This window comes from Gordonia sp. 852002-50395_SCH5434458 (assembly GCF_001665905.1).
Lineage (GTDB): Bacteria > Actinomycetota > Actinomycetes > Mycobacteriales > Mycobacteriaceae > Gordonia > Gordonia jacobaea.
This window is the reverse complement of the sequence record NZ_LZTC01000013.1, coordinates 1-115343: the sequence shown is the minus strand read 5'-3', so window position 1 is coordinate 115343 and position 115343 is coordinate 1. Positions and strand designations below refer to the sequence as shown.

Annotated in this window: 100 protein-coding genes, 1 pseudogene and 1 riboswitch (1 of these 102 running past the window's edge); of the genes and pseudogenes, 35 read left to right on the top strand and 66 right to left on the bottom strand. The window is 66.0% G+C overall.

What is annotated here, in order from left to right:
* Together A5785_RS02765 and entS are read left to right on the top strand one after the other, a co-directional pair.
* A protein-coding gene (locus tag A5785_RS02765; protein ID WP_064864444.1) for a non-ribosomal peptide synthetase crosses the window boundary here: on the top strand, positions 1 to 6227 show its final stretch. The gene continues 7327 nt to the left of window position 1, outside the view; the window shows 6227 of its 13554 coding nt (coding positions 7328–13554); the start codon falls outside the window, past its left edge; the stop codon is at positions 6225 to 6227.
* Positions 6224 to 7537, top strand: coding sequence for an enterobactin transporter EntS (gene entS, locus A5785_RS02760; protein WP_064864442.1), 1314 nt, complete (start codon positions 6224 to 6226; stop codon positions 7535 to 7537). The genes A5785_RS02765 and entS overlap by 4 nt, the downstream gene beginning before the upstream one ends.
* Before the next feature lie 31 nt (positions 7538 to 7568).
* Here entS and A5785_RS02755 read toward each other — a convergent pair whose 3' ends face one another.
* Positions 7569 to 9146 carry a (2,3-dihydroxybenzoyl)adenylate synthase gene (locus A5785_RS02755; RefSeq protein WP_064864440.1) on the bottom strand — a complete coding sequence of 526 codons (1578 nt, stop codon included), beginning with the start codon at positions 9144 to 9146 and terminating at the stop codon, positions 7569 to 7571.
* Between the two features lie 23 nt (positions 9147 to 9169).
* Here A5785_RS02755 and A5785_RS02750 point away from each other — a divergent pair, with 23 nt between their 5' ends.
* From A5785_RS02750 to A5785_RS02740, 3 genes are read left to right on the top strand one after another with little or no spacing between them, the layout of a single operon-like run.
* A complete protein-coding gene (locus A5785_RS02750) occupies positions 9170 to 9850 on the top strand; it encodes an isochorismatase family protein (protein WP_005202863.1) in 681 nt (226 codons plus the stop codon).
* Positions 9843 to 10616: a 2,3-dihydro-2,3-dihydroxybenzoate dehydrogenase gene (locus A5785_RS02745; RefSeq protein WP_005202862.1), complete on the top strand. Its 774-nt coding sequence runs from the start codon at positions 9843 to 9845 to the stop codon at positions 10614 to 10616. Before A5785_RS02750 ends, A5785_RS02745 begins: the two co-directional genes overlap by 8 nt.
* Positions 10617 to 10669: 53 nt before the next feature.
* Complete coding sequence (locus tag A5785_RS02740; protein ID WP_039854583.1) at positions 10670 to 11641, top strand: iron-siderophore ABC transporter substrate-binding protein; 972 nt, start codon at positions 10670 to 10672, stop codon at positions 11639 to 11641.
* A 101-nt stretch (positions 11642 to 11742) separates the two neighbouring features.
* Here the strand turns inward: A5785_RS02740 and A5785_RS02735 are convergent, their stop codons facing one another.
* The 4 genes from A5785_RS02735 to A5785_RS02720 all read right to left on the bottom strand — a co-directional run bounded on the left by A5785_RS02735 (position 11743) and on the right by A5785_RS02720 (position 18268).
* Positions 11743 to 12936 (bottom strand): lipase family protein, encoded by a 1194-nt coding sequence (locus tag A5785_RS02735; RefSeq protein ID WP_005202856.1) that lies wholly within the window; start codon positions 12934 to 12936, stop codon positions 11743 to 11745.
* Between the two features lie 93 nt (positions 12937 to 13029).
* Positions 13030 to 14022: a methylmalonyl Co-A mutase-associated GTPase MeaB gene (gene meaB, locus A5785_RS02730; RefSeq protein ID WP_005202855.1), complete on the bottom strand. Its 993-nt coding sequence runs from the start codon at positions 14020 to 14022 to the stop codon at positions 13030 to 13032.
* Positions 14022 to 16325: a methylmalonyl-CoA mutase gene (gene scpA / locus A5785_RS02725; RefSeq protein WP_064864438.1), complete on the bottom strand. Its 2304-nt coding sequence runs from the start codon at positions 16323 to 16325 to the stop codon at positions 14022 to 14024. Before scpA ends, meaB begins: the two co-directional genes overlap by 1 nt.
* Positions 16322 to 18268: a methylmalonyl-CoA mutase family protein gene (locus A5785_RS02720; RefSeq protein ID WP_064864436.1), complete on the bottom strand. Its 1947-nt coding sequence runs from the start codon at positions 18266 to 18268 to the stop codon at positions 16322 to 16324. The genes scpA and A5785_RS02720 overlap by 4 nt, the downstream gene beginning before the upstream one ends.
* A 215-nt stretch (positions 18269 to 18483) precedes the next feature.
* Here A5785_RS02720 and A5785_RS02715 point away from each other — a divergent pair, with 215 nt between their 5' ends.
* Positions 18484 to 19194, top strand: a complete 711-nt coding sequence (locus tag A5785_RS02715; protein ID WP_231895413.1) for a TVP38/TMEM64 family protein — start codon at positions 18484 to 18486, stop codon at positions 19192 to 19194.
* Positions 19195 to 19201: 7 nt separating this feature from the next.
* On the opposite strand, the gene A5785_RS02710 is transcribed toward A5785_RS02715, so the two are convergent.
* The 3 genes from A5785_RS02710 to A5785_RS02700 form a co-directional block, all read right to left on the bottom strand.
* A complete protein-coding gene (locus tag A5785_RS02710; protein WP_064864475.1) occupies positions 19202 to 20422 on the bottom strand; it encodes an SPFH domain-containing protein in 1221 nt (406 codons plus the stop codon).
* A 5-nt stretch (positions 20423 to 20427) separates the two neighbouring features.
* Positions 20428 to 20856, bottom strand: coding sequence for an NfeD family protein (locus A5785_RS02705; RefSeq protein ID WP_064864432.1), 429 nt, complete (start codon positions 20854 to 20856; stop codon positions 20428 to 20430).
* Between the two features lie 61 nt (positions 20857 to 20917).
* Complete coding sequence (locus tag A5785_RS02700) at positions 20918 to 21757, bottom strand: DUF3097 domain-containing protein (RefSeq protein WP_442902834.1); 840 nt, start codon at positions 21755 to 21757, stop codon at positions 20918 to 20920.
* Positions 21758 to 21890: 133 nt separating this feature from the next.
* On the opposite strand from A5785_RS02700, the gene A5785_RS02695 reads away from it, so the two are divergent.
* Complete coding sequence (locus A5785_RS02695) at positions 21891 to 22691, top strand: hypothetical protein (protein ID WP_064864430.1); 801 nt, start codon at positions 21891 to 21893, stop codon at positions 22689 to 22691.
* A gap of 8 nt (positions 22692 to 22699) precedes the next feature.
* Here the strand turns inward: A5785_RS02695 and A5785_RS02690 are convergent, their stop codons facing one another.
* From A5785_RS02690 to A5785_RS02650, 9 genes are all read right to left on the bottom strand, one after another.
* Positions 22700 to 23428: a class I SAM-dependent methyltransferase gene (locus tag A5785_RS02690; protein WP_064864473.1), complete on the bottom strand. Its 729-nt coding sequence runs from the start codon at positions 23426 to 23428 to the stop codon at positions 22700 to 22702.
* A 59-nt stretch (positions 23429 to 23487) separates the two neighbouring features.
* On the bottom strand, positions 23488 to 24636 hold the full coding sequence (locus A5785_RS02685) for a ferrochelatase (protein ID WP_064864429.1): 1149 nt from the start codon (positions 24634 to 24636) through the stop codon (positions 23488 to 23490).
* On the bottom strand, positions 24633 to 25469 hold the full coding sequence (inhA, locus tag A5785_RS02680; protein ID WP_064864427.1) for an NADH-dependent enoyl-ACP reductase InhA: 837 nt from the start codon (positions 25467 to 25469) through the stop codon (positions 24633 to 24635). The genes A5785_RS02685 and inhA overlap by 4 nt, the downstream gene beginning before the upstream one ends.
* 66 nt (positions 25470 to 25535) lie before the next feature.
* Positions 25536 to 26273, bottom strand: coding sequence for a 3-oxoacyl-ACP reductase FabG1 (fabG1, locus tag A5785_RS02675; protein ID WP_005202834.1), 738 nt, complete (start codon positions 26271 to 26273; stop codon positions 25536 to 25538).
* A 70-nt stretch (positions 26274 to 26343) separates the two neighbouring features.
* Complete coding sequence (locus A5785_RS02670; RefSeq protein ID WP_064862630.1) at positions 26344 to 27321, bottom strand: VWA domain-containing protein; 978 nt, start codon at positions 27319 to 27321, stop codon at positions 26344 to 26346.
* A gap of 8 nt (positions 27322 to 27329) precedes the next feature.
* Positions 27330 to 28268 (bottom strand): DUF58 domain-containing protein, encoded by a 939-nt coding sequence (locus A5785_RS02665; RefSeq protein WP_005202831.1) that lies wholly within the window; start codon positions 28266 to 28268, stop codon positions 27330 to 27332.
* The gene (locus A5785_RS02660; protein WP_005202829.1) at positions 28258 to 29499 is read right to left on the bottom strand and encodes an AAA family ATPase; all 1242 of its coding nucleotides are present in this window, start codon (positions 29497 to 29499) and stop codon (positions 28258 to 28260) included. The genes A5785_RS02665 and A5785_RS02660 overlap by 11 nt, the downstream gene beginning before the upstream one ends.
* A 165-nt stretch (positions 29500 to 29664) precedes the next feature.
* Positions 29665 to 31119: an NlpC/P60 family protein gene (locus A5785_RS02655; RefSeq protein WP_269449588.1), complete on the bottom strand. Its 1455-nt coding sequence runs from the start codon at positions 31117 to 31119 to the stop codon at positions 29665 to 29667.
* Between the two features lie 476 nt (positions 31120 to 31595).
* Positions 31596 to 32180 carry an Rv1476 family membrane protein gene (locus A5785_RS02650; protein ID WP_005202823.1) on the bottom strand — a complete coding sequence of 195 codons (585 nt, stop codon included), beginning with the start codon at positions 32178 to 32180 and terminating at the stop codon, positions 31596 to 31598.
* 498 nt (positions 32181 to 32678) lie between these two features.
* On the opposite strand from A5785_RS02650, the gene A5785_RS02640 reads away from it, so the two are divergent.
* From A5785_RS02640 to A5785_RS02605, 7 genes are all read left to right on the top strand, one after another.
* Positions 32679 to 35513: an aconitate hydratase gene (locus A5785_RS02640; protein WP_064864425.1), complete on the top strand. Its 2835-nt coding sequence runs from the start codon at positions 32679 to 32681 to the stop codon at positions 35511 to 35513.
* A gap of 13 nt (positions 35514 to 35526) precedes the next feature.
* Positions 35527 to 36105, top strand: a complete 579-nt coding sequence (locus A5785_RS02635; protein ID WP_005202820.1) for a TetR/AcrR family transcriptional regulator — start codon at positions 35527 to 35529, stop codon at positions 36103 to 36105.
* A 120-nt stretch (positions 36106 to 36225) separates the two neighbouring features.
* Positions 36226 to 37770, top strand: coding sequence for an acyl-CoA synthetase (locus A5785_RS02630; protein ID WP_064862631.1), 1545 nt, complete (start codon positions 36226 to 36228; stop codon positions 37768 to 37770).
* A 430-nt stretch (positions 37771 to 38200) separates the two neighbouring features.
* Positions 38201 to 38536, top strand: a complete 336-nt coding sequence (locus tag A5785_RS02620; protein ID WP_039854492.1) for a hypothetical protein — start codon at positions 38201 to 38203, stop codon at positions 38534 to 38536.
* A 132-nt stretch (positions 38537 to 38668) separates the two neighbouring features.
* Complete coding sequence (locus A5785_RS23600; protein WP_231895411.1) at positions 38669 to 39619, top strand: MSCRAMM family protein; 951 nt, start codon at positions 38669 to 38671, stop codon at positions 39617 to 39619.
* On the top strand, positions 39616 to 40212 hold the full coding sequence (locus A5785_RS02610; RefSeq protein ID WP_082946517.1) for a class F sortase: 597 nt from the start codon (positions 39616 to 39618) through the stop codon (positions 40210 to 40212). Before A5785_RS23600 ends, A5785_RS02610 begins: the two co-directional genes overlap by 4 nt.
* On the top strand, positions 40194 to 40748 hold the full coding sequence (locus A5785_RS02605; protein WP_231894581.1) for an MSCRAMM family protein: 555 nt from the start codon (positions 40194 to 40196) through the stop codon (positions 40746 to 40748). The genes A5785_RS02610 and A5785_RS02605 overlap by 19 nt, the downstream gene beginning before the upstream one ends.
* Before the next feature lie 17 nt (positions 40749 to 40765).
* Here the strand turns inward: A5785_RS02605 and A5785_RS02600 are convergent, their stop codons facing one another.
* On the bottom strand, positions 40766 to 42526 hold the full coding sequence (locus A5785_RS02600; RefSeq protein WP_005202806.1) for a CocE/NonD family hydrolase: 1761 nt from the start codon (positions 42524 to 42526) through the stop codon (positions 40766 to 40768).
* A gap of 239 nt (positions 42527 to 42765) precedes the next feature.
* Positions 42766 to 44394 carry an ABC-F family ATP-binding cassette domain-containing protein gene (locus tag A5785_RS02595; RefSeq protein WP_005202799.1) on the bottom strand — a complete coding sequence of 543 codons (1629 nt, stop codon included), beginning with the start codon at positions 44392 to 44394 and terminating at the stop codon, positions 42766 to 42768.
* Positions 44395 to 44510: 116 nt separating this feature from the next.
* Between A5785_RS02595 and A5785_RS02590 the strand changes: the two genes are divergently transcribed.
* Positions 44511 to 45287 (top strand): SDR family oxidoreductase, encoded by a 777-nt coding sequence (locus A5785_RS02590; protein ID WP_064864469.1) that lies wholly within the window; start codon positions 44511 to 44513, stop codon positions 45285 to 45287.
* Positions 45284 to 46420, top strand: a complete 1137-nt coding sequence (locus tag A5785_RS02585; protein ID WP_141630785.1) for a lycopene cyclase family protein — start codon at positions 45284 to 45286, stop codon at positions 46418 to 46420. The genes A5785_RS02590 and A5785_RS02585 overlap by 4 nt, the downstream gene beginning before the upstream one ends.
* A gap of 4 nt (positions 46421 to 46424) precedes the next feature.
* Here A5785_RS02585 and A5785_RS02580 read toward each other — a convergent pair whose 3' ends face one another.
* Positions 46425 to 47027 (bottom strand): TetR/AcrR family transcriptional regulator, encoded by a 603-nt coding sequence (locus A5785_RS02580; RefSeq protein ID WP_005202793.1) that lies wholly within the window; start codon positions 47025 to 47027, stop codon positions 46425 to 46427.
* Between the two features lie 93 nt (positions 47028 to 47120).
* Here A5785_RS02580 and A5785_RS02575 point away from each other — a divergent pair, with 93 nt between their 5' ends.
* Positions 47121 to 48272 carry an FAD-dependent monooxygenase gene (locus A5785_RS02575; RefSeq protein ID WP_005202792.1) on the top strand — a complete coding sequence of 384 codons (1152 nt, stop codon included), beginning with the start codon at positions 47121 to 47123 and terminating at the stop codon, positions 48270 to 48272.
* 2 nt (positions 48273 to 48274) lie between these two features.
* Complete coding sequence (locus A5785_RS02570) at positions 48275 to 48751, top strand: VOC family protein (protein WP_039854566.1); 477 nt, start codon at positions 48275 to 48277, stop codon at positions 48749 to 48751.
* Here A5785_RS02570 and A5785_RS02565 read toward each other — a convergent pair.
* The 8 genes from A5785_RS02565 to A5785_RS02525 form a co-directional block, all read right to left on the bottom strand.
* Positions 48732 to 49100 (bottom strand): J-domain-containing protein, encoded by a 369-nt coding sequence (locus A5785_RS02565; RefSeq protein ID WP_005202788.1) that lies wholly within the window; start codon positions 49098 to 49100, stop codon positions 48732 to 48734. The two genes, A5785_RS02570 and A5785_RS02565, sit on opposite strands and share 20 nt — an antisense overlap.
* Before the next feature lie 118 nt (positions 49101 to 49218).
* Complete coding sequence (locus tag A5785_RS02560; protein WP_064864423.1) at positions 49219 to 49644, bottom strand: metal-sulfur cluster assembly factor; 426 nt, start codon at positions 49642 to 49644, stop codon at positions 49219 to 49221.
* On the bottom strand, positions 49641 to 50111 hold the full coding sequence (gene sufU, locus A5785_RS02555; RefSeq protein WP_064864421.1) for a Fe-S cluster assembly sulfur transfer protein SufU: 471 nt from the start codon (positions 50109 to 50111) through the stop codon (positions 49641 to 49643). The genes A5785_RS02560 and sufU overlap by 4 nt, the downstream gene beginning before the upstream one ends.
* A gap of 1 nt (position 50112) precedes the next feature.
* Positions 50113 to 51396: a cysteine desulfurase gene (locus tag A5785_RS02550; protein WP_005202783.1), complete on the bottom strand. Its 1284-nt coding sequence runs from the start codon at positions 51394 to 51396 to the stop codon at positions 50113 to 50115.
* Between the two features lie 3 nt (positions 51397 to 51399).
* Positions 51400 to 52173: a Fe-S cluster assembly ATPase SufC gene (sufC, locus tag A5785_RS02545; RefSeq protein WP_005202779.1), complete on the bottom strand. Its 774-nt coding sequence runs from the start codon at positions 52171 to 52173 to the stop codon at positions 51400 to 51402.
* Positions 52174 to 52378: 205 nt separating this feature from the next.
* Complete coding sequence (gene sufD, locus A5785_RS02535; RefSeq protein ID WP_005202777.1) at positions 52379 to 53566, bottom strand: Fe-S cluster assembly protein SufD; 1188 nt, start codon at positions 53564 to 53566, stop codon at positions 52379 to 52381.
* Complete coding sequence (gene sufB / locus A5785_RS02530) at positions 53566 to 54999, bottom strand: Fe-S cluster assembly protein SufB (protein ID WP_005202775.1); 1434 nt, start codon at positions 54997 to 54999, stop codon at positions 53566 to 53568. The genes sufD and sufB overlap by 1 nt, the downstream gene beginning before the upstream one ends.
* Entirely contained in the window at positions 54996 to 55769 is a 774-nt protein-coding gene (locus tag A5785_RS02525; protein ID WP_051993727.1) for a helix-turn-helix transcriptional regulator, read from the bottom strand. Before A5785_RS02525 ends, sufB begins: the two co-directional genes overlap by 4 nt.
* Positions 55770 to 55886: 117 nt before the next feature.
* Here A5785_RS02525 and mptB point away from each other — a divergent pair, with 117 nt between their 5' ends.
* The 4 genes from mptB to A5785_RS02505 all read left to right on the top strand — a co-directional run bounded on the left by mptB (position 55887) and on the right by A5785_RS02505 (position 60613).
* Positions 55887 to 57662, top strand: a complete 1776-nt coding sequence (gene mptB / locus A5785_RS02520; RefSeq protein WP_064864419.1) for a polyprenol phosphomannose-dependent alpha 1,6 mannosyltransferase MptB — start codon at positions 55887 to 55889, stop codon at positions 57660 to 57662.
* A 118-nt stretch (positions 57663 to 57780) separates the two neighbouring features.
* On the top strand, positions 57781 to 58752 hold the full coding sequence (locus A5785_RS02515; RefSeq protein ID WP_064864417.1) for an ABC transporter ATP-binding protein: 972 nt from the start codon (positions 57781 to 57783) through the stop codon (positions 58750 to 58752).
* Positions 58749 to 59555 carry an ABC transporter permease gene (locus tag A5785_RS02510; protein WP_064864415.1) on the top strand — a complete coding sequence of 269 codons (807 nt, stop codon included), beginning with the start codon at positions 58749 to 58751 and terminating at the stop codon, positions 59553 to 59555. Before A5785_RS02515 ends, A5785_RS02510 begins: the two co-directional genes overlap by 4 nt.
* Positions 59552 to 60613 carry a COX15/CtaA family protein gene (locus A5785_RS02505; RefSeq protein ID WP_064864413.1) on the top strand — a complete coding sequence of 354 codons (1062 nt, stop codon included), beginning with the start codon at positions 59552 to 59554 and terminating at the stop codon, positions 60611 to 60613. Before A5785_RS02510 ends, A5785_RS02505 begins: the two co-directional genes overlap by 4 nt.
* A gap of 22 nt (positions 60614 to 60635) precedes the next feature.
* Here the strand turns inward: A5785_RS02505 and A5785_RS02500 are convergent, their stop codons facing one another.
* Entirely contained in the window at positions 60636 to 61028 is a 393-nt protein-coding gene (locus A5785_RS02500; RefSeq protein WP_005202760.1) for a hypothetical protein, read from the bottom strand.
* Positions 61029 to 61108: 80 nt separating this feature from the next.
* On the opposite strand from A5785_RS02500, the gene A5785_RS02495 reads away from it, so the two are divergent.
* A complete protein-coding gene (locus tag A5785_RS02495) occupies positions 61109 to 61627 on the top strand; it encodes a phosphoribosyltransferase (RefSeq protein ID WP_064864411.1) in 519 nt (172 codons plus the stop codon).
* Positions 61628 to 61681: 54 nt separating this feature from the next.
* Positions 61682 to 62644, top strand: a complete 963-nt coding sequence (locus A5785_RS02490; RefSeq protein ID WP_005202755.1) for a quinone oxidoreductase family protein — start codon at positions 61682 to 61684, stop codon at positions 62642 to 62644.
* A 27-nt stretch (positions 62645 to 62671) separates the two neighbouring features.
* Here A5785_RS02490 and A5785_RS02485 read toward each other — a convergent pair whose 3' ends face one another.
* Complete coding sequence (locus A5785_RS02485) at positions 62672 to 63667, bottom strand: heme o synthase (protein ID WP_039854561.1); 996 nt, start codon at positions 63665 to 63667, stop codon at positions 62672 to 62674.
* Positions 63668 to 63996: 329 nt separating this feature from the next.
* Between A5785_RS02485 and tkt the strand changes: the two genes are divergently transcribed.
* The 5 genes from tkt to pgl all read left to right on the top strand — a co-directional run bounded on the left by tkt (position 63997) and on the right by pgl (position 70563).
* Positions 63997 to 66075 (top strand): transketolase, encoded by a 2079-nt coding sequence (gene tkt / locus A5785_RS02480; RefSeq protein ID WP_039854560.1) that lies wholly within the window; start codon positions 63997 to 63999, stop codon positions 66073 to 66075.
* A 97-nt stretch (positions 66076 to 66172) separates the two neighbouring features.
* Positions 66173 to 67294 carry a transaldolase gene (gene tal / locus A5785_RS02475; RefSeq protein WP_005202750.1) on the top strand — a complete coding sequence of 374 codons (1122 nt, stop codon included), beginning with the start codon at positions 66173 to 66175 and terminating at the stop codon, positions 67292 to 67294.
* A gap of 5 nt (positions 67295 to 67299) precedes the next feature.
* Positions 67300 to 68835 (top strand): glucose-6-phosphate dehydrogenase, encoded by a 1536-nt coding sequence (gene zwf / locus A5785_RS02470; protein WP_005202749.1) that lies wholly within the window; start codon positions 67300 to 67302, stop codon positions 68833 to 68835.
* 61 nt (positions 68836 to 68896) lie between these two features.
* Positions 68897 to 69814 (top strand): glucose-6-phosphate dehydrogenase assembly protein OpcA, encoded by a 918-nt coding sequence (locus A5785_RS02465; RefSeq protein WP_005202747.1) that lies wholly within the window; start codon positions 68897 to 68899, stop codon positions 69812 to 69814.
* Positions 69811 to 70563, top strand: a complete 753-nt coding sequence (gene pgl / locus A5785_RS02460; protein WP_005202746.1) for a 6-phosphogluconolactonase — start codon at positions 69811 to 69813, stop codon at positions 70561 to 70563. The genes A5785_RS02465 and pgl overlap by 4 nt, the downstream gene beginning before the upstream one ends.
* A 33-nt stretch (positions 70564 to 70596) precedes the next feature.
* On the opposite strand, the gene ppc is transcribed toward pgl, so the two are convergent.
* From ppc to A5785_RS02395, 13 genes are all read right to left on the bottom strand, one after another.
* Entirely contained in the window at positions 70597 to 73431 is a 2835-nt protein-coding gene (gene ppc, locus A5785_RS02455; RefSeq protein ID WP_064864409.1) for a phosphoenolpyruvate carboxylase, read from the bottom strand.
* 133 nt (positions 73432 to 73564) lie between these two features.
* The gene (secG, locus tag A5785_RS02450) at positions 73565 to 73798 is read right to left on the bottom strand and encodes a preprotein translocase subunit SecG (RefSeq protein ID WP_005202741.1); all 234 of its coding nucleotides are present in this window, start codon (positions 73796 to 73798) and stop codon (positions 73565 to 73567) included.
* Positions 73799 to 73947: 149 nt separating this feature from the next.
* On the bottom strand, positions 73948 to 74736 hold the full coding sequence (tpiA, locus tag A5785_RS02445) for a triose-phosphate isomerase (RefSeq protein ID WP_064864407.1): 789 nt from the start codon (positions 74734 to 74736) through the stop codon (positions 73948 to 73950).
* Positions 74736 to 75947, bottom strand: a complete 1212-nt coding sequence (locus tag A5785_RS02440) for a phosphoglycerate kinase (protein ID WP_005202736.1) — start codon at positions 75945 to 75947, stop codon at positions 74736 to 74738. Before A5785_RS02440 ends, tpiA begins: the two co-directional genes overlap by 1 nt.
* Positions 75947 to 76969, bottom strand: coding sequence for a type I glyceraldehyde-3-phosphate dehydrogenase (gene gap, locus A5785_RS02435; RefSeq protein WP_005202735.1), 1023 nt, complete (start codon positions 76967 to 76969; stop codon positions 75947 to 75949). Before gap ends, A5785_RS02440 begins: the two co-directional genes overlap by 1 nt.
* Positions 76970 to 77109: 140 nt before the next feature.
* On the bottom strand, positions 77110 to 78087 hold the full coding sequence (gene whiA / locus A5785_RS02430) for a DNA-binding protein WhiA (RefSeq protein WP_039854557.1): 978 nt from the start codon (positions 78085 to 78087) through the stop codon (positions 77110 to 77112).
* Between the two features lie 126 nt (positions 78088 to 78213).
* Positions 78214 to 79224 (bottom strand): gluconeogenesis factor YvcK family protein, encoded by a 1011-nt coding sequence (locus tag A5785_RS02425; protein ID WP_064864405.1) that lies wholly within the window; start codon positions 79222 to 79224, stop codon positions 78214 to 78216.
* Positions 79221 to 80123: an RNase adapter RapZ gene (gene rapZ, locus A5785_RS02420; RefSeq protein WP_064864403.1), complete on the bottom strand. Its 903-nt coding sequence runs from the start codon at positions 80121 to 80123 to the stop codon at positions 79221 to 79223. The genes A5785_RS02425 and rapZ overlap by 4 nt, the downstream gene beginning before the upstream one ends.
* Positions 80116 to 82164, bottom strand: a complete 2049-nt coding sequence (gene uvrC / locus A5785_RS02415) for an excinuclease ABC subunit UvrC (RefSeq protein ID WP_064864401.1) — start codon at positions 82162 to 82164, stop codon at positions 80116 to 80118. The genes rapZ and uvrC overlap by 8 nt, the downstream gene beginning before the upstream one ends.
* A 48-nt stretch (positions 82165 to 82212) precedes the next feature.
* Positions 82213 to 82698, bottom strand: a complete 486-nt coding sequence (locus A5785_RS02410) for a PH domain-containing protein (protein WP_085941911.1) — start codon at positions 82696 to 82698, stop codon at positions 82213 to 82215.
* A gap of 17 nt (positions 82699 to 82715) precedes the next feature.
* Positions 82716 to 83204 carry a 6,7-dimethyl-8-ribityllumazine synthase gene (gene ribH, locus A5785_RS02405; RefSeq protein ID WP_064864399.1) on the bottom strand — a complete coding sequence of 163 codons (489 nt, stop codon included), beginning with the start codon at positions 83202 to 83204 and terminating at the stop codon, positions 82716 to 82718.
* Complete coding sequence (locus tag A5785_RS02400) at positions 83201 to 84553, bottom strand: bifunctional 3,4-dihydroxy-2-butanone-4-phosphate synthase/GTP cyclohydrolase II (RefSeq protein WP_039854555.1); 1353 nt, start codon at positions 84551 to 84553, stop codon at positions 83201 to 83203. Before A5785_RS02400 ends, ribH begins: the two co-directional genes overlap by 4 nt.
* Before the next feature lie 5 nt (positions 84554 to 84558).
* Positions 84559 to 85209 (bottom strand): riboflavin synthase, encoded by a 651-nt coding sequence (locus tag A5785_RS02395; RefSeq protein ID WP_005202721.1) that lies wholly within the window; start codon positions 85207 to 85209, stop codon positions 84559 to 84561.
* Between the two features lie 120 nt (positions 85210 to 85329).
* A riboswitch (FMN riboswitch) is annotated at positions 85330 to 85487 on the bottom strand.
* Between the two features lie 185 nt (positions 85488 to 85672).
* On the opposite strand from A5785_RS02395, the gene A5785_RS02390 reads away from it, so the two are divergent.
* Positions 85673 to 85930, top strand: a complete 258-nt coding sequence (locus tag A5785_RS02390) for a lipopolysaccharide assembly protein LapA domain-containing protein (RefSeq protein ID WP_005202719.1) — start codon at positions 85673 to 85675, stop codon at positions 85928 to 85930.
* Positions 85931 to 85933: 3 nt separating this feature from the next.
* On the opposite strand, the gene ribD is transcribed toward A5785_RS02390, so the two are convergent.
* The 12 genes and pseudogenes from ribD to mihF form a co-directional block, all read right to left on the bottom strand.
* A complete protein-coding gene (gene ribD / locus A5785_RS02385; protein WP_005202717.1) occupies positions 85934 to 86917 on the bottom strand; it encodes a bifunctional diaminohydroxyphosphoribosylaminopyrimidine deaminase/5-amino-6-(5-phosphoribosylamino)uracil reductase RibD in 984 nt (327 codons plus the stop codon).
* A gap of 19 nt (positions 86918 to 86936) precedes the next feature.
* Positions 86937 to 87635: a ribulose-phosphate 3-epimerase gene (gene rpe / locus A5785_RS02380; RefSeq protein WP_231894377.1), complete on the bottom strand. Its 699-nt coding sequence runs from the start codon at positions 87633 to 87635 to the stop codon at positions 86937 to 86939.
* A 10-nt stretch (positions 87636 to 87645) separates the two neighbouring features.
* Complete coding sequence (locus tag A5785_RS02375; protein WP_005202714.1) at positions 87646 to 88212, bottom strand: GtrA family protein; 567 nt, start codon at positions 88210 to 88212, stop codon at positions 87646 to 87648.
* A 231-nt stretch (positions 88213 to 88443) separates the two neighbouring features.
* Positions 88444 to 89704 (bottom strand): annotated as a pseudogene (locus A5785_RS02370) (DUF222 domain-containing protein).
* A gap of 161 nt (positions 89705 to 89865) precedes the next feature.
* Positions 89866 to 91239, bottom strand: coding sequence for an RsmB/NOP family class I SAM-dependent RNA methyltransferase (locus A5785_RS02365; RefSeq protein ID WP_064864397.1), 1374 nt, complete (start codon positions 91237 to 91239; stop codon positions 89866 to 89868).
* Positions 91236 to 92180, bottom strand: a complete 945-nt coding sequence (fmt, locus tag A5785_RS02360) for a methionyl-tRNA formyltransferase (protein ID WP_005202703.1) — start codon at positions 92178 to 92180, stop codon at positions 91236 to 91238. Before fmt ends, A5785_RS02365 begins: the two co-directional genes overlap by 4 nt.
* 39 nt (positions 92181 to 92219) lie before the next feature.
* Positions 92220 to 94151, bottom strand: a complete 1932-nt coding sequence (locus A5785_RS02355; protein WP_064864395.1) for a primosomal protein N' — start codon at positions 94149 to 94151, stop codon at positions 92220 to 92222.
* Positions 94152 to 94215: 64 nt separating this feature from the next.
* Complete coding sequence (gene metK / locus A5785_RS02350) at positions 94216 to 95427, bottom strand: methionine adenosyltransferase (protein ID WP_064864393.1); 1212 nt, start codon at positions 95425 to 95427, stop codon at positions 94216 to 94218.
* 130 nt (positions 95428 to 95557) lie between these two features.
* Positions 95558 to 96802, bottom strand: a complete 1245-nt coding sequence (coaBC, locus tag A5785_RS02345; protein ID WP_064864391.1) for a bifunctional phosphopantothenoylcysteine decarboxylase/phosphopantothenate--cysteine ligase CoaBC — start codon at positions 96800 to 96802, stop codon at positions 95558 to 95560.
* A 12-nt stretch (positions 96803 to 96814) separates the two neighbouring features.
* Positions 96815 to 97114 (bottom strand): DNA-directed RNA polymerase subunit omega, encoded by a 300-nt coding sequence (gene rpoZ / locus A5785_RS02340; RefSeq protein ID WP_005202695.1) that lies wholly within the window; start codon positions 97112 to 97114, stop codon positions 96815 to 96817.
* Entirely contained in the window at positions 97111 to 97713 is a 603-nt protein-coding gene (gene gmk / locus A5785_RS02335; protein ID WP_197500791.1) for a guanylate kinase, read from the bottom strand. Before gmk ends, rpoZ begins: the two co-directional genes overlap by 4 nt.
* The gene (gene mihF, locus A5785_RS02330) at positions 97710 to 98024 is read right to left on the bottom strand and encodes an integration host factor, actinobacterial type (RefSeq protein ID WP_005173231.1); all 315 of its coding nucleotides are present in this window, start codon (positions 98022 to 98024) and stop codon (positions 97710 to 97712) included. Before mihF ends, gmk begins: the two co-directional genes overlap by 4 nt.
* Positions 98025 to 98638: 614 nt before the next feature.
* Here mihF and A5785_RS23425 point away from each other — a divergent pair.
* Both A5785_RS23425 and A5785_RS02320 read left to right on the top strand, forming a co-directional pair.
* Positions 98639 to 98842, top strand: a complete 204-nt coding sequence (locus tag A5785_RS23425; RefSeq protein WP_197500792.1) for a hypothetical protein — start codon at positions 98639 to 98641, stop codon at positions 98840 to 98842.
* A 26-nt stretch (positions 98843 to 98868) separates the two neighbouring features.
* Positions 98869 to 99192: a hypothetical protein gene (locus tag A5785_RS02320; RefSeq protein WP_231895410.1), complete on the top strand. Its 324-nt coding sequence runs from the start codon at positions 98869 to 98871 to the stop codon at positions 99190 to 99192.
* Positions 99193 to 99261: 69 nt separating this feature from the next.
* Here the strand turns inward: A5785_RS02320 and pyrF are convergent, their stop codons facing one another.
* The 11 genes from pyrF to A5785_RS02265 all read right to left on the bottom strand — a co-directional run bounded on the left by pyrF (position 99262) and on the right by A5785_RS02265 (position 112126).
* Positions 99262 to 100104: an orotidine-5'-phosphate decarboxylase gene (gene pyrF / locus A5785_RS02315; protein ID WP_064864388.1), complete on the bottom strand. Its 843-nt coding sequence runs from the start codon at positions 100102 to 100104 to the stop codon at positions 99262 to 99264.
* On the bottom strand, positions 100104 to 103439 hold the full coding sequence (gene carB, locus A5785_RS02310) for a carbamoyl-phosphate synthase large subunit (RefSeq protein ID WP_064864386.1): 3336 nt from the start codon (positions 103437 to 103439) through the stop codon (positions 100104 to 100106). The genes pyrF and carB overlap by 1 nt, the downstream gene beginning before the upstream one ends.
* Entirely contained in the window at positions 103439 to 104608 is a 1170-nt protein-coding gene (gene carA / locus A5785_RS02305) for a glutamine-hydrolyzing carbamoyl-phosphate synthase small subunit (RefSeq protein WP_049697278.1), read from the bottom strand. The genes carB and carA overlap by 1 nt, the downstream gene beginning before the upstream one ends.
* Positions 104605 to 105126, bottom strand: a complete 522-nt coding sequence (locus A5785_RS02300; protein ID WP_049697277.1) for a PH-like domain-containing protein — start codon at positions 105124 to 105126, stop codon at positions 104605 to 104607. The genes carA and A5785_RS02300 overlap by 4 nt, the downstream gene beginning before the upstream one ends.
* A complete protein-coding gene (locus A5785_RS02295; RefSeq protein WP_049697276.1) occupies positions 105123 to 106454 on the bottom strand; it encodes a dihydroorotase in 1332 nt (443 codons plus the stop codon). The genes A5785_RS02300 and A5785_RS02295 overlap by 4 nt, the downstream gene beginning before the upstream one ends.
* Positions 106451 to 107422 (bottom strand): aspartate carbamoyltransferase catalytic subunit, encoded by a 972-nt coding sequence (locus A5785_RS02290; RefSeq protein WP_005202679.1) that lies wholly within the window; start codon positions 107420 to 107422, stop codon positions 106451 to 106453. The genes A5785_RS02295 and A5785_RS02290 overlap by 4 nt, the downstream gene beginning before the upstream one ends.
* Positions 107422 to 107994, bottom strand: coding sequence for a bifunctional pyr operon transcriptional regulator/uracil phosphoribosyltransferase PyrR (gene pyrR, locus A5785_RS02285; protein ID WP_049697274.1), 573 nt, complete (start codon positions 107992 to 107994; stop codon positions 107422 to 107424). Before pyrR ends, A5785_RS02290 begins: the two co-directional genes overlap by 1 nt.
* An 88-nt stretch (positions 107995 to 108082) precedes the next feature.
* A complete protein-coding gene (gene nusB / locus A5785_RS02280) occupies positions 108083 to 108547 on the bottom strand; it encodes a transcription antitermination factor NusB (protein ID WP_049697273.1) in 465 nt (154 codons plus the stop codon).
* A 30-nt stretch (positions 108548 to 108577) separates the two neighbouring features.
* Complete coding sequence (efp, locus tag A5785_RS02275; protein ID WP_049697272.1) at positions 108578 to 109141, bottom strand: elongation factor P; 564 nt, start codon at positions 109139 to 109141, stop codon at positions 108578 to 108580.
* A 66-nt stretch (positions 109142 to 109207) separates the two neighbouring features.
* The gene (locus tag A5785_RS02270; RefSeq protein WP_064864384.1) at positions 109208 to 110323 is read right to left on the bottom strand and encodes a M24 family metallopeptidase; all 1116 of its coding nucleotides are present in this window, start codon (positions 110321 to 110323) and stop codon (positions 109208 to 109210) included.
* Positions 110324 to 110353: 30 nt separating this feature from the next.
* On the bottom strand, positions 110354 to 112126 hold the full coding sequence (locus A5785_RS02265) for a bifunctional sugar phosphate isomerase/epimerase/4-hydroxyphenylpyruvate dioxygenase family protein (protein ID WP_064864382.1): 1773 nt from the start codon (positions 112124 to 112126) through the stop codon (positions 110354 to 110356).
* Between the two features lie 77 nt (positions 112127 to 112203).
* Here A5785_RS02265 and A5785_RS02260 point away from each other — a divergent pair, with 77 nt between their 5' ends.
* From A5785_RS02260 to A5785_RS02250, 3 genes are all read left to right on the top strand, one after another.
* Entirely contained in the window at positions 112204 to 112848 is a 645-nt protein-coding gene (locus tag A5785_RS02260; RefSeq protein ID WP_005202670.1) for a TetR/AcrR family transcriptional regulator, read from the top strand.
* A 142-nt stretch (positions 112849 to 112990) separates the two neighbouring features.
* Positions 112991 to 113863 (top strand): shikimate dehydrogenase, encoded by an 873-nt coding sequence (locus A5785_RS02255; protein ID WP_005202669.1) that lies wholly within the window; start codon positions 112991 to 112993, stop codon positions 113861 to 113863.
* 44 nt (positions 113864 to 113907) lie between these two features.
* Positions 113908 to 115260, top strand: coding sequence for an MFS transporter (locus A5785_RS02250; protein WP_005202668.1), 1353 nt, complete (start codon positions 113908 to 113910; stop codon positions 115258 to 115260).
* Positions 115261 to 115343 lie beyond the last annotated feature (83 nt).

Below are 115343 nucleotides of genomic sequence, written 5' to 3'. Positions count from 1 at the left end.
CCCAGCTCGCAGCGGCAACCAGAGGCTTGGCTGCCCGACTCGTCGACCTCGGCGTGCGACCCGGCGACGTGGTTGCTGTCCTCGTGCCACGAGGCATGGCGCAACTGGCGGCCCTACAGGGTGTGCTGCGCGCGGGTGCGGCATACCTTCCGATCGACACCGACACACCTGCCGATCGAGTAGCGACCATCCTCGACGACGCGCGCCCCGCCGCCGTCATCGTCGGAAGCGGCAGCTCGGCACCGATCGGCAACAGTGCGCGAAACAACCACAGTGTCCCGACGATCAGCGTCGACGGTCGGCTCTTCGAAGAGGACTCAGAGGCATCGATCACCAACTCTGAGCTGCCTCACGTACGCGCCGACGACGCCGCATATGTCGTCTACACGTCGGGTTCGTCGGGCAGGCCGAAGGGCGTGGTAGTCACCCACCGCAGTGTGGTGAACCTACTGCGGTGGCGCGTGCAGACGATGCCCGGCGGCGGTATCGGACACGCCGACACCGTTCTCGCCAAGACGCCTGTCGGTTTCGACGGTGCCGTGTGGGAGTTGTTGCTGCCCTTCATCGTCGGCGCGCGTGTTCTGGTCGCAGAGCAGGGCGCTCAGCGCGACCCCCGCAGACTCGCCAACATCATCGGCGCCCACGGCGTCACGACGACGGTCTTCGTTCCGTCGCTGCTCGAGCTGTTCGTCCCCCACCTACCGGGCCTCGACTCACTGCGTCACATGATCGTTGGCGGCGAGGCGCTACGCACCGAACTCGTCGACGAGGTACTCGCCGCGGCGCCGTCGCTGGCACTGATCAACGCCTATGGTCCGACCGAGACCACCGTCGTCGTCACCGATCACACCGCGGTTCCACACGCGACCACCCGCACAGCACCCATCGGACGTCCGATCGCGGGCACCGATCTCCTCGTCCTCGATACGTCGCTGCGGCGTGTTCCCGACGGCGCGGTGGGTGAACTGTACGTGCGCGGAACACCGCTCGCGCGTGGGTATCTCGGCCGCCCAGCCCGCACCGCGGGTTCCTTCGTCGCCGATCCAACCGGTGATCTGCCGGGCGCGCGGGTGTATCGGACGGGCGATCTGGTCCGACGTCGGGCGGGCGTCCTCGAATACCTCGCCCGCATCGACAGCCAGGTGAAGGTACGCGGCAACCGCGTCGAACTCGGAGAGATCGAAGCGGCGCTGCGTTCGCTCCCTCAGGTCGCCGACGCCGCGGTCGCCGTCGACTCTGACCGGGTCGTCGGCTGGATTGTGCCCGCGGGTGATTCATCGGCCGCTGTCTCGGAGAATGGCTCGTCCGTTGTCGAGTCCGTGACACGTCAACTCTCGACGGTGTTGCCGGACTACATGATTCCGTCACCCCTGGTGGTGCTCGACGCGTTTCCGCTGAATCAAACCGGCAAGCTCGACCGCCGTGCGCTGCCGACACCGACCGTCGACGGTTCGCAGGGCACCAGTCCGCGGACGTCGCTGGAATCCGATCTCGCCGAGATCTTCTCGGCGGTGCTCGGCACCGAGGTTGCCGATATCCACGCGAGCTTCTTCAGCCTGGGCGGCCATTCGCTCGCCGCCATCAAGCTGGTCAACCTGATTCGCGGCTCACTCGGGTACGACATCGGGGTCCGGACAGTGTTCGACGAGCCGAGCATCGCTCAACTGGCCGAGTGGCTCGTCGCCAACGGCGAGTCCACCTCGGCGCAATCGCATGCGGACACAACGAGTTTGCGTCGTCGTGCCGACGCCGAGCCGGTGCTCTCCTTCGGTCAGGCCCAGATGCTGACACTCGCGGGAGTGTCGGGACCCACCAGCACCTACAACGTGCCGCTGCTGTGGCGTCCGGGCGGACCCGAGGGGACAACTCCCATCGACCCCGACGTGCTGCGCGCAGCAGTCCGTGACGTCGTCGACCGTCACGAGATCCTCCGAACGCGGTACCCGGACGACCGCCCCGACGTCGTCGTCGCACCGGAGATTCCGGTCCGTGTGGTCTCCGACATCGCCGAGCTGCACGCAGACGCGGCACACGCCTTCGACCTCGCCACCGAGATACCGATTCGCGTGGCTACAACGTCCGAGTTCGCGGTGGTCACGATTCACCACATCGCCACCGACGAATGGTCGGCAGCACCGCTGCGTGCCGACCTCGATACCGCGTATCATGCACGCGCACAACAGATTGCACCCGAATGGGACGATCTCGCTCTGCAGTACTCCGACTTCGCCGCATGGCAGCGGGATCTGCTCGCCGACGACCGGGGACGACGCGAGCTGGACTTCTGGCGCCGCGCCCTCGACGGTTCGCCAGAGGAACTGTCACTTCCCTACGACCGGGCCCGACCTCCGCGTCCGTCGGGTCGTGGTGACGGAGTCCTGGTCGGCGTTCGCCCGGACACCGTCGTGGCGCTCAAGGAACTCGCCGCATCGACCGGAACGTCGATGTTCATGGTGTTCCAGGCGGCCGTGGCGGTCCTGCTGTCGCGACTGGGTGCAGGCACTGACATCCCGCTCGGATCGCCGGTCACCGTGCGCGACGACGCACGCCTCGACCAACTCGTCGGCTTCTTCCTGAACACCCTCCTGCTGCGCACCGATGTGTCGGGAGACCCGACGGTGGCCGAGCTCCTCTCCCGGGTCCGCGCAGACGATCTGTCGGCGTTCGAGAACAAGGACGTCCCGTTCGAGCAGGTCGTCGAAGCGGTGGCGCAGTCACGCTCGTCGGCGCTCAACCCGCTGTTCCAGACGATGGTGGTCTACGTCGACGGGCGACTGACCGAGTCACCAACCGACGGAAACACGGGAACCGACAAGGGTGAAGGCACCGCGCCGCCGCTGCCGACGACAGCGAAGTTCGATCTGTCGTTCGACTTCACCGAGGACGCCACCGGCGTGACGCCGCGGGTGGGTGGAGTGATCGAGTACAGCACCGACCTGTTCGACCGGGTCACCGTCGAATCGATGGCTCAGCGGCTCGTGATGATCCTGGAATTCATGGCGGCACAACAGGATCGCCCCCTGCGCGACCTCGACATCCGGATCACGACGGAACTGCGTGACCTCCATCGTCCTGCCGCTCCAGCGTCGACCTTCCCCGAATTATTCGACGCCGCGGTGGCTCGAGATCGATCTGCACCTGCGCTTCGAGGCCATGACGGCACTCGTACGTTCGGCGAACTCGATCTGCGCGTGAAGACTATCGCGGCCAGGCTCGCGGCCGAGGGCATCGGTCCCGAGGACGTGGTCGTGGTCTCGCTGCCACGCGGTGTGGTCGCACTCGAAGCGATCTTCGGCGTACTCGTCGCGGGTGCCGCCTACCTCCCCATCGAGCCGGGCACACCATCCGAGCGAGTTGCCGCGATGACCCGCGTCGCGGCGCCGCGGCGCGTGATCGACGACCTCGACGACCCCATTCTCGCTGCAGCACAGGCCGATTCGGTGCCTGTGCTGAGGCGAGCCGCAACAGTGCTACCCGACCACCCCGCCTACGTGATCTTCACCTCCGGGTCCACGGGCACACCCAAGGGTGTCGTGGTGCCCCATCGCGGTCTTGCGAACCTCTTTGCGAGTCATCGGCGCATGCTCCATGAGCCCGCACGTCGCCGTGCCGGGCGTGACCGACTGCGCGTGGGCCACGCATGGTCGCTGGCCTTCGACGCCTCGTGGCAACCACAGCTGTGGCTGCTCGACGGCCACGAGGTGAGCATCGTCGACGCCGATACCCAGCACGACGCGCAGGCGCTAGCCGGACAGTTGCGTGCCGAAAACTGGGACTTCCTCGAGCTGACACCATCACACCTGCGTCAACTCGACGGTGCCGAAGAATCCATGTGCGCCATCGGTTTCGGTGGCGAAGCGGTTCCGGACGCACAGTGGCAGCGCTATCGCGAACTCACCGGCACCGACGCCTACAACCTGTACGGACCCACCGAGGCGACGGTCGACGCTCTCGTCGCACGCGCGGCCGACGCCGAGCATCCGGTGGTCGGCCGACCCGTCGACGGAGCGCGAGCCTACGTCCTCGACCCCGCACTCATGCCGGTTCCCGACGGCGTCGACGGTGAGTTGTACCTCGCCGGAGCAGGATTGGCACGCGGCTATCTCGGTCGCGGTGACCTGACTGCCGAACGCTTTGTCGCCGATCCGTTCGCTGCCGACGGGTCGCGGATGTATCGCACGGGCGACACGGTTCGCTGGACGCGCGACGGCCAACTCGACTTCCGCGGCCGTGCCGACGATCAGGTGAAGATCCGCGGCTTCCGCGTCGAGCTCGGTGATGTCGAGTCGGCGCTGACGTCGATGCCGGGTGTGGCGACGGCGCTCGTCGTCGCGCGAGCAGGCAGGCTCGTCGGCTATGTCGTGACCGATCGTTCACCGGAGGAGAACTGGGCAGGCGAGCAGCAGGCTCCGGTGGAGCCCCCGGTGGAGCCTGCAGCCCTGCGTGCTGCCGTACGCGCGATGCTGCCCGACTACATGGTTCCCGCGACGGTTGTCGTCCTCGACGCGCTGCCCACCCTGCCGAACGGCAAGATCAATCGCCGCGCGCTGCCGGAGCCGACTTTCGAGCACGAGGTGCGTGCCCCGGAGACAGACGTGCAGCGGCGAGTGTGTCACGCCGTGGCCGACGTGCTCGAACTGCCGGCCGACCAGGTGGGACTCGACGACGACTTCGCCGAGCTCGGTGGCGACAGCATTGTGGCGATGCAACTCGTCGCCCGGTTGCGCGCCGAGGGCTTCACACTCAGTCCGCGTGACGTGATGGTCAACCGCACCATCGTCGGACTCGCAGAGACACTTCAACGCGCAGCGACCACACCGGAACTCCCCCGGGTGGCCGCTGGCGTTGTGCCTGCGACACCGATCGTCGGCTGGCTCGACGAACTCACGAGCGGCAACGCCGAGCACATCGGCGGCTTCCACCAGTCGGCGCTGCTCACTGTTCCCGCGGGTCTCGACGTCGACGCACTCACGCGGGCGCTGGGCGTTCTCGTGTCGCGCCACCACATGTTGCGTGCACGGCTCGTCGACACCGCGTCGCCGTGGCACTTCGAGATCCCCGAGATCCGCGAGGACACAACCGAATCCGGCGTCGTGCCCGAGGTGCTCGTCGTCGACGGTCGTGACGGCACTGACTGCACTGGCGGCGACCTGACCGCGCTCGCGCATACTGTCCGGACTCGACTGGATCCCGTGGCAGGACGCATGATCGCGGCCGCGTGGAGCGATCGGGGCAGCGAGCCGGGCCGCCTGCTGGTAGCCATCCACCACCTCGTCGTCGACGGTGTGTCGTGGCGCGTGCTCGTCCCGGAACTGATTGCCGCGTACACGCAGCTGACCGAAGGGGTTGCACCGGAAGACATCTCGCTCGCGCAGGTATCGACCGACTTCGGTGCATGGGCGCGCGAGTTGGCGGTATTGGACCGCAGCGGTGAGGCCGACCTCTGGCGTCAGATCGCCACCGATGTCGATCCGCTGGCCGTCTTCTCACGTCCCCTCGACCCGGCTCGCGACCGTCAGGGCACCGTGCTCCGACATCGCGTCGAGGTCGACACCGACGTCGCGCGGGAGATCCTCGGTCCGGTCGGGGCGCGGCTGGGTGTCGGCGTCGACGAGGTGCTGTTGGGCGCATTCGGTGCGGCGATCAGCACCCCGACGCTCGTCGACTCCGAGGGACACGGCCGCGTCGAACATCTGGTTCCCGGTGCCGATCTCACCGGCACCGTCGGCTGGTTCACTGCCGTCCATCCGATCCGGGTCGGCGGTACCGACGACGCGGCGACACAGGCGAGGAGCCTCGCGGCGCAACGGGCGACGATCCCGGATGGTGGCGTGGGGTACGGTCTGCTCCGGTACGGTTCTGCGGGCGAAGACGGAAGCACCGCTCGGGCGGTCACCGACCTGCCGAGTGCGGCCATCGAGTTCAATTATGTTGGCCGATATCGCGATTTCGCGTTCGACGGGTGGTCGATGGCGCCCGAGTCGGTCGACATCGGACCCGACGACGAGATGTCCGCAGGCTACGGACTCATCGTCGACGTCGCGACGGTCGACGGTCCTGACGGGCCACGACTGTCGGCAACGTGGAGCTATCAGCCGGGAATGATCGACGCGCACGCCATTGCGCGTCTGGCAGAACGATGGCTGGCTGCCCTCGCTGAGTTGGCGAAAATTGACACTGCAGAACTGGCGAGCGTGCATACCGGCGAGACGGAAGGTGGTCGATGAGCGGCAAGGTAACTGGGGTCCTGATCGATATCAGTCCCCTGCGCGAGAGCGCGGCCTTCCGCCGCATCTTCTGCGCCCGACTCATCTCGATCATCGGCATCGGACTCCTCATGGTGTCGGTGCCGATCCAGATGTACGACCTCACCGGGTCGTCGGCACAGGTCGGCGCGGCGACAGCCGTCACGGGCATCACGACGTTCGTCGGCATGCTGGTTGGTGGCGTTCTCGCCGACCGGTTCGATCGCAAGAAGCTCATTCTTCTCGGACGCACGGGCGCGGCACTGAGCTTCGCAGGCCTCGCGCTGAACGCCTTCGGTGTATTCGGCACGACGTCGGTGGTGGCTCTCTACGTTCTTGCGGGCGTCGACGGGCTGATCGGTTCGCTCTCGACGTCGGCGCTGATGGCTGCGGTGCCGACGCTGATCCCACGAGACAAGCTCGTGGCCGTCGGCGCACTCAGTTCACTGACCGTGCGGGTGGGGACCGCGATCTCGCCTGCCATCGCCGGATTGATCATCGCGGCTGCCGGCGTCGAGTGGGCCTACACCATCGCCGCGATCCTGGCGACGCTCACCGTACTGATCCTGCTGGGTCTCCCGTCGATGCCACCGACCGCGGCAACCCTTGGCGCAGAGTCGGAGTCGGCCTCCGGAGGAGCTCAGGTCAACGCCGCGGACGCGGCACACAGCGAGTCGCCGCAATCACTCCTCGAATTCCTCACCTCGCAACGCGTCGTGCTCGGCGTGATGATCGTCGGCGTCCTGGCGATGTTGGGCGCTGGCCTCGTCGCACTCCTTCCCGCGCTTGTGGCGCAGCGGTTCGGTGGCGACGCCAGGGCCACCGGTCTGCTGTATGCGGCCGTCGCGTGCGGTGCGATGCTCGGTGCCCTCACCAGTGGCTGGTTGGCAGGCGTGCGGCGTCCGGGCGTCGTGTTGCTCGGCGCACTCGCCGGCGCGTCGCTCGTCCAGGTCCTCTTCGGATTCGCACCGGTGGCTTGGCTGGCGATTGTCCTGCTGTGCATCGTCGGATATCTCGAGGCGACGCAGGAGGTGCTGCGGTACTCCCTCATCCAGCACGACACTCCCGGTCCGCTGTTGGGACGGGTGAACGGCATCTGGATGGCCCAAGAGGTCGGCGGCGTGACGATCGGTGCGCTCGTCGCAGGCGTCTTCGGCACGATCTGGACCGCATCGGATGCCATCGTCTACTACGGACTGGCGCTGCTCGTCCTGTCGATCATCGCGGCCTTCGCGCTGCGGGCGGTCGTCGCGGTGCGTAACGATCACCCGGTGGAGAGCACGCTGTCCTGAGCGGCCTGAGCGGCCTGCGCGGTCAGAAGGTTCAGCCCGCGAGGATCTCGCGAAGCTTCTTGCGGCTCACCTTGCCGACGCCGGTCTCGGGGAACTCGTCGATGATCTTGACGACGTCGGGGAGCTTCCACTCGGCGAGGCCGTTCTCGCGGACAAAGCGTCGGATACCAGCGAGATTCGGCGGATTGTCGGCGTCGTCGGGGATCAGATAGGCGCAGGTGCGCTCACCGAGATAGGGGTCGGCTACCGCCACCACGATGGCGTCGCGCACCGCAGGGTGTGTCAGCAACTGTTCTTCGAGTTGCTCGGCAGACACCTTCTCGCCACCGCGATTGACACGATCGCCGCCACGACCCCGCACCACGACGTTGCCGTCCGCCGTCAGCTCGACGACGTCGCCCGTGCGGTACCAGCCGTCGGACGCGAATGACGACGCACTCGCGTTCTGCCAATACGAACGAATCGTGTACGGCCCCTGCGTCTCCAGAAAGCCCGGCCCGGAACCGACGTCGACGCCGTCCTCGTCGACGAGTCTGATCTGGTCGTCGGCCGACATCGGACGGCCCTGCGTCGTGGTGATCACGTCGATCGGGTCGTCGAGTCGCGTGTAGCAGACCAGGCCCTCAGCCATGCCGAACACCTGCTGCAAGCGCACGCCGAGTGCCGGGCCGATGCGGCGTGCGAGTTCGTCCGGGCAGCGCGCACCTCCTACCTGGATGACGTCGAGAGACGAGAGGTCGAAAGATGTTCCGGCCTCGGCGGTTTCGGTCCACAGCCGCGCAAGGGGCGGCACGAGGCCGGTCATCGTCACGCCCTCGCGCGCCACCATCTCCCATGCGACGGACGGCGCGGGCGACGCGGTGAGGGCGATCGTCCCGCCGGCACACATCGCGCCGAGAATGCCTGGCGAACTCATCGGGAAGTTGTGTGCGACGGGCAGCGTCGCGAGATAGACCGTGTCGGCGGTGACTCCGCAGAGTTCGTTACTGCGACGCACGCTGTAGAGGTAGTCGTCATGTGTGCGCGGAATGAGCTTGGGGATGCCCGTACTTCCACCCGAGAGCTGTAGGAAGGCGAGCTCGGCGGGGTTCGCGCGGTCGTGCTCGATTGGTTCCGTAGACAAGGCGTCGAGGTCGTCGGCGTCGATCCACCGGGTGATCGAATCAACCTGTGCCGCAATGGTGTCGGCGAGTCCGCGATAGTCGAACCCCGAGTCCTCGCGTGGCGAGATGATTGTGGTGGCGCCGGCAGCGCGCGCGATACCCACGAGTTCGCCCGCTCGATGAGCGGGAAGGGTGAAAACCGGAATCGCACGGAGTCGGAACAGCGCAAAAACGGCTTCGACGTAGCAGACCCGGTTCGGGATCTGGACCAACACTCGGTCATCGGGTGCGATACCGAGTTCGACCATGCCCGCCGCGACCCGGCCGACGCGATCGTCCAGCTCCGCGTAACTGAGCCTTCGGTGGATGTCGACGACAGCGGTATGGTCGGCGGACGCCGGGTCGGCGGCACGAGAGCGCAGGACGTCGTCGAACGTCTCCCCCACCCACAGTCCGTCGGCTCGATATTTCGCTTCCAGTTCCGGGGGCCATGGAGACACGAGCATAAAGGTGAGGCTACCCTAATGGCGTGGCTATCCCGACGATCACCCCGTACCAGATTCCCGACGGACCGTTCCCGCAGCGCGTCGACTGGAAGTTGGAACCCTCGCGCGCCGCACTGCTGATCCACGACATGCAGAACTACTTCATCGACGCCTACGCCACGCAGGCCGAACCGATGGCTACCGCGCTCCCGAACATGGTCGCCATCCGCGCGGCCGCCACCGCCGCGGGCATACCGGTCGTCTACACGGCCCAGCCCGGCGACCAGCATCCCTCACGTCGAGGAATCCTCGCCGATTTCTGGGGCCGTGGACTAGATTCCGGCCGCGACGAGAACATCATCCCCGCACTGGCGCCGCGCAGCGGCGACATCACCGTCACCAAGTGGCGGTACTCCGGATTCCAGCGCACCGATCTGAGACACCTGCTGGCACGCCACGGGCGTGATCAGCTCATCGTGATCGGCGTGTATGCCCACATGGGCTGCATGATCAGCGCCACGGAGGCGTTCATGATGGACGTCGAACCGTTCTTCGTTGCCGACGCCGTCGCCGACTTCACCCGTGACGAACACACGATGGCGTGCGAGTACGTCGGCAAGCGTGCGGGCCGGGTCCTCACCACCGACGACGTTGTCGAGGCGCTGCGGAAAGGCGCAACGTCAGAATCGGACACCCCCGCGCGCGGGGCGCGCAGCCATGCCTGATCCTGACCTGCCTGATCCTGACCTGCCTGAGCCCGCCTTCCCTGAACCCGTCCTACCTGAACCCGGCTCGCTCGCGGGAACGCGTGCGGTGGTCACCGGTGCCGCGGGGGGTATCGGGGCAGCCGTCGCCGCGTTGCTACGCGCGCATGGGGCATCGGTTGACGCGTGGGATCTGATGCACGACACCGGTATTCGTAGTGTCGACGTCACCGATCGGCAGGCGGTCGGCGATGCATGGAAGGCGGCGACGCAGGCGGGCCCCGTCGACATCGTCGTCTCGGCCGCGGGCGTGATGGCCGACGACTGGGATACCTGCATGGCCGTGAACGCGGGCGGGGTGCGCAATCTGCTCGACGTCTCACTCGACGACCTCACCGCGCGACGAAGCGGATCCGTCGTGGTCGTCTCGAGCAACGCCGGAGCCACACCGCGATCGGGACTGGCGGCATACGCCGCATCGAAAGCCGCCGCGACGTCGTACGCACGCAGCCTCGGACTCCGGGTCGCGCCATACGGTGTCCGCGTCAACATCGTCTCCCCCGGTTCCACCGACACGCCGATGCTGCGGGGCATGTGGACCGACGACGCTGATCGAGACCGGGTACTGGCCGGAGATCCGGACGCGTATCGACTCGGAATACCGTTGGGACGCATAGCAAGTCCCGAAGATGTCGCCTCGACAGTGGTGTTCCTCGCGTCGAGCGCCGCACGCCACATCACCATGCACGACCTTCGTGTCGACGGAGGTGCGACGTTGGACATGTGATGTGCGATGTACCGTCCGAAACTGACATAACCGACACCGACGATTGGATTGAAGTGAAGAAAACGCGCGCGACGCGGGCACTCGCGGTTCTGCTGACAGCAGGACTCATCGGTTTCCTGGCCGCTTGCTCGTCCTCGGAAGACGACGCATCGTCGTCGTCCTCGGAATCGTTCGCCCCCGTGACGATCGACCACGAGTACGGCAGCACCAAGATCGACAAGAAGCCGACCAAGGTCGTCAGCTTGCTCACCGACTGGACCGACACCCTTGCGGCGCTGAATATCCCGATCACCGCTGAGTTCGTTCCGCAGGGCACCCCGAGCTTCGAGTGGACTCCGAAGCACGACTCCGAGGTGGTGCAGGTCGCAGACATCTCGCAGGTCAGCGTCGGCGAGATTGCCAAGTACCAGCCGGATCTGATCCTGGCGGGCTACGTCGGCGACAAGAGTCGCTACGACAAGCTGTCCGAGATCGCACCGACCATTCCCGTCCTGACCAAGGGTGCGACGGTCGACACCTGGGAGAAGATCACCACCACCACCGGGCAGATCTTCGGCAAGCAGCAGCAGGCATCCGAACTCGTCGACTCGACGAACAAGAAGATCGCTGACTTCAAGGCAAAGTACCCTGCGGCCGTTGGCAAGACGTTCACCTTCGCACAGGTTGGCCCGACCGGTCAGGTCGGCGCTATCAACACCACCGACGACGCCGCCGCAGGGCTGATCGCCCAGCTCGGATTCACCCTGAACCCGAAGGTCGCCGCCGAGCACAAGGAGGGTTCGACGCGCTCACTGATCTCTGCCGAGCGAATCGACCTGCTCGACTCGGATCTACTCGTGGTCTACACGCCGGGCGGCGACCCTGCTGTCGCAGAACGCGTTCCGGGTTGGTCGTCGCTCCCCGCGGTCAAGAAGGGCACCGTGGTGTTCCTCGACGACAAGACGCAGCCCGCCTTCAGCGTGCCCAGCGCACCGTCGGTCGGATTCGTGATCAACACTCTCGACCCCGTGGCTGCCAAGTTCTGAGTCAGCCAAGTTCTCACGGCGCCAGTTCCAGGGAGAACACCCCATAACGACTGCGTCCCGCTCACCGAGCAATCGGTGAGCGGGACGCAGTTCTTGTGGTATCAGGCCGTCGGCCAGCGTTGCTTTTCAGACCAGGCCAGCGCGTTGGTCTCGGCGTAGACGCCGACGCCGTGGCCCGCCTGGTAGGTGCGAAGATCGACATCGACGCCGTTGGCCTTCGCGCGATCGACCCACTGCGTCGTCAGTGGCGCGAACGCCACCGGATCGAGTGCGCCCTGCTGGAGCAGAATCGGTGCGGGGTAACCCTTTTCGGGCACGTAGGTCACCGAACGCAAAGCCGGGATCAGCGGCCCCTCGTTGAATGGCTTCGCAACGAGTTGCCCGACGGTCATGCCCTTTGTCGCGCGACCCTGATTCGGGTAGCACAGCGTCTGGGCATCCTTCACAACCTTGCGCCCCCGCGGGGTCAGGTACGAATCGACGTCCACATCGGGACGCGCGACCTTGAGTCCTGCGAGCACATACGAGAAGTAGGTGACGTAGTCAGGCACCTCGACCGGGGGAACGCCCGGTCGGATCGCCGAGAAGTAGTCGGCGATGTCGACGGGCGGTGAGGTCGCGGCGACACCGACATTGGTCAGCTCGGGCGCGTACGACGGCGTGAGGTGACCGGCCCACAGCGCAGCGTGTCCACCCTGCGAACCGCCCGTGGACACAAAGCCCTTCGACGTCTGCGCGCCGGCGAACTGTGGGGTCACCACACGCGCCGCGCGAACGGAATCGAGGATGTTCTTCCCGGCGACGTCGCCGTCGAGGTAGGCGTGCACGCCGGGGCCGCCGATACCTGCGTACTCGGTCGCCGCGATGACGTAGCCCTTCTTGAGCCACGGACCAAGCCAGGAGTCGTAGCGCCCCTGATGCCCCATGCGATCGGTGACGGTGCAGTCGTCGCCGAGCCCCGCGGTGCCATGACCGTAAGCCAGTACGCGATAGCCATCCTTCGGTGCGGCGACGGCGGGAATCATGATCGTGGCACGCACGGGCACGAGCGTGCCGTCACTCTGCGGCGAAAGGTAGGTAACGGCAACGACTTTGCCCGCTCCCGCCACTTTCGCGTCGGGCCTGTCCGTGATGTCTTCAGCGCTGAGTACGGTGCCTGCCTTGGCGGGCGCTGCCGCGGCGGGAGTCGCGGTGAGTGTGGGCACCAACCCGATCACCACCGCCAGGAGTATCGATACCACCGACCCAAGCATCACGGCGAAACGACGCCGCGGGATCCTGGCCAGAGAACGCATGAGACCGCCTTCCTTACAGACACGGCGCCCGACATTAGGCGACCCTAAGCAACCTAGCAGGCCATCGGGGTCTCACGGTCGGTGCCCCGTCGGTCACCGACGATCGAAGGAGGCGAGGATTTCCTGGGCAGCCAGGGCAGGCGTCAGGTCGCCGGAGCCGACACGCGCTTCGACGTCGCCGCGGATCCCGGCGACCTCGGGGCTGGCGGCCAGACGGCTGAGCAACTCGTCGCGCACCATCGTCCATGTCCAGTCGATCTGCTGGCGGCTGCGCCTGGCGTCGAACTCGCCTGCGTCGACCAGCACGGAATGATGGCGCTCGACGGCCCGCCAGAAGTCGTCGACGCCGGTGTTCTCGAGCGCGCTCATCGTCAGGACGGGCGGCACCCACAGCGCGTCGTGTGGATAGATCAGCTTCAGCGCATTCTTCAGTTCGCGCGCAGCACCTTTGGCCTCGGTGAGATGCGAGCCGTCTGCCTTGTTCACGACGATGACGTCGGCAAGCTCGAGCACACCCTTTTTGATGCCCTGCAGTGAATCGCCGGTCCGCGCGAGGGTGAGGAACGTGAACGTGTCGACCATGTTGGCGACGGTCACCTCCGACTGACCGACGCCAACCGTTTCGACGAGCACCACGTCGAACCCGGCGGCCTCGACGAGCACGATGCTCTCGCGGGTTGCCTTCGCGACGCCACCGAGCGTGCCCGACGTCGGAGACGGCCGGATGTAGGCGTCGGGATGCACGGCCAGGGTGCCCATGCGTGTCTTGTCGCCGAGTATCGAACCACCCGTGCGCGTCGACGACGGGTCGACAGCCAGCACCGCCACGCGGTGACCCTGCTCGATCAGATGCATCCCGAGCGCTTCGATCGTCGTCGACTTGCCGACGCCGGGCACGCCGGTGATCCCCACGCGAAACGACTTTCCGGCATGCGGGGTGAGCGCCAACAGCAACTCCTGAGCCGCCGCACGGTGATCCGGTCGCGTCGACTCGACCAGGGTGATCGCCCTCGCGAGATCGGCGCGGCGATCACCGAGCACACCGTCGGTCAGCGCCTGAACATCAACCCGACGTTGCACACCCATTAACCGGCAGCCACCTCTGGCAACTCGATCTCGAGACTGTCTGCGAGCTTGGAGATCAACTCGACGGCGGAATCGGCGATCACGCTGCCGGGCGGGAAGATCGCCGCGGCGCCTGCCTCGTAGAGCTCGTCGAAATCACCCGGTGGGATGACGCCGCCGACGACGATCATGATGTCCTCGCGGCCGACGTCAGCCAGCGCCTGACGCAGTGCCGGTACCAGCGTGAGGTGACCGGCTGCCAACGATGACACCCCGACGACGTGGACGTCGTTGTCGGCCGCCTGCGCGGCGACCTCCTCCGGCGTGGCGAACAGTGGGCCGACGTCGACGTCGAATCCGAGGTCGGCGAATGCGGTCGCGATCACCTTCTGGCCGCGATCGTGGCCGTCCTGACCCATTTTCGCCACGAGCACGCGGGGTCGTCGACCCTCCGCCTCCGCGAAACGTCGAACGATGTCGGTCGCCGCGTCGATGTTGCTCACGTCGCCTGCCTCATGCCGGTACACCCCGCTGATGGTCTTGATCTGCGCCTGGTGGCGACCATAGACCTTTTCCAGCGCGGCCGAGATCTCGCCGACTGTCGCCTGATGACGTGCCGCCTCGATCGCAAGCGCCATCAGGTTGTTGTCCAGGCCACCCGAGGTGTCGGTCGACGCGGCGGCGCGGGTGAGATCGGCCAGTGCCGCATCGACGGCCGCCTGATCACGTTGTGCCCGAAGCCTTTCGAGCTTCTCGAGTTGTTCGGCCCGCACCTTGGAGTTCTCGACCTTGAGAACCTCGATCTCTTCGTCGTCGTCGACTCGGTACTTGTTCACGCCGATGAGTGGTTGCTGGCCCGAGTCGATGCGCGCCTGGGTGCGGGCGGCAGCCTCCTCGATGCGGAGTTTCGGCAAACCCTCGTTGATGGCCTGCGTCATGCCGCCGGTCTCCTCGACCTCCGCAATGTGGCGACGAGCCTTCTCGGCGAGTTGCGCGGTGAGCCACTCGACGTAGTTCGACCCCGCCCACGGATCGATGGGACGCGTGGTGCCCGACTCCTGTTGGAGCAGTAGCTGCGTGTTGCGGGCGATTCTTGCCGAGAAGTCGGTCGGCAGAGCGATGGCCTCATCGAGCGCGTTGGTGTGCAGCGACTGCGTGTGCCCCTGCGTCGCAGCCATTGCCTCGACGCAGGTGCGTGCCACGTTGTTGAAGACGTCCTGCGCCGTCAGTGACCATCCGGACGTCTGCGAATGTGTGCGCAGCGACAGCGATTTCGGGTTCTTCGGGCTGAACTGTGCGACCAGTTCACTCCACAGCAGCCGTGCGGCACGGAGCTTGGCGACCTCCATGAAGAAGTTCATGCCGATACCCCAGAAGAAGGAAAGTCGGGGGGCGAACTTGTCGATGTCGAGGCCCGCCTCAATACCGGCGCGGATGTACTCGACGCCGTCGGCGAGCGTGTAGGCCAGCTCGAGATCGGCGGTCGCTCCGGCCTCCTGGATGTGATAGCCGGAGATCGATATCGAGTTGAACTTCGGCATCTTCGCGCTGGTGTAGGCAAAGATGTCGGAGATGATCCGCATGGAGGGCTTGGGCGGATAGATGTAGGTGTTGCGGACCATGAACTCTTTGAGTATGTCGTTCTGGATGGTCCCGGCCAGCTTCTCGGGCGGCACGCCCTGCTCTTCGGCGGCAACGACATACAACGCCAGGATGGGCAACACGGCGCCGTTCATCGTCATCGACACCGAGACGGCGCCCAGGTCGATACCGTCGAAGAGCTGACGCATGTCGAGGATCGAGTCGATCGCGACGCCCGCCATACCGACGTCACCTGCGACGCGCGGATGGTCGGAGTCGTAGCCGCGGTGGGTTGCGAGATCGAAGGCGACCGACAGGCCCTTCTGCCCGGCCGCCAGATTGCGTCGGTAGAAGGCGTTCGACTCCGCAGCCGTCGAGAAGCCCGCGTACTGACGAATTGTCCACGGCTGGTTCACATACATCGTCGGGTATGGACCGCGGATGAAGGGGGCGGCGCCGGGGATCGAGTCGAGCGGATAGGGGTGCTCGGCGTCGCGGGTGACGGCGTCACGGTCGGCGCGCGTGTAGATGGGCTTGACGTCGATCTGCTCGGGTGTGCTCCAGACGACCTGCTCGGTCGAATAGCCGTTCGCCGAGGCGAGCGCATCGATCGCGTCGGCGGCATCCGACGATGCTGCGGTGGCGGCGAAATCGCCTGCGCCGTCGAGGTCGACGTCGGCGAAACTCCCGATGGTTCCCGCGTGGTCCGTGCCCGCCAGCTGCGCCTGGTGTGTATCCGTCATGCCGAGGCTCCCGAGGTGTCCGCCCCGACCGGGGTCGATGTGGTCAGCGTGTCAAAAAGATCCTGCAGGGTGGCGACCGCGTCGATGCCGACGCGCAGCGAGCCGTCGGGCTTCGCCTGACCGTCGGATTCCGTTGCAGGCCATTCTCTTTCGGGTCCGGCGAGAAGCACGGTGCCGAGTCCGGCCGCACGTGCCGCCGCCAGCGCGGCGGGCCCGTCGTCGGCGTATCGCTGCTTGGTTCCGCAGATGACCGCGATCGGGGTGTCGGCCGCGGTTGCGAGGTCGGCGATGTCGTCGGCGGTCACCGGTCCGGGGTTGATGACCGCGATTCCTCCTGCGGCAAGGAGATTCGCCACGAAAGTGGTACGGCCGTTGTGCTCTGCGACGCTTCCCAGCGGTAGCAACAGCACCGTCGGACGTCGTCCGGTATCGGCGAGGACGGCGTCGGATCGATCGCGCAATGCCTCGAATGCGCGTCCGACCCGTGCGAGCCGCGGACCGCCGGTGGCGAGGCCGGTCGTGTCGGCGGTGTCCGGGCCGAGCGGCTTCTCGTCGAGGTTGGGGAATTCACTGACCCCGGTGACCGGCTTACGACGATGCGCCACCTCGACGTCGCGTCGAGCCAGGGATTCGCCGATACGGTCGGCGATCCACCCCGACGAGAGCGCGGACCGGTAGCCACCGGCGGCCTCGATGTCGGTGAAGACCGCCCACGCGTTGGATGCGAGGTCGTCGGTGAGGCTTTCGACAAACCACGAGCCGCCCGCCGGGTCGAGGACGCGGCCGACGTTGGACTCCTCGAGAAGCAACAGTTGGGTGTTGCGGGCGATGCGTCGGGTGAACGTCGGCCCCGACGTGCGCTTCGACGCCGGCAGCGCGGCATCGTAGGGCAGGACGCTCACCTGGTCGGCTCCGCCGACACCCGCACCGAAAGCAGCAACCGTGCTGCGCAGCATGTTCACCCAGGGGTCTCGCTGCGAGTACATCGCGAGCGCGGTGACCGCGTGGGTGAGCGCACCACCGACCTCCGGCGCGCCGAGGACACTGGCGACGCGCGCCCAGATCTTGCGCAGCGCACGCAGTTTCGCGATGGATGCGAACTGGTCGTCGTCGACCGATACACCGAACGACACCTGGGTCAGTGCCTGCGCCGGAGACAATCCGGCGTCGGTGAGATCACGCAGATGTGTGAGGGCAGCGCCGACGACGAGCGCTATCTCGAGCCCGTTGTCGGCACCGGCGGTCGCGAAGTCGGCACCGTCGACGCGGAACGTTCGTAGGGCGGGATCGGGATTCGCGACGGCCAGCGCGGTCGCCTCTGCCGCATCGACGGTCGATCGGCCGCTGAATGCCGCCGTCAACGGCGAGAGTCCCAGCGAATGTGTCGTGCCGATTGTGGGCGCGATGGTCACAGGCGGCTCGGGCGCACCTGCACGGATCGCGGCGAACGCCTCTGCCGCAGCGATCCCGTTTTTCCCGGCGTCGAGCGTTACCGGCGCGAGATCGAGGTAGACGCCGTCGAGCACCGTGGCGAGGTCGTCAGCCGACACTGCCCCACCGACCGCGATCCACAGGCCGCTGGTGCCGTTGTTCATGGCCTCGAGGATCTCGGTGTTGACCGCCGCCACGCCAACCGCCGGATCGTCGCCGAAGCGCTCGGTGACTCGCCACCCGGCCGTCACATCGCGCGCGGGATCCGCACCACGAACGTAGGGAAACGCGCCGGGCAGGCCGGGCTCGGGGGTTTCGTCTTTGCGGGTGTAGAGCGGCCGAACCGTGAGGCCATCGGCCGTCGAGGTCGACAACAGGGCTTCTGGAGTATCGGGAAGATCGGCGACGTCAACCCGCCGCGACTTGGCTAGTACCGCAGCCGCCGACTCCGACCACCGTTGGTAGGCCTCGTCGAGTGCTGCAAGCTCTGACTGCACAGGCTGATCATTCATGTGGTCTGGCTAACCTCCGTGATGCTCCTGTCGGATGCGTAACCGAACCTTAGCCGATCGCTCGCTCGGTCGATCAGTCGATCCCTGAAGGGGGTGTCCCAGCACGCTCCCAACATCCGAGGGACGAGAAGCCCGGGGTAGACCAGCCTCACTGATTCGACGCGACGACAGCTCACACGGCCGGGAGCTCCGCGCACGCCGAGTAGAGTGATTGGGTGTCTCCGCAGCCTGATTCGTCGACGCTGCAGCAAGACTTCGGGGAGCGGACGGAACGTAGAAAGATGATCCGTCACGCGGTGATCGGATTCGCCGCAGTGTGCATTCTGCTTGTCGTGTCGTATCTGATGCCTTTGCCAGCGGTCTCGAGCGTGCGCGGCTGGGGCCATGGTCTCGGCCCCGCGTTCGTATGGGTCTTCTTCATCGCGTACGCAGTCATCACCGTGTTCCCCATCCCCCGCACCGTGTTCACCGTGTCCGCCGGAGTGTTGTTCGGACCGGTTGTGGGACTCATCGGCGCACTAATCTCGACCGCAGTGGCCGCGACGCTGGGATTTCTGCTCGCACGGTGGGCCGGACGTAATCGGATCACGCCGTTTCTGCATCGTCCTGTCGTCATGACAATCGACAAAAGATTCGCCGCCAGGGGTTGGCTGGCGGTCGGATCACTCCGGCTGATCCCCGTGTGCCCATTCTGGTTGTTGAACTGGTGTGCCGGACTCTCGTCGGTACGACTGCTCCCCTATCTGGTCGCAACGATCGTCGCCTCGGCGCCGGGCACCGTCGCCGTCGTCCTGCTCGGCAATGCACTGACCGGCCACCGGAGTCCGCTGCTCATACTGGTGAGTGCCACATTTTTCGCCATCGGCGTGATCGGGCTCATCGTCGACGTTCGACTACCGGTACGCGAACAGTCGACTGCCGCGTAAACGCGCCTCACTCGGCGCGCAGCGCCTCATCGTCGGCTGTCGTCGTGGGAGCCGCCGTGTCGGTCAGCTCGCTCGCAGCCGGTTGGGCGCCGGAATATGGCAGCGACGATCGCGCGGGCCGTGTGCTCACCTCGGGGGCGACCGGCGTACGCGCGACAGCCTCGGCCTCCGCAACCGCCTGCGCGACCTTGGGGTCTGATGCGAGGGAGAACCAGTCCTCCGTCTCGGCGTCGTCGACCTCCGGGGTTGATTCGTCGTGGTTGGGCTCGTACCGGAACACTCCGTCATCACCCTGCTGGGCGAACGACCTCGCGAATCCCTGCAGCGCCGACCCGAAATCGGTGGGCAGCACCCAGACCTTGTTCGCCTCACCCTTGGCCATCTCCGGAATCTGCTGAAGGTACTGATAGGCGAGAACCTCGGGCGTCGGCTTGCTCGACTTCACCGCCGCGAAGGTCTTCTCGATGGCCTTCGCCTCGCCCTGCGCCTGCAGGTAGACCGCCGCGCGATCGCCCTGCGCGCGCAGGATCCGGGACTGCCGGTCGGCCTCCGCGGCGAGGATCGCGGCCTGCTTCGCTCCCTCGGCGGCGAGGATCTGGCTCTGCTTGTTGCCCTCTGCCGTCTTGATCGCCGACTCGCGCTGGCCCTCTGCCGCGAGGATTGTCGCGCGCTTCTCCCGGTCGGCCTTCATCTGCTTCTCCATCGACTCCTGGATCGACGGTGGCGGCATGATCGACTTCAGCTCGACACGGGCCACCCGCAGACCCCACCTGCCGGTCGCCTCGTCGAGAACTCCGCGCAACTGCCCATTGATCGAGTCACGCGAGGTCAGTGTCTCCTCCAACGTCATGCCGCCGACGACGTTGCGCAGCGTGGTGATGGTGAGCTGCTCGACACCCGCGATGTAGTCGTCGATCTCGTATACCGCCGAGCGGGGATTGGTGACCTGGAAGTACACGACCGTGTCGATGGAGAGGGTCAGGTTGTCCTCGGTGATCACCGGTTGCGGAGGAAACGACACGACACGTTCACGGATGTCGACCCGTGCTCGGATCCGGTCGATGAACGGCAGCAGGAGCGTCAGCTGACCCGAGACGGTCCGCGTGTAGCGACCGAGCCGCTCGATCACCGCTGCCTCGGCCTGCGGGATGAGCGCCACCGATTTCGCGAGAACCACCACGACGAAGAGAACCAGGAGGATCACTACAGCCAGGCCAATGTATTCCATGGAACTCACCCTCTCCAGACGACGGCAGTTGCGCCGTCGATCTGCACGATTGTCACGTGCTCGCCCGGCTCGATGGTCTCGGCCGGATCCATCGAGCGCGCCGACCAGATCTCGCCGCCGATCTTGACCCGGCCGTCGCTGCCGTCGACCTGCTCGGTCACGATGCCGCGCTTGCCCTCGAGCGCCTCGGTATTGGTCAGCACCCGTGGGCGACTCAACATGTGGCGCTTGGCAATCGGCCGCACCAGAGCGACGAGGAGGATCGACACCACGGCGAAGACCACGCCGTCGACCCATATCGGCGGGTCGAACGCGGCGTCGACTCCCGCGGTCGCGAGAGCCCCGCCGCCGAGCATGAGAAGGACGAGATCGCCACTGAAGATCTCTCCGATCAGCAGCACGACCGCGGCGGCAAGCCAGATCAGTGCGCTCATATATTCATTGTGCCAGAACGAATCCGACAAACCGGACGTCGAGCAGAACTACATAGTCCGATCAGTCGTCGTCAGGCGCGAGTGTCACGAAGTCGATCAGCTCTTCCACGGACCGCAGCAACGGAACCTCGAGATCGCGAAAGTCGTTGACGCCGGCCAGAACTCGACGCCAACCATCCTGCGGAGTTCCCCACCGCAGGCGGGCGCAGATGCCGCTTTTCCAGTCTTCACCGCGCGGGACATCGGGCCACGCGGCGATGCGTACCGACGACGGTTTCACCGCCTGCCAGACGTCGATGTAGGGATGTCCGCACACCAGCACGTTGTCACCGACTTCTGCCGTCAGCCGTTCTTCTTTGGAGCCGGCAACGAGATGATCGACGAGGACGCCGACCCGCCGATGCGGTGCCGGACCGAACTCCGACAGCGCGGATTCGAGATTGTCGAGTCCGTCGAGGCTCTCCACGACGACGCCTTCGGCGCGGAGGTCGGCGCCCCATACGCGCTCGATGAGCGTGGCGTCGTGCACACCCTCGACGAAGAGTCGACTCGCCCTGGCTTGCCGTGCACGTTGTTGCGGCAGCGCCCGCGATCCGGACGCGGTGCGTGATGGGGCCTGCGGCCCGCGGGTCCGTGGCCGCACGAGCGTCACCGGCTTGCCGTCGATGAGAAACGCCCCCGGCAGCATCAGGAACACGCGCGACTGTCCATGACGGTCCTCGAGTCGCACGAGATCTCCGGAGTAGCTCTTCTCCAGTCCGATGACGGCACCGCAGAAGCCTGTTGCGGCGTCCTCGACGACCAGGTCACGTTCGGCCGCCACCTCGGGTGGTCGCGGCTTGGCCCGGCGCGGCGTCGCCAGCACGTCTCGTCCATATCGATCGTCGCTCACCCCGGACACGCTAAGGGCAGACCGGACTCGCTGGGCGTCGCCACGCCGGGCACCCCGTGGACGTGTTGGAGTCGACGCGACCTACGCGTGTGAGGTCGGTGCGCGCAGCGCGCGTGAGCAGCCATCGGTATCGTGATTCCTCGTGACCAGTACCGACCACACCGTGACGCGAGCGTGGCCCGCATGCGCGCTCGGTGGCTGGGCCGCGGCGTGGCTGGCAGGCCGATGCTCACCCGACGATGTGGCTGACACACTCGCGATCTTCGCCGATCACCATCTGATTGACGACCATACCGACCACCCACGCGTCGGCGACGACGGCGTTCTCGGACTCCTCGCCCTCCTCCGTGGTGCCACGGCGATGTCGGTGCGACTGCCGTCAGCGGGCGACCCGCACGGACTGCCCCCGGGACCTGCCACCTCTGCGTCTTTCGCAGCGGGTGAAGTGTTGCTGGTCGACGATGAGATCGGAAAGCGCGCCGGTCCCCTTGCGCTCGTCCCACACCTCGACGCCGACGTCTGCCGCTGGTCTGTCCACCGCTACGCCGGACCGCTGCCCGCAGATCCGTCCGCGCCCGTCGGAGAAGTGGAATATCAACTGCGGCAATCGGTCTCGGAGGCAGCAGCCCTGGCGACCAGGGTCGGATCGCGTGCGGGCAATCCGCCCGCCGATCTCCGTGGCTCCGTCCGCGCGCTGACGCTGCGAAATCAGGTCGATCTCCCGCCCCACGACGACTCCCGCGCCAGCAGAGTGATCGATACGGCCGCTCAGATCGAGGCCATCGTCACCGTCGCCGGTCGAGGTGACGTCACGTTCGGCGCAACGTCGAACGAATTGCTCTCCGGCGACGGCGAATTGCGTCGACTGCTCTCGCTTGCACGCGCCGCACGTGGCGCCGCGGTCAACCGGGTGATCTCGGAATACGTGCCAACGATTCCGTAACGCCGTCGTCAGCGTCGCCGTGCCTCGATGAGGTGGCGTGTGGAGTGGGCGACAAACGGCCCCTCCCGCTGGATCTGCTCGTGAAGTTCGCGAAGTCGGCCCCGATATCCGTCCACTGTGAATCCGGGGACCCACCACACGACTTTTCTCAGCAGATAGATCGCCGCGGCGACGTCGAAGATCTCGATGCGGAGTCGGGCTGTGCGAAGATCGACGATCTCGAATCCCGCCGATTCGGCAGCCCGCACCTCGTCCTCGGGACGCCGGTCCCTGCGTCCCGAGGGCTGAGGTCCCAGGAAGAACTCGATCAATTCGAAAGCACTCGCAGGACCTACGTGCTGGGCGAAGTAGGTGCCACCGGGTGCGAGTACGCGAGCGATCTCATCCCACCAGATCGTTGCGGGATGCCTACTTGTCACAAGGTCGAAAGCGTTGTCGGCGAACGGAAATGGTGGCTCATCGGCACAGCCGACCACCACAACCCCGCGCGGATACAGGTTTGTCGCGCGCGCGACATTGGGTGGCCACGACTCCGTCGCTACCGCCGTCGGCGGGAAGCCCCCCGCCTCCGCCAGCACTTCGCCACCGCCGGTTTGAAGATCCAACGATGCCGACGCGGTGGCGAGACGGTCCGCCATCGCACGCGCGTAACCCCACGGAGGGCGTTCCTCGGTTGCACGCCCGTCCAACCACGAGAAATCCCAACCCGACACGTCGGCGGCAGCGCCCTCGGCCATGAGATCGTCGAACGAGGGGGCGACGGCCTCGTCCTCGGCTTCCGACCCCGATCCCACTGCTAGGCGCGCTGGGGTCGGCGCGCGGGGACGCAACAGTTCGGGCGGCACGTCGCGCCGTTGTCAGCGCACCCGAGAGCCCGCAGATCACCGCCGCCGTCGGCGTAGCGATCGATGAGATCGGCGATCAGCGTGATGAAGCGTGGATCGGTGCCCACGCTGTCGGCACGCACGTATTCCATCCCCAGTTTCTCGGCGACTTCTGCGGCCTCGTTGTCGAGGTCCCACACCACCTCGAGGTGGTCGGAGATGAATCCGATGGGACTCACCACCACTCTGGATATGCCTGCCGCGGAAAGAGATTCGAGGTGGTCGCAGATGTCGGGCTCGAGCCACGGGATCTGCGGTGGGCCCGACCTCGACTGCCAGACCTGATCGACATCTGACGGTGCAGGGCCACCGACCGCCCCGGCCACAGCGTTCGACGCCGCGCGCACCTGCCGTGAGTACAGCCGGCCACCGCCGGCCGGGATACTCGCCCCGTTCGTGGTGTCGCCGGTGCGCTCAGCGGTCTCGTCGACCGGCCCTGACGCTGCGTCGGCTGTCATCGGTACGGAGTGCGCGGTGAAGACTAGACGCGCCGGCGTATCCGATGCGGGCAGCGCAGACACTGCGCGTCGCACGGCATCTGCGCCGGCGTCGACGAAAGAAGGCTCGGCCCAGTACTGCGGAAGTTTGCGGAGCAACAACGGGTCGTCGGCGGAATCGGCGACGCGTTCGGCGAGAGCGTCGAGGGCGCGGGCGATGTCCTCGTGATACTGGCGGCATCCCGAGTATCCGCCCCAGGCGGAGGTCGGGAACACGAGCACACGCCGGTGGCCGTCGGCGTACATCTGCTCGACGGTGTCCTCGACCATCGGCTCCCAGTTGCGGTTTCCGAAGTAGACCGGAAGGTCGCGCCCCCGTCGCGCGAGCTCGGCACGCAACGACTCGATCATGTCGAGATTGAGCCGGTTGATCGGCGAGACCCCACCGAAGTGGTGATAGTGCTCGGCGACGGCTTCCAAACGCTCGCGCGGGATGCCTCGACCGCGTGTGACGTTCTCGAGAAACGGCATCACCTCGTCGTGCCCGTTGGGTCCGCCGAACGAGAGGAACAGCACGGCGTCGAATGCCGTGCTGTTCTGCGTGCTCGAGCTCTGCGATGTCACTGGCTGAGGAAGTTCTCCGGGAACCAGGTGTTGTGGCTGGCTCCGCCGTCGACGTACACGATCGAGCCGGTTGTGCCGGGCAGCCAGTCGCTGAGCAGGGTGCACACACTCTTGCCGACCACGACCGGGTCGTTGACGTCCCAACCGATGGGCGACGCGCCGTCCCAATAGGTGTTGAGCATGGTGAGCTTCTTGGCATCGTCGGTTGCCGTACCCGAAATAGCCTTGGCTGCAAGGGTTTTGATCGGACCAGCGGCGACGAGGTTCGAGCGGATCTTCTTCGCGTAACCCACTTCGCGTGCGACGTAGCGGTTGACCGACTCGAGTGCGGCCTTGGCCACGCCCATCCAGTTGTAGTCCGGCAGTGCGGTGCGCGGGTCGAAGTCCATGCCGACGATCGATCCGCCCTCGTTCATCACGGGCAGCGCCGCACGAGCGAGCGAGGCGTAGCTCCACGCCGAGATCTCGAACGACTTCGCGACGTCGGGACCCGGACCGTCGAGGAAGGGCACGGCGTCGGGGCCCATCAGCGTCTTCGGCGCGAACGCGATCGAGTGGACGAGGCCGTCGACACCCTCAGGCGCGAGTTCGCGCACCTTGTCGGCGAGCTCGCCGAGGCTCTGCTCGTCGGTGACGTCGAGCGGAATCGCGGGCGGCACCTCTTGCGGGAGTCGCTTGGCGATGCGGTCGATCAGTCGCAGTCGTTCGGGGATGCCGGTGATGATCACCTTCGCACCCTGCTCCTGTGCGACCTTTGCCGTGCTGAACGCGATCGACGCGTCGGTGATGATGCCGGTGATGAGGACGGTTTTTCCGTCCAGGATTCCGCTCACAGTGCTGGGCTCCTCTGCGGGTAGGCGTGTCTGTGGATGGTGTCTGTGGGTATGCGGCTGATACGGCTAGTGGCCCATGCCGAGGCCGCCGTCGACGTTGATGACGTTTCCGGTGACATAGGCCGAGTCGTCGGACGCGAGGAAGCTGACCACCGCGGCCACCTCCTCCGGCTGTCCCATGCGCTTGGCGGGGATCGCCTGGTCGACGGCCGTCTTGGTGTACTCCTCGGGCAGCGAACGGGTCATGTCGGTGTCGATCAGGCCGGGCGCGACGACGTTAGCGGTGATGTTGCGTCCGCCGAGCTCGCGGGTGACCGAGCGGGCGAGGCCAACCAATCCGGCCTTCGACGCCGCGTAGTTGGCCTGCCCCGGGGTACCCATCAGCGCAACGACCGAACCGAGGTAGATGAATCGACCCCACCGCTTGCGCAGCATGTCGCGCGTCGCGGCCTTGGTCACGCGGAATGCGCCCGTCAGGTTGGCATCGACGACGTCCTCGAAGCTGTCGACGCTCATCCGCATCAAGAGAGTGTCTGCGGTGATGCCCGCATTCGACACGACCACCTCGACCGGACCCTGGTGCTCGGCGACCTCTTTGAACGCGGCGTCGACGGACGCGGTGTCGGTGACGTCGCACGTGACGCCGAACAGCCCCTCGGGAGCGCCGGAGCCACGGTGGGTGACCGCAACCTTGTGGCCGTCCGCGGAGAGACGACGAGCAACCGCGAGACCGATGCCGCGGTTGCCGCCGGTCACGAGAACCGAACGCGAGACACGGCTGGGAGATTCATTGCTCTGCGACATGGGTAACAAACCTATCCGTTGCGGGTACGTGTGCCGTCGGCAGGGTCGATGCCGGGATGCTCGGCGCCGATCAGGGTAATCGCTGGTTGATGAGCATCGCCCCACCCGCGGCGAGGATGACGAAAATCGTGCCGGCGAGCAGCCAGGGCCACGAATCGTCACCCTTGCGGTACTCGTAGCCGATCTCCTCCTGCAGGGTGCTGTAGACCTTGTTCAGCTCATCGAGACTCGACGCCGTGAAGAACCGGCCACCGCTGAGGTTGGCGATCTTGCGCAGCGACTCGTCGTCGACGGGAACCGGAACCTGATCGCCCTCGAGATCGACGGTTCCTGTCGAGGTACCGAACGAGATCGTGGACACCGGGATCTTCTCCTCTTTCGCCTTGCGGGCGGCGGTGAAGGCTCCGCGCGGATCGTCCGGGTCGTCTGGCACGGTCTCTTTACCGTCGGAGAGCAGCACGATGCGCGCGGGTGGCGCGCCCTCGTCTCCGCCGAGCACCGCGTTGAGCGTCTGGATCTGCTGCAGAGCGGCGAAGATTCCCTCACCGGTCGCCGTCTTGTCGGCGAGCTGCAACTTGTCGACCGCCTGCTTGGTGGCATCGTGGTTGGGCGTCGGGGTCACCAGGGTCGACGCCGTACCCGCGAAGGAGATCAGTCCGAGGTTGATGCCGTCGGTGAGGTTGTCGGCAAACTGTTTCGCCGCCGCCTGTGCCGCCTTGATTCTCGACGGTGCGACGTCGGTGGCGTTCATCGAGCGCGACACGTCCATCACCAGGATCACCGTCGCCTTGTTCCGCGGGATCTTGCGGTTGGCCTGCGGTCCGGCGACTGCGACGACGAGCAGCACCAACGCCAGGAGCAGCGCGACCATAGGTGCGTGGCGCAGCCAACGCTTCCACCGCGGCTCTGCGGGCACGATGCGGTCGAGCATCTCGGTGTTGGCGAACTGCAACGCCCGCTGACGCCGCATGCGGAGCATGTACCAGTAGCCTGCGCCGAGAGCGGCGACGAGGACGAGCGCGAGCAACCACCAGGGGTGCGAGAACACTGTCGTCCTCACCCCACCCCGGCGGCGAGTCCGCGGCGACGACGCCCCACGAACTTGACCATGTCGTTGATCCAGTCCCGATCGGTACGCAGCGACAACACGGGTCCGCCACAGCCACGGATGGTGCGATGCACCTTCTGCTGGTGAGCTCGGGCGGCGTCGGCGAAGTCGCGTCGCAGCGACTCGGTGATCGTGACCTGTCTGATCTCGCCGGACTCGGCGTCGGCGAGTGTGACGTCACCGATGGGTGGCAACTCGAGATCGCGGGGATCGAGGACCTCGATCGCCAGGAGTTCGTGATGCGCGCCGATGGCGCGCAACGAACGTTCCCAGTCGATCGGACCGAGGAAGTCGCTGATCACGACCGCAAGGCCACGGCGGCGCTGCGGTCGACGCAACGCTTCGAGCCCGGCCTTCAGATCGCCACGCACGCCGGGTGCTGCGCGACGGGTGGTCGCGATCGTCTTCAGCAGGCTCAGATCGTGGGCACGCCCGGCGTGGGCGGGTACGCGGACGATCTTGTCGCCGGTACAGACCACCGCCCCGTGGCGATTACCGCCACCCGAGGTGAGATGCACGATGGCCGACGACGCCGCCACCGCGAGTTCTCGTTTCGTGTGGGCGACGGTGCCGAAGTCGAGGCTCGCGGATGCGTCGACGACGAGCCAGGTCTCCAGCTCACGGTCGGCGATCATCTGACGGACGTGAGGTTGGGTCGTGCGCGCGGTGACCGACCACTCCATCCGCCGGATGTCGTCGCCGGGCTGGTAGGGCCGTGCTTCTCCGGGTTCGGAGCCCGGTCCCGGAATCAGTCCCTGGTGTTCGCCCTGCAGCACGCCGTCGAGCTTGCGGCGCACCGTCAGTTCGAGCGACTTCAGCGCTGCCGAGAGCTGAGGTTCGTCGAGCAGGCCTGATTCGAGCGATGGCAGTGTGCTGTTAGCCGCCATACCGCGCTGACGTCTGGTTGGCCGGTCCCGCCGGGTAGCGGCCCTGCGCCCCGTTCACCGGCTGTACCTGTTGCGGCTGCTGCGGGTTCTGACCGGGTGCACCGTTCACGCCCGGGGCCTGGGGCCCTGCGGGCTGACCCGGCATCGGCTGACCGGGCACTGCCTGGACCGGCGGCCCCTGCTGCTGCACCGGCTGGGTACCCACCTGCGGCAGTCCGATGGTCTGCAGGATGCGGTTGATGATCTGATCGGCGGTGACCTCGTCGGCGAGAGCGTCGTAGCTCAGCACCAGACGGTGACGCAGGACGTCGGGGATCAGCTCGACAATGTCGGCGGGGATCACGTAGTCACGGCCGCGGACCAGTGCCAGCGCGCGCGCAGCTGCGACGATGCCGAGCGTCGCGCGCGGCGAGGCTCCGTAGGACAACCAGGAGTCGACATCGTGGAGGCCGAGCTCAGCGGGACGTCGGGTCGCGTTGATGACACGGACGACGTAGTCGACGAGCGCGTGGTGGACGAACACGTTGGCCGCGGTCTCCTGCAGCCGGATCGTCGTCTCCGGATCGAGGATCTGCGACGCACTCGGTGGGACATTGCCCATCCGGTAGACGATCTCGCGCTCCTCCTCGACCGACGGGTAGTCGACGAGGATCTTGAACAGGAAGCGATCGCGCTGCGCCTCCGGCAGCGGATAGACGCCCTCGTTCTCGATGGGGTTCTGCGTCGCCATGACGAGGAACGGACTCGGCATCGGGTAGGTGGTGCCACCGATCGAGACGTGCCGCTCGGCCATGACCTCGAGGAGCGCCGACTGGACCTTTGCAGGCGCGCGGTTGATCTCGTCGGCGAGGAGGAAGTTCGCGACGACGGGGCCGAGCTCGGTGTCGAACTCTTCGCGACCCTGCCGATAGATGCGGGTTCCCAGGAGGTCGGTGGGCACGAGATCCGGCGTGAACTGAACTCGGGAGAAGCTGCCGCCGATGACCTTGGCGAACGTCTCGACCGCGAGCGTCTTGGCGACACCGGGGACACCCTCGAGAAGGATGTGCCCGCGAGCCAGCAGTCCGACGAGGATGCGCTCGACGAGCTGATCCTGGCCGACGATCACACGCTTGACCTCATAGATCGCGCGTTCCACGAGCTTCACGTCGTCGTCGCTGAGCGTCACCGCTCCCCCGGCTGAGTTCGACGCAGCCTGCGCCTGCTCAGTGTTCGGATGCGAAGAGGTCAACCCGTACTCCTAAGGTTCGTCCGGATCCCGGCCCGGCCGGGTTATGTCCGCGCAGAATCGGTTGCCGACATGATTGCAAGCCAGCGTAGCCGTGCGTCCTGAAAACGCGCCAAGAAGGTCGTTCGGATGGCGTGGCACACCGTTGTCAGCTCAGTACCGGGACGGTCAGAGCAGCCGCACCACGTTGGGCATCGCACCAGCCGTGCGCAGCGGAGACACCTTCACGACGTCGCCGGACTGCGGCGCCTCGACCATCTTGTTGTCGCCGAGGTAGAGCGCGACGTGCTCACTCGCATTGGGTCCGTAGAAGATCATGTCGCCACGCTGCATCTGCGCCAGCGGCACCTGGGGACCCGATGTGTACTGGTAGCCCGTGTAGTGCGGGAGCTGGATGCCGACGCCGCCGAACGCGTACATCATGAGACCCGAGCAATCGAAGCCGACCTTGTTGTAGTCGCCGTAACTGTCGGCGACACCGCCGTCGCGAATACCGAGGGTGGGGCCGTTGGCGTCGCCGCCACCCCACGCATAGGGCACGTTGAGCTGCGAGAGCGCACGGTTCACGACGATCTCCACGGCCTGCGGGCCACGCAGGCCCGGACGTACCGGCCCGCCGCCGCCACCCGACGAACTGCCGAACAAAGTGCCGAGGCTGCCGGAACCGAGCCTGCTGGCGATGCTGTCCGCACCGGACGATCCCAGCGAGGCTCCCCCGAGTCCGAGTTCATCCAAGAGCTCCGAGTGCGGGATCTGCGCCTGACCGACCATCGCCGCGAGCGCCTTCTGTCCCAGGTCTCCCGCGAGTCGAGCGGCGGCCTCCGCGGCTACCTGCAGTGCCTGGTTGTCACTCGTCCCGTCGACCTGAGTTGCGCCGGGCGCGCTCGGACGAGGTCCCGGCAGTCCCGGGATTCCGGGGAAAAGCCCCGACAACAGATCGGTCGGCGCGGGAGCGTCTACCTTCTTGGGCGTCGTGACCGTGCCGCGCAGCTTGTCGAGCTGCTGCTGGACCGTATCGCGTTGCGCCACGAGCGAGTTGCGACGCTGCTGCTCGTCGACCATCGCCGACCGCGCTTCGCGTACCGCGGCGAGCGCGTCGTTCTTGCGTTGCTCCGCGCCGGACGTGGCAAGCGCTGCCTGACGTTTGAGAGCCTGCAGCGCAGAGACCCTGTTGGCCTGTTGGTTGCGGGCCACCTGCAGACGACGGATCGTGTCCTGCTGGTTGCGGGCGACACGGTCGAGAGTCGACATCCGCTCGAGCACCCGATCGGGGTTATCCGAGGACACGTACTTGGTCATCGAGCTCGACGTGGTGCCGTTCCGATAGACGTCGCGGATCAGTGCGTCGAAGGACTTCTGCGCATCTTTGGCAGCACCGTTGGCCTTTGTGAGCGAGTTCTCGGCGCCGGACGCGGCCTGTGTGGCCAACTGCTGTGCGGCGATCGAGTTCTGGTAGTCGGCAAGCGACCTGTTGGCGTTCTCCTGGCGAACGGCCACCGCACCGTCGAGATCCTTGATGTTCTGGTTGGCCGTCGCGATCTGATTGATCAACGTCGACACCGCGCTCGTCGGCTTCTTCGGCGCGGTCACGCCCGGGGCGGCCAGTGCCTGTCCCGCACCCATTCCGCTGAGCATCGCGACCGCAAGTACGGCCCCTAGACGTGCAAATCGCGGTGTGCCCCGCCTGGGGGTACCACGAGCCACACCGGTGGTCACTCGCCTCACGTGAAACTCCTCGCCCTCGCCGGCGATGTCATGCCTCAAGTCGCGCTGCCTCGAGTCGCACGCATCTCCATGTCCGAACACAGGGTGCACGTCTTCCCCAACCATCCAACGTGCATCACCTACCACATGTGGTGCATTGGATACCAACAGCAACACAAGTGACATGAGAACCGTACGTCACATCGGACACACGAGAAAACCGCTGCAACGAATTACATACAGGTGATTACCTGGGAAAATGCCGTGAACAGCCCAAAGGGCGAGATGACTCGCCAGGTATCGAATTGGCAACAGAGCGTCGAACGACGACGAGACCCGGTTGTGCCCTACGAGCGGGGGTCGGCGGTTGGCGACGTGAGATTTTCAGACGGGTGTCAATGAGTGGACGACGACGTCGCCGACGCCACGTCCTCGCCCGACGCAGATGCAGCCGATGGCGACGACTGTGTGACCGGTTGTGCGACCTCGCCGCGCCGTCGACGTGCACGTATGGTGCGCGCCCGCGCGAGTACGGCTCCGATGATCGTGACGACGATCAGCAGAATGGTGACGAGCGTCCAGTCGATCTGCGGTGACGTCAGTTCTTCGTACATCTGTGTGGCGGCGACGGACGGATTCTGCAGCGTCAGGTCGTCCATGGCCTGCTCCTGCACCACACGACTGAAGTCGGCCGAGGAGCTACCGACCGAGTTGGGGCCGATGACGAGGACGGTCCCGCCGACCTCGGACTGCAATTGGGTGGCGATGTCGCGGTAGTAGGTGAAGTTCGGCTGTGGCTCGGTCAGGACGACCACGTTGAGGTCGTGCCCGTCGGACTGTGCGCGGGCCACCAGGGCGCGAAGCGCGGGTTCCTGATCGGCGGGTGCGGCAACGTGGTCGGCGAGCAGTTCCTGCCGCAGGCCTGTCATGTCGACGTTCGCAGGGATGATCGCGGGGTAGCCCTGTGGACCTGGACTCATCAGCTGTACCCAACTTTCTGCTCTGCAGTAGAACCCCATACCCGGAAGGCATGCGCGCTGCCACGCCAATCCTGCCCAATGGCCGATCGCGGTCGGGGACCCACCCCCGCGTGTCACCTAAGAAGGTTTCGCAGCCATTAAATGTCGCCGACGCGCACACGACCGCGTGACCCTCGCCTCGTGGCATGCGCCAGAATGGAGGATGCTGGAGGTAGGCGGTAAGCGGGCGTGTCGCGTGTTGTAAACAGTACAGCCGTACTGTTAAGATGACATGGTGACCACGGCGGCCCCGTGGCCGCCCCGCGAGGGCAGGGAGGCATCGGTACCACCCACCGGCGCCACCGACAGCACTCGAACACCCGGCGCAGCCCGTCGGGTCACGGTCGGAGTCGACGAGCGGCGTTCGTCGACGAGCCGGCCACGCAGTCCACGTGCGCACACGTGAGATGTCGAACGACGCCGACGCAGCCCGTCGGCACGAGGAGAGTGGATTAAGTCGTGAGTATCAATTCCTTTGGCGCCCAAGGCACCCTAGAGGTGGGCGACAAGTCGTATGAGATCTACCGGCTGAGCGCTGTCAAGGGAACCGAGAAGCTCCCTTACGCACTCAAGGTCCTCGCCGAGAACCTGCTTCGCACCGAAGACGGCGCGAACGTCACCAAGGACCACATCAAAGCGATCGCCAACTGGGATCCCTCGGCCGAGCCGAGCATCGAGATCCAGTTCACCCCGGCTCGCGTCATCATGCAGGACTTCACCGGCGTTCCCTGTGTGGTCGACCTGACCACCATGCGCGACGCGGTCAAGGAACTCGGCGGCGATCCCGACAAGGTCAACCCGCTCGCACCCGCCGAGATGGTCATCGACCACTCCGTCATCATCGAGGCATTCGGCAACGCGCAGGCATTCGAGCGCAACGTCGAGATCGAGTACCAGCGCAACGAAGAGCGCTACAAGTTCCTCCGCTGGGGCCAGGGCGCATTCGACGACTTCCGCGTCGTCCCGCCGGGCACCGGCATCGTGCACCAGGTCAACATCGAGCACCTCGCCCGCTCGATCATGGTTCGCCCCAACTCCGAGGGCACCGAGGTCGCCTACCCCGACACCTGCATCGGCACCGACTCGCACACCACTATGCAGAACGGTCTCGGCGTGCTCGGCTGGGGCGTCGGCGGTATCGAGGCCGAGGCGGCAATGCTCGGACAGCCCGTCTCGATGTTGATCCCGCGCGTCGTCGGCTTCAAGCTGACGGGTGCGACCAAGCCCGGCGTCACCGCGACCGACGTCGTGCTGACCATCACCGACATGCTGCGCAAGCACGGCGTCGTCGGCAAGTTCGTCGAGTTCTACGGCAACGGTGTCGCCGAGGTCCCGCTGGCCAACCGCGCCACCATCGGCAACATGAGCCCCGAGTTCGGCTCGACCTGTGCGATCTTCCCGATCGACAGCGAGACCATCAACTACCTGAAGCTCACCGGCCGCAGCGCGGAGACGCTGGCCCTCGTCGAGGCATACGCCAAGGAACAGGGCATGTGGCTGGAGAAGGACGCCACCGAGCCGCAGTACTCCGAGTACATGGAGCTCGATCTCTCGACGGTCGTCCCGTCGATCGCCGGCCCGAAGCGTCCGCAGGACCGCATCGAGCTCTGGGACGCCAAGAACGCGTTCCGCAAGGACATCCACAACTACGTCGAAGAGGGCAACACCCCCGCCTACAACGGCGTCGACGAGTCGATCGCCGAGAGCTTCCCGGCGTCGGATGCGCCCGCACTCGACCCGAACGGCGCGAAGCTGTCGTTCGCCGACGACGACTACGAGCCCGCCCACAACGCGAGCAAGGGCGCAGAGGGACGGCCGTCGAAGCCGGTCAAGATCTCCTCGCCCGAACGCGGTGACATGATTCTCGACCACGGCATCGTCACCATCGCGTCGATCACGAGTTGCACCAACACCTCGAACCCGTCGGTCATGCTCGGCGCGGGTCTGCTCGCGAAGAAGGCTGTCGAGAAGGGCCTCACGCAGAAGCCGTGGGTGAAGACCTCGATGGCCCCCGGGTCACAGGTTGTCACCGGCTACTACGAGAAGGCCGGTCTGTGGCCGTACCTCGAGAAGCTGGGCTTCTACCTGGTCGGTTACGGCTGCACCACCTGCATCGGCAACTCGGGACCGCTGCCCGAGGAGATCTCGAAGGCGATCAACGACAACGATCTGACCGCCACCGCGGTGCTCTCGGGTAACCGCAACTTCGAGGGTCGTATCAACCCCGACGTGAAGATGAACTACCTCGCGTCGCCGCCGCTGGTCATCGCCTACGCACTCGCGGGCACGATGGACTTCGACTTCGAGAACGACCCGCTCGGCCAGGACCAGGACGGCAACGACGTCTTCCTGAAGGACATCTGGCCGTCGAACGAGGAGATCGCGCAGACCATCGCCAGCTCGATCAGCCCCGAGCAGTACGCGGCGGACTACGCCGACGTGTTCAAGGGTGACGAGCGGTGGCGGAGCCTGCCCACCCCCGAGGGCAAGACCTTCGACTGGGACGACGAATCGACCTACGTGCGCAAGCCTCCGTACTTCGAGGGCATGAAGCTCGAGGCGGACCCGGTCTCCGACATCAAGGGTGCCCGTGTACTCGCGAAGCTCGGCGACTCGGTCACGACCGACCACATCTCCCCCGCGTCGACGATCAAGCCCGGCACCCCTGCCGCGCAGTACCTCGACGCACACGGTGTGGCCCGCAAGGACTACAACTCGCTGGGCGCCCGTCGCGGCAACCACGAGGTGATGATCCGGTCGACCTTCGGCAACATCCGTCTGGCCAACCAGCTCGTCGACGTCACCGGTGGCTACACCCGCGACTTCACACAGGAGGGTGCTCCGCAGTCGTTCATCTACGACGCCGCGCAGAACTACGCGAAGGAGGGCACCCCGCTGGTCGTGCTCGGCGGCAAGGAGTACGGCACCGGTAGCTCGCGTGACTGGGCCGCCAAGGGCACCAGCCTGCTGGGCGTCAAGGCCGTCATCACCGAGAGCTTCGAGCGCATCCACCGCTCGAACCTCATCGGCATGGGCGTCATCCCGCTGCAGTTCCCCGAGGGCGAGTCGCACAAGTCGCTGGGCCTCGACGGCACGGAGACCTTCGACATCACCGGCATCGAGGAGCTGAACAACGGCACCACGCCGAAGACGGTGCACGTCACCGCCACCAAGGAAGACGGCTCGAAGGTCGAGTTCGACGCCAAGGTGCGCATCGACACACCCGGTGAAGCCGACTACTACCGCAACGGCGGCATCCTGCAGTACGTGCTCCGCAACATGATCAAGAGCTGACAGGGCGATAGCAGTGCCCAAGGTCAGTGATGACCGCCTTGCCGCGCGTCGTCGGGAAATTCTCGACGGCGCGCGGCATTGCTTCGCCGAGTACGGCTACGACGGAGCAACGGTCAAACGCATCGAGGAGTCGACAGGACTCTCTCGCGGTGCGATCTTTCATCATTTCCGCGACAAGGAGGCGCTCTTCCTCGCCCTCGCGCGAGAAGACGCCGAGCGTATGGCCGACGTCGCGGCAGAGCAGGGTCTCGTTCAGGTCATGCGCGACATGCTCGCGCGCCCACAGGATTTCGATTGGTTGGGCACGCGGCTGGAAATCGCGCGGAAGCTCCGCACCGATCCGACGTTCCGGTCGGCCTGGCTGGAACGCTCGGCTGAGCTCGAGAAGGCCACTCTCGATCGACTCGAACGCGGCCGTGAGACCGGCCGACTGCGAGACGACGTCCCCACCGACGTTCTGCTCGACTACCTCGACCTCGTCCTCGACGGGCTGATCACGCGATTGGCATCGGGACGACCTACCGACGACCTGTCGGCCGTCCTCGACCTCGTGGAGGCGTCGGTGCGCTCGCGCGCCACGGCGGAGTCATGAGGTAGGCATCTGCCATTGTGGCAATCTCGGCCCACCGAACTATCGCTCGGTCTACGATCTCGCATGAGATGCCGATCACACTCGGCATCGTTCGCACCCCGCGTCATCGAGGAGATCGTCGTGTTCCCAGGAACCATCGCCGCAAGCACCCCTGACAAAGCCGCCGTCGTCGACGCCGCGACCGGAACCACCCTGACGTACCGCGAACTCGATGACAACTCCGCGCGGTTGGCGAACCATCTCGACGAACTCGGCCTACGCCCGGGCGACACCATCGCGATGGTGTCGCGCAACAACCTTCACATGTTCGAGGTGTATTGGGCAGCGCTGCGCAGTGGGCTCTACGTCACCGCGATCAATCACCACCTGACCGCTGACGAAACCAGCTACATCCTCACCGATAGCGCGGCGAAGGTACTGTTCGCCGATGCCGCTGTGGCAGAAGCGGTCTCGACGAGCGGCACCATCGAAGCACTTGCCGAGCCAGGTCATCGCATCGCCTGGGGTGGGGTTATCAACGGCTTCGATGACTACGACGACGTGCTTGCAGCAGCACCGGACACACCGCGCACCGACGAACCCCGAGGGACCGACATGCTCTATTCGTCGGGAACCACGGGACGCCCCAAGGGGATTCGCACACCACTACCGGACGGGTTGGTCGCGGAGATCCCCGATGCGTACACCGCAGTCTTCGGCCCGCTGTACGGATTCGACGCCGAGAGCGTCTACCTATCCCCTGCGCCGCTGTATCACGCTGCGCCACTGCGCTTTTGCGGCGTCACCAATTCTGTCGGGGGCACGGTGGTGTTCATGGACCACTCCGAGCCGGAGGAAGCGCTGAGACTCGTCGAGGAGTATCGCGCGACGCACAGCCAATGGGTGCCGACGATGTTCATCCGGATGCTCAAGCTGCCCACGGATATTCGCGACAAGTACGACGTGTCGAGCCTGAAGGTGGCGATCCACGCCGCAGCTCCGTGCCCCGCCGAGGTCAAGCGCGCAATGATCGAATGGTGGGGTCCGGTGATCCACGAATACTACGCATCGACCGAAGCCGCGGGCGCGACGTTCATCGGCCCCGAGGACGCGTTGACACATCCCGGTTCCGTCGGGCGAGCAGGTATGGGCGTGATCAGAATCTGCGACGACGCCGGCGACGAGGTGCCCGTCGGCGATGTCGGCCTCGTGTACTTCGAGCGCGAGACGCCTGCGTTCGAGTATCACAACGACCCGGGAAAGACAGCGTCGGCTTATCACCCACAGCACCCGACCTGGGCCACGACAGGCGACATGGGCTACGTCGACGACGAGGGATTTCTGTATCTCACCGACCGCAAGGCGTTCATGATCATCTCCGGTGGCGTCAACATCTATCCGCAAGAGGCGGAGAACGTTCTCATCAACCACCCGGCCGTCTACGACGTCGCAGTGATCGGTGTACCCGACGAGGATCTCGGCGAGGTCGCCAAGGCGCTCGTGCAACTCGATCCGGCCTACGAGGCCTCACAGGCGCTTGCCGACGACCTGCTCGACTTCGCGGGCGAATCGCTTGCACGGTACAAGGTTCCACGCTCGGTCGATTTCGTTGCAGATCTACCTCGCACACCCACGGGCAAGCTGGTGAAGGGTGAACTCACCAAGCGGTATGCGGCGTCGAGGTGAGCAGTGCTCACCGTCGAATACGTGAATGACACCGGGTAACGCGTCGATAACGGTTCTTCACGTGTGCTAACAATCCCCCTCCCGATTCGGACTCATCAGACATCGGGGGTCACACAGTGATCCGAACCGGGTCGGGGAGAACACGAGTCCGCTCATGCGTACCGTCACGTATTTCCGTTCATTCTCGAGTACGGTCGCCGTCGTCGCGGCGTGCCTGTCTCTCGGGGTGGGTGGTGCCCACGCCGACGTCGGCACGTCCGCGCCGTCGGTAACCACCCCATCCACCACAGCACCGACGACAACAACGCCGCCGACGACACCGCCAACAACAACACCGCCGACGACCACCCCACCTTCGTCCTCAACACCCCCGAGTACACCCGCGAGCACCGAAACCTCCGCGCCCACAAGCCCTGTCGCTTACGGGTCCGTGACGATCAACGCTGTGCTCGACGGCGCCCACGACGGGGTCAACGGTGTGTCGGTGCGTCTGGTCGCGGTCAATCCGTACGTCACGACCCTGCCCGCGACCGTGCAGTCCCCGACCGGGACGGTGAGTGTTCTTGTGCTGCAGGTGCCTGCGGGACTGACGCTCGTCGGGCCGTCGTCGTTCGATATCGCGCTCGAGCGCGGTCGGGACACGATCTACACGATTCACCTCACCGCAACGGGAACGTCGGGTCCGGGAACCGTGGCTCCCGGCCGTGATCCGGGCGCACGCACTCCGCTGAGCTCGATTCCCTCAGGGCCAGTCGACCGGCCCTGAGCCACACGTTCTCAGGCCGTACGACACATGAATGATTTCCGCCCTCCGCGGGCCCCTCGCGATAACGAATCGATTGGCCTACCCGACTTCACGGGTGTCGGGGCCGTCCACCCCACCGAAAGGCTCACTCCCATGTCGAATCGATCACCCAAGCACCACACCAGGTTCCGCACTCCGCGGACACGCACCGCAGCCCTCGCAACGGGGATGCTTCTCAGCCTTGCGATGGCTCCCGCGGTCGGCTGGGCGGATACCCCGTCAACGTCGTCGACCACCGTGGCACCCGCCACGACCGCTGACCAGCCGACGACGCAGGCGCCCCCAACCACGACACCCGCCACCACCGATCCGTCACTCCCGAGTTCGTCGGCACCGAGCACCTCCGCGCCCGGGCCGTCGACGACCGTCGAAGCGCCGACATCGACAACCCCGAGTTCTCCGACCATTCCTCCGGAGTCCGGGACCGCACATCTCTATGTCACATCGTTCATCCCATATCCCGGCGGGATCACGCCGGTGCAGGGCGCTCGGGTACGTCTCACCAACAACGAAACCGGCGCGGTGACGATGGTGACCGCCCCCGCCGATCTGACCCTGAACGTGGGAACCTACAGCTACGAGACGATCAGCTGGCCCGACGGGTTGAGGCTGATTTCGGGAAGCGGCACAGTCGAACTCGGACTGCTCGGCAACCACATCCAGATTTCCTTCGCACGCATCGACGACGGCGGAGATCGCACCGGAACCCTGCAGGTGGTCAAGGCCGACAGAGTCACCGGCGCCAAGCTGCCGGGGGCGAGCTTCATCGTGTCCACATGCTCCGGAGACGTGCTGGGGTGGGAAACCACCGGCGAAGGCGGCGTGGTCAACCGTGAGGTGGCACCGGGCTGCTACCGCGTCAAGGAGACGGCGGCACCGAAAGGCTATGTGTCCGAGGGCCGCTCGTACTCCGTCGACGTGTCCACCGACAAGGTGTCGACGGTGACGGTCTACAACACCCCCGTCGACCACGTGACCGACCGCAATCCGTCGGGCAGGACATCGCTGTCGTCGATTCCGTCGGGACCGGTGGATCGACCATGAAGACCACGCCGATACGCACACTGTTCTGCCTGCTGACTCTGAGTCTGACGCTTCTCGTCGGCTGCTCGACACGCACGAGCGAATCGTCCGTGGCAACACCGTCTGCGCAGACCCAGCTACCCGCACCCGTTGCCGCACGCACCGACGAGCCGGCCGCACCGAAAAGTATTGAGGTCGGCGGTGATTCCGCTGTCACCGATGCGGTTGCGACGGATACGACCGGTGCGCTCCTGCCGCCACAGGACGTCCATCGTCTCGGCTGGTGGGTCGATTCGGCGTTACCCGGATCGGGCAAGGGCACAATCGTCGTGACCGGGCACGTCGACGAGGCCTCGCAGGGGCGTGGCTTCGCCGCCCGGTTCAGTTCTCTCGCACCGGGAACCGATGTCGCGGTCACCACAGCGAAGGGTGAGACCGTCCACTACCGGGTGCGTAACGTCCAGAAGGCCGATAAGGAGAAGGGCTTTCCCGCAGAGGAACTCAACCGCCTCGACGGTCCGGAAACCCTCGCCCTCGTCACGTGTGGCGGGGCGTTCGTCGGTCCCCCGCTCGGTTACGCCGACAACATCATCGCGTGGGCGACGCGAGCATGAACGGCCGATTCGTCCGTGTGACAACGACTCTCACGGTTGTCGGCGCAATGGCGCTCGCCGGAATCGTCGGAGCGTCGGCGGCCGCCTCGGCCACACCCGGTTCGGGAACGTTCACCGTGACGACGCGAGACCAGCAACCGAGTCGATCCATCGGAACCGGCGTCGAACGCAACGGCGGATTCGACGACGGGTCTGGCCAACTGCGGATCGCAGTGCGCGACCGCATCGACGGCCACCCGCTGCCGGGCGCGCGGTTCGCGATCACGACGTGCGCCGGGCAATCCCGTGGGTCAGGTGTCACCGATGCACAGGGACTGCTGATTCGTTCGCTGCCGACGGGCTGCTACCGCGCTCGCGAGGTAGCAGCTCCCAGCGGATACATCGCGAACGAGGCGTCGGGAACGATGCACGTCGAGTCCAATGCCACCGACCATCACGAGATTCTGGCCACTCCCGTCGGTCACGTCAGCACGCGGGACGTCGGCAAGCGCGTGCAGTTGTCGGGCATCGTGGCTGGACCGACGGAGCGGCCCTGATGCTGCCGAGGCCTCGCCTACTTGATCACCCACTGATCCGTCGGTGTGCCGGCGGGCAGCGTGTAGCGGCCCGCCCCGGCCAGGTAGTCGTCGAGGAACACCGATCGGCCACCCGCGGTTGGTGGCCACCTGTGGGCATCGATGGGCAGAGACAACGTTCCACCGGTCACCGTGACCGTCGCACTGCTGCCCGACGGCAGATAGAGCTCGGAGTTGGTGTTCACGATGCGGATGCCGAGTCGGTGCCCGGGCGCCAACACCCAGTCGTTGGGGAGCAACCGGAATGTCGTCGTCGCGGCGCCGCGTTCGAGAACCGATGCGGCACGGGTGATCCGAGTCGCCTGCCCGGATGGGGGGAGATCGTAGAGGTCGACAACCAGATGCGCGCCCGCCTGAGCAGTCGTTGTGCGCACCGACACCTGCGGCGCACCCGAGATGCGGACGGCCCTGCTGACCGGCGCGCTGACCCGCCACAGTCCCCGGTTGCGATCGAGTCCCGACGGCGCCGAGATCGCTGAAGCCTGGGTTCCGTATGAGCCGACTGCTGTGACGCCGTCACGATAGCTTCCGGTCGGAAGTGCGACCGTCTGCGTGGACGTCTGCATCGGCCACGACGGCTGCGCACGCCACGACCCGGTGTTGTCCTCCACGACGATGGACGGATCGCTTGCGACGTCAGTGCCCTTGAGATACCTGTCGTACCAGCGCATCACCTCGGCGAACCATCCGGGTCGCCCCATCGCCAGTCGCCCGTCGGCGGCGGTCTCGTTGCCGCGCACGTGGTCCCACATGCCCAGCCACGCCCTCGTCGGAGCCTTGCGCCCGGCGATCGTCTCGTACAACCCGTCGGGCCACGTGTTGTTCTCGATCAGGCCCTGGGTGAGAAACAGCGGCACCGGCGAGTCGTGGGCGGCCTCGGCGAAGCCCCGCTCCCGCCAGTACGACGAGTTGTGATCCGAATCGGCCATCTGCGCTGATGCGTTGCGCGACAAGCACTCCGGATGCTGGAGCTCATACAGCGAGGACTTCATGTAGCGCGCGTCGTCGCCGAACGGCACCCCCGACGCCGAGGCAATCTGGTCGTACCAGATCCCCATGTAGAGCGAGTTCAGGTAGCGCACACCGTTTTGATACAGGTAGCGATAGCCGTCGTACATCGGCTCTTGCGCGACCACCGCACGCAGCCCCTTCGGGGCCAGTGCCGTTCCCATAATCCCGGTGTTGCCATCGTAGGACTTGCCGTACATGCCCACAGCGCCGGTCGACCACGGCTGACTCGCTGCCCACTCCACCGCTGCGCGCACGTCGGCCTGCTCACCCGGCCCGTCATAATCCAGGCATCCCGTACTCCCTCCGAATCCTCGGAGGTCGACCATCACGTAGGTATACCCCTTGCGCATGAGGTCACCCTGGGTGACCAGATCGGAGAATCTGTCGTTCGGCTGTGCGGGCGGAAGGGGCTTATAGGTGAATCCGTCAAGCGCACCGGCGACGCCACCGGAGCCCGAATGATTGAAATACGGACTGACACTGAGGATTACGGGCGTCTTCGCGCTTGCGGACAGGTGCGCGGGCCGCAAGATGTCGGCGTGAAGGACGGTGCCGTCCTTCTCGGGGATGTAGGCCTGCGACCAATGCGCCCCCGGCGCCCAGGCGACATTCTCGGACTGCATTGGGGCCGCCTGGGCGGCTCCGGTCGGCACCACGAACCCTGCGGACACAGTCAGCGCGGCGATCGCCGCGACGAGCCACGAACGGCGACGATGCGCCGCCGTCACCGGACCTCCCCGAACCGTGCAGCGAGGAAAAGGATGAGCGATCGCAAAGGTTGCCGCACGGACGCAGTACTCCTAGGTGAGGTGGATGCCGGGCGCTCACATGAATGATTCGTGACGCTCAGACAAACCTCGCACGGCTAATGAAGATTGGCAGTGCGTCCACGCCGCTTGGGCAGCGATTCACCTCACAGCAGAGATGGGAGCGCAATCACGACGAGCAAGAGGAAGTGATCTGCGCGTCACGCGAGCTCGATGAGCTCCTGGTACTCGTCGCTCCAGTGGTCTTCGGTGCCGTCGGGCAGCAGAATCACGCGTTGCGGATCGAGCGCCGCCGCGGCACCGGGGTCGTGAGTAACGAGGACCACGGCGCCGGTGTAGCTGCGCAGGGCGTCGAGCACCTGCTCGCGCGAGATCGGGTCGAGGTTGTTGGTCGGCTCGTCGAGCAGCAGCACGTTGGCCGCCGACGACACGAGTCCTGCCAGCGACAGTCGCGTCTTCTCGCCACCGGACAGCGTGCCTGCGGGTTGGTCGAGCTGAGGTCCGGTGAACATGAAGGCACCGAGCAGGCTACGAAGATCCTGTTCGCCTGCGTCGGGCGCGGCGTGCCGAATGTTCTCCCACACCGTCGCCATGTCGTCGAGGGTGTCGTGCTCCTGCGCGAAGTAGCCGATCTTGAGTCCGTAGCCAGGCTCCAGCGAACCCGTATCCGACGCCTCGACACCGGCGAGCACCTTGAGCAGGGTGGTCTTACCCGCACCGTTGAGTCCGAGCACGACCACACGACTGCCCTTGTCGATCGCGAGGTCGACGCCGGTGAAGATCTCGAGCGAGCCGTAGGACTTGCTCAGTCCCGACGCCATCAGCGGAGTCTTGCCACACGCCGCAGGCTCCGGGAAGCGAATCCGGGCGGTGCGGTCGGCCACCTGCTCCTCGTCGAGGGAATCGATCATCCGATCGGCACGCTTGAGCATCTGTTGTGCCGCAGTGGCTTTCGTGGCCTTGGCGCCGAGCTTTGCAGCCTGTGCGCGCAGCGCGGACGCCTTCTTCTCCGCATTGGCGCGCTCACGCTTACGACGCTGCTCGTCGGTTGCGCGTGCGTCGAGGTAGCGCTTCCAGCCCATGTTGTAGACGTCGGCCTCGCCGCGGACGGCGTCGAGGAACCACACCTTGTTGACCACGTCGGCCAGCAGGTCGACGTCGTGGCTGATCACCACGAGTCCACCCTCGTGGTTCTGCAGGAAGCTGCGCAGCCAGGTGATCGAGTCGGCGTCGAGGTGGTTGGTCGGCTCGTCGAGGAGCAGCGTCGTCGCAGATTTGCCCGAACCGTCGGAGGCTGCGAACAGGATGCGGGCGAGCTCGATGCGACGGCGCTGTCCGCCCGAGAGCGTGCGCAGCGGCTGGCCGAGTACGCGATCGGGCAATCCGAGGCTGTTACAGATGCGCGCGGCCTCGGACTCGGCGACGTAGCCGCCGAGGTCGGAGAAGCGCTCTTCCAGACGCCCGTAGCGTGCGACAGCCTTGTCGCGCACCTTGTCGTCGGCGGCCTCGGCCATCAACGCCTGCTGCTTCTCCATCTGATGCATGATGTCGTCGAGGCCACGCGCCGACAGCACTCGATCGCGGGCGACGACGTCGAGGTCGCCTTCTTTGGGGTCCTGCGGCAGATAGCCGAGATCGCCGGTCCTGGTCACCGTCCCGGCGTAGGGTTCGGTCTCGCCCGCGAGAATGCGCAGCGAGGTCGTCTTACCTGCACCATTGCGGCCGACGAGGCCGATCCGGTCGCCGGGTTGAATACGCAGAGCTGAGCCGGGCGCCGACAGCAGGGTCCGAGCGCCCGCTCGAACTTCCAGGTCGGTCGCGGTGATCACGACGGTCCAGTCTACTGTGCGCCGGCCCGTGGTTTTTCCTCCCCGGGCGGCCGCGACTTCCTCACGTCGCTCGATACGGTGGCAGGGTGACCGAACGCACAGCTGAACCCACCGGAATGTTGCCGACACCCGATCTCACCGGGCGATCCGCACTCGTCACCGGCGCGAGCCGCGGCATTGGATTGGCCATCGCCACCGAACTCGCCCGTCGAGGCGCCACGGTGGTCATCACCGGCCGTAAACCCGAACCGCTGCAGCAGGCAGCCGAGTCGATCCGGACTGCGGTTGACGGGGCGAAGGTCGACATCTGTCCCGGCAACACCGGCGACGCCGCTCATCGGGCCGACGCCGTTGCGACCGTGGTGCGGCTCGGGGGCGGAATCGACATACTGGTCAACAACACGGGAATCAACCCGACGTATGGGCCGCTCGTCGACGCCGATCTCGACGCGGTACGCAAGATCTTCGACACGAACGTGGTCGCCGCCCTCGGGTTCGTGCAGGAGGCCTATCGGGCGGGCATGGCCGAATCAGGAGGAGCTGTGCTCAACATCGCCTCGGTCGCCGGAATCCGCTCCACCGGGGTCATCGCCGCCTACGGCGCGTCGAAAGCCGCGTTGATCCGCCTGACCGCGGAGCTCGCGTGGGAACTCGGACCCAAGCAGATCCGCGTCAACGCGATCGCGCCTGCCATCGTCAAGACGAAGTTCGCCGACGCACTCATCGCGGGCGACAACGAAGAGCGCGCGATTGCCGGCTATCCGCTGCGGCGACTCGGTAACCCGGAAGACATCGCGCAGGCTGCCGCCTTCCTCGTCAGCGACAACGCGTCGTGGATCACCGGTCAGACCTTGCAGGTCGACGGCGGACTGTTGGCCACCGGATCGATGTGACCGTGTCCCGTTCGGCGGTGGTCGTGGGTGGCGGTCCGGCGGGCAGAGGCCTGGCCCATCGCCTGCGCCACCACGGGGTGGATACCACTCTCGTCGATCCCCACCCGGACAGGGCGTGGCACGCCACCTATGCGGCATGGACCGACGAACTGCCGAACTGGTTGAGCGACAACGCCATAGCAGCGCAGACCGACGCCGTGCAGGTGTCTGCGCGGACCCGTCACCACATCGCGCGCGGATACACAGTTCTCGACAATGTCGCTCTCGCAACCGAATTGGACCTCGGCGGGATATCTCTCGTGACATCGGCAGCGACGTCGGTGTCCGCTGATCGGGTGGTGTGCGCTGACGGCTCGGTCGTGCAGGCCGATCAGATCATCGACTGTCGCGGTGCGCTGCCGCATGACGCCCCGTACCAAACCGCGTTCGGAATCGTCGTCGACGCGAAGGACGCGGCGGCGGTACTCGACGGCGCCGACACGCTACTGATGGAGTGGGCGAGTCCCCGCCGACTCGGTGCCGCAGGCTCACCACTTCCGTCGTTTCTCTACGCCGTGCCGCTCGCTGATGGGACTGTGCTGCTCGAAGAGACCTGTCTCGCAGGGCATCCCGCGCTGTCGATCCCAGAGCTCGAACATCGTCTCCGGGTGCGGTTGGGCGACCATGAGCCGACCGCGCTCCGCACCGAGGTGGTGAACTTCCCGCTCGTCGGCGCGTCGACGACGCCGTGGAGAGACTCGGTTTTCCGGTTCGGCGCGGCGGGCGGGATGAAGAATCCGACGACGGGCTACAGCGTCGCCACCTCGCTGGCCTGTGCCGACGACGTCGCGACCGCGATTGCGGACGGCGCCGACCCCGCAGCGGCCCTGTGGCCGACGTCGGCACGTTCGGTGCACGAACTCCGAATCCGCGGTCTGTCGGCGCTGCTGGATCTCTCGGCCGAGCAGACCCTCGACTTCTTCGACGCCTTCTTCACCATGCCGATCGACGCCCAACGCAGTTACCTCAGCGAGCGTGACAACCTCCCGGGCACACTCGAGGCGATGGGCCGCGTGGTGAAGGGCGTCGGTATGCGAACCGGGATGGCCATCGCGCGCGGTGCGGCGACCGGCCACAGCTGGTCCGACGTCTGAGCTGTCAGTCGAGCGGTGCCGTCAGGTACTGCTGAATCGTCGCTCCGACGCTGTTCACCAGGACCTGCGCGGGAATGTCTGTGGTCAGTGGAAGCTCGAGAACCTTGCGGCTCAACGCCAAACCGAGGACCTGACCGGCAATCAAACCCGTGCGTGTCGGCGCCTCGTCCTCATCGGAAACCACGGCAGTAACCATGGGCAGCATATGCGCCTCGACGATCTCCACCACCCGATCCCGCGCCACCGGGTCCGTCATTGCACTGCGGAGCAACACGCTGAGCAGATCGCTCGAAGCACCGTCGTCCCAGATGCGCAGGAAGTGTTCGACAACTGCTCGACCGCGTTGCTCTTCGGGCAACACCGATAGGTCCGGGACCTCGACGTCGACGGTGGTCGCGGCGGTGAACAGGCCCCGCTTGTCGCCGAAATAACGAATCACCATGGACGGGTCTATGTCTGCATCCTGCGCGATGGCCCGCACGGTGGCACCGGCAAATCCGCTGCGCGCGAAGTGTTCTTGTGCCGAGGCGAGAATCGCGGCACGGGAGCGCTGCGCTCGCTCCTTCTTGGTCGGCCGCTCCCTGTTGGTCGCCGTCGGGGGTTGCATGATCCCCAGTCTAGCGAGTTATGATCAACACGTGTTGGCCAACAGGTGTTGACCAGCTCTCGCACAGATCCTCACACCATCAAGGAGAAGGTCATGTTGCCCGAGAACATCGACGTGCTGATCGTGGGCGGAGGCCCGACCGGACTTGTCGCCTCGACAGTCCTGACACGCGCGGGACGCGACGTACTCACCCTCGACGAACAACCCGAAGGGCACAACGCCTCCCGGGCCGCGGCCATTCAGGCACGGACAATGGAGATCCTGCAGGAGCTCGGCGTCGCCGACACTCTCGTGGACGAGGGCGTCGTGGTCCCCTACTTCACGTTCCGCAACCGCGAGAAGCTGCTCAACGGACTGCGATTCGCCGATCTCGACACGCGGTATCCGCACGTGACCACGATCCAGCAGTGGCGGACCGAAGAAGTACTCACCGAGAACCTGCACCGACTCGGTGGTCACATCACCCGCGGATACAGGGTCACCGGACTCGACGAGACAGCGTCCGGCATCGACGTCCATGTCGATGGACCTGACGGCCTCGAGACCGTACGAGCCCGGTTCGTCGTCGGAGCCGACGGCACGCATTCGGTGGTCCGCGAATCGGCTGGCATCGAGTTCGTCGGAGGCGACTATCCACAGTCTTTCGTACTCGCCGACGCCGAGTTCGACGAGTGGCCGCTGCGCTTCGACGAGGTGCAGAACTTCTTCTCCCCCAACGGAATCGTCGTGAGTGGTCCTTTGCCCGAGGGCCGCCGTAGGGTGCTGTTCACGTGGCCGGAGGAGGTCGACGACGTCGACGTTGCCCTCGTGCAGAACGTGCTCGACACTCGCGGTCCACGGGGAGCGAGAGTCTCGCGCATCGCTTGGGGATCCCAATTCCACGTTCATCACCGCATCGCCGAGCACTTCCGGAAGGGCCACATCTTCCTCGCGGGTGACGCCGCACATGTGCACAGCCCTGCCGGCGGACAGGGCATGAACCTCGGCATCCAGGATGCCTACGAACTCGGCCTGGTGCTCGCGGCAGCGCTCTCGCCCACTCCCACAGTGCATCTCGACACGTACGAACACCGGAGGCGTCCGATCGCTGCGTCGACCGTGCTGCTGACCAACCTGATGACGACCGCATCGGTTGCCGAGAATCCGGTGGCGATGAAGATCCGAGACCTCGCCATGAATGCGATCGGGCATCTGCCACCCGCCCGAAAGCAGATGGCGTTGCACATGGCAGAGCTCGTGGCGTGATCATGGCGACGACACTCACCGGACTGCACCACCTCAAGTTCCCGGTCACCAACCTCGAGCTGAGTATCGACTGGTACACAAGGGTTTTCGACGCCACCCACATCACGAGATTCGACCATTACGATAGGACCGGTCATCGCTACGCCGTCGTGATCTCGATTCCCGGTATCGCGGAACTAATCGAACTGCGACTTGATCCCGCTGCGGCGCAGGGAATCGCGGGCTTCGATCCGGTCACCTTCGGCGTGGTCGACAATGCCGCGCTGCAGCAATGGATCGAACACCTCGACCGACTCGGAGTGCCGCACAGCCCACCGATCACCGGCTACATCGGGCAGGTCGTTCGCCTCTCCACACCGGATGGCATGACGATTCAGATCTACACGGATCCGGCAGACGGATTCGAGTCGGCCATGTTCGACCGCTCCATCATCGTGCAGCCGGTCGCCGGGCACCGAATCACCGACTCCCCCGCCTGAGCGACCGCCACTGCTCGACGATCTCGTCAACGTCGACGACGTGGGCAGTGACGACCGACGGCAGCCCCGCCCGCGTGGTCAGATGTGCTTCGCGCACACGGCGATTGAAGTCGGCCAGGATCTCGCGCACTGCTGATTCGTCGGCGATGTCGGCCAGGGAATCGGGAAAGCCTTGCGCCTCCTTGCGGAGTTGCAGCGAAGCGGGCAGCAGGGCCGTCGAATCGAGTCCTTCGTCGCGGATCTTGCGCTTGACCCACCAGTCGGGGTCGTCGGTATCGGAGAGGTCGAGCGGCTTGCCCATGCCCGGCAGGTTGTCGAACTCGCCGCGCTCGGTGGCCTCGCGGATCATCTTCTCCACGCGCGTTTCGTACGTGGGCGGCTTCCAGCGGCGGACACGACGAAACCGTCCTTCGGGTTCGTCCATATGTCCAGTCACCGTGTCCCCGCGTCTCCGTGTCTCCGACGGCTCAGACAGTGAATCCCAACGCGCGCAGCTGCTCGCGGCCGTCGTCGGTGATCTTGTCGGGGCCCCACGGCGGCAGCCACACCCAGTTGATCTCCAACTCGGTGCACAAGCCGCTGCCGATGAGCGCTGCGCGTGACTGGTCCTCGATGACGTCGGTCAGCGGACACGCCGCCGACGTCAGTGTCATGTCGATCTTGGCGACGGCGTCGTCGGTGATCTCGATGCCGTAGACGAGTCCGAGATCGACGACGTTGATACCGAGCTCCGGGTCGACGACGTCGCGCATCGCCTCCTCGACGTCCTCGAGTTGGGGCAGCGAGGTGCTCGGTGCACTCACGGGTGACTGAGCTGCGGGTGTCTGAGCTGCGGGGGTCTCGACCGGGGGCGTCTCGACTGCCGGAGTCTCTGCCAAAGGCTGTTCGGTCATGGGGCTTCCACCTGTTCTGATTCACGTTCTTCCACCGACTGCGCCAGGGCGTCCTTGAACGCCATCCAGCCCAGCAGTGCACATTTGACGCGTGCCGGATACTTGCTCACTCCGGCAAACGCGATGCCGTCGCCGATGACGTCTTCGTCGCCCTCGTCGGAGCCGCGGGAGGTCATCATCGCGTTGAACGATGCGACCGTCGCCAAGGCGTCGTCGACGCTGGCGCCCTCGAGCTGGTCGAACAGCACCGATGTCGACGCCTGCGAGATCGAGCAACCCTGCCCGTCGTAGGAGATGTCGGTGACGGTATTGCCGTCGTCGGAGAGCGCGACGCGCAGGGTCACCTCGTCACCACACGTCGGGTTGACGTGATGGACCTCGGCGCCGAACGGCTCGCGCAGCCCGCGCCCGTGCGGGTGCTTGTAGTGATCGAAGATCACGTCCTGATACATCTGCTCCATACGCATGTCAGGCGACTCCGAAGAACTTCTGCGCCTTGACGATTGCCGCGGCGAGAGCGTCGACCTCGTCATGCGTGTTGTAGACCGCGAACGACGCACGGGCCGTCGCCGCAACATCGAAACGTCGGTGCAGCGGCCATGCGCAATGATGTCCGACGCGGATCGCGACACCCTCGTCGTCGAGGATCTGCCCGAGGTCGTGTGCGTGAATGCCGTCGACGACGAACGAGACTGCACCACCGCGGTTTTCGGTCGTCGTGGGTCCGACGATGCGCAGTCCCTCGATCTCTCCGAGCGAATGCAGTGCGTGCTCGACGAGCGAATGCTCATGCGCGGCAACAGCATCCATCCCGATTGCCGACAGATAGTCGACGGCCGCACCCAATCCGACGACCTGCGAGGTCATCGGCACGCCTGCTTCGAACCGCTGAGGCGGATCGGCGTAGGTGGTTGCCTCCATCGTGACGGTCTCGATCATCGATCCGCCGGTGATGAACGGAGGCAGCGCAGCAAGAAGCTCTGCCTTGCCGTACAGCACACCGACACCCGACGGTCCGAGCATCTTGTGCCCGGAGAACGCCGCGAAATCGACGTCGAGCGCACGGAAATCGACTGGCATGTGCGGAACCGACTGGCAGGCGTCGAGCACGACGAGCGCACCGACAGCACGAGCTCGGCGAACCAACTCGTCGACGTCGGCCACGGCACCGGTCACGTTGGACTGGTGCGTGAACGCGACGACCTTCACGGTGTCGTCGAGCTCGAGTGAATCGAGGTCGATGCGGCCGTCGTCGGTCACGCCGTACCAGCGCAGGGTCGCGCCGGTACGTCGGCATAGCTCCTGCCACGGAACGAGATTCGCGTGATGCTCGAGTTCGGTGATGACGACTGTGTCGCCCTCGCCGAGTTGTCGACCACCGAACAGCGGTGCGCTGCGGTCGTCGCCGAGCGTGTAGGTGACCAGGTTCAGCGACTCGGTCGCGTTCTTGGTGAACACCGTCTCGGGTGCGGTGACACCCACGAAGGCGGCGATCTTCTCGCGGGCGCCCTCGTAGTCGTCGGTGGCCTCCTCTGCGAGCTGATGCGCGCCACGATGCACCGCGGCGTTGTGGGTCGTCAGGAACTCACGCTCGGCATCGAGCACCTGGACCGGACGCTGCGAGGTCGCACCGGAATCGAGGTAGACCAACGGCTTTCCGTCGCGCACCGTGCGGGACAGAATCGGGAAATCGGCACGGATGGCGTCGACGTCGAGCGTCGAAGCCTTGTCGGCCACGGTCTCCGTCGACATGGCTCAGCCCGCCGCAGCAGCCGTCGTGAAGCGGACGTAACCGTTCTCTTCGAGCTCGTCGGCCAGCTCGGGCCCACCGGATTCGACGACCCGACCGTTGACGAACACGTGCACGAAGTCCGGCTTGATGTAGCGCAGGATTCGCGTGTAGTGCGTGATCAGCAGGATGCCGCCGTTTTCCTCGGCCTTGTACGTGTTCACGCCCTCGCTGACGACGCGCAGAGCGTCGACGTCGAGGCCGGAGTCGGTCTCGTCGAGGATTGCGAACTTCGGCTTGAGCAGGTCTAGCTGCAGGATCTCGTGACGCTTCTTCTCGCCACCGGAGAAGCCCTCGTTGACCGAGCGCTCGGCGAACGACGGATCGATCTCGAGTGCGGTCATCGCCTCCTTGGTCTCCTTGACCCAGTGGCGCAGCTTGGGAGCCTCGCCACGGACGGCGGTCGCCGCGGTGCGCAGGAAGTTCGACATCGAGACGCCGGGAACCTCGACGGGGTACTGCATCGCGAGGAACAGACCTGCGCGGGCGCGCTCGTCGACGCTCATCTCCAGCACGTCCTCGCCGTCGAGGGTGATGGTGCCGCTGGTGACCTTGTACTTCGGGTGGCCTGCGATCGCGTAGGAGAGCGTCGACTTGCCGGAGCCGTTGGGGCCCATCAGTGCGTGGGTCTCCCCCGACTTCACCGTCAGGTCGACGCCTTTGAGGATGTGGATCGGCTCGGCGTCGGTGTCGGACTGCGCGACGTCGACGTGCAGGTCACGGATTTCGAGTGTGCTCATGTGGCTTTCTTTCTGGGGCTGGGTGATCTCGACAAGCTCGATCAGCGGGTTCGGGGCTCGATCGGCGGGTTCGGTGATCTCGACAAGCTCGATCAGCGGGTTCGGTCTCGATCAGCGGGTTCGGTCTCGATCAGCGGGTTCGGTCTCGATCGGCGGGTTCGGTCTCGATCAGCGGGTTGAAGCTCGATCAGCGGTCCACGCGCGATCAGGCGCCGGAGATCTCGAGTTCGTGTTCGATGGCGGCGGAGAGACGTTCGCGCAGTTCGGGCACCGTGATCTTGGCGATGACCTCGCCGAAGAATCCACGGATGACGAGGCGTCGGGCCTGGTCTTCCGGGATGCCGCGGGCCTGCAGGTAGAACAGCTGCTCGTCGTCGAATCGGCCGGTGGCGCTGGCGTGGCCTGCGCCGACGATCTCGCCGGTCTCGATCTCGAGGTTCGGCACCGAGTCGGCACGCGCGTTGTCGGTGAGCAGCAGGTTGCGGTTGAGCTCGAACGTGTCGGTGCCCTCGGCTTCCGGACGGATCAGCACGTCGCCGATCCAGACCGTGTGCGCCTCACGACTGCGGTCGCCGGACGGATCTCCTTGCAGCGCACCCTTGTACACCACGTTGGAGCGGCAGTTCGGCTGGTTGTGGTCGATGAGGAGTCGCTGTTCGAGATGCTGTCCGGCATCGGCGAAGTACAGACCCCAGAGTTCGACGTCGCCGCCCGGCGCCGCGTAGCGGACCAGCGGTGAGAGGCGGACGAGGTCGCCGCCGAGGCTGATCGCGAAGTGACGCAGCACGGCATCGCGACCCACCTTGATGTGGTGCGTTGCGACATGCACGGCGTCGTCGGCCCAGTCGTGGACGTTGACGACGGTCAACGCTGCCTGGTCGTCGACGATGAATTCGACGTTCTCCGCGTAGGTTCCGCTGCCCTTCTGGTCGAGGACGACGACCGCACGCGCGAAGGGCTCGAGGCGGATCTGCACGTGACCGAACGCCGTCTTGTCGACGCCGGGGCCCTCGAGTGTGATCACGATCGGCTCGCCGACCTCGACCTCGCGGGCGACGGTGATGACCGTAGCCTCGGTGAACGACGAATACGCCTGCGCCGCAATGCGATCGAACGGCACTCCACCCTGACCGAGTCGCTTGTCGTCGCGTCCGACGGTCTCGACGGTGACGCCGTCACCTGCGCCGGTGACCGAGACAGTTGCCTGTCCGTCGGCCGTCGCGCTGCCGTCGTGCAGACCGCGCAAGCGTCGGAACGGGGTGAATCGCCACGCCTCTTCACGTGAGCTGGGAACCTCGAACGCCTCGACGTCGAATGAGGTGAACAACTCACCCTTGTTGACGGGCGCGACTGTGCTGCCCGGAACCGAGACCGGGATTGTCGGATCAGCCATCAGCCGACGGCTCCTTCCATCTGGAGTTCGATGAGGCGGTTGAGTTCGAGCGCGTACTCCATCGGGAGTTCCTTCGCGATGGGCTCGACGAATCCGCGCACGACCATGGCCATCGCCTCGTCCTCGGTCAGTCCGCGACTCATCAGGTAGAAGAGCTGATCGTCGCTGACCTTGGAGACGGTGGCCTCGTGACCCATCGTGACGTCGTCCTCGCGGATGTCGACGTACGGGTAGGTGTCGCTACGACTGATGGTGTCGACGAGCAGTGCGTCGCACTTCACCGTCGAACGGCTGCCGTGCGCACCGTTGTTGACCTTGATCAGACCGCGGTACGACGCTCGTCCGCCGCCGCGTGCCACCGACTTGGAGACGATGTTGCTCGAGGTGTGCGGCGCGAGGTGGACCATCTTCGATCCGGTGTCCTGATGCTGACCCTCACCGGCGAATGCGACGGAGAGCACCTCGCCCTTGGCGTACTCGCCCGTCAGCCAGACTGCCGGGTACTTCATCGTGACCTTCGAGCCGATGTTGCCGTCGATCCACTCCATCGTGGCGCCCGCCTCGGCCTTGGCACGCTTGGTGACCAGGTTGTAGACGTTGTTCGACCAGTTCTGGATGGTGGTGTAGCGGCAGCGTCCACCCTTCTTCACGATGATCTCGACGACGGCGGAGTGCAGTGAGTCGGTCTTGTAGATCGGTGCGGTGCAGCCCTCGACGTAGTGCACGTAGGCACCCTCGTCGACGATGATCAGCGTGCGCTCGAACTGGCCCATGTTCTCGGTGTTGATCCGGAAGTAGGCCTGCAGCGGGATGTCGACGTGCACGCCCGGGGGCACGTAGATGAACGAACCGCCCGACCAGACCGCGGTGTTCAGCGCGGAGAACTTGTTGTCGCCCGCCGGGATGACCGATCCGAAGTACTCGCGGAAGAGCTCGGGATGCTCCTTGAGACCGGTGTCGGTGTCGAGGAAGATCACGCCCTGCTGCTCGAGGTCCTCACGGATCTGGTGATAGACCACCTCGGACTCGTACTGCGCCGCGACGCCTGCGACGAGACGCTGCTTCTCGGCTTCGGGGATGCCGAGCCTGTCGTAGGTGTTCTTGATGTCTTCGGGCAGGTCGTCCCAGGAAGCGGCCTGCTTCTCGGTCGAGCGCACGAAGTACTTGATGTTGTCGAAGTCGATGCCGTCGAGCTCGGCACCCCAGTGCGGCATGGGCTTGCGGTCGAAGATGCGCAGCGCCTTGAGGCGGTTCTCGAGCATCCAGTCCGGTTCGCTCTTTTTCGACGAGATGTCGGCGACCACGGCGTCTGAGAGTCCACGCTGCGCGCTCGCTCCTGCGACGTCGGAATCGGCCCACCCGTATCCGTACGTGCCGAGTGAGGCGATGGTCTCCTCTTGGGTCAATGGAGCCTGTCCATCTGTAACTGTCATCGCTGGGCCTTTCGACTCGTCTGCTTCGGGTCGGCGACGGCGTCATTGCCGGGCTGGTTGTCGCCGATCATCAGGGGGACATGCGTTGTACACGCGCAATCGCCGTTGGCGATCGTCGCGAGACGTTGTACGTGCGTACCGAGAAGCTCGGTGAACGCCGCGGTTTCTGCCTCACAGAGTTCGGGGAACTCAGCCGCGACATGTGCCACGGGGCAGTGATGTTGGCAAATCTGGACGCCGGAGCCGACCAATCTGGTGTTGGCGGCGTAACCGGCGCTGGTGAGAGCGTCGGCGATCTCTTCGACGGTGTCGGCGACCGAGCCGGACTCCGCTACGGGACGTACCCCGTCGACGATGCCCTCGATCCGGTCACGTGCGAACTCGCCGATCGCTTCCTCACCGGCGATCTCGCGGAGCTTGCGCATGGCTGCCCCGGCGAGGTCGTCGTATGCGTGTTGAAGCTTTCCGCGACCGGTCGCCGTCAATTGGAACCACTTCGCAGGCCTGCCCCGACCGCGCTCACCGCCCCGGCCGAAACCGGGCGAGGCGTGTTCGGCATCACCGGCATCGACGAGCGCGTCGAGATGACGACGCACGCCTGCTGGACTGATACCCAACCGCTCGGCGATCTCTCCCGCGGTCAGTGGCCCGTCTTCGACGAGCAGCGACACCACGGCAGCACGCGTCTGCCCGTCGGCGTGCATGGCTCCTGGATCGGCGACCACACCGGGACGGGCGCTGTCGGCAGACAGCACTGCATCACTCCGCATGGTTTTCACAACGCCAGTGTGACGTAATTACTTCCCCGCTTCCAGCAAGGGTGACCTAAGCGGTGACTCGGGTGCGGCGTCGGAAGGACACGACGAGGCAACCATTACAGTCGTCTCGTGTCAGAAACCAGTGTCCTGCGTCGTGCTGCGACGTACCTCGGGCTGAAGTCTGCGCGAGAAGCCGACACGGATTCGGACACGACGGGCGACTACGGCCGGTCGGTGGCAACACTGCACGAGACCGAGCAGGAAGTCGGCCCACTCAACGCGGAGGAAAATCGGCGACTCTTCCGGATCAAGATCTTCGGAGCCACCGGTTCGGTGCTCCTGCTGATCGGTTCGCTGGGTACCGGTCAGATCCCCGTGCTGCAGAACCCCGTCGCGGGGATGCGCCTCCTGTCGCTGCCGTCCCGGATGTGGAGCACGGCGCTGACGATGTCGATCGGCGGAACGCTGATGCTCGTCGTCGCGTGGCTGATGATCGGACGCTTCGCGGTCGGCCGGTTCAGCGTCGAGGTGCTGGAGGGTCGAAGCCCGCAGCGGCGCATGACCCGACGCCAGGCCGACTGCACGCTGCTGCTCTGGATCGCCCCGATCCTCGTCGCTCCACCCCTGCTCAGCAAGGACATCTACTCCTATCTGGCACAGAGCGCCATCGCCGAACGCGGCATGGATCCGTACTCGGTGAGTCCTGTTCGCGGACTCGGCGTCGACGACGTCCTCACGCGATCCGTACCCAATCTCTGGCGTGACACCCCCGCGCCGTATGGTCCGTTCTTCATCTGGATCGGTGAGGGCATCACCAAGATCACCGGCGACAACATCACCGCGGCGATCTTCCTGCATCGACTCGTGGCATTGCTCGGGGTTGGCTTGATCGTCTGGGCGCTGCCCCGCCTCGCACGGCGCTGCGGGGTGTCGGGAGTTGCCGCGCTGTGGCTCGGCGCGATGAATCCGCTCGTGATCCTGCACCTCGTCGGAGGCATCCACAACGAGGCGCTCATGCTCGGCCTGATGCTCGTCGGACTGGAGCTGTGTTTCGCGGGGATCTACAGCAGCGGGAGGCTGCGAGGCTCCGGATTCTGGCCGACCCAGGCGGGTTGGTTGCTCATCGCGGGCACGGCGGTGATCGCGGCGTCGTCCATGGTGAAAGTCACATCGATGCTCGCCCTCGGATTCGTCGGCGTCGCCCTCGCGAGACGGTGGGGCGCCACGCTGCCCGCACTTCGTCATGCTCCGGTGAGTACCTGGTGGTCGCGGTCGCGGGATTCGGTGCGCGCTCTCGCGGCGTCTGCAGCCTTCCTCTTCGTGATTCTCGCCATAGTCGTCGTGGGTATCTGTGCCGGCACAGGACTCGGTTTCGGGTGGACGACGACGCTGTCGACGGGCGAGATCGTCCGATCCTGGATGTCGATGCCGACGTTGATGTCGGTGAGTACCGGCAGAGTCGGCGTGTGGCTCGGTCTCGGTGATCAGACGCAGGCCATCCTCGACGTCGCGCGCCCGATCGGGCAGCTCATCGCCGCGATTTTCGTCGTCCGCTGGATGCTGGCGACGCTCGCCGGACGACTCCACCCGCTCGGCGGGCTCGGCATCGCGATGGCCACCGTCGTCTTGTTCTTCCCGTTCGTGCAGGCCTGGTACCTGCTGTGGGCCGTCATTCCCCTCGCCGCGTGGGCGACCGGTCCATGGTTCCGCGTATTGAGCATCGCGGCGTCGGCGATCATCGCGATCGTGGTCATGCCGACAAGTTCCAACACGAGCGGCGTCGTGCTCGCGCAGGGCCTGCTCGCCGGTGTGATCATGGTCGCGATACTGACGGCGCTGTTCTTCGAGGATCTGCCGTTCACCCGGCACAGACGCAGCCGCTCGACGTCGAACACCGACGCGTGACGACGTCGGGCACGGGGGCGTCGGGAGCAGCACCGTTTTCTCTCCAGCACCCCTCACCGCATAGTCTTGGCGTGTGCGCAGCACGGCTTCACCTTCACCATCGCCGGCAGACGATCCGATGACCGATCGTCGCTCTCGCGGATCCGTCTCGACGGGCTCGACGACAAAACCCGACGCCGCGGTGCGCGTTCGCGGACTGGTGAAACGCTACGACGACCGGGCCGCCGTCGATGGGCTCGACCTCGATCTGGAGTCCGGAACCGTCCTCGCGCTCCTCGGCCCCAACGGAGCGGGCAAGACCACGACGGTGGAGATCTGTGAGGGGTTCCTGCACGCCGATGAGGGCAGCGTGTCGGTGCTCGGCCTCGACCCCTGGCGCGACAACGACAGACTCCGCACGCGGATCGGCGTCATGCTGCAGGGTGGCGGCGCCTATCCCGGTGCTCGCGCCGAGGAAATGCTGCGGCTGTGCGCCGCGTACTCAGCCGACCCCATCGATCCCGATTGGCTGCTCGACGCTCTCGGTCTCGAATCGGCCGCGCGTACCCCGTTCCGACGCCTCTCCGGTGGTCAGCAGCAGCGGCTCTCGCTCGCGTGTGCCATCGTCGGCCGACCCGAACTGGTCTTCCTCGACGAACCCACCGCAGGACTCGACGCCCAGGCACGCCTGGTGGTCTGGGAGATCATCGACCGTCTGCGCGGAGACGGCGTCTCGGTGTTGCTCACCACCCACCTCATGGACGAAGCAGAAGAACTCGCCGACCAGGTCGTGATCATCGACCACGGCAAGGTCGTGGCGAACGGCACCCCGGCGGAGCTGACGAGTCGCGGGGCCGAGAACGAACTGCGGTTCACCGCACCGCGCGGGCTCGACCTGACGATGCTCGAACTCGCGCTGCCCGAGGACTATCGCTGTACCGAACCACTGCCGGGCAATTACCTGGTCAGCGGCGACGTGACACCACAGGTGTTGGCGACGGTGACCGCGTGGTGCGCCAAGATCAACGTTCTCGCCACCGATCTGCGCGTCGAGACCCGCAGCCTCGAGGACGTCTTCCTCGACCTCACCGGACGGGAGTTACGTCGATGACCGCCGCACGCACACGGTCGACGTCGCAGTTCCCGCCGGGAACCTTCGCCCCGCACCCGCAACCCGCGTCGCTTCCCGCGATGCTCGCCGCGCAGACGCGGCTCGAGTTGACCCTGCTGCTGCGCAACGGCGAGCAGTTGCTGCTGACGATGTTCATCCCGATCACCCTGCTGATCGGATTGTGTCTGCTACCCCTCGACACCGACCTCGGCACGACCAACGCCGAACGCGCGGCGACCTTCGTGCCAGCCATCCTGACCGTCGCGGTCATGTCGACCGCATTCACCGGACAGGCCATCGCCGTCGGGTTCGACCGACGGTACGGCGCACTGAAAAGGCTTGGGGCGACGCCGATTCCGCGGTGGGGCATCATCGCGGGCAAAGCGATGGCAGTCGTCATCGTCGTCATCGCACAGGCGATCCTGCTCGGATTGATCGGCGTCGCATTCGGATGGCGTCCCGAACCCGTCGGCCTGCTGATCGGCGCGCTGATCATCGCGCTGGGCACGGCTGCGTTCTCCGCTCTCGGATTGCTGCTCGGCGGAACACTCAAGGCAGAGATCGTCCTGGCGCTGGCCAATCTTCTGTGGTTCGCGATGCTGGGCATCGGCAGCCTCGTCGTGATGTCGTCGCGTGTACCCGACTCGGTCTGGTGGGTGGCTCGCGTGGTGCCATCCGGCGCGTTGACCGAAGCGCTGCAACAAGCTGCCGATGGGCGTGTCGACGTCTTCGGCGTAGTGGTTTTGCTGGCCTGGGCCGCCATCGGCTCTGCGCTGGCGGTGAGGTGGTTCCGATTCCAATGACGACGTCAGATACGCGTACCGAGCGCTCCCCCGAATCCCCAGATGCCGCATCGCAGGACACCACGACCCGGCGTCGTGGCCTGTTCGGCCGCGTCCCCGGATTCGCAGACCCGACGGCGCGTTCGGTCTATGGCTGGGCCATCGCACAGTTGGTCGTCAATGTCGGCATCGTCGTCACCGGCGGCGCGGTACGCCTCACCGGTTCCGGTCTCGGCTGCCCGACGTGGCCCCAGTGCACCGACGGTTCCTTCGTTCCACATCAGGCGCTGGGGATGCACGGAGCCATCGAGTTCGGCAACCGGATGCTCACCTGGGTCCTGGTCGTCGTGGCCATCGGGACGTGGCTCGCGGTGTTCCGTCGACGCGGCTCGACGCGCGGCGACCGCTGGCTGGCAACACTCATCGCGCTCGGCATCCCGTTCCAGGCAGTCATCGGCGGCATCTCGGTGCTCACCGATCTGAATCCGTGGGTCGTCTCGCTGCACTTCGTCTTGTCGATGGCGTTGGTGTCGTTGGCAACCGTTCTGGTGTTCCGGACCTCGCCGCACGAGCGTGACAAGACGACGAACATCGTGGCGGCCCGCCTCGGCAGCGCCCTGTCGTGGCTGATTTATGTCCTCACCTGGGCGACCATCTACGTAGGGACCGTCGTCACGGGATCGGGCCCTCACGCGGGTGACGCCGACGCGCCGCGCAACGGACTCGACCCGGGCGCGATGACGCAGCTGCACGCCGACTTCGTGTTCGTGCTGGTGGGTCTGGCGTTGGCGGTGGCCGTCACCGCACGGGTTCTCCAACTGCCGCAGACCCGTGCCGCGCTCATCTACGTCGGGCTGCTTGCACTGCAGGGCGTGATCGGCGGCATCCAGTACGCCACCTACCTTCCGATGGCGTTGGTCATCGCGCACATGCTCGGTAGCGCGCTGCTGATGATCGGCGCCACGTGGCTCGTGCTGTGGTTCGGCAGTGATCAGCGAGCGGACAGTGCTCAACTATCGGGCGGGGATCAAACCGACCAGGTCGGCCAGCGCGAACGCGGCGACGCACCCGTCAACTGATCGGGACCGCCCCGCCGAACCGTCAGATGATCGCGCTGTTGCGCGCCTTGGGGAAGTGCTCGGAGTGGGCAACCCAGCCGGCCATCTTGCGATAGTGCTCGGGCGACACGGTCGCCTTCGACGTCAGTTCCCGATCCCACTCCCCGATTTCAAGGCCGGGCACGGCGTCGACGACGGCATGCGCGGTCGCGACGTCGTCGACGACCCGGTCGCCGAGGTATCCGTTGGACTCCCCGACGAGCGTGATGCGCACCCCGGCGGTGCCGATGGGCTGCAGGACGGCTTTCGCGGCCCCACCTTCGGTGGCGACGAACTTCTTGATCGACGCGACGACCGCGGCAGGCGCCTTAACCGGCGCTGCCGAGCTCTCGACGCTGTCACTCTCGGCGGTTTCGGTGTTCTGCTCGTCGCTCATGGTCTGTAGAGCATACCGACCGGCGGCCGGTGGCCCATCCGAGGTGTGCGGCAGCCGCAGACTTGGCAGAGTTGTCATCTATGAACTCGCCCGCGCAGGAGCGCGAAATCCTCACCTGGGAACTCAACGGCGTCGCCTGCCGCGAGCTTGCTCAGACGGTCGCCGACGACGGCTACGTCCCCGACATCATCATCGGGATAGCCCGCGGCGGTCTCATCCCCGCCGGAGCAATGGCATATGCCCTCGACTGCAAGCTGATGCTCTCGCTCAACGTCGAGTTCTACACCGGCATCGGTGAGACGCTGTCCGAGCCCGTGATGCTCCCCTCGCTGCTCGAGAGCAGCGGCCTGCACGATCAGCGGGTGCTGGTCGTCGACGACGTCGCAGACACCGGAAAGACGCTCAAACTTGTCGACGACTTCTGCGAGCAGCAGGGTCGCGTCGCCGAGGTCCGCAATGCGGTGATCTACCAGAAGCCGCACACCATCACGACTCCCGACTATTGCTGGCGCACCACGGACAAGTGGATCAACTTCCCGTGGTCGGTCGACCCGCCGGTCGTCGGCACGCGGAACTCCAGCAGCGAATCAAACCCCTAGCGCGGCGTTCGGTACCGGCGACGGCCAGAATTCGGCGCCGTGTAGAAACGACTCATGCGCGCAATTCAGGTGACACATCATGGCGGTCCCGAGGTGCTCAACTACGGGACGGTCGACGACCCCATCCCCGCTCCCGACGAGGTGATCGCGCGGACCAGCGCGATCGGGGTCAACTTCATCGATACCTATCTACGACGCGGCATGTACCCGTCGACCCCGCCCTACGTCCCGGGCACCGAGGGTGCGGGAGAGATTATCGCGGTCGGCAGCGAGGTCACCGACCTCGAGCCGGGCCAACGAATCGCGTGGGTCGACGCGCCCGGTTCGTACGCCGAACTCGTCGCGGTGCGCGCCGCCCGCGCGATCCCGGTCCCCGACGGCGTTCCCGACGTCGTTGCAGGCTCGACGATGCTGCGCGGCCTCACCGCCCACTATCTGCTCGACGGCAGCGCACACCCGGTTTCCGGTGACACGATCCTGCTCCACGCGGGCGCCGGCGGCGTCGGCCTGATCCTGACGCAGCTCGCCAAGCGTCGCGGCATCACGGTGATCACCACGGTGTCGACAGACGAGAAGGCAGCGTTGTCGACGCAGGCAGGCGCCGACCACGTCCTGCGATACGGTGACGACCTCGTCGGACAGGTCCGTGAACTCACCGACGGCAAGGGCGTGCCGGTGGTGTACGACGGCGTCGGAGCCGACACCTTCGAACAGTCACTGGCCTCGACCGCGGTGCGCGGGATCGTCGTCGTGTTCGGGGCGGCGAGCGGACCTGTCCCGCCGTTCGATATCCAGCGGCTCAACCCGGCGGGCTCACTGTCGGTGACGCGCCCGACGCTCGGCCATTTCATCGCGAACACGGACGAATTGCGGTGGCGTTCGGGTGAATATTTCGACGCCGTTCTCGACGGCCTCGATGCCCGAGTCGGCCAGGAATATCGCCTTGCCGACGCCGCGCAGGCCCAAACCGACCTGGAGAACCGGATCACCACGGGAGCAACCGCACTCATTCCGTGAGGCGGTCACGAAACCTGCGGCCACTCGTCAGAAGTAGCTGGCGATGGTCGGCAGGTTGACGACGGCGTCGATGGCGAGTCCGCAGAACAGCGCCGCGAGGTATTCGTTCGACTGCAGGAACACCTTCAACGGTGCCACCTCGACGCCGCGTCGAGTGTCGCGGTAGAGCTTGTGCACACGGTTGAGGAACCACACGCCTGCCAACACCGCGACGCCGGCGTAGATCCAGCTCGCAGCTCCGATGAGCAGGAACGAGCAGATCACGGTGAGCCACGTGTAGATGAAGATCTGGCGGGTGACGTGCTCCTCGGTGGCGATCACCGGCAGCATCGGCACGCCTGCGGCCTTGTAATCCTCGCGGTAGCGCATCGCCAGTGCCCAGGTATGCGGCGGCGTCCAGAAGAAGATCACACCGAACAGCACGATCGGCTGCCAACTGAGCGAACCCGTGACCGCCGCCCAGCCGACCAGCGTCGGCATGCATCCGGCTGCACCGCCCCACACCACGTTCTGCCAGGTGCGGCGCTTGAGGATCAGGGTGTAGACCCCGACGTAGAAGATGATCGTGGCGGATACGAGAAGCGCACTCAGAAGGTTCGCCGACCACCACAGGACAGCGAACGACGCCACCCAGAGCAGCAATCCGAAGATCAACGCATTGGTTCTCGTCACCGCGTGACGGGCGAGCGGACGCTTGGCGGTGCGTCGCATCTTCTTGTCGATGTCGGCGTCGACGACCATGTTGAGCGTATTGGCGCTCGCCGCACCCAACCAACCACCGAGCAGCGTGAACGCGATGATTCTGAGGTCGACGTGTCCACGATCTGCCTGCAGCATGACCGGGATGGTCGCCACCAGCAGCAATTCGATGACACGAGGCTTGGTGAGCGCGATGTACGCCATCACCGTGCCGCGTACGCGAGCAACGAAACTCGTGTCGGCGGTCGTGTTCGATTCGCTGACGGGGCGGTCAGAATCCACCTCGGACGTGCCGCGAGAAGTGGCGGAACCATCTCCGCTCACACGCTCACCGATCCTCACGTCAACTCCCCTGCCCCGCCGACGATTCGGCTCGCGGGCATTTCCGACTACTACTCAGCATGGTAGACGCTGGGGTGTTCGATCAAAGAATTGAGGCTCCGCGCCGTAGCCGACCTGCGAAGACCGGCTGACATGACGATCGTTACCGGCCACCCCCCACACCGACGGCACCGGCCGATTACTCTGGTCATCGTGGGTCGAAAGGCCCTGCATCAGCACTCGGACGTAACGCCCGCGAGTTGGCGTTCGCCCGACGCACCAGCACCACACGCATCACGCAGGCACCCCAACACGTACAGGAGACGGCACACGTGGCTGATACCGACGAGATCCGCGAACGCACCGAGGCGGCCTACCCCGAGGACTGGTCCGACGTGGACACGCGCGCGGTCAACACGGCTCGCATTCTTGCTGCCGACGCCGTCCAGAAGGTCGGCAACGGACACCCCGGCACCGCGATGAGTCTCGCTCCACTGGCTTACACGCTCTACCAGCGCGTCATGCGTCACGACCCGGTCGACACCACCTGGGTCGGTCGTGACCGCTTCGTCCTGTCGTGTGGACACTCGAGCCTCACGCAGTACATCCAGCTCTACCTCGGCGGATTCGGACTCGAACTCGGCGACCTCGAAGCGCTCCGCACCTGGGATTCGCTGACGCCGGGACACCCCGAGTTCCGTCACACCAAGGGCATCGAGATCACGACGGGTCCGCTGGGTCAGGGACTCGCGTCAGCCGTGGGCATGAGCATGGCGTCGCGCTACGAGCGTGGCCTCTTCGACCCCGACGCCGCGCCAGGAGCCAGCCCCTTCGATCACTTCATCTACGTCATCGCCTCCGACGGCGACATCGAAGAGGGCGTGACGTCCGAGGCGTCGTCGCTCGCGGGCACCCAGGAGCTGGGCAACCTGATCGTGTTCTACGACCAGAACCAGATCTCGATCGAGGACGACACCACCATCGCGCTCGGCGAGAACACCGCGCTGCGCTACGAGGCATACGGCTGGCACGTGCAGACGGTCGAGAGCGGCGAGGACGTCGTCGCGATCGAGGCGGCAATCGAGGCGGCCAAGAAGGTCACCGACAAGCCGTCGCTGATCTGCGTGCGCACCATCATCGGCTACCCCGCTCCCGACAAGATGAACACGGGCGCCGTCCACGGCTCGGCTCTCGGCGCCGACGAGGTCGCCAAGACCAAGGAAGCTCTCGGATTCGATCCGGACAAGAACTTCGACGTCTCCGAAGAGGTCATCAGCCACACCCGCAAACTCGTCGAGCGCGGGATCGAGGCCAAGGAATCGTGGACCAAGGCGTTCGACGCCTGGGCAGGCGCCAACCCCGAGAACAAGAAGCTGTTCGACCGCCTGTATGCACATGAGCTGCCCGAGGGCTGGCGCGATGTGATCCCGACGTGGGCTCCCGGCGACAAAGACCTCGCGACCCGCGCGGCGTCGGGCAAGGTGCTCTCAGCACTCGGCGGCATCCTGCCCGAGCTGTGGGGCGGTTCGGCCGACCTCGCAGGCTCGAACAACACCACCATGGACGGGGCGGCGTCGTTCGGCCCGACCGCGATCTCCACGAAGAAGTGGTCGGCCAATCCGTACGGCCGCACACTGCACTTCGGCATTCGCGAGCATGCGATGGGCGCCGTGCTCTCCGGGATCGTGCTCCACGGACCGACACGGGCATACGGCGGTACGTTCCTCCAGTTCGCCGACTACATGCGTCCGTCGGTCCGGCTGGCGTCACTCATGGAGATCGATCCGATTTACGTGTGGACGCACGATTCGATCGGACTCGGCGAAGACGGCCCGACCCATCAGCCCGTCGAACATCTCGCCGCGCTGCGTGCCATCCCCCACCTCGACGTCGTACGTCCCGCTGATGCCAACGAGACCGCAGCGGCATGGGCGCATCTCCTGACGCGTCGAAACCATCCCGTCGGCCTGGTGCTCACCCGACAGAACGTCCCGGTCCTCGAGGGAACGTCGGTCGAGGGAGTCGCCGCGGGCGCCTACGTGCTCAGCGACTCCGACGACGACCCGCAGGTCGTCATCATCGGCACCGGCTCCGAGGTGCAGTTGGCACTCGAGGCACAGAAGACTTTGGCCGAGAAGGGAATCGCGGCCCGCGTGGTGTCCATGCCGAGCATGGAGTGGTTCGACGAACAGCCACAGGGTTACCGCGACTCGGTGCTGCCTCCCGCAGTGCCACGGGTATCGGTCGAGGCTGGTATCGCGATGCCGTGGTACCGCTGGGTGGGCAACGGCGATCAGATCGTGTCGCTCGAGCACTACGGCGCATCGGCCGACTACAAGGTCCTCTACGAGAAGTTCGGCATCACCGCCGAAGCCGTCGTCGCGGCGTCGCTACGCGCAGTGGCGGGCTGATCACCGGACGAGATCCACAACTAAACATCGAAATCCCAACCGAGGCACACCCACTAGAGGCGCTCCCACAAGGAACGCACTGCCGGAGGAGAGAACCGTGACACAGAACGAGAAGCTCGCAGAATTGTCCGCAGCCGGGGTTTCGGTGTGGCTGGACGACCTGTCCCGAGATCTGATCAGCTCGGGACAGCTCCAGGAACTGATCGACACCAAGTCGGTGGTCGGTGTGACGACCAACCCGTCGATCTTCCAGGCCGCATTGTCGAAGGGCACCGCGTACGACGACCAGATCAACGAACTGGCCGCGCGCGACACCGACGTCGACAGTGCGGTCCGGACGCTGACCACCGACGACGTCCGTAACGCCTGCGACGTCCTCAAGCCCGTCTTCGACAGCACGAACGGACTCGACGGTCGGGTGTCGATCGAGGTCGATCCGCGTCTTGCACACGACACCGACAACACCGCCGCGCAGGCCGTGGAGTTGTGGAAGATCGTCGACCGTCCCAACGCGCTGATCAAGATCCCGGCGACCAAGGAGGGCCTGCCCGCGATCTCCCGCACCCTCGCGGAGGGCATCAGCGTGAACGTCACCCTGATCTTCTCGGTCGAGCGCTACCAGGAGGTCATCGACGCTTACCTGAACGGACTCGACGCCGCACTCGCTGCGGGACACGACATCTCGAAGATCCACTCGGTTGCGTCGTTCTTCGTCTCCCGCGTCGACACCGAGGTCGACAAGCGCCTCGACGCGATCGGCACGCCACAGGCCGTGCAGCTCAAGGGCTCTGCCGCACTCGCGAACGCTCGCCTGGCCTACCACGCCTACCAGCAGGCGTTCGAGATCGACTCCCGCTTCCCCGCTCTGCGAGAGCAGGGCGCGTTGCCGCAACGCGCACTCTGGGCATCGACCGGTACCAAGAACCCCGACTACGCCGACACGCTCTATGTCAGCGAACTCGTCGCTCCCAACACGGTCAACACCATGCCGAGAAAGACGATGGACGCGTTTGCCGACCACGGCTGGGTCGACACCAAGTCGATCGTGGGTCGCGCCAAGGAGTCGCGTGAGGTCTTCGACGCCATTTCGGCTGTCGGCGTCGACTTCTCGGACGTGTTCAAGGTGCTCGAGGACGAGGGCGTGACCAAGTTCGTCGACGCGTGGACCGACCTCCTCGGCGCAACCGAGGAGCAGCTCTCCGCTGCGAAGAAGAGCTGACGTAGGTGGCAGACACCGCGGGATGGAAGAACCCGCTGCGCGACCCACGTGACAAACGTCTCCCTCGTATCGCAGGCCCGTGCAGCCTCGTCATCTTCGGCGTCACCGGAGATCTCGCACGCAAGAAGTTGATGCCGGCGGTGTACGACCTCGCCAATCGGGGGTTGTTGCCGCCGTGGTTCGCGCTCGTCGGTTTCGCCCGACGGGATTGGGACGACGAGGATTTCGCGAAAGTCGTCCACGACGCCGTTCGCGAGCACGCAAGGACAGGCTTCCGCGAGGAGGTCTGGGAACGTTTGTCGGAGGGATTTCGGTTCGTCCAGGGTTCCTTCGACGACGATGCAGCATTCGACCGCCTGCACGAGACGCTCCTGCGGCTCGACAAGGAGCGCGGCACGGACGGTAATCACGCCTTCTATCTCTCGATTCCGCCCAACGCGTTCCCCACGGTCTGCGAGCAACTCGAACGCAGTGGGCTGGCCGCCGAGGAAGGCGACAACTGGCGTCGCGTGGTGATCGAGAAACCCTTCGGGCACGATCTGCAGTCGGCCAAGGAACTCAATGCCATCGTCAATGCCGTGTTCCCGGAGTCGTCGGTGTTCCGCATCGACCACTACCTCGGCAAGGAGACGGTGCAGAACATTCTCGCGCTGCGCTTCGCGAACCAACTGTTCGATCCGCTGTGGAGTTCGCACTACGTCGACCACGTCCAGATCACCATGGCCGAGGACATCGGCCTCGGCGGACGTGCCGGCTATTACGACGGCATCGGTGCCGCGCGCGATGTGATCCAGAACCATTTGCTCCAACTCATGGCACTGGTCGCGATGGAGGAGCCGATCTCGTTCGAGCCCAAGCAATTACAGGCCGAGAAGATCAAGGTGCTCTCGGCGACGAGCAACATCCTGCCTCTCGACGAGAACACTGCGCGCGGCCAGTACGGGCCGGGCTGGCAGGGCAGCCAGAAGGTCCCGGGACTCCTGGAGGAGGAAGGGTTCAGCGCCGACTCCATCACCGAGACCTACGCGGCGATCGCGCTCGAGGTGGATTCACGACGCTGGGCGGGCGTGCCCTTCTACCTGCGCACGGGAAAACGCTTGGGCCGCAGGGTGACCGAGATTGCACTGGTCTTCAAGCGTGCACCGCACCTTCCGTTCGACAAGACGATGACCGAGGAGCTGTCGCAGAACGCACTCGTGATCAGAGTGCAGCCGGACGAGGGCATCAGACTGCGGTTCGGGTCGAAGGTGCCCGCGTCGAGCATGGAGGTCCGCGACGTCAACATGGACTTCAGTTACCGCACGGCGTTCACCGAAGCATCTCCCGAGGCCTACGAGCGGCTGATCCTCGACGTGCTGCTCGGTGAGCCGTCGCTGTTCCCGGTCAACGACGAGGTCGAATTGTCGTGGAAGATCCTCGATCCCGTCCTCGACCACTGGGCGCAGTCCGGGCGTCCCGACACCTACGAGTCGGGCACCTGGGGACCCGACTCCGCCGACGAAATGATGGCCCGCACCGGACGAACGTGGCGTCGACCCTGACCCGGCCGAGCCCGATCGTCCGGTTTTTGCCGCATCCCCCGCCCGCGCCGAGGAGGCACTGATGATCGTCACCCTGCCCGACACGACGACCAACGAGGTCGCCAAGAAGATCGTCATGGTCCGCGAGTCCGGAGGCGCCATCAGCCTCGGACGCGTGCTGACCCTGGTGGTCGTCGCCGAACACGGCGAACCGACCGAGGCGGCCATTGAAGCGGCCATCGGTGCCAGTAGCGAACACCCGAGCCGGGTGATCGTGATCTCGTGCGATCCGCGCGGCGAACAGTCACGACTCGACGCGGAGATCCGTGTCGGTGGTGATGCGGGTGCGTCGGAGGTCGTGCTCCTGACGCTTCACGGTGAGCTGGCGAATCATCCACGCAGCGTCGTGACGCCGTTCCTGCTGCCCGATACCCCCATCGTGACGTGGTGGCCCGGTGCCGCGCCCGAGGATCCCGCCAAGGACACGATGGGCAAGATCGGGCGTCGGCGGATTCTCGACGCGACGAAGTCGGCGAACCCGGAGACGGTCCTCGAACGCAGGTTGGCCACGTACGCTCCCGGCGACACCGACCTCGCGTGGACGCAGATCACCGGGTGGCGAGCCCTGCTCGCGTCGGCTGTCGAGCGGCCTCCGCACACCCCCATCACTGCTGCGGAGGTGACCGGACCCGCGACCTCCCCGAGCGTCGATCTGCTTGCGGGATGGCTTCTTTCGACGCTCGGCGTTCCGACACGGCGGTACATCGGCAGCTTCGAGGTACGTCTTCACCGTGACGAGGGCACCACGGTCATGTCGATCGACCAGAACGGCAACGCCGTACTGAGTGCCCCGGGCAAACCCGACGGCCGTGTGGCGATGATGCACCGCGACCTGCCGATCTGCCTGGCAGAGGAATTACGCCGACTCGACACCGATGACATGTACGAACTCGCCCTGCGCGGCGCGGTGGAGCTACAGGCACAGGGAGCGCCGGTATGACGACGGAAACCCTCGTGTTCGACGACCGCGACATGCTGACCACCACGGCGGCAGCACGATTCGTCGACATAGTGTCACGTGCGCAGAAGGAGCGTGGCGTCGCGTCGGTGGTGCTGACCGGAGGAAGCAACGGGATCGGCATTCTGCGCGCTCTGGCACCGGGAGGCGAGGTCGACACGAGCCCGCTGGACTGGTCGCGGATCGACTTCTACTGGGGTGACGAACGTTTCGTTCCGAACGACGACCCCGAACGCAACGTCGGACAGGCCACCGAGGCCCTTCTCGCGCATGTGCCGGTCGACCCGGCCCGAGTGCATCCGGTGGCGGCGTCGGACGGACCGTTCGGCGACGACATCGAGGCTGCCGCACAGGATTACGCGGCCGTCCTCGCGGCCAACGCGGATAACGGCATCTCCCCAGCGTTCGATCTGCACCTACTCGGGATGGGCGGCGAAGGTCACATCAACTCGCTCTTCCCCCACACCGACGCGACCGCAGAGAACGTGCGGACAGTTGTTCCGGTCGAGAACTCGCCGAAGCCACCGCCGCGTCGGATCACGTTGACCTTCCCCGCGCTGAATCGGTCGTCGGCGGTGTGGTTCCTGGTGTCCGGCGCCGACAAGGCCGACGCTGTGGCCGCCGCACATTCGGGGGCGTCGCGCGACGACTGGCCGTGTGCGGGTGCGCACGGAACGTCGGAGACCGTGTGGTTCCTCGACGACGCCGCCGCCGGAAAACTCTCGGTATAGTTCCCCGGTCGGCGGCGGCTGCCGTCGGCCGCGCTAGCCGCTGTTACGCAGCGCCGTCGCCAGACCGTTCATCGTGAGCTGGATGCCACGTCGGACCCGCGGGCTGTCGTCGCCTGCACGGAACCGCCGCAGCAGTTCCACCTGCAGCAGATTCAACGGCTCGAGATACGGGAATCGGTTGTACACCGAACGCTTCAGTGCGGCGTTGTCGGCGAGAAGATCATCGGTGCCGGTGATCTTCGCGTACATCGCGAGGGTGCGCTCGTGCTCGTCGACGATCATCCCGAATACCTTGTCGCGCAACGCTTCATCCGGAACGAGCTGGGCGTACCGGTGCGCGAGACCCATGTCCGACTTGGCGAGCACCTGCGCCATGTTCGACATCACCGTGCGGAAGAACGGCCACTTCTCGTAGTACCGATGGAGGGTCTCGAGTCGCTGCGGGTCGTCGCCGACCCACTGCTCGAAGGCCGTGCCGGTGCCGTACCACCCCGGCAGCATCACACGGGACTGCGTCCACGACAGCACCCACGGAATGGCGCGCAGGTCCGAGATCTTCTCGGTCTGCTTGCGCGACGCGGGCCTGCTGCCGATGTTGAGTGCGCCGATTTCCGACAGCGGTGTCGACGTGGTGAAGTACTCGACGAACCCGGACGTCTCGTGCACGAGCTTCGAGTACGCGGCACGGGCAAGGGCCGCTACCTCGTCCATATTCTGGTACGCCTGTTCCGATTCATCACCGAGACCCTCGACGTCGAGCAACGACGACTCGATGGTTGCCGCGAGTAGCGTTTCCAGATTGCGTTCGGCGACAACGGGTTCCGCGTACTTGGCCGCGATGATCTCGCCCTGCTCGGTGATACGCAGCGAACCCTGCACCGCCCCCGGCGGTTGGGCCAGGATCGCGTCGTAGCTCGGGCCGCCACCGCGACCGACCGTGCCACCGCGACCGTGGAACAGACGCAGGCGGATACCCGCCTTCTTGGCCGCCTCGACGAGGTCGAGCTCACCGCGATAGAGCGCCCAGTTGGCGGCCATGTACCCGCCGTCCTTGTTCGAATCCGAGTATCCGAGCATGACCTCCTGCATCCCGGCCTGCGAATCGACGAGATCGCGGTAGAACGGCAAATCGAGCGCAGCGAGCAGCGTTTCGGCGCCCTGCTGGAGATCTTCGATCGTCTCGAACAGCGGGACGATCCGCACCGTCGAGACCAGCTTGCCGTCGTCGTCGATGTCGATGAGGCCTGCTTCTTTGAGGAGGATCATCGGCTCCAACATGTCGCTGACCGACGTACACATGGAGATGACGTAGTTCGGTACGGACTGCGGGCCGAATGCCGCGACGGCGGCGGCAGCAGCGCGAACGATGTCGAGTTCCTTGCGTGCGAGCTCCGAGAGGTCCGAATCGGGCCTGGTGAGCGGACGGCGGGCCTGCAGCTCCGCCGACAGCACCGCAACGCGATCCTCCTCGGACAACGACAAGTAGTCGGGTGTGGCGCCCGCCCACGCCAGCAGCTCGGCGATGACCTCTTCGTGCATGTCGGAGTTCTGCCGCATGTCCAGACCCGACAGATTGAATCCGAACGTCCGGACGCCCTCACGCAGGCGCAGCAGCCGATCGTCGGCGATGGCCTCATCACGATTCTCGCGGAGCGCTTCGTCGACGACGTCGAGATCGGCGAGGAGTTCGGCCGAATCGGCATACGGCGGCTTGCCGTCGATGAGGTCGAGATCCTCCTTCTGCAGCACGTCCGGGCCGAACAACGCTTCAGCCGTCGCGACGAGTCGCGCACGAATGTGCTTGAGTGCCAACCGGAATGGCTCGTCGGTCGCCGGGTCGTCTGCGTCGACACCCGCGAGTTGGACGAGCCGCCCGCTGGTTTCGATCAACCGCGCCGACATGCTCAGCTCCTGACGGAGCAGCCGAAGTTCGGACAGGTGGTGTCCGATCGCGGTGCGCGCCGCGAGGGACGTCGCCAACGCGACCACATCGCCGGTCACATACGGGTTGCCGTCACGGTCGCCGCCGATCCACGAACCCATCCGCAGGATCGGCTCGTCGGACAGGCCGGCGTCGGGGTACGCCGCCTGCAGTGTCGACCGCACCGACGTGTTGATCTTCGGTACGACGTCGAAGAACGAGGCGTCGTAGTAGCGGAGGCCGGACCGGATCTCGTCCTGGATGGTGAGACGTTCGAGACGGATGAGTGCCGTCTGCCACAGTGTCAGGATCTGGCGCTCGATCGCCTCGATGACCTCGGCGTCCTCGTCGGAGGTGAGGTTGGTGCGTCCGCGAAAGCGCATGAGCTCGGTGATGCGGTTCTGCGCGTCGAAGACCGTGCGGCGTCGGGTCTCGGTCGGATGGGCGGTGATCACCGGGACGACCGTCGCGTCGGCGAGCGCCGCTCCCACCTGGGCGTCGGACAGGTCGGCGGCCGCGAGCTTCGCGTAGGTGGCCGCGAGGCTGCTCTCCTGTGGCGGATCGCCCGCACGCACGTGAATGGCACGCCGACGCTCACGGTGGATGTCCTCGGCGAGATTCGCCAGAAGCGCGAAGTTACCGAATGCACGGATGACCGGCATCGCGGTGTCGATGTCGAGATCGATGAACATGTCGGCGAGATCATCTCGGTCGATCTCGGCGCGTCGAATTTTGAAAGCCGCGACGCGCGCAGCTTCGACCAGTTCGAAAACCTCGGCGCCCGCGTGCTCTCTGATCGCGTCGCCGAGAAGACCGCCAAGCAACCGGATGTCTTCACGCAGCGGTTCGGTGAGGGCACGCCCCTCGTCGTCAACGGAGATCAGATCATCGATGGACGTCGATGGACGCCAGGCCGGGGCACCGTGGGACGGATCGGTTGAGGTCATGTCCTCAAGTATTCAGGTATTCAGCGAACGGGGCATCTCGACGCAACCCGAGAAGGACAGAGCGGACACAGCACAAGGGCCGCGCACTGTGCGCGGCCCCCGTGCTGAAAGTGTCAGAAGTACGTGATCTTGGTCAGGAGTACTTGATGTCGAGTTCGACGCCGATGATGAGGATGAACCACACCAGGCCGACGAAGACCGTCAACCGGTCGAGATTGCGCTCGACAACGCTCGAACCCGACAGACTCGACTGCACGCCGCCGCCGAACAGCGAGGACAGGCCACCGCCCTTGCCGCGATGCAGCAGCACGAGGACGACCAGCAGAACACTGGTCACGATCAGACCGATTTCGAGCGCGAGCTTCATCCGGTGAGCATTCCTGTTTCGTCGTGTACGGCAGAGGGCAGGTTGGCCTCGTTGCACACATGAGCGCGCATGACGAAACCAACCTGCCACAGTCTACGCGTCGGGAGCTATGACCCCGCGAGCGACCCACGGCGTGTGGGCACCACCCCTCAGGGCAGTGGACCACCTGCCGCGATGGCCGAGAGCGTTGCGAAATCGTCGGCCTTCAGCGATGCACCGCCGACAAGTGCGCCGTCGACGTCGGGCTGTGCCCCGAGGTCGCCGACATTCTTGGCGTTGACGGAGCCGCCGTAGAGCACACGGACCGTCGCCGCGGTGGCCTCGTCGGCCAGTTCCGCAAGCGCACCGCGAACCGCGCCACACACCTCTTGGGCGTCCTGCGCACTGGCAACACGGCCGGTGCCGATCGCCCAGACCGGTTCGTAGGCGACGACGACCTTGCCGATCTCCTCGGCCGAGAGACCTGCCAACGACGCCTTGAGCTGTTCGACGTTGTGCGAGACCTGGTTTCCGGCCTCACGGACGTCGAGGTGCTCGCCGATACACACGATGGGGGTCAGTCCGTGACGCAGCGCCGCCTTGGTCTTGGCCAGCACCACCTCGTCGGTCTCACCGTGCATGGTCCGACGCTCGGAGTGCCCGACGATGACGAAGGTGCAGCCGAGCTTCGCGAGGAAGGCTCCGCTGATCTCGCCGGTGTAGGCGCCCGAGTCGTGCTCGGACAGATCCTGCGCCCCGTAGGTGAGCAGCAGCTTGTCGCCGTCGACGACGGTCTGCACACTGCGGATGTCGGTGAACGGCGGGATCACCGTCACGTCGACCTTCTCGAAGTACTTCGCCGGCAGTGCGAACGCGATCTTCTGCACCAGGGCGATGGCCTCGAGATGGTTGAGATTCATCTTCCAGTTGCCCGCGATGAGCGGTTTACGAGCAGCCATCAGTCCTCCAGCACCTTCAGACCCGGAAGCTCCTTGCCTTCGAGGAACTCCAACGACGCGCCGCCACCCGTCGAGATGTGCGAGAAGCCCTCTTCCGGCAGCCCGAGCGTGCGCACGGCAGCAGCCGAGTCGCCACCGCCGACGACGCTGAACGCGCCGTTGTTGGTCGCGGTGATGATCGCCTCGGCCACACCCTTGGTGCCCGCGGCGAACTTCGGGAACTCGAACACGCCCATCGGGCCGTTCCAGAAGATGGTCTTGGCCCCGGTCAGCACCGCGGCGAAGCGGTTGACCGACTCAGGCCCGATGTCGAGGCCCATCCACTCGTCGGGGATGTCCTCGACCGAGACGGTGTCGGACTCGGCATCGGCGGCGAACTTGTCGCCGACGACGACGTCGACCGGAAGGTGGATGACGTCGGCGAACCGGTCGAGCAGGTCTTTGCAGACGTCGATCTGATCTTCCTGCAGCAGCGACTTACCGACCGAATGTCCTTGCGCGGCAAGGAAAGTGAACGCCATACCGCCGCCGATGACCAGGGTGTCGACCTTGGGGGCCAGCGATTCGATCACGCCGAGCTTGTCCGACACCTTCGAGCCACCGAGCACGACGGCATAGGGCCGCGCCGGATCGGTCGTCAGCGTCGTCAACACGTCGACCTCACGCTCGACGAGCTGACCCGCGTAGTGCGGCAGCAGCTTGGCGACGTCGTACACCGACGCCTGCTTGCGGTGGACCACACCGAAACCATCGGAGACGAACGCGCCGTCGTCGCCCACGAGCTCGGCGAGCTGGGCGGCCATCGACTCGCGCTCGGCATTGACCTTCGACGTCTCGCGGGCATCGAATCGAACATTCTCGAGCAGCAGCACGTCGCCGTCGGTCAATCCCTCGGCGCGCGCGAGCGCATCGGGTCCGACGACGTCGGCGGCGAGCTGGACGTTGCGTCCGAGTTCTTCACCGAGGCGCTCTGCGACCGGCGCCAACGAGTACTTCGGGTCCGGTTCGCCCTTGGGACGACCGAGGTGGGCGGCGATGACAACCTTGGCGCCCGCGTCGATCAGTGCGTTGAGCGTCGGCAGCGACGCGATGATGCGGCCCGGATCGGTGATCTTCGTTCCGTCGAGCGGAACGTTGAAATCCGACCGGACCAGCACCGCGCGCCCTGAAACGCCTTCGGCCAGAAGGTCTTTCAGAGTCTTCACACTCATTACAGCGACTTACCCACCAGATCGGAGAGGTCGACGAGGCGGTTGGAGTAGCCCCACTCGTTGTCGTACCAGGAGCTGACCTTGGCGAGGTTGCCCTCGATGACCTTGGTCAGGCCCGCGTCGAAGATCGACGAGTGCGGGTCGCCCACGATGTCCGAGGAGACGATCGGTGCGTCGTAGTAACGCAGGATGCCCTTGAGCGGTCCGTCGGCGGCAGCCTTCATCGCGGCGTTGATCTCGTCGACCGACACGCCCTTCTCGAGTTCGACGGTGAGGTCGGTGATCGAGCCGGTCGGGATCGGCACACGCAGCGCGAAGCCGTCGAGCTTGCCCTTCAACTCGGGGAGCACGAGTCCGATGGCCTTGGCGGCACCGGTCGAGGTCGGCACGATGTTGATCGCCGCCGCGCGTGCGCGACGCAGGTCCTTGTGCGGACCGTCCTGCAGGTTCTGGTCTGCGGTGTAGGCGTGGACCGTGGTCATCAGGCCCTTGATGATGCCGAACTCGTCGTTGATCACCTTCGCGAACGGGCCGAGGCAGTTGGTGGTGCACGACGCGTTGGAGATGATGTTCTGGCTGCCGTCGTACTTGTCGTCGTTGACGCCCATGACGATGGTGATGTCCTCACCGGTCGCGGGTGCCGAGATGACGACCTTCTTCGCGCCGGCTTCGAGGTGTCCCTTCGCCTTCTCCGCGTTGGTGAAGATGCCCGTCGATTCGACGACGACGTCGACGCCGAGATCGCCCCACGGAAGCGCTGCCGGACCCTCGCGGACCTCGAGCGCCTTGATCTTCTGGTTGCCGACGACGATGGTGTCCTCACCCTCGAGCGACACGTCCTCGTCGAGGATGCCGCCGACGGAGTCGAACTTCAGCAGGTGTGCAAGGGACTTGTTGTCGGCCAGGTCGTTGACCGCGACGATCTCGATGTCGGTCTGGCCCAGCTTCTTTTGTGCCTCAACGGCACGGAAGAAATTGCGGCCGATTCGGCCGAATCCGTTGACGCCTACCCGAACAGTCACTGTGTGCTCCTTAAGCGGTTTCATCGGTCTCGGGCCTCACGGCCCGGGTCATGGGGCGGAGCCAAAGCGCCTCCGCGAACCCAGTCACCGTCCAGCCTAGTGGTCTCGAACACCTCCGGCACCCATTAGGGTCGCTAGCGTCAGGCGTCGTCGAGAAGATCCGACGTGACCGCCGACTCGGTATCGGGAATCCCCTCGGTGCGAGCCTTCTTGTCGGCCATCGACAACAGGCGTCGGATCCGTCCCGCAACGGCGTCTTTGGTCATCGGCGGATCGGCGAGTTGACCGAGCTCCTCCAGCGACGCCTGCCTGTGCGTGACACGCAGTTGCCCTGCCGCGATGAGGTGATCGGGGACTTCGTCGCCGAGGATCTCCAATGCCCGTTCGACACGAGCGGCCGCGGCGACGGCGGCACGCGCGGACCGTCGCAGGTTGGCGTCGTCGAAGTTCGCGAGGCGGTTCGCGGTCGCGCGCACCTCGCGTCGCATCCGTCGTTCCTCCCACACCAATCGCGTGTCATGTGCGCCCATGCGGGTGAGCAGCGCACCGATGGCCTCGCCGTCGCGGATCACCACGCGGTCGGCACCGCGCACCTCGCGAGCCTTGGCCGACACACCGAGCCGACGCGCGGCGCCGACGAGCGCGAGGGCCGCTTCCGGCCCGGGACAACTGACCTCGAGGGCCGACGAACGACCGGGTTCGGTGAGTGATCCGTGCGCGAGAAATGCTCCGCGCCAAGCGGCTTCGGCGTCGGCGACGCTGCCACCGACCACCTGCGCGGGCAGTCCGCGGACCGGGCGGCCACGCAGGTCGAGAAGGCCGGTCTGACGCGCGAGTCCCTCGCCGTCCTTGGTGACCCGCACGATGTAGCGAGCGCTCTTGCGGATGCCCCCGCTACGGAGCACGTGGACTTCTGAGGCATAGCCGTAGAGGTCGTGGATGTCGCGCCTAAGGCGGCGCGCAACATTGCCCATGTCGACTTCGGCCTCGACCACCACGCGACCCGCGACGATGTGCAGGCCCCCTGCGAACCTCAACAGCGCAGACACCTCGGCCTTGCGGCAACTCACCTGTGTCACCGTGAGCCGGCTCAACTCGTCCTTCACGGCCGCGGTCATTGCCACCGGTCCCTTGCCTCCTGTCACCTGGTTCCCACACCCCTCGCTCGGGCGATGCTTCAAGACACCCGAGACTTCAAGACACCCGAGTCTCGCAACGTCCGCGCCTCAGATAATGGACCCAGCCTAGTCGGTGCCTTGACCTTCGCACAGTTGCTTCACCAGCGACGCAACCTTGACGGGGTCGTGCACATGCTGACCGGGGACGGCCAGATCCCCGACGCGCAGTTGTGCGCCGAAATTCTTCGCCGCCCGCACCAGGTGATCACGCTCGGCACCCGACGGTACAGATGCCGAGTCGACGACGACGTCGTCGATCGACAACGTGTCGTCGTGCGCGTGCAGGACATGGAGGTGACGCTCGACCGAGAAGCCCGGCGTCTCCCCTGGTTCGGGCGCCAGATTGACGAACAGCATCTTGCGGGCTGCGCTCTGCCGCAACGCCTTTCGCTGCGCGGGCACGAGCACGTGTGGGATGACGCTCGAGAACCACGAGCCGGGTCCCAGTACGACGAGGTCGGCAGCGGCGATGGCGTCGAGAGCATCGTCACAGGCAGGCGGGTCGGGCGGCAGCAGACGCACGCGACGCACCTTGCCCGGCGTCGTCGCGACCGCGACCTGTCCCCGGATGACCCGACTGATCCGTGGATCGGATTCGAGACCGGACACATCCGCTTCGATCTCCAACGGCCCGGTCGACATCGGAAGCACCCGGCCGTCGACGTCGAAAAGTCTGCCCAATTCATCGAGGGCCGCGACCGGGTCGCCGAGAACCTCGGACAGGCCCGCGAGGAGCAGGTTGCCGACGGGATGCCCTGCGAGTGCGCCGTATCCACCAAAACGATGCTGCAGCGTGCGTGCCCACAGTTCGTGACGCGAGCGTTCCATCGCGCCCGGTTCGGGGTTGTCGCCTCGATCGTCGAGCGCGGCGGGTGCGCTCATCAGCGCGACCATCGCCATCCGCAGATCGCCGGGAGGGATGATGTCGAGTTCGCTTCGGAGCCTGCCGGACGAACCACCGTCGTCGGCAACCGTCACCACCGCCGTGACGTTCGGGCTGAGGTACCTCATCGCCGTCAACGTCGCGTACAGGCCGTGGCCTCCACCGAGCGCGACGATGCGGTCCGGGCTGCTCATTCGCGCCCCAGATCGCGGTGCATCACACGCACGTCGTATCGCGTCGAACCGGCGTCGTCTCCCGCAGCTTTCAACCGCGACGCGAGTTCCTCGGCGATCGCGACACTGCGATGCTTGCCGCCGGTGCAGCCGACGCTGATCGTCATGTAGCGCTTACCCTCGCGCAGGTAGCCCTTTCCGACGACACCGACAAGGTCGGTGTAGAGATCGAGGAAATGCCCCGCTTCGTCGTGCCCGAGCACGTAGTCGCGAACCGGTGCGTCGCGTCCGTTCTTCTCGCGCAGTTCCGACACCCAGTAGGGGTTGGGCAGGAATCGGACGTCGGCCACCATGTCGGAGTCGATGGGCAACCCGTACTTGAACCCGAACGACTGCACCGCGACGGACAGTCGTGGCTCGCCGTCGTGCGGATAAACCTCTTCGACGAGCTCACGCAGCTTCGACACCGTCAACGACGACGTCTCGACGACAAGGTCGGCGGAGTTCTTGATCGGGGCGAGGATGACACGCTCGCGAGCGATACCTTCGACGAGAGTTTCCTTGCCCTGCAACGGATGTCGACGACGAACCTGCTCGAATCTGCGAACCAGGACGGAATCGGTCGCATCGAGGAACAACACCTTGGTGGCGATCCCCGCGAGTTCGAGTTCGGTGCGCAGGGACTCCAACTGCGCACCGATCGACGGATCGGAAGCCCGCAGCACCACCGCCAGCCGGGTGACCGGCGGGTCGGACTCGCGCACGGTCTCGACCAGCGTCGAGAGCAACGGGGCGGGGACGTTGTCGGCGACGTACCAACCGTCGTCCTCCAGGATGTTGGCGACGGTCGATCGGCCCGCACCCGACATGCCTGCCACAAACAGCACGACGAGTTGATCGTCGTCGGCGATCTCAGCCACTCTCTGCTCCCGTCTGGGTTGGAACACTTGGGACACCGTTCTGATCTGACACACCGTTCTGATCTGAAACACCACTCTGGGCCGGAGCGCCCGCGTTGACGGGTTCCAGCGCGTCGTGGACAGCGCGCGCCGTCGCCTCACCGATGCCGGGAACCTGTGCGATCTCGTCGATCGACGCCTCGCGCAGTCGGGCAACCGAACCGAAGTGGGTGACCAGGGCGGTGCGGCGTGCGCGCCCGAGACCGGCGACGCCGTCGAGTACCGATTCGGTCATTCGTTTGCTGCGCTTGCTGCGGTGGAAGGTGATCGCGAACCGGTGAGCTTCGTCGCGTACGCGTTGCAGCAGGAACAGCGCCTCGCTGTTGCGCGGCAGGATGACCGGGTCGTCGTCGCCGGGCACCCACACCTCTTCGAGACGCTTGGCGAGGCCGATGACGGAGACGTCGTTGACGCCGAGTTCGTCGAGAACGGCTGCCGCCGCGTGGACCTGAGGCGCGCCGCCGTCGACGACGTACAAGTTGGGCGGATACGCGAACTTCTTCGGCGGCGGTGGCGCGGAATCGACCGCACGCGCGGAGATCTCGCCGGATGTCACCTGCACCGCGGCCGCCGCGGCGGCGTCCTGGTCGGCGCGGTGCCGCAGAAACCGCCTGCGGGTCACCTCCGCGATGGATGCCACGTCGTCGGAGTGTCCGTCGCCTGCCGCCTGCCGAATCGAGTAGTGCCGGTAGTCGGACTTGCGGGGCAGTCCGTCCTCGAACACGACGAGCGATGCGACGACATCGGTTCCCTGGACGTGCGAGATGTCGACGCATTCGATGCGCAAGGGTGCCTGGTCGAGTCCGAGCGCTTCCTGTAGTTCGGTCAGCGCGGCCGACCTGGTGGTGAGATCGCCTGCGCGCCTGAGCTTGTGCTGGGCGAGCGCCTCGCCCGCATTGCGCTCGACGGTCTCGAAGAGTGCGCGCTTGTCGCCACGCTGCGGCACGCGCAGACTGACCTTCGACCCGCGCAACCCCGACAGCCACGCGGTGAGTTGCTCCTCGTCTGGTGGCAGCTCCGGGACCAGTACTTCTCGCGGGATCGCCTCGCTGCCGTCGAGATCGTCCTGCCGACCGTAGAACTGTGTGAGGAACTGCGCGACCTGCTCGGCGGGTGACTCGTCGTCGGGTTTCTCGACGACCCACCCTCGCTGCCCGCGCACACGACCGTCGCGGACGTGAAAGATCTGCACGGAGACCTCGAGGTCGTCGCCGACCATCGCGACGACGTCGGCGTCGGTGCCGTCACCGAGCACAACGGCTTGTTTCTCCATCGCGCGTCGCATCGCACCGACGTCGTCGCGCAGCCGTGCCGCACGTTCGAAGTCGAGTTGCTCTGCCGCCGTGTTCATCTCGCGTTCGAGGCGTCGAATCATCTGGTCGGTACGTCCGGCGAGGAAGTCGCAGAAGTCGTTGACGATTGCACGGTGCTCGTCGGCACTCACACGACCGATGCACGGTGCAGCGCACTTGTCGATGTAGCCGAGCAGACACGGACGATCGATCTGGCGGTGGCGTTTGAACACGCCTGCCGAGCAGGTTCTGGCCGGGAAGACGCGGGTGAGGAGGTCGACGGTCTCGCGGATCGCCCAGGCGTGGGAGTAGGGACCGAAGTACCGGACGCCCTTCTTACGTGGACCCCGGTAGACGAACAGCCGCGGATACTCCTCGTTCATGGTGACCGCGAGCATCGGGTAGGTCTTGTCGTCGCGATAGCGGACATTGAACCGAGGATCGAATTCCTTGATCCAGTTGTACTCGAGCTGAAGCGCCTCGACCTCGGTGCCGACGACCGTCCATTCGACCGACGCCGCGGTGGTGACCATCCGGCGCGTACGTGGATGCAGCGACGCGACGTCGACGAAGTACGACGTCAGACGCGAGCGGAGGTTCTTGGCCTTGCCGACGTAGATGACGCGGCCATGTGCATCGCGGAAACGGTAGACCCCGGGGTCGGTCGGAATCGTCCCCGGTGCGGGACGGTAGGTAGTCGGGTCTGCCACGGATTCCAGGCTAGTACGCGGCACCGACCAGAGCGGTGCACCCGCCGGTCAGGTCGGTGTCGAACCGCTCTGGTACCGCGCCGCGAGTTCGCGATAGCGATCCATCGCCTCGACGGCTCTGTCCCCGTCGCCCGCCTGGACCGCGAGCACAGGGATGTGCTCGTCCGCAGGCAGGAGCAACTGCGCACCGAACCCGCGGTCGGGGTAGGTCAAACCGCGCACTCGATCCCACTCGAACAGTCTGTCTCCCCACAGGTTGCGCACCGATACGCCCTGCTTTCCGACGCGTAGCCGCGGTCGGGTGAACAGCAGAATGGCGGCCGCGATGATCAGTCCGATGATGATGATCGCCGCCTGGTCCGACGCCCCGATGTTCTCCGGGCCGGTGTCGGAGATCGTCAGCAGCACACCGAAGACGATGTGGATGGCCAGCACGACGACGGCGACGACGACGGCGATCCGCGCGAGTCGGCGTGGTCGGTAGACCATGTCCCACTCGGCATCGCCGCGCTCGGACGTGTCGGTCGACGCCATGTGCTGACGGCTCTCGGTCACGTGGGCGATCCGGCGGTGCTCAACGCACGCAGCGTGAGCGCCGACGCCAACGCCGCGGCCGTTGCCTGTGCACCCTTGTCCTCTTTGGAGTCGGGCAGACCGGCACGGTCGAGTGCCTGTTGCTCGTTGAGCGTGGTCAGGACGCCGTTGCCGACCGGCGTCGACTCGTCGAGCGAGACACGGGTCAGTCCCGCGGTCACGGCGTCGCAGACGTATTCGAAATGTGGCGTCTCGCCTTTGATCACGACCCCGAGCGCCACCACGGCGTCGTGGGTCCGGGCCAGCGCCTGCACGATGACCGGCAGCTCGATGGCCCCGGCGACCTGGACGATGGTCGGGTCATCGACGCCGCGCTTGGCTGCCTCCCGCACGGCACCGTCGAGGAGCGCGGTACAGATCGTTGCGTGCCACTGCGACGACACGATGGCGAGCGAGATATCGCCTGCATCGCCGAGGTCGAGTTCGGGTTCGCCCGCGCCGCTCATGCCTGTCCTGCCTCACCTGCGACCGCTGCGCCGTCGGCGAGCGGTTCGTCGAGTCCGATGATGTCGTGGCCCATGCGGTCGCGCTTGGTGCGCAGATACCGCAGGTTCTCCTTGTTCGCGCGCACCGGCATCGGCACGCGTTCGACGATCTGCAGACCGTATCCGTCGAGACCGACCCGCTTCGCGGGGTTGTTGGTGAGCAACCGCATCGAGGTGACGCCGAGGTCGGCGAGGATCTGTGCGCCGAGTCCGTAGTCGCGCGAGTCGGCGGGCAGCCCGAGCTGAAGGTTGGCATCGACGGTGTCAGAACCCGCGTCCTGCAGCTGATAGGCCTGCAGCTTGTGCATCAGCCCGATGCCGCGGCCCTCGTGGCCACGCATGTAGAGCACCACACCGCGGCCCTCCGCGGCGACCATCTCCATCGCGGCGTCGAGTTGCGGACCGCAGTCACAGCGAAGTGATCCGAACACGTCACCGGTCAGACATTCGGAGTGCACGCGGACCAGCACGTCGCTGCCGGTTCCGTCGTCTCCCGCGATGTCGCCCATCACCAACGCGACGTGCTCGACGTCGTCGTGGATGCTCGTGTAGCCGACCGCGCGGAACTCTCCGTGCCGGGTCGGGATGCGTGCGTCGGCGACGCGCACGACGTGCTTCTCGTGCCGACGACGCCACGCGATGAGGTCGGCGATCGAGATGAGTGCGAGGTCGTGTTCGTCGGCGAAGACCCGCAGTTCGGGAGTCTGCGCCATCGAACCCTCGTCCTTCTGCGAGACGATCTCGCAGATCACGCCCGCCGGGGTGAAGCCTGCGAGGCGCGCGAGGTCGACAGCGGCTTCGGTGTGTCCGGGGCGTCGAAGGACTCCCCCGTCCTTGGCGCGAAGCGGCACGACGTGGCCCGGTCGGGTGAAGTCGTTGGCCGTGCTGGCCGGGTCGGAGAGCTTGCGCATAGTCGTCGCGCGGTCGGACGCGCTGATGCCTGTGCCGATGCCCTCACGCGCGTCGACCGTCACGGTGTAGGCGGTGCCGTGCTTGTCCTGGTTGACCGAGTACATCGGGGGTAGGCCGAGTCGGTCGCAGGTGTCGCCGTCGAGCGGAACACACAGGTAGCCCGACGTGTAGCGCACCATGAAGGCAACGAGCTCCGGAGTTGCCTTCTCGGCGGCGAAGATCAGGTCGCCCTCGTTCTCGCGGTCCTCGTCGTCGACCACAACGACTGCCTTGCCGGCAGCGATGTCGGCGATGGCGCGCTCGACGGTGTCGAAGTCGACCGTCGTGTGCGTGGCCGTGCTGTCGGTGACGGTGTGGTCGGCGACGGTGTGGTCGGCAACGGTGTTTTCGGTACTCATCTGTGTCACTTCACTCCTGCTGCGTCCGCGGGTGTTGCGGTGGTGTTTGCCGACGCAAGACGTTCGACGTACTTGGCGATGACGTCGACTTCGAGGTTGACCACGGCACCCACCTGCGCCGTACCCAAGTTCGTCTCGTTCAACGTGGTGGGGATCAGGGAAATTTCGAACCAGCTCTGCCCCTGCCCAGCGGGGTCGCCACCGATGGCGGACACGGTGAGGGACACACCGTCGACGGTGATCGATCCCTTCTCGACGAGGTAGCGCGACAGTGTGTCGGGAACGGCGATCCGCACGACGGTCCAGTGCTCGGAGGGCGTCACCGCGGTCACCGTGCCGGTTCCGTCGACGTGACCCTGGACGATGTGCCCACCGAAGCGGCCGTCTGCGGCCATGGCGCGTTCGAGGTTGACGCGGCTGCCGGTCGCGAGGACGTCGAGCGAGCTGCGATTGAGGGATTCGGCCATCACATCGACCGTGAACGCGCCGTCGGACGACAACTCCACTACGGTCAGGCACACACCGTTGACCGCGATCGAGTCTCCGTGTGAGGCGTCAGAGGTGACCAGCGGTCCGGAAATGGTGAATCGGGCCGAATCCGAAAGGTCGTCGCGCGCGACGATCGTGCCGAGTTCTTCGACGATGCCGGTGAACAATATGCGCTCCTGTCCTGCCCTCGTTGCGGGCGACCCACTGCGTTCCGGATAACCCGCCGTGTTCTGCGCGAACACAATGGGCAACCCGCGTGGGGCGGACAGGGCGGCACACCTGTGCCGTCTTGTTCTCTCGCATCCGGACTATGACCGTCGGCTCCGGAATCACACCGGATCTGCTGACCCCGACCTGGCGGCCGGGCGCTCGCGGGCTTGTCGACGCGACCTGATCGCGACCACTCACCGCCGGTGGGGACTTTCACCCCGCCCCGAGAACGTCTGCATTCGACGCTAGCACGCAGGTGAAGCGGTGCGACACTCACCCGAAACCCGCAATCCGCCACCGGTGCCCCTCACCGGGTGATAATTCCGATCAGCGGGCGTTCATCGCCCACCGCAGAGTCAGTACAACCGCAAAGTTCAGTACAGCCGCTTTGGTTCAAACTCATGGGAAGGCGGTGTCGCAATGACCGCGAACACCGAGGGCAGTTCAACAGGGCAGACGACGTCGTCGAAGTTGCTCGGACTCGCCGCACGCAACTGGATTCCACTCGTGCTCATCGTTGTGGGCGTCATCTTCATCGCGCAGAACACGCAGCACGTGCGCATCAATTTCTTGTTCATCCACGTCGGAGCGTCGTTGTGGCTCGTCCTCACGATCATCGCGCTCGCGGGCGTGATCGCGGGATGGTTCATCGGCCGGAACCGCTTGAAGCGAAAGTAGGGTTCAGTCGCGCGCCATGCGGATGAGGACGTCGTCACCGAGTCGCTCGACGTCGGTGGTGACAAATCGCTGCGCTTGCGCGAGGGTCGTGAGCGCTGGCCGATCGACCGAAGCAGCACCTGCGCCGAGCACCGTCGGCGCGACGTAGGCCTCGATCTCGTCGACGAGACCCGCGTCGATGAAGGCGCCGATGATCGCCGGTCCGCCCTCGACGAGCACCCAGGTGGCCTCGGGTAGCGCGGCGAGGACATCTGCCGGATCGTGGCTGCGCACCTGCAGAAACGGCGCGGCGTCGTCGCGGATGCGGGCCGAGGTCTCGACGTCGCGCAACCCCATCGCCACCCGGACCGGTTGGTGTGGCGCGAGAGTGTCGTCGGGCAGGCGTGCGGTGAGCGAGGGATCGTCGGCGAGCACGGTTCCGGTGCCGACGACGATGGCGTCGATCTGTCCGCGCTGGCGGTGTGCGCGCGCCCGTGACTGTGGGCCGGTGATCCAACGACTCGTGCCGTCGGGTGCGGCCACCCGACCGTCGACGGTCGACGCGATCTTCGCGGTGACGAACGGCCTGCCGTGCTCCTGCGTGAACAGCCAGTGGCGCAGTGGGCCGGTGCGCGCCTCAACGTCGAGGCGACCGGATTCGACGTCGACGCCCGCGTCGCGCAGCCGCCCTGCTCCCCCGCTGGCGGTGGGGTTGGGGTCGGCAACCGCGAACACCACGCGCGCGATCCCCGCGTCGATCAGGGCTTGCGAACACGGGCCGGTGCGGCCGGTGTGATTGCACGGTTCGAGTGTCACCACCGCGGTTGCGCCGCGCGCGGCGTCTCCCGCAGCACGCAGCGCCATGATCTCGGCATGCGGCCCGCCAGGCGGCTGCGTGTGGCCCCGCGCGATGATCTCGCCATCGGGCGACACGATCACCGCCCCGACGGGCGGGTTGGGAGAGCTGAGCCCCAGTGCGCCGACCGATTCCTCGATGGCTGACCGCATCGAGGAATCGAGGGGTTTGTCAGTCGACACGAGCCCTGGCCGTGGCGGCCTGCTCGCGCAACGCTGCGACAGCCTTACCGGGATCGTCGGCACCGTAGACAGCCGAACCCGCGACGAAGCAGTCGACGCCCGCTTCGGCGGCCTGCTCGATGGTGTCGGCGTTGATTCCGCCGTCGATCTCGACGAGCAGTCGCAGATCCGACGAGTCGACGATTGTGCGCACGATCTTGACCTTCTCCAGCACCTCTGCGATGAACTTCTGTCCGCCGAAGCCCGGCTCGACACTCATCACGAGCAGCGTGTCGATGTCGCGCAGGATCTCCAGATACGGCTCGAGCGGCGTGTTCGGCTTGATCGCGAGGCCGGCCTTTGCCCCTGCCGCGCGGATGTCGCGCGCAACGTCGACGGGATCCGAGGTCGCCTCCGCGTGGAAGGTGACGTTGTAGGCCCCGGCCTCGGCGTACGGCGGCGCCCAGCGCTTGGGGTCGTCGATCATCAGGTGGCAGTCGAGGGGGATGTCGGTTGCCTTGAGCAGGCTCTCGACGACCGGGAGCCCGAGCGTGAGGTTGGGGACGAAATGTGCGTCCATCACGTCGACGTGCAGCCAGTCGGCGCGAGTGCTGCCCGGATGCGCGACCGCAGCAGATTCGGCTGCGAGATTGGCGAAATCGGCGGAGAGAATCGACGGCGCGATCATCGGCGTGTTGGCGTCAGTCATGGCAGTCAATCTAACTGTCCACCGGGCCCGACGATGTGGCAGGTTCCGCGGAGGCAGCCGGCGGCACCTGCTCTTCACGCGCGGCGATCGGTGTCCGCACCGCGCGGAACGTCCACAGCTTGTTGACGGCGAAGTTGATGGGCATCGTGATCACGATCGTGATGATCTGGGCCCAGTACTCGCGCGAATGCAGGCCTGCACCCTCGTGGAAGAACGACGACGAGAGGTAGATCGGCGACGTCGGATTGGTGAAGCCGACCTTCAGGAACATGCCGACGATCGCAGCGACGCTGCCGACGGCGAGAAATGGCCAAAACTCCGACCACCAGCTCGCATGCTTGGCACTTTTGAACGTCCACGTGCGGTTCAGCTGGAAATTCACGCAATTCGCCACGAGAAATCCGACGATCCAGACGATAACCGTAAAGCGAAGGTTGAAGTCGGTGCCGCTGACGTGCCACACCACGTCGTTCGCCTTGGTGGTACCGCCGTGGGCCTTGTTCAGCAGGATCGCGACGACCATATTGACGACGACTCCGCACGCTCCGACAATGCCGAAACGGACAAACTGGCCCATGCTACGTATGTGTTCGGCGTACCGGGCTGCGCGAAGATCGTTCACGTATGGGCAATATACGTGGTCAACGCTCAAACTCCCGCACCGAGAATCAGCGCGCCGTCGGAAGTGATGATATTTGTGCTCTCTGAATGCGCAGCATTTCGCCCATCTGCCATAGGCGATGTACGCGCGTCATCGTCGACGACGAGGTCAGCGGAACCCTCGTTGGCGTCGGCTACCCAACCGATGTCACGTCGCGTTGATCAGCGCCGCCAACTCGGTCTCGAGCGCGCTCTCCCCCACCGGCCGGAATCCGACGGTGGGCGGTGAGGTGCTCCGATGCTCGCACCCCGAGGGGGTGATGACGTCGATCACGGTGATGTCGCCGAACTCGGTGCACCGACGGTACTTCCAACCGGGTAGTTCCTTGACCAGATTATGAAGGCGGCACAGCCCCTCGCCGTTCTCGGCTGTCGTTGCTCCACCGCTGCGGTGGGCGAGGATGTGATCGATGTGCTCGACGTGACCGTTGCAGTAGGCAACGCGACATCGTCTGTCACGCCGGGCGACGAAGAGCGCCAGCGCCCCAGGAAAGCACCGCGACTTGGCGTCCATCGAGACCAACGTGCCGTCGGACGGCCTTACGTAGAGGCGCCGCAGGGTAGACGCTGTCTCGCTGTCGGAGTCGAAGCCTTCTGAGATGAGCTGACGCGCGATGGACGCCGGAATCGGCCCATACCCCGGAACCTCCGCCGCCTTCACGCCCCCGAGCATCGTGTCGGACGACATGACGAGGTTGACGGCGACAGGCACGGCGTCGGCCGATTTCTGTCCCGTGACCCGCTCGACGAGCGTGTCGGCCATGATCTGCGCGTGGCTGCGGTCGTCTGCACCGACGACCGAGTCGGCGTACCGCTTGAGTGTGGCGTAGACCGAGATCCCCTGCTTCATCGGCAGCAGCGCGGACAACTGAGTCATCAGATCCGGCGCCGGACGCACCGACACTCGACGATCCTTCTCGGCCTTCGCTTTTCGATCCACCACGGCCTGGGGCTCCAACTCATACGCGTGCTGCTTTGCGAGCGCCTCCAGTTGACGGTCACCGACGCCGTCGAGCGTCGCCGGATCTGCACAGACTCGTCGGTCGATTTCCTCGCGCGTTTCGCGCGTGAGGTAGGCCGTCTCGCGAACCAGGATGGTGGCACGCCATTCAGTCAGCCGACCCGACGCCAGCGCGCCGCGCGTGTGGGGCATTCTCGTGCTCGATCGCCCGCGCGAACCCGAGATACTGAGACCCCTTCTGCGGAGAGGCTTTTCGCGCAATTCCGATCTCAGCCGACAGTCCCCGGCCTTGCCTGGTTTTCGGTACTCCACGCTGCTGTTCATCGGCGCGACGGAGTTCATCCAACCGCGCCGCCTCACGCGCTTGTGCTGCGGCACAGGCGGATTTGATCTCTTCCAGAACGGTGAGCCGAGCGGCGGCATCGGCTTCGGACTCGGCGGCAGGCATCTCACCGAGCGCAGAAACCAGCGATTCCAGATCGCTGGTTTCTGCGAACACGAGACCCCCGGACGCCGTCGAATGTTTGTTCTAGACTACCTCGAATCAGGCGGCGTCGCAGGCATTTTCGATCGGGAAGGCGACGGTGCGAGCACGTCGAGGAGCAGTGATCACTCCTTCGTCAGCGCGGCCAGGAACATCGCGTCGGTGCCCTGCCGATGGGGCCAGAGTTGTACGTGTGGGCCGTCGCCGATCTCCTCGGTGCCGACGAGTGGTCGGGCGTCGAGTTGGCGAGCCTCCGGGACGTCGTCGAGAACAGAGGCGACGAGCTCGGTCGTCTCCGCGGGGTGCGGCGAGCACGTCGAATAGACGACGACGCCGCCGGGGCGGACCATTCGCAAAGCCTCCGTGAGCAATTCACGCTGCAGACCCACGAGTTCGGTGACGTCGTCGGGAGTTCGCCGCCAGCGGGCCTCCGGTCGACGACGAAGCGAGCCGAGTCCCGAGCACGGGGCGTCGAGCAGAATTCTGTCGTAGCCGGGGGCCAAGCCAGTCTCGGGCGTCAGATTGCGCGCGTCGCCGACGTGGACGTCGACAGGCATGTCGCGGGTGACACCCCGGATCAGGTCGGCGCGGTGTTCGCTCACCTCGACGGCGTCGAGATGCGCACCGTCGATGTCGGCGATCGCGCCGATCAACGCAGCCTTACCGCCGGGGCCTGCGCACATGTCCAGCCATCGACCGCCGTCCTCACCGATGTCGGCGGCGGTGACGGCTCGCGCAACGAGCTGACTCCCCTCGTCCTGAACTCCCGCATAGCCCTGTCGCACGGCCTCTATGTCGCCCGGGTCGCCACCCGGCAGGTACACGGCGTACGGCGAGTAACGACCGACCTCGCCACCGCTCGTCAGCGCCAATTCCTCTGCGGTGATGAGTCCCGGGCGGGCGACGAGATGTACGGGTGGCCGGTCGTCGTCGGCGGCGAGCGCGGCCTGCAGTTCGCCCGCGGAGCCACCGAGAGCGTCGGAGAACACCTCCGCGATCCAGCGCGGGTGCGCGTATCGGAACGCCAGGTTCCCGACGAGGTCGTCCCAGATCGGCGGTGCCAACTCGTCGACCCACAGGTCCTCATCGCGCTGAGAGATCTTGCGCAGCACGGCATTCACGAAACCCGAAGGGCCCATACCCTTTTCGCTACGAACAAGATCGACGGACGTCGAGACCGCCGCGTGCGCCCCGATGCGGGTACGCAGCAACTGGTAAGCACCGAGACGCAGCACGTCGAGAACGTCGCCGTCGATCTCGGACACTGGACGATTCGCCGCCTCGGCGATGATCGCGTCGAGAGTGCCGAGTGCACGCGCGGTGCCGTAAGTCAGTTCCGTGGCCAGCGCGGCGTCGCGTCCGGTGATCTTGCGCTCTCGCAACAGCTTCGGGAGTACGAGGTTGGCGTAGGCGTCGCGCTCACGGACCGCGCGCAGGACGTCGCGTGCGACCTCGCGTACCGGATCGGCGGCCTTCTTCCGCAGTTTCGGATCACTCATGACAGCACCGTCTCGTCGTCGAGTCGCGCACCACGCGCCCAATCCGTGGCGGGCATCTGCTTCTTGCCCGGCGGCTGCACCCACCCGAGCCGCACGGGATCTGTGGCCGTACCGACGAACACCACCTTCTTGGTGACGACGACGCGCCCGGGAGCCAGATCCTTCGGCGCGGACGGGTCGTCGGAGCCGACGAGGCCGACCGGGCCGAGCTTCACGCGCGCGTCGCCGAGTGTCGTCCACGCGCCAGGTGCGGGAGTGTGGGCACGGATACGTCGATCGAGCAGGTGCGCGGGCAGATCCCACCGGACCCGCGCGTCGTCGACCTCGACCTTGGGTGCGTGGCTGACTCCCTCTGCAGGCTGCGGCACCGGCGACAACGCACCCGCGGCGATCCCGTCGAGAGTGGACTGAAGGAGCGTCGACCCTGCGTCGGACAGCCTTTCCAGCAGCTCTCCGCTGGTGTCGGTCGGCCGGATCGTCTCGGTCAGCACGCCGTAGACGGGGCCGGTGTCGAGGCCCTTCTCCAACAGGAAGGTGCTGGCGCCCGTGGTCTCGTCACCGGCGGCGATCGCGGCCTGTACCGGTGCGGCCCCGCGCCATGCGGGCAACACCGAGAAGTGCAGATTGATCCACCCGTGCGGTGGGATCTCGAGAACGTCGGGCGGAATCAGCCCGCCATAGGCGACCACGGCTCCGACGTCGGGTTGCCACCGCGCGAGTGCGTCGGCGACCTCCGCGTCGGACATCCGACGCGGAGTGATGACCTCGATGCCGTTCACATCGGCGAGTTCGGCGATCGGTGACCGCGACACCTTACGACCACGCCCCGCGACCGCATCGGGTCGCGAGATCACACCGACGACCTCATGGTCGGCCGACTCGAGCAGTCGCTGCAATGAGGGCACCGCGACCTCGGGTGTTCCGGCGAACACGATCCGCACGTCAGACTCCTTCGGCGTCGTTGGGCGCAGACATTGCGCTCATCCGATGGTAGGTGGATCGACCTGCACACGGATCGGCCCGGTCTCGTGATGTGTGTTGCGGCGCACCTGCGCCTCGGTCAGCGCCGCCGTCAGTTCTCGCCCGTGTCGGCGATCGGTCCGCACCAGAATGCGTTCGATCTCGGCGCCGTCGGGAACACCAGCGGGGGGCCGGACGCCCGGTGGCAGTGGCACAGGACCGAGAACGTCTGCGCCGGCGGGCAATTCGATCAGATCGGTGAACGCGTTGATCGACGCGGTGTCGCCGTCGATCGAGGCCATCGTCACCGCGGGCGGAAAACCCAACTCGACCCGATTGCCGAGTTCGTGCGCGGCGAAACCCACCGGATCCCACCGGATGACCGCTTGCACCGGGCTCAGCGACGCGTCGGCAACGATCACCATCGCACCGCCCTCGTGGCGCGCACGGATCAGCGCACCGATCGCCATCCAGCGGCGGACCGCGTTCTCGTCGACACGCAGGTCGAATCGGTCGAGCTGCGCCCACGTGTCGAGGACGATCGCCGCTCCGTAACCGCCGTCGGCAACCGGCTCTGCACCCGGCGTCGACACGACGACGCGCGCCCCACCGTCGACTCGGTCGTGGATCGACGAGCCGCCGCTGGTGAGCACCGGGACACCCGCAAACGCGCGTCCCAACTCCTCGGCAGTACGGCGTGCGCCCGTCGTGAGCGCCCTGACCTGGGTACCGCCACATTCGACGCAGCGGAAACGCAGCTCGATCCGGCCACACCATCGGCAGGTGAGCTGCTGGTCGGCGCCCATCTGCACCGGCCCATGACACGACCTGCAGCGCACGTGGGTACGACACCGGGCGCACGCGAGCGACGGGATGTATCCGCGCCGAGGCACGCTGAACAGGACCGGGGTGTCGGCGGCGATGGCTTTTCGCGCGGCGTCGAACGCCACCTCGGGTATGCGTGCGCTGTGCGCCAACGGATCACGTGCCACGCGCGCATCCTCGTCGCTGATCGCGTCGATCCTGGGGCTGCGGTCGCGGACCGTCGTTCGCGCGGCAACGAGGTCGTGGGCCCAGCCGGCCTCGGCGAGCACCTGCGCCTCGGCGGTTCGTGCGAAACCACCGATCACGAGTCCGGCGCGCTCGATGTGCGCCCGCAACACCGCGACCTCGCGTGGATGCGGATACGGCGCTCGCGGCTCATCGAGGCTGTCGTCGCCGTCGTCCCAGATGACCATCAGCCCCAGATCGTGCACGGGGGCGAACACCGCACTGCGGGTTCCGAGTACGACGTCGACCGCGCCTCGACGCACAGACAACCATCGCCGATACCTGGCGGTCGGGCCGAGTCCTGCGGCGAGGGTCACGCACCGGTCGCCGAGCAGCGGCTCGCACGCCGCCGACAATCGGTCGAGGTCACGTTGATCGGGTACCACGACGACCACACCGCGCCCCGCCGCGGCGACCTGCGCCGCGAGCTCGGCGAGTCGCGCCGGCCAGTCCTCCCCCGGCGTCGCCTGCCACAACGCCCGCGGAGCACCTTCGGCGAGCGAGTCGAGGAACGACTCGGCGTTGAGATACGCACGCCACCCGTCACGTTCGGGAACGACGACGTCCGACGTCGGCGCAGGCGTCTCCTCCTTTTCGGTGCGCGCGTGTCGTGGCGGCACCGCGAGTCGAATCACGTCGGACATCGTGCCCGCATAGCGCTCGGCCACCGCACGGCAGACGAGCATCATCTCGGGTGAGAGCACCGGCTCGGGCGAGACAATCCGCTCGAGCCACCCCAGCTTGCCGGGATGCTCGGATTCTTCGACGCGGTCGAGCAGAAAGCCGTCGACGAGTCGGCCGGAGAACCGCACCCGCACGCGGACGCCCGGGACGGCATCGGCATCTTGCCCGGCGTCGATCAGATAATCGAAAGGCCGGTCGAGATGGGCCAGCCCGAGCATGGGCAGGACCTTCGCGACCGGCTTCGACGCTGCACGTTCTTTCGGCAGAACTGCGGCTTATGTCTTAGAGACCCGCTGCCGAGCGCAGCTTGTCGGCCCGGTCGGTGTTCTCCCAGGGCAGGTCCAGATCGGTGCGTCCGAAGTGGCCGTAGGCCGCGGTCGGGCCGTAGATGGGGCGCAGCAGGTCGAGATCGCGGATGATCGCGAGCGGGCGCAGATCGAACGTCTCGGAGATCGCCTTGCGGATGACCTCGGGATCGGTTTTCTCGGTGCCGAAGGTCTCGACGAAGAGTCCGACGGGAGCTGCCTTGCCGATGGCGTAGGCGACCTGCACCTCGATGCGGCTGGCAAGACCGGCAGCGACAGCGTTCTTGGCGACCCAGCGCATCGCGTACGCCGCGCTGCGGTCGACCTTCGACGGATCCTTGCCCGAGAAGGCACCGCCGCCGTGGCGGGCCATGCCGCCATAGGTGTCGACGATGATCTTGCGTCCGGTCAGGCCTGCGTCGCCCATCGGACCGCCGAGCACGAACTTGCCCGTGGGGTTGACCAGCAGTCGGTAGCCCTCGGTGGTGAAGCCGGGGAGATCCAGCTCGGCGAGGACCGGATCGATCACCTGCGACTTGATGTCAGGGGTGAGCATCTTCTCGAGGTCGATATCGGCTGCGTGCTGGGTCGAGACGACGACCGTGTCGAGTCGGACCGGCGTGTCGCCGTCGTATTCGATGGTGACCTGGGTCTTGCCGTCGGGTCGCAGGTACGGCAGCGTGCCGTTCTTACGAACCTCGGTCAGCCGACGTGACAGCCGATGAGCGAGCGCGATCGGAACCGGCATCAGCTCGGGGGTCTCGTCGGTGGCGTACCCGAACATGAGTCCCTGGTCGCCCGCGCCCTGCGCGTCGATCTCGTCCTCGGAAATGCCGCTGCGGCTCTCGTGCGAATTGAAGACACCACCCGCGATATCGGGCGACTGCGCACCGATCGCTACGTTCACACCGCACGACGCGCCGTCGAAGCCCTTGGTCGACGAGTCGTAGCCGATCTCGAGAATCTTGCTGCGGACGATGCCGGGGATGTCGACGTAGGCGGTGGTCGTGACTTCTCCCGCCACATGAACCTGCCCTGTGGTGACGAGGGTCTCGACGGCAACGCGGGCCTTCGGGTCGTCGGTGAGGATGGCGTCGAGGACCGAATCGCTGATCGCGTCGCAGATCTTGTCCGGATGGCCCTCCGTGACCGACTCACTGGTGAACAGGCGTGACGCAGAGCTGGTCATCTGATCCTCTCAAACTCGTGTCCCCCCAGTGGGAGCACACGGCAAACTCGAATGGTCGCCGTTGGTGGTCTCGTGGATTACAAACCTACACACTCGTCCCGACATTCGATTGACGAGGTGGAGGGCGAACCTAATCAGGCAGCAAAGCGCGAACTTCGTCAAGTATTCGGCTCGCCATGAGTGTTTTCGAACCGTACGGAAGCGACGTCTCGTTGCCGTTCGCCGCGAGCAACCAGCCCGTATTGTCCTCGGTGCCGAACGCCTTGCCGTCGCCGACCGCGTTCACGACGAGCAGGTCGCAGCCCTTCCGGCGCAGCTTCGCGCGGCCGTGGTCGAGCACACCACCCTGGTCGTCGCCCGTCTCCGCGGCGAAGCCGACGATCACCACCTCGGACGGGATGGCACCGGACTCCCTGGACTGCACGAGTCCACGCAGGATGTCCGGATTGGTCGTCAGCTCGATGGGTGCGGGGCCGTCGTCGTTTTTCTTGATCTTGGTGTCGTTAACGGTGACCGGGCGGAAGTCGGCGACGGCAGCGGCCATGATCACCGCGTCAGCGTCTGCGGCACGCTTGGTCATCTCGTCGGCGAGTTGGCGCGCGTCCTCGATATGGACGACCTCGACGCCTGCAGGCTCGCCCGCCTCATTGGTCGAACCCGCGACGACGGTCACGTGGGCTCCGCGCTGCGCTGCGGCGCGTGCGAGAGCGAAGCCCTGCTTGCCCGAACTGCGGTTGCCGAGGTAGCGCACGGGGTCGAGCGGTTCGCGGGTGCCTCCGGCGCTGATCACGATGCGCGCTCCGGCCAGGTCGTATGGCAGCGCGTCGGAGCGGTCGAGCAGCAGTTCGCCGAGAAGCGCGATCTCCTGCGGCTCGGGTAGGCGTCCGGCACCGGTGTCGCGACCGGTCAGCCTTCCGGAGGCCGGTGTCACGACGGTGGCGCCGCGCTCACGCAACGTGGCGACGTTGGCCTGCGTTGCGGGGTGCTCCCACATCTCCGTGTGCATGGCGGGTACGAACATCACCGGACACGTGACCGTCAGCAGCGACGCGGTCAGCAGGTCGTCGGCGCGCCCCGTCGCGGCGCGCGCCATGAGGTCGGCTGTGGCAGGCGCGACGATCACCAGGTCGGCGCCCTGCCCCAATCGGACGTGCGGCACCTCGTCGACGTTCTCGAAGACCTCGGTCGACACCGGATGACCCGACAGCGCCTCCAGGGTCGCCGCGCCGACGAATTCGAGGGCCGCACGAGTCGGGATGACCCGCACCTCGTGTCCGGCCTCGGTGAAGTGTCGGATGACCGAGCACACCTTGTACGCGGCGATACCGCCGCCGACGCCGACCAGAATGCGCCGCTTGGCGCCCGGAGTGGTCATCTCCTGTGGGTACTACTCGCCCTCGGTGTGCTGCAGCAGATCCGAGTGGATCTCACGCATGGCGATCGACAGCGGCTTCTCCTGCATACCCGGCTCGACGAGCGGGCCGACGTACTCGAGGATGCCGTCGCCGAGCTGGTTGTAGTAGTCGTTGATCTGACGTGCGCGCTTGGCCGCGTAGATCACCAGGGCGTACTTCGACGACGCGCGCTCGAGCAGATCGTCGATCGGAGGATTGGTGATTCCGAGCGGTGTGTCGTACGACGGTGCGTCGACGATCTCGGGGGTGTCGAAATTGGTCTGCGTGCTCACGCGAACTCCTGCTTTGTATTGTCGGATCCAACCAGCAAGGATACCAACTGGCGGGCGGCTGAGTCGACTTCGTTGTTGACCACCACGTGGTCGAACTCGCCCTGCGCGTCCATTTCGGTTCTGGCGGTTTCGAGACGACGCTGTGCCGCCTCGGGTGTTTCGGTGCCGCGACCTGCGAGTCGTTCGACGAGGTCGTCCCAACTCGGCGGCGCGAGGAAGACGGTGATGGCCTCGGGAAGTCGGCGTACCGCGTTGCGTGCGCCGGCCAGGTCGACCTCCAACAGTACCGGCTGTCCCTTGGCGAGCGCGTTTTCGACAGGCTTTGCCGGCGTGCCCGATCGCTGGAGTCCGCCGTGGATCTCTGCCCACTCGAGGAACTCGTCGTCGGCGATCATGCGATCGAACTCGGCGTCGGAAACGAAGTAGTAGTCGCGGCCGTCGACCTCGCCGGGGCGCGGCGCGCGCGTCGTGGCGGAGACGCTGAAGAACAGGGTTGGCACGAGCTCGCGGACTCGTCTCACGACGGTCGACTTACCCACGGCCGAGGGGCCGACCAGAATAACCAGTCGGCCCCTCGTGTGTGTGTTCTGCCCGCTCAGGACGGGAACTTCTCGAGCAGCGCCTTGCGCTGGCGATCGCCGAGGCCGCGCAGGCGGCGCGTCGGGGCGATCTCGAGTTCGGTCATGATTTCCTGCGCCTTGACCTTGCCAACCTTCGGCAACGCCTCGAGCAGGGCCGAGACCTTCATCTTGCCGAGGATCTCATCGGTCTCGGCATCCTTGAGCACCTGCGAGAGATCGGTGCCGCCGCGCTTGAGACGCTCCTTGAGCTCGGCGCGTACTCGGCGAGCGGCAGCTGCCTTCTCCAACGCAGCGGCGCGCTGCTCGTCTGTCAACTGGGGAAGCGCCACGGGTTCCTCCGTCTTTCGTTCTCGAACTGACTACACCGGCGCCCGGGGCAGGCTCCGGCGGCGTGTGGCCGCGGGTCCCGACGTGTACTCGCCCCGATCTGGGGCGACATCACCTCGAATGACTGCAGCGAAAGCGACCGTACCCATCTGAACAGGCATTTGCGAGAGGCACCCCCGCGTTTTCGGTCGGCCTCGGTGATGTAGAGGGTTCGGAAACTCCCTGCTCACCGACGACCCGGCAGAGCCTACGCGTTTGCTGTGACAGACCACGAATCCGAATAAACCCGCAGGTCACAGACCCGGCTCCGTGACACGATCGTTTCCGACGCCCCGAAGTCGTCGATGCTCGTCGAATCCCGCCTGGTACTGCTGTGACAGCAGTTGCGACCGACAAACTCAGCGAATTGATGCGCTCGTTGAGCGTGTCGCGCGCCTGCGTCCTCGACGTTCTGCTGTGCCGACGGCCACATCCACCGATCGGGGGATGCGCTGATCATCCTGCTGATCAGCCCGTCGGCGGAGGTTGCGAAGGGCTTCTGAGCGGCAAAGTCATTGGTGTCAGAAACAGCGACCACGCCCCCAAAGGACGCGGCCCCGTCGCAAGGAGAAACACCATGAACGCCAACGACACCACCCCCGAGACCAACACCGCCGCCGCAAGCACCGAGACCGGCAACACCGCAAGCACCGGCAGACCAAGCCGCGTCACCGCAAGACCTTCGCAATCCGCACTGCGGCCGTCGTCGCAGGACTCGGAATCGCCGGCACACTGGCCGCCGCCGGAGTCGGCGCGGCACACGCGGGCACCTTGCCCGTGAACCATCCGGGAGAGCCGACCGTCGCCATGACGATCACCAACCACACCGATCACACCGAGTTCTACGCGGGCGGTACACCGGGCTCCGGTCAGTGGATCAACGCGCCTCAGTTCGCTTTGGCCCCGGGTGCCAGTGAGGTCGTCACCGCCAGTGCACCGAACGCGTCGTCGGAGACGGTGTTCGTCAACTATCAGGTCGGTGCCTTCGGCCCGCGTGCGATCTACGAGCTGGAGAACGTGCGCGGCGATGTGAACACCAACATGACCGGCACCACCGGTGGTCACTACTTCGTCAATGCCTCGGTCGCGAGCGGATTCCCCAACGCGAACGCCGTCTATGACCTGTGGTGATAGGAACAAGCAGGCGCCCGTCCGGCACGGATGTGTCGGGCGGGCGTCTCGTCGTCGAGAATCCGACGATCAGCGCAGGGCGGCCTCTACCTCGTCACGAGCAACCGCGAACGCCGCCCGCAGCGCCGCGACGTCGGGACCCGCGCGCAGGACGCCGCGGGAACTCGCGGGCAGCACCCACGCAGGGTCGGCGCCGTCGAAGACCTCGGGCAGGTCGGCGGCCGTCGCACCCTGCGCCCCAAGACCGGGAGCCAGGATGGGGCCGTTCAGTGCGCTCAGATCGAGCCCGTGCGCACGAGTTGCTCCGACGACAAGCCCGACCGTCGCCGATCCGTCTGCGTTCTGTTCAGCGGCGTCGTCGACGATCGTCTGTCCGACGGTCCGGTCGCCCGTCGTGGCGAGCTGCAGGCCGGCACCCTCGGGATTGGATGTGCGCGCGAGCACGAAGACACCGCGCCCGCCGCTGCGCGCGGCGTCGATCGCAGGCGACAGTGAGCCGAATCCCAGATACGGCGAGACGGTGACGGCGTCGGCGCACAGCGGTGACCGTTCGTCGAGCCACGCGTGCGCATACGCCTGCATCGTCGAGCCGATGTCGCCGCGCTTGGCGTCGGCGAGTACGACGGCACCCGCCGCCCGGCACCCCGCGATGACCGACTCCAACACCGCGAATCCCGCAGCGCCGAACGCCTCGAAGAAGGCCACCTGCGGTTTGATCACGGCTGCGACCGGGCCGAGCGCGTCGACGCAGATGTCGGCGAATTGCCGCAGTCCGCTGGTGTCGACGGGCAACCCCCACTGCTCGAGCAGCTCGACGTGGGGGTCGATCCCGGCGCACAGCCTGCCACGTTCGGCAACAGCAGATCGGTAATGAACCGCGAAACCTGTTGTGTCCGAACGTGTCACACTCATCACCCCTCGTTGATCAACGTTGCGTGCCGACGCTGCAGCGATTCGACGCCGATCTCTTCTCGCAACGCGGCCTCGATGCCCTGGACCGCTGCGCTGGCTCCCTGCACGGTGGTGATGCACGGAATTCCCGCGGTGACTGCAGCGCTGCGGATCTCGTAACCGTCGACGCGCGGACCCGACTGGCCGTAGGGCGTGTTGATCACCATCGCGACCTCACCGGCGAGAATCGCGTCGACGATCGTGCGCTCCCCCGGCTTGGCCTCGAAGTGCTTGGGCACTGTCGTCGCGACGATTCCGTTGCGGCGCAACACCTCTGCGGTGCCCTCGGTGGCCAGGATGGTGAACCCGAGGTCGGCGAGGTGCTTGACCGGGAAGAGCAGAGCGCGCTTGTCCTTGTTGGCCACCGACACGAAGACGGCGCCCTGGGTGGGCAGTGAGCCGTATGCCGCGGTCTGCGACTTGGCAAACGCCCGCCCGAAATCGGCGTCGATTCCCATGACCTCGCCCGTCGATTTCATCTCCGGGCTCAGCAGCGCGTCGACTCCGGTGCCGTCGAAGCGGCGGAAGCGGTTGAACGGCAAGACCGCTTCTTTGACCGCGATGGGAGCGTCGATCGGCGCGGTGCCGCCGTCTCCGGTGGCGGGCAGCAGTTGCTGCTCGCGCAGTTCGGCGATGGTCTCGCCGAGCATGACGCGAGCGCACGCCTTCGCGAGCGGGACAGACGTCGCCTTCGACACGAACGGCACGGTGCGGCTCGCACGCGGATTCGCCTCCAGGACATACAGGATGTCGTCCTTGAGCGCGTACTGGACGTTCATCAGTCCACGCACGCCGATGCCCTTGGCCAATGCCTCGGTCGAGCGTCGAACCATCTCGAGATCCGATCGGCCCAGCGTGATCGGCGGCAGCGCGCACGCCGAATCGCCGGAGTGGATACCGGCCTCCTCGATGTGCTCCATGACGCCACCGATGTACACCTCGGTGCCATCGCACAGCGCGTCGACGTCGATCTCGACCGCGTCTTCGAGGAAGCGGTCGACGAGCACCGGGTGGTCGGGCGTCAATTCTGTTGCGCGCGAGATGTAGTCGGCGAGCGATGCCTCGTCGTACACGATCTCCATGCCGCGACCGCCGAGCACGTAGGACGGGCGCACCAGTACCGGATAGCCGATCCGGGCGGCGGTGTCGCGTGCCTCCTCGAACGAGGTGGCCGTACCGAACGCGGGCGCGGGCAGTCCGGCGTCGGTGAGTACCTTGCCGAACTCGCCACGGTCCTCAGCGAGATCGATTGCCGCAGGGCTGGTTCCGACGATCGGGACCCCGGCGGCCTCGAGACGGTCGGCAAGTCCGAGCGGTGTCTGTCCGCCGAGCTGGACGATCACTCCCGCGACCGTGCCCGACTCCGACTCCGCGTGGTAGACCTCGAGCACATCCTCGAAGGTCAGCGGCTCGAAGTAGAGGCGGTCGGCGGTGTCGTAGTCGGTCGAGACCGTCTCCGGGTTGCAGTTGACCATGACCGTCTCGTAGCCGGCCTCCGACAGCGTCAGCGCCGCATGCACGCACGAGTAGTCGAACTCGATGCCCTGGCCGATGCGGTTGGGACCCGAGCCGAGGATCAGCACCTTGGGCCGCTCGGTCTGCGGAGCGATCTCGCTGGTCGCCGCGGGATCGAGCTCGTAGGTCGAGTAGTGGTACGGCGTCTTCGCCTCGAATTCCGCGGCACAGGTGTCGACGGTCTTGTACACCGGTCGGACGCCGAGCCCGTGACGATGGGCGCGAACGGCATTCTCGTCGGCGAAATCGTCACGCAGAGCGGCGATCTGACGATCGGAGAAGCCGTTCGACTTCGCGTCGCGGAGCAGATCCTCGGTGAGTTCGTCGGCGTCACGGATCTGCGCGCCGAGCGCCCCGATCCCCGCGATCTCGGCGAGGAACCACGGGTCGATGGCGGTGGCGTCGTAGACCTGCTCGATGGTGGCTCCGGCGTCGAACGCGAGCATCACCTTGTAGATGCGACCGTCCTTCGGCGTCGCGATCTCCTCCAGCAGGGCGTCGAGGTCGACGGTCGCCGGATCGGGTCGGTTCGGCTCGGTCCAGAATCCGGCCGCCTTGGTCTCGAGCGAGCGCATCACCTTGCCGAACGCCTCGGCGAAGCTACGGCCGAGACTCATGGCCTCGCCCACCGACTTCATCGTGGTGGTCAGCGTGTCGTCGGCGCCGGGGAACTTCTCGAACGCGAAGCGCGGCGCCTTGACCACGACGTAGTCGAGCGTCGGCTCGAAGCAGGCCGGGGTCTCCTTAGTGATGTCGTTGGTGATCTCGTCGAGGCTGTAGCCGATCGCGAGCTTCGCGGCGATCTTGGCGATCGGGAAACCCGTTGCCTTGGAAGCCAATGCCGACGAACGGGACACTCGCGGATTCATCTCGATCACGATGAGTCGTCCGTCGCGCGGGTCCTGCGCGAACTGGATGTTGCAGCCGCCGGTATCGACGCCGACCTCGCGCAGAATGTCGATCGAGAGGTCGCGCATCTTCTGGTATTCGCGGTCGGTCAGGGTCATCGCCGGTGCGACGGTGATCGAATCGCCGGTGTGCACTCCGACCGGGTCGACGTTCTCGATCGAACAGACGACGACCACGTTGTCGCGGTTGTCGCGCATCAGCTCGAGCTCGTATTCCTTCCACCCGAGGATCGACTCCTCGATGAGCACGTTGGCGGTCGGCGACGCCGCGAGGCCACCACCCGCGATGCGGTCGAGGTCGTCGGTGTTGTAGGCCATACCCGAACCGAGGCCACCCATCGTGAACGACGGGCGCACGACCACGGGATACCCGAGGTCGGCGACGGTCTCACGCACTTCTTCCATGGTGTGACAGACGCGCGACCGTGCGCTCTCTCCCCCGACCTTGGCGACGATGTCCTTGAACATCTGCCTGTCCTCGCCGCGCTGGATGGCGTCGAAGTCGGCACCGATCAGTTCGATGTCGTACTTCTCGAGAGAACCCCGATCATGCAGGGCCACAGCGGTGTTCAGTGCGGTCTGCCCACCAAGGGTGGCGAGTACCGCGTCGATCGGATGGCCGGCGTCGCGCTCAGCCTCGATGACCTTCTCGACGTACTCGGCCGTGATCGGCTCGATGTAGGTGGCGTCGGCGAACTCCGGATCGGTCATGATGGTCGCCGGGTTGGAGTTGACCAGGCTCACGCGCAGGCCCTCGGCCTTGAGGACGCGGCACGCCTGGGTGCCCGAGTAGTCGAACTCGCAGGCCTGTCCGATGACGATCGGGCCGGAGCCGATCACCAGGACGTGATTGATGTCGTCGCGGCGCGGCATTAGGACCTCGTTCCGTTGGCGCGATCAGCCTCCAGCAGGGAGACGAATCTGTCGAACAGATAGGCGGCGTCGTGTGGACCGGCCGCCGCTTCTGGGTGGTATTGGACCGAAAACGCTCGGCCGGACAGCAATTCGACGCCCTCGACGGTGCCGTCGTTGGCGCAGACGTGGCTGACGCGGGCACGTCCGAAGTCGGTGTCGAACTCTTCGCCCGCTTCGCCCTCGAGCGCGAAGCCGTGATTCTGTGCGGTGATCGACACCTTGCCGGTCGCAGCGTCGATCACCGGGATGTTGATGCCGCGGTGGCCGAACTTCATCTTGTAGGTGTTCCGGCCGAATGCGCGGCCGAGGATCTGGTTACCGAAGCAGATGCCGAACAGCGGCAGATCGGCGCCGAGGACCTGACGGGTCAGCTCGACGGCATCGTCGGCGGTCGCCGGGTCGCCCGGGCCGTTCGACAGGAACACGCCGTCGGGCTTCAGCTCGGCGATCGCGTCGAATCCGGCGTCCGCGGGCAGCACGTGTACCGCGACTCCGCGTTCGGCGAACATGCGCGGGGTATTGGTCTTGATACCGAGATCGATTGCGGCAACGGTGAATTGCGGGTCGGAGCCCGGTTCTACGAGGTAGCCGGTGTCGGTGCTGACCTCGCCGGCGAGGTTCGCGCCCTTCATCGACGGCTGGCTACGCACCCGGGAGATGAGCTCGTCGTCGTCTGCGAGCGCAGCACCGGAGAAGACTCCGGCCCGCATCGATCCGTGGTCGCGCAGCACACGCACAACGGTCCGGGTATCGATACCCGAGATACCGACGATGCCCTGGCGCTCGAGCTCTGCCTCCAGAGATGTTGTGGCGCGCCAATTCGACACGCGCCGTGTGGGATTGCGCACCGCGTACCCGGCAACCCAGATCTTGCCCGAGTCGCCGACCTCGCCCTCACTGCCCGCACTGCCCGTTGATTCGCCGTCCTCGTTGTTCCAACCGGTGTTACCGATCTGCGGGGCGGTCGCGACGACGATCTGACGGTGGTAGCTGGGATCGGTCAGCGTCTCCTGATAGCCGGTCATCGCGGTGCAGAACACCGCTTCGCCGAGCGTCTCGCCGACGGCGCCGTATTCCCGGCCGCGGAACACCTGGCCGTTTTCGAGCACCAGAACCGCTGCGGTCATTGGTCTTTCCTCTGTTCTGTATCGGGCTGTGTGTCGAATGCGGCCACCCATCCCGGGTAGACGGTCTTGTCGTCGGCACGTATTCCTGAATCGATTTCGGTTCCCGTCGGCAGCACCCAGCGGATCACCAGCAGTCCGTCGGCCGTCATGACCTTGCCCGCGAGTCCGCGCTCGGTGCGGACGGCGGTGATCGACGAGCGCGGAATCCAGATATCGCTGGCACCACGCCGTTCGAGCAGCACACCGTCGGGGTAGGCCGAGATGGTCGCGGTGGCACGATCGCCGACGTCGCCGACGGCCACCCGGTTCTGCCAACTCGGCGCGAGCGTCGAGCCGACGTACAAACCGGAGTCGGGGCCGAGCTGCGGCTCGCCGAGTTCGGTTGGGGCCACGGGCATCTCGCCGATCAACTCCGCCTGGCCACGGCCTCGGTTGCGCCATCCGCGCAGCACCAGTGAGATCAGTCCCAGCCACACCAGCACGACGACGATCACGATGAGGATCTCCGACGCACTCACCGTGTCACCTCGCCGTCGCGCGCCGTGACCACGCCGCGCAGCAGTGTTGCCACGACGGTGGCGGGCATCGACATCGACTCGTAGGGGGTGTTGTCGGAAAGGCTAGCGAGCTCGCGCCCGTGCACCACCCACGACGTCTCCGGGTCGACCAGCGTCAGATTCGCGGGTTCGCCGACGGCGACCGGGCGGCCCTGATCGGTGAGCCCGACGATCTGTGCCGGACGTTCACTCATGACGCGGGCGACGCCTCGCCAGTCGAGCAGGCCCGGGTTGACCATGGTCTCGACGATGATCGGCAGCGCGGTCTGTAAGCCGAGCATTCCCGGCTTGGCCTGCGCGAACTCGCAGCACTTCTCCTGCGCGGCATGCGGCGCATGATCTGTCGCGACACAGTCGACGATCCCGTCGGCCAGCGCCTGACGCAGCGCGACCTTGTCGCGCTCCTCGCGCAGCGGCGGATTCACCTTGTTGATGGCGTCGTAGGTCTGCAGCCGAGAGTCGTCGAGCAGCAGGTGATGCGGTGTGACCTCGGCGGTCACGTCGATCCCCTGCTCCTTGGCCCAGCGCAGCAGTGCGACGGTGCCCTCGGTCGACGCGTGGCAGATGTGCACCCGCGCCCCGGCGTCGCGTGCCAGCAGGGCGTCGCGGACGACGATCGACTCCTCGGCCGCGCGCGGCCAGCCCGCGAGTCCGAGCCGTGCCGCCGTCGGGCCCTCGTGCGCGACGGCGCCGACTGTGAGGCGTGGTTCTTCTGCGTGCTGGGCGATGAGTACGCCGAGTCCCTTGGCGTACTCGAGCGCACGCCGCATGAGCAACGGGTCGGAGACGCATTTTCCGTCGTCACTGAACATGCGGACGCCTGCGGCTCCCGACGCCATCATGCCCATCTCGGCGAGTTGCTTGCCCTCGAGTCCGACGGTGACGGCCCCGACCGGGTAGACGTCGACCAGTCCGACTTCGCGTCCGGAACGCCAGACGTTGTCGGTCACCGTCGAGTTGTCGGCGACGGGCGCGGTGTTGGCCATCGCGAACACGGCCGTATATCCACCGAGAGCCGCTGCGGCAGAACCACTTCGGATCGTCTCGGTGTCTTCGCGGCCGGGTTCGCGCAGATGCGTGTGCATGTCGACGAAGCCCGGCAGCACGATGGCGCCGTTGCCGTCGACGACCTCGATGTCGTCCGGGGCGTCGATCGACGTTCCGATCTCCGCGATCTCGCCGTCGGTGACAAGCACGTCGACCGGATCACCCTCGCCGTACGGGCGGACCGAGCGGATCAGCACCGATCCGGTGGCAACCGATCCTGCTGCCGAGCTGGGGCCGGTCACAGCGCACCTCCTGATTCTGTGCCCGCGAGCAGCCGGAAGAGCACCGCCATGCGGACATGCACGCCGTTGCGCACCTGTTCGAGAATGGTCGCGCGCGGCGAGTCGGCGACCGAATAGCCGATCTCCATGCCGCGCAGCATCGGACCCGGATGCAGCACGACGGCGTCGTCGGACAGCAACCCCATCCGACGCTCGTTGAGGCCGTAGCGCACCGAGTATTCGCGTGCGGACGGGAAGAAACCACCGTTCATGCGCTCCGCCTGTACCCGCAGCATCATCACGGCGTCGGCGCCCGGTAGTTCGGCGTCGAGGTTGCCCGACGTCTCGACCGGCCACTCGTCGACTCCCACCGGGAGCAACGTCGGCGGCGCGACCAGCACGACGTCGGCGCCGAGTGTGGAGAGCAGGTGCGCATTCGACCGCGCGACGCGCGAGTGCAGCACATCGCCGACGATGGCGATCCGTCGTCCCTCGATGCTGCCGAGTCGCTGGCGGAGCGTGAGGGCGTCGAGCAGCGCCTGCGTCGGGTGCTCATGGGTGCCGTCGCCCGCGTTGATCACCGCCGGTCCGGTACCTTCCGCATCCGGGCCGTCGGGGCCGAATCCGCCGGATGTCCACGCCGCGATCTGATGTGCCGCGCCCGACGCGGGATGCCTCACGATGAGCGCATCGGCTCCCGCGGCCCGCAACGTCTTCGCGGTGTCGCGCAGCGATTCGCCCTTGTTGACCGACGAGCTGGACGCGCTCACGTTGATGACGTCGGCGCTCATCCATTTGCCCGCGACCTCGAAGGAAACCCTTGTGCGAGTGGAGTTCTCGTAGAACACCGTCATGACGGTACGTCCGCGCAGCGTCGGGAGTTTGCGGATCTCGCGACCGGTCAGCGCTTGTTCGAAGCGCTCGGCCTCGTCGAGAAGATCGGTGGCGTCGTCGCGGGTCAGGTCGGCAGTCGAGAGTAGGTGGCGCATCACTGAGCCGCCTGCTCGTCGCCCGACCCCTTCGAGCCGAGCACAACCTCGTCGACGCCGTCGTGCTCGGTCAGGTGGACCGACACGGTCTCGTCACGCGAGGTGGGGATGTTCTTGCCGACGTAGTCGGCGCGTAGCGGTAGTTCTCGGTGGCCGCGGTCGACGAGCACCGCGAGTTGGACCGCGGCGGGACGGCCGAGGTCGCGGAGCGCGTCGAGTGCGGCGCGAACGGTTCGGCCCGAGTAGAGCACGTCGTCGACGAGTACGACGACCGCGTTGTCGACGCCGCCGGCAGGCACCATCGTGCGTTCGAGCGGGCGGTGCGGTTTGGCGCGGAGATCGTCGCGGTAGAGCGTGATGTCGAGGTATCCGACGGGAACGTCGACGCCGGAGAACTCTTTGATCCTCGCGGCCAGCCGATTGGCGAGAGTCGTTCCGCGCGTCGGGATTCCGATGATCACCACGCGGGGTGCATCAGGTGAGTCCAGAGCCGTCTTCTCGATGACCTGGTGCGCGACGCGCGCGATGGTGCGGGACACATCCGCGGCGTCGAGCAGAACACGTTCGCCCATGTATGGACCTCCTTCTCCGCCTCACGGGACGGATCGTTAAAGGATGTCTGTCGCCGAATACTCTACACGCCGGTAGGCATCGGGCTGTTCAGCCCTGCCCGTCGGACCCGGCCGCCTGCGCCGCCCGTACCTGCGGGGCGAGCTCGGCGATCTTCGCCAACACACCGTTGACGAACGCGGGTGAGTCGTCGGTGGACAGTTCCTTGGCCAATTCGACGGCCTCGTCGACGATCACGATCGGATCGACGTCGGTCGAGTTGAACAGCTCCCACGTCGCGAGACGGAGAATCGCACGGTCGACGGCGGGAAGCCGCTCCAGCGTCCAGCCCTTCAGATGCGACGCGACGACGGAGTCGATCTGTGTCTGGTCGTCGGCCAGTCCCTCGATCACCGTCGCGGTGTAGTCGTGGATCTCGCCGACGCTCTCGTCGTCGCGTACGAACTCGCGCCGTTCCGCGACGAGCTGCGCGGGGCTGACCTGCTTGGCCTCAGCCTCGAACAACAGGTCCACTGCGCGCCGGCGAGCCTTGTGCCGGGTTCCGGGTTGCTTCACTGATCTACCTTCGTTGACCGAGATTGGTGATCAGCTGTTGACGCGGCCGAGGTAGTTGCCGTCGCGCGAGTCGATCTTCAGCTTGTCGCCGGTGTTGATGAACAGCGGCACCTGGATCTCGGTGCCGGTCTCGACCGTGGCCGGCTTCGTGCCGCCGGTCGACCGGTCGCCCTGCAGGCCCGGGTCGGTGTGCGTGACGGTGAGCTCGACGGTGACCGGGAGCTCGACGAAGAGCGGCTGACCCTCGTTCAGGGAAACCTGGACGGTCATGTTCTCGAGCAGGAAGCGCGCACCGTCGCCGACGGTCTCCGGCGCGATCGGGTACTGCTCGTAGTCCTGGGCGTCCATGAAGACGTAGTCGGTGCCGTCGTTGTACAGGAACTGCATGTCGCGACGGTCGACGGTCGCGGTCTCGACCTTGACGCCCGCGTTGAACGTCTTGTCGACGGTCTTACCGCTGAGCACGTTCTTGATCTTCGTACGCACGAACGCAGGCCCCTTGCCGGGCTTGACGTGCTGGAACTCCAGGATCTGCCAAAGCTGGTTGTCCATGCGGAGTACGAGACCGTTCTTGAAATCGGCGGTGGTCGCCATGAATCAGTTCCTCAATCTTCTACGTCGGTATGTGTGCATCTCCTGCGCATCGGGGTGCGCGGGCCGTCAGATGACGGTAAAGGTCTTGTCGGTGGTGGTCAGCAGGTCGGGCTCGCCATCTGTGACGATGAGCGTGTCCTCGATCCGGACGCCACCTCTTCCGGGGAGGTAGACACCGGGCTCCACAGTCACCGCTGCGCCGGAAGGTAGTGTACCCGTCGCCAGTTTTCCGATGCCGGGCGCTTCGTGGATCTCGAGTCCGACGCCGTGGCCGAGTCCGTGGACGTACTGGTCCCCGTAGCCCGCGTCGTCGATGACCGACCTCGCAGCGGCGTCGATCGACCTCAGGTTGGCACCCGCTTTCAGCGCCTCACGGCCCGCGGTCTGTGCCGTCAAGACCAGGTCGTAGATCTCTCGCTGCCAGTCCGCTGCGCGCGCGAGCACATAGGTGCGGGTCATGTCCGAGTGGTAGCCGCTTGCGACCGCCCCGAAGTCGATCTTCACGAAATCACCGTCGGCGAGCACCGCCGACGTCGGGCGATGATGCGGGATCGCCGAGTTGGCACCCGCCGCGACGATGGTCTCGAAGGAGATCTCGTCGGCGCCGTGCCGGAACATCGCGTTCTCGAGTGCGCGTGCCACCTCGCGTTCGGTCGCGCCGGCGCGGATCACGCCGTCAGAGATGATCTCGGCGAGCGCGACGTCGCCGATGGCGCAGGCGCGCCGCAGCAGTTCGACCTCTGCGTCGTCTTTGACCTCACGCAACTCGGCGACGAGGCCGGTCCGCCCGACGAGTTCGCTCCCCTGCGCGAGACCGCCTGTCAGATTCGCGTGGGTCGCAACGGTGAGGATGTCCGACTCGAAGCCGACCCGCGACGCCCCCGATGCGAGCGCGGCTCCGACGAGCTCTTCGGTGCAGTTGCGCGCGATGACGGCGACGAGGTCGCCCGATTGCTCGGCGACTTGCGTGATGTAGCGCCCATCCGTGCAGATCCGGTCGCCGTCACTGCCTGCGGCGGAGATCGACAGCGCGGCGTTCGAGCCCGTGAACCCGCTCAGGTAGCGGATGTTGGTGAGATCGGAGACCACGAAGACGTCGACGGGTTCGGGGCCGGTCGAGATCAGTGCACGAAAACGCTCGCGACGACGCGCGAATTCATCGGGCAACGGAGCTGTGAGCATGCCACTCACGCTACTCGGAGGGCCGCGGCGTCACTGCTGCGCGGCGAGCCGCACGGGTGCGTTGTCGATGCCGTATCCGTCGTAGCCGTCGAACCGTTGGACGAATTCGAAGAAGACCCGGCCCACCGTGCGGGTGTAGAAGTGCAGCAGGTAGCCGCCCGCCGGATCGGAGCTGCGGTCGTAGAGCACGCCGAGCTCGCGCAGGTGCGCCAGCAGATCCTCGGCGACACCGAAGCGTCCGCGGACGTAGTCGTAGTAGTTGTCCGGGACACGCAGGAACTGCAGGCCGGCGTCGTGTGCGCGACGCGCGAGTCCGAGCACGTCATCACAGGCGAACGCGACGTGCTGCGCGATCGCCTCGGAATCGAGGACGTGCGGTGCGACGTTGAGCGGAACCCGGACGGCACCGTCCGCAGAGCGCAACACCTGGCTGCGGATCAACCCGCGCGGTCCTGGCACTTCGACCGGGTCGTCGGCGTCGAGACCGAACACACTCATCAGGAAAAGCCGTGCGTCGTCGGCGGTCTCCCACTGCTGGGTGAGATTGACGTGGTCGATCGCGCGAATCGCCGTGGGCGTCGTCGGCAGTCCGTCGTCGAACTCGTCGACCCAGCCGGGCGAGTCGGCGGTCGCGCCCGTCCAGAAGACCTCGGTGCCGCCCGGCACGATCGTCGTGCCGAACGCGTGCTCCGACGCGTGTGTGCGCCGATTGACCGCAGGCGCACCGAGGATCGAGGCGCGTCTGCTCACCGCGTCCGGGTCGGATACCTGGAGTCCGATGGCCGCGATGTGCGGCGACTCGTCGCGCGCCTGTTGCTCGTTGAGAACCACCCGCGCCTGACCCGCCGTCCACAACGTGACCGGCTTGCTCCGATGTCGGCCGCGACCGACGAAGCCCAGCTGGTGCAACATGGCCTCGACCTCGCGGGTGTCCTCGGCTTTGATCTCGACGAAGTCGAATCCTATCGGAGGTTTGGGATCCGGGATGTCGATCAGGTCGAGCCGATCCTGCAACCACAGCAGCGACCGATGCGCGTGCGCCGCCGTCGGTGCCGGGTCGGTCTGTCGGAACGTGTCGTTGAAGACCTCCAACGACAGCGGGCCGGTGTATCCGGCTGCCAGGACATGACCGACGAAGTCCTCGAGATCGAACGCGCCTTCGCCGGGGAACAGGCGATGGTGCCGACTCCACGACAACACGTCCATGGACAGTGCCGGGGCGTCGGCGAGTTGGAGAAAGAAGACCTTCTCCCCCGGGATCGCTCGGATCGCCGACGGATCGTGCCCGCGCGAGAGCACGTGAAAACTGTCGAGACACAGGCCGACTGCCGGATGGTCGGCGAGCTCGACGATGCGCCATGAACGCCGGTAGTCGTCGACGAACCGTCCCCAGGCGAGGGCTTCGAAGGCGATGCGAAGGCCGTGTCCGGCCGCGAGATCGCCGACGCGTCGGAGCTGATCGGCGGACACCGCGTCGTCGTCGATCGTTGCGGTGGCGACATTGCTGCACACGAGGACCGTGTCGATACCCAGTCGCGCAGCGGTGGCGAATGTCGCGTCCGCGCGTCGCAGATTGTCGGCGAATCTCGTCTCGCTGACACCTTCGATGTCGCGTAGCGGCTGATACAGGTACAGCGCCAGCCCGAGCCTGTGCGCGAGAGCTCGAATCTCCTCCGGGGACTGGTCTGCGGCGATCAGATCGGGCTCGAAGATCTCCACGCCGTCGAACCCCGCGTCGGCACACGCGTGCAGTTTCTCGACGAGTGAGCCAGACACCGAGACGGTCGCAATCGAGGTCTTCATCACATCAATGTACCAATTGGTACATTGTGGTGGCAATGGTTCGTCATGGACGGACGCCTCGCAAGTAAGCTCCCACCGTGGCCGCCAAGCCGAAATCCGAACTCCAGCGCGATCCCGAGCGCACGCGTGCAGAACTGCTCGACGTTGCCACCGAGGTCTTCGCCGAGTCGGGATATTCGGGCGCCCGCGTGGACGAGATCGCCGAACGCACGCGCACCACCAAACGGATGATCTACTACTATTTCGGCGGCAAAGAGGGCCTCTACCTGGCGGTTCTGGACCGGGCGTACCGAGGAATCCGTCAGGCGGAACAGAAGTTGCGCGTCGACCACGCCGATCCGATCGAGGCGATCCGACGACTCGCCGAAGTCACCTTCGACCATCACATCGACAACGACGACTTCATCCGCCTGGTCTCGATCGAGAACATCCATCGCGGTGACTTCATCCGACGACTCACCGACCTCCCCCAGTTGAGCGCCCCCGCGACGTCGCTCCTCGACGACATCCTCGCCGACGGTCGGACGGCCGGCTTGTTCCGAACCGACGTCAGCGCGCTCGACGTCCACCTGGTGATCAGCTCGTACTGCGTGTTCCAGGTGGCCAATCGCTACACCTTCGGCTACCTCTTCGACCTCGATCTGACCGAGACGTCGAACCGCGCTCACCTGCGCAGAATGATCGGCGACGTCGTCGTCGGGTGGCTCACCACCACCGCCTGAACACACCCCGCGACTGAGGCCCCAACGGGAGTCTCTGCGTCTTCTTGTGCGATTCCAATCACACGAAACTGTTGACGAGACGCGGAGCACAGTGCTCTACTCGATTGCGAACGTACTAGTTCGTACATTACGGAGACAGCTCATGAACACTTCCGAGACCAGCTATCTGGTCGGACTCATCGGCACCGGCGTCGGGCCGTCGTTGACCCCGGCGATGCACATGGCCGAGGGCCGCGCGTTCGGCCTCGACTACAGCTACCGCCCGATCGACCTCACCGCGGCGGGCATCTCCCCCGACCGCATCGGCGAGGTGCTGTCCTGGGCGCGCGCGCTCGGATTCGACGCCGTCAACGCCACCCACCCGTGCAAGCAGTTGGTCATGGCGCACCTCGACCATGTCGATCCCGTCGCGGCCACGCTCGGCGCGGTGAACACGGTTCTGTTCACCGACGACGGCGACGTCGGATACAACACCGACACAACGGGATTCGCACACGGCTTCACCGAGGGGCTGCCCGACGCCGACCTCGCCGACGTCGTGCTGGTCGGCGCGGGCGGCGCGGGAACGGCGGTCGCGGACGCGCTGTTGCGACTCGGTGCCGCCCATCTCACCGTCGTCGACCTCGACGTCGACCGTGCCGGCGCCCTCGCGCACGACCTGGCCACCCGCCACCCACTGCAGCGTGTCGACGCCGCGGCGTTCGACAAACTCCCCGCACTGCTTCCGGAGAGTTCCGGCGTCGTCCACGCGACACCAACCGGCATGGCCGAACATCCCGGCATCGCGTTCGACGCCTCACTGCTACGGCCCGACCTCTGGGTGGCCGACATCGTCTATCGCCCCCTCGACACCGCGCTGCTGCAGGCCGCGCGCGCAGCGGGCGCCCCGACCCTCGACGGAGGCCACATGGCCGTCTACCAGGCCGTCGACGCATTCGCGCTGATCACCGGGCTGCACCCGGATGCCGATCGAATGACCCGTCACTTCCGACAACTCGTCGCAAACGAGTCCTGAACCGCCCTGCCACCAGGCACAATCGCACCAGAGGAGTACCCCCAATGACCACAACCGAATCCGACGGCACCGGAGCCGTCGGGAAACGCACACCACGACACGCCGCACTCGCGGGATTCATGGGCAGTGCCGTCGAGTACTACGACTTCTTCCTGTTCGGCTCCGCGGCAGCACTGATCTTCCCGCACGTCTTCTTCCCGTCCGACGACAACGCGGCACTGGTGATGTCGTTCGCGACGTTCGGTGTCGCCTACATCGCGCGCCCGATCGGAGCGTTGATCCTCGGCCACTTCGGTGATCGCATCGGTCGCCAGCGGGTACTGATGTTCACGCTCGTGCTGATGGGTCTGTCGACGTTCGTCATCGGTTGCCTGCCGACCTTCGATCAGATCGGCTGGCTGGCTCCCGTACTGCTCGTGATCTGCCGTCTGCTCCAGGGTTTCTCAGCCGCCGGTGAACAGGCAGGCGCCAGTTCGCTGGCACTCGAGCACGCGCCCGACCATCGTCGTGCGTTCTTCACCTCGTGGACGCTGACCGGAACCCAGGGCGGACTCATCCTGGCCTCGCTCGTGCTGATCCCCTTCATGGCACTTCCCGACGACGCGAAGTATTCATGGGGCTGGCGCGTGCCGTTCTGGCTGTCGGCCGTCGTCGTTCTCGTCGCCTTCTTCATCCGACGTCGACTGCACGAGACCCCGCAATTCACCGAGGCTCGCGAATCCGGCGAGATCGCACGCCTGCCGCTGGTGCCCCTGATGCGCGACCATTGGCGCGATGTCACACGGGTTGTGTTGTGCGCCTTCATCGCCGCGGTCTCGACGGTCTTCGCCAATCTCGCTCTCGCCTACGGCAAGCACGTCGGGCTCGACGCCGGCCTCACCCTCTGGCTCGTGGTCGTCGCCAATATCGGCGCGCTGATCACCCAGCCGCTTTTCGGTGCCCTTGCCGACCGCATCGGACGCAAGCCCGTCTTCATCTATGGCGCACTCGCATCGGCCGTCCTGATGCCCTTCTACATGCTCTCGATGAGCCAGAGCAATCACCTGCTGACCTTCGTGCTCGCCGTGCTCACCTTCTCGTTCGGCTATGCAGCGGCCAACGCCGTGTGGCCCGCCTTCTACGGCGAGATGTTCTCCACCCGGGTCCGTTTCTCCGGCCTCGCGATCGGTACCCAGCTCGGATTCCTGATGGCGGGCTTCGCGCCGTCGATCGTGACCGCGCTGGGAGGCGTCGGAGATGGCGGCTGGGTGGTGATCAGCATCTTCACCGCGACGATCTGCCTGATCGCGGCCGCGGCGGCCCTCACCGCCCGGGAGACCAAGGATGTCGCGACCGAGGACCTCGGAATCGAACCGGTGACGGTGACGACCCGCAGCGCCACAGCGCTCGCGGCCTGACATCGCATCGAACTCCGACGCGGGAGTGGGGTGGCGTCATTCGCCTGTCTCTTATACACATCTGACGCTGCCGACGATCGCAT

Bases quoted from the DNA above. Each gene is read 5' to 3' on its own strand.
- A5785_RS02365 (WP_064864397.1), bottom strand. From the start codon at position 91,239: ATGAGTGATCCGAAACTGCGGAAGAAGGCCGCCGATCCGGTACGCGAG.
- ribH (WP_064864399.1), bottom strand. From the start codon at position 83,204: ATGAGCGGCGCGGGCGAACCCGAACTCGACCTCGGCGATGCAGGCGAT.
- A5785_RS02665 (WP_005202831.1), bottom strand. From the start codon at position 28,268: ATGGCGGCTAACAGCACACTGCCATCGCTCGAATCAGGCCTGCTCGAC.
- A5785_RS02290 (WP_005202679.1), bottom strand. From the start codon at position 107,422: ATGCGCCACCTACTCTCGACTGCCGACCTGACCCGCGACGACGCCACC.
- A5785_RS02400 (WP_039854555.1), bottom strand. From the start codon at position 84,553: ATGAGTACCGAAAACACCGTTGCCGACCACACCGTCGCCGACCACACC.
- A5785_RS02515 (WP_064864417.1), top strand. From the start codon at position 57,781: ATGACCGATCGTCGCTCTCGCGGATCCGTCTCGACGGGCTCGACGACA.
- sufD (WP_005202777.1), bottom strand. From the start codon at position 53,566: ATGGCTGATCCGACAATCCCGGTCTCGGTTCCGGGCAGCACAGTCGCG.
- entS (WP_064864442.1), top strand. From the start codon at position 6,224: ATGAGCGGCAAGGTAACTGGGGTCCTGATCGATATCAGTCCCCTGCGC.
- A5785_RS02610 (WP_082946517.1), top strand. From the start codon at position 39,616: ATGAAGACCACGCCGATACGCACACTGTTCTGCCTGCTGACTCTGAGT.
- pyrR (WP_049697274.1), bottom strand. From the start codon at position 107,994: ATGGGCGAACGTGTTCTGCTCGACGCCGCGGATGTGTCCCGCACCATC.
- A5785_RS02525 (WP_051993727.1), bottom strand. From the start codon at position 55,769: ATGCGGAGTGATGCAGTGCTGTCTGCCGACAGCGCCCGTCCCGGTGTG.
- secG (WP_005202741.1), bottom strand. From the start codon at position 73,798: ATGAAGCTCGCGCTCGAAATCGGTCTGATCGTGACCAGTGTTCTGCTG.
- A5785_RS02250 (WP_005202668.1), top strand. From the start codon at position 113,908: ATGACCACAACCGAATCCGACGGCACCGGAGCCGTCGGGAAACGCACA.
- pyrF (WP_064864388.1), bottom strand. From the start codon at position 100,104: ATGAGTGTGACACGTTCGGACACAACAGGTTTCGCGGTTCATTACCGA.
- A5785_RS02500 (WP_005202760.1), bottom strand. From the start codon at position 61,028: ATGAGCGACGAGCAGAACACCGAAACCGCCGAGAGTGACAGCGTCGAG.
- sufC (WP_005202779.1), bottom strand. From the start codon at position 52,173: ATGAGCACACTCGAAATCCGTGACCTGCACGTCGACGTCGCGCAGTCC.
- fabG1 (WP_005202834.1), bottom strand. From the start codon at position 26,273: ATGTCGCAGAGCAATGAATCTCCCAGCCGTGTCTCGCGTTCGGTTCTC.
- ppc (WP_064864409.1), bottom strand. From the start codon at position 73,431: ATGACCTCAACCGATCCGTCCCACGGTGCCCCGGCCTGGCGTCCATCG.
- A5785_RS23425 (WP_197500792.1), top strand. From the start codon at position 98,639: ATGAACGCCAACGACACCACCCCCGAGACCAACACCGCCGCCGCAAGC.
- A5785_RS02580 (WP_005202793.1), bottom strand. From the start codon at position 47,027: ATGCAACCCCCGACGGCGACCAACAGGGAGCGGCCGACCAAGAAGGAG.
- carB (WP_064864386.1), bottom strand. From the start codon at position 103,439: ATGCCGCGCCGCGACGACATCAATCACGTCCTGGTGATCGGCTCCGGC.
- sufU (WP_064864421.1), bottom strand. From the start codon at position 50,111: ATGCGTATGGAGCAGATGTATCAGGACGTGATCTTCGATCACTACAAG.
- efp (WP_049697272.1), bottom strand. From the start codon at position 109,141: ATGGCGACCACCGCCGATTTCAAGAACGGTCTCGTACTCCGCATGGAC.
- metK (WP_064864393.1), bottom strand. From the start codon at position 95,427: ATGACCAGCTCTGCGTCACGCCTGTTCACCAGTGAGTCGGTCACGGAG.
- A5785_RS02655 (WP_269449588.1), bottom strand. From the start codon at position 31,119: ATGGGTGCGGGACAGGCACTGGCCGCCCCGGGCGTGACCGCGCCGAAG.
- A5785_RS02490 (WP_005202755.1), top strand. From the start codon at position 61,682: ATGCGCGCAATTCAGGTGACACATCATGGCGGTCCCGAGGTGCTCAAC.
- A5785_RS02265 (WP_064864382.1), bottom strand. From the start codon at position 112,126: ATGAAGACCTCGATTGCGACCGTCTCGGTGTCTGGCTCACTCGTCGAG.
- A5785_RS02560 (WP_064864423.1), bottom strand. From the start codon at position 49,644: ATGACCGAACAGCCTTTGGCAGAGACTCCGGCAGTCGAGACGCCCCCG.
- A5785_RS02440 (WP_005202736.1), bottom strand. From the start codon at position 75,947: ATGAGTGTGAAGACTCTGAAAGACCTTCTGGCCGAAGGCGTTTCAGGG.
- A5785_RS02410 (WP_085941911.1), bottom strand. From the start codon at position 82,698: ATGGCGTCGACCGACACGTCCGAGCGCGGCGATGCCGAGTGGGACATG.
- A5785_RS02425 (WP_064864405.1), bottom strand. From the start codon at position 79,224: ATGAGCAGCCCGGACCGCATCGTCGCGCTCGGTGGAGGCCACGGCCTG.
- A5785_RS02255 (WP_005202669.1), top strand. From the start codon at position 112,991: ATGAACACTTCCGAGACCAGCTATCTGGTCGGACTCATCGGCACCGGC.
- A5785_RS02355 (WP_064864395.1), bottom strand. From the start codon at position 94,151: ATGCTCGGGCTGGCCCATCTCGACCGGCCTTTCGATTATCTGATCGAC.
- A5785_RS02745 (WP_005202862.1), top strand. From the start codon at position 9,843: ATGCCTGATCCTGACCTGCCTGATCCTGACCTGCCTGAGCCCGCCTTC.
- A5785_RS02690 (WP_064864473.1), bottom strand. From the start codon at position 23,428: ATGGCCGAGGGCGCTGCCGCCGACGTGTCGGGTTGGGATTTCTCGTGG.
- coaBC (WP_064864391.1), bottom strand. From the start codon at position 96,802: ATGACCACTCCGGGCGCCAAGCGGCGCATTCTGGTCGGCGTCGGCGGC.
- A5785_RS02375 (WP_005202714.1), bottom strand. From the start codon at position 88,212: ATGGGCCAGTTTGTCCGTTTCGGCATTGTCGGAGCGTGCGGAGTCGTC.
- A5785_RS02465 (WP_005202747.1), top strand. From the start codon at position 68,897: ATGATCGTCACCCTGCCCGACACGACGACCAACGAGGTCGCCAAGAAG.
- A5785_RS02570 (WP_039854566.1), top strand. From the start codon at position 48,275: ATGGCGACGACACTCACCGGACTGCACCACCTCAAGTTCCCGGTCACC.
- carA (WP_049697278.1), bottom strand. From the start codon at position 104,608: ATGACCGCAGCGGTTCTGGTGCTCGAAAACGGCCAGGTGTTCCGCGGC.
- sufB (WP_005202775.1), bottom strand. From the start codon at position 54,999: ATGACAGTTACAGATGGACAGGCTCCATTGACCCAAGAGGAGACCATC.
- tpiA (WP_064864407.1), bottom strand. From the start codon at position 74,736: ATGGCTGCTCGTAAACCGCTCATCGCGGGCAACTGGAAGATGAATCTC.
- A5785_RS02755 (WP_064864440.1), bottom strand. From the start codon at position 9,146: ATGCTCGTGTCTCCATGGCCCCCGGAACTGGAAGCGAAATATCGAGCC.
- A5785_RS02735 (WP_005202856.1), bottom strand. From the start codon at position 12,936: ATGCGTTCTCTGGCCAGGATCCCGCGGCGTCGTTTCGCCGTGATGCTT.
- A5785_RS02705 (WP_064864432.1), bottom strand. From the start codon at position 20,856: ATGAGCGCACTGATCTGGCTTGCCGCCGCGGTCGTGCTGCTGATCGGA.
- A5785_RS02495 (WP_064864411.1), top strand. From the start codon at position 61,109: ATGAACTCGCCCGCGCAGGAGCGCGAAATCCTCACCTGGGAACTCAAC.
- A5785_RS02720 (WP_064864436.1), bottom strand. From the start codon at position 18,268: ATGAATGATCAGCCTGTGCAGTCAGAGCTTGCAGCACTCGACGAGGCC.
- A5785_RS02650 (WP_005202823.1), bottom strand. From the start codon at position 32,180: ATGAGTCCAGGTCCACAGGGCTACCCCGCGATCATCCCTGCGAACGTC.
- A5785_RS02320 (WP_231895410.1), top strand. From the start codon at position 98,869: ATGACGATCACCAACCACACCGATCACACCGAGTTCTACGCGGGCGGT.
- ribD (WP_005202717.1), bottom strand. From the start codon at position 86,917: ATGCGGTCAGCCATCGAGGAATCGGTCGGCGCACTGGGGCTCAGCTCT.
- A5785_RS02710 (WP_064864475.1), bottom strand. From the start codon at position 20,422: ATGGAATACATTGGCCTGGCTGTAGTGATCCTCCTGGTTCTCTTCGTC.
- A5785_RS02270 (WP_064864384.1), bottom strand. From the start codon at position 110,323: ATGCTCACAGCTCCGTTGCCCGATGAATTCGCGCGTCGTCGCGAGCGT.
- rpe (WP_231894377.1), bottom strand. From the start codon at position 87,635: ATGACTGACGCCAACACGCCGATGATCGCGCCGTCGATTCTCTCCGCC.
- A5785_RS02575 (WP_005202792.1), top strand. From the start codon at position 47,121: ATGTTGCCCGAGAACATCGACGTGCTGATCGTGGGCGGAGGCCCGACC.
- whiA (WP_039854557.1), bottom strand. From the start codon at position 78,087: ATGACCGCGGCCGTGAAGGACGAGTTGAGCCGGCTCACGGTGACACAG.
- A5785_RS02390 (WP_005202719.1), top strand. From the start codon at position 85,673: ATGACCGCGAACACCGAGGGCAGTTCAACAGGGCAGACGACGTCGTCG.
- A5785_RS02505 (WP_064864413.1), top strand. From the start codon at position 59,552: ATGACGACGTCAGATACGCGTACCGAGCGCTCCCCCGAATCCCCAGAT.
- scpA (WP_064864438.1), bottom strand. From the start codon at position 16,325: ATGACGGATACACACCAGGCGCAGCTGGCGGGCACGGACCACGCGGGA.
- A5785_RS02550 (WP_005202783.1), bottom strand. From the start codon at position 51,396: ATGTCGACGGAGACCGTGGCCGACAAGGCTTCGACGCTCGACGTCGAC.
- meaB (WP_005202855.1), bottom strand. From the start codon at position 14,022: ATGGGTGTGCAACGTCGGGTTGATGTTCAGGCGCTGACCGACGGTGTG.
- pgl (WP_005202746.1), top strand. From the start codon at position 69,811: ATGACGACGGAAACCCTCGTGTTCGACGACCGCGACATGCTGACCACC.
- A5785_RS23600 (WP_231895411.1), top strand. From the start codon at position 38,669: ATGTCGAATCGATCACCCAAGCACCACACCAGGTTCCGCACTCCGCGG.
- A5785_RS02510 (WP_064864415.1), top strand. From the start codon at position 58,749: ATGACCGCCGCACGCACACGGTCGACGTCGCAGTTCCCGCCGGGAACC.
- A5785_RS02590 (WP_064864469.1), top strand. From the start codon at position 44,511: ATGTTGCCGACACCCGATCTCACCGGGCGATCCGCACTCGTCACCGGC.
- A5785_RS02565 (WP_005202788.1), bottom strand. From the start codon at position 49,100: ATGATCCGCGAGGCCACCGAGCGCGGCGAGTTCGACAACCTGCCGGGC.